Source organism: Caulobacter sp. DWP3-1-3b2, assembly GCF_049896325.1.
GTDB lineage: Bacteria > Pseudomonadota > Alphaproteobacteria > Caulobacterales > Caulobacteraceae > Caulobacter.
The window spans coordinates 25,437-136,744 of sequence record NZ_JAFCUB010000004.1; the positions used below are offsets into that span (position 1 = coordinate 25,437).

Below are 111,308 nucleotides of genomic sequence, written 5' to 3' on the forward strand. Positions count from 1 at the left end.
GCCGGGCCGACGCCCGGGTTCTGCTTTCCCCCGCCCAGACGCCAGAGCCCCGATCCACCAAGGCTTTAAGGCGTGGTGGCTTGCGGCAACCGAACGTTGGTGATGGGTAGGAAGTCCACTGGATACCGAAACGCGGGAAGCCCTGCAGATCGCTGGTGTTGTCTGAGTTTCCATCCTCATATTTAATCGGCCGTTCAGGCGCCGGCGGTGGCAATCCTGAGCTTCTTTGGCTCTGCAATTTGAGACGGGGACGGCATGGATCTTCATGAAGGTGTCTCCGAGAGACTTGTTCAACGGCTCACAGACGTACTTGCGGCAGGCAGCCTGATGAGCCGAAAGTATCTTTCGTTCGAGACCATGAAGGCCGTTGATGCACTGAACCAAATCCTTGATCGGAACGTGCTGGCCAAGCTCAAGTCCTACACCAGCGACAACCCCCTGATGGATGTGACGAGCATCGTCTTAGAGCAAACGCTTGTTCACACCGAATACAACGAGGTGGCAGTAGAGCGCCTAATTGACGTCCTCGGTACTGCTGCGCCCTTAGATATAGCGGTACAGGTCGTTGCACTAATTGAGAGCTTGCCCTGGCACTACGTCTACGCCCTCCCGCTGCCGGATAGCCTAGACGCTGCCTTCCCTGCTCATGGGTTTTGGAAATTGGGGGAAGACGCGAAGATCGCAAAGGGAGTTGGGCTGACGGAGAAGTTCGAGGTTGCGACTTCGCCTTCCAGCTTCATGAATGCCTTATCTGGGCAACGCTCTTTCTTCACAAATCCCGGACCGACAAGCGCTCACCTCCTCATCGACGCATACGGCACTATCGATCAGTATTCGTCCACATATCCACAGCTTCAGGCCTTTGAGGATATGAAGTCGATCATCGGTTTAATGATGGCACTTGGGCTTCTGCGGTATCGCAGCACATGGAAGAGAAACCACCCGCTCGTCGAAGTGCATATCAATCGTGAGGCGGCCGACGCCACATACTCGTTCGTACAATCGACCTCGCTGGCGGGGTCCACGAGCGAAGCTCTAAGCATGCTGCGTTTCAACGAGCCGCATGGGGAGCGGATCGAGGACAATTGGGCGGGGCTCGTTGGGAGCCACCTTGTTTCGATCCAGCGCGTGCTCGCCGATGAAGCGAACCGAAAGCGACTGCTGTTAGCGGCAAAGTGGTACTTCGACAGCTTCACTGGAGACAGTGAGTTGCTGCGCTTTGTGCAGGCAATGGTTTCCTTGGAAATCCTTCTCGGGGAGGAGAACAAGGAGGCCTACAACAACATCGGCGTCGGCGAACTAATGAGGAACCGCGTCGCCTATCTGATTGGGCAGGACATGAATGAGCGCGCCGAAATCCTCGGCACGTTCAACAAACTCTACGACGTTCGCTCGCGTATTGTGCATCGTGGCCACAGTCATCTGTCGCAAGAGGAGAGGCGCCACCTTGCTACGCTCCGAGGATACTGCGCTCGGGTCATTCAGGCTGAAGTAAAAATGCTCGTCTCTGGCGACGCCCTCACTGACCCGAATTGGCCCGAAGCCATTCTGCCAACACCGAAAGGCGTGGCATTGAGCCCCCTTCTTGAAGCTCTCGCCGGGTTCGATCCGAATGCCTTAGACACTGAAATTCCGCTTATCTCCGAGGCGGAGACAGGCCGGGGATAGACTTGCTCGCCGCAGCACGATCCGCCGCCGCCCTACGCCGCGTCCAGATCCAGCGAATAGCCTGCCGAGCGCACGGTCCGGATCGGGTCCCCGTCCACGTCGCCGTTCAGCGCCTTGCGCAGGCGGCCGATGTGGACGTCCACGGTGCGGGCCTCGACATAGACGTCCGAGCCCCAGACGGCGTCCAGCAGCTGTTCGCGGCTGAACACCCGGCCGGGGTGCTGCATCAGGTAGTCGAGCAAGCGGAATTCGGTGGGGCCCAGGTGGACTTCCTTGCCCTGGCGTTTCACGCGGTGGGCGACGCGGTCGATGATGATGTCGCCGACCGTGATGCGGTCGTCGGCCAGGCCGGGGCGGATACGGCGCAGCACGGCGCGCACGCGGGCGGTCAGCTCGATCATCGAGAACGGCTTGACCACATAGTCGTCGGCCCCGGTGTCGAGGCCGCGAATGCGGTCGCTCTCCTCGCCGCGCGCCGTCAGCATGATGATCGGCACGTTGCGGGTTTCGCTGCGGCCGCGCAGGCGGCGGCAGACCTCGATGCCCGAGACCTTGGGCAGCATCCAGTCGAGGATCACCAGGTCGGGGGCGCGCTCGGAGGCCATGGTCAGGGCCTCCTCGCCGTCGCAGGCCACGCCGACGAGATAGCCTTCCTTGTCGAGATTGTAGTGCAGCAGGGTGGCCAGGGCGTCTTCGTCTTCGACCACCAGAACGTACGGAGTCACTGGGCCTACCTCGACTTACTTCGACAGCTCGAGCTTGGGCCGCTGGGAGATGATCTCCTCGCCGGTCAGCTCGAAATGGATGATCTCGGCGATGTTGGTGGCGTGGTCGCCGATGCGCTCGAGGTTCTTGGCGACGAACAGCAGGTGAGCGCACGGATTGATCGTCCGGGGATCGCCCATCATGTAGGTCAGCAGTTCGCGGAAGATGGCGTTGTAGTGCTCGTCGACCTCCTCGTCGCGGCCCCAGACGCCGATGGCGCGCGGCAGGTCCGACGAGGTGTAGGCGTCCAGCACGTCCTTCAGCCGGCCCTGGACCAGGTGGCCCATGCGCTCGATCGAGCGGGTCAGGGCGGTCATCGGGTCGGCTTCGGTGAGGATCAGGGCGCGCTTGCCGATGTTCTTGGCCATGTCGCCGCAGCGTTCCAGGCTCATCGAGATCTTCAGGGCGGCGACGGCGTGGCGCAGATCGACCGCCATCGGCTGGCGCAGGGCGATCAGCTTGAAGGCCTTGCGCTCGATCTCGGCCTGCAGGATGTCGAGCCGCTCGTCGCGGGCCACCACCTGCTGGGCCAGGGGGCCGTCGCGGCGGGCGATGCAGTCGATGGCGTCGGCCACCTGGGCCTCGGCCAAGCCGCCCATGCGGGTGACCTCGGCCGTGAGGTGGTTCAGCTCTTCGCCGTAGGACTTGACGGTATGTTCGGTCATGGGATGCGTCCTCCGGTCAGCCGAAGCGGCCGGTGATGTAATCTTGCGTGCGGGTGTCACGAGGATTGGTGAACATCTCCTCGGTCGGACCGCTCTCGACCAGCTTGCCCAGGTGGAAGAAGGCCGTCTTCTGCGACACGCGAGCGGCCTGGGCCATCGAGTGGGTGACAATGACGATGCAGAACTGGTTGCGCAGGTCGTCGATCAGTTCCTCGATGCGGGCGGTGGCGATCGGGTCCAGGGCCGAGCAGGGCTCGTCCATCAAGATCACTTCCGGCGACACGGCGATGGCCCGGGCGATGACCAGGCGCTGCTGCTGACCGCCCGACAGGCCGGTGCCGGCCTGGTGGAGGCGGTCGGAGACCTCGGCCCACAGGCCCGCCTTCTTCAGGCTGGCCTCGACGATGGCTTCCAACTCGGCCTTGCTCGTGGCCAGGCCGTGAATCCTGGGACCGTAGGCGACGTTCTCGAAGATCGTCTTGGGGAAGGGGTTGGGCTTCTGGAAGACCATGCCGACCCGCGAGCGCAGCACCACCGGATCGACGCTCTTGGCGTTGACGTCATTGCCGTCGATCTCGATCGAGCCGGTGACCCTGGCCGACGGGATGGTGTCGTTCATCCGGTTGATGCAGCGCAGGAAGGTCGACTTACCGCAGCCCGACGGGCCGATGAAGGCGGTGACCGACTTGGCCGGCACGTCGAGGCTGACGTCGAACAGCGCCTGCTTGTCGCCGTAAAAGACATTGACGTCGCGGGCCCGGATCTTGAAGTCGCTGCTCATCGCATTGCCGGGGCCGGTGGGGATCACCGAGGCCAAGCCGCCTTGAGCCTGGGAAGCGGCAAGGGTGTCGTCGCGGTTTTCGGTCGGCATGGCGTGGCCCTTGGAAAGGGGAAAGGCGAGAGGGTTCAGGGTCATGGAAGCTACCACCGGCGTTCGAAGCGGCGACGCAGAATCACGGCGGCGGCGTTCATGACGATCATGAACACCAGCAGCACGATGATCGCCGCAGCGGTGCGTTCGTGGAAGGCGCGCTCCGAAGCGTTCTCCCAGATATAGACCTGCACTGGCAGGACTGTGGCCGAGCTGGTGAAGTTCTCCGGCGCGCCGGGCACGAAGGCGACCATGCCGATCATCAGCAGCGGCGCGGTCTCGCCCAGGGCATGGGCCAGCGACAGAATGGCGCCGGTCATCACGCCGGGCATGGCCAGCGGCAGCACATGGTGGAAGACGGTCTGGGCCTTGGAGGCGCCGACGCCAAGGGCGGCTTCGCGGATCGAGGGCGGCACAGCCTTCAGCGAGGAGCGGGTGGCGATGATCACGGTCGGCAGGGCCATCAGGGCCATCACCAGGCCGCCGACCAGCGGCGACCCCCGCGGCACGTGCAGCCAGTTGATGAACAGGGCCAGGCCCAGCAGGCCGTAGACGATCGACGGCACGGCGGCCAGGTTGTTGATGTTGACCTCGATGACGTCGGTCCAACGGTTTTTGGGCGCGAATTCCTCGAGATAGACCGCCGCCATCACGCCCACCGGGATGGCGATCATCGCGGTGATCACCAGCATCATGGCCGAGCCAATCACCGCCCCCCAGACCCCGGCCTGTTCAGGCTCGGTGGAGTCGGAATTGGTGAAGAACTTGGTGTTGAAGCCGGTCTTGACCGTGCCGTCGTTCTTCAGGCGGTCCAGCCAGTCCAGCTGTTGGTTGTCGAGCTTGCGGTCGCCTTCGGCGGTCGAACGCTTGATCTCGCCCTTGTAGTAGAGGTCGGCGTCGGCCTTGACCGAGCCGGTCACATTGACCGTCTTGCCGATCAGCGAATGATCCTTCCTGACCATCTGCAGCAGCTGGTTGCCGAAGTCGCGCGAGGTCAGGGCCATGATCTTGCCCGACGTCATGCCCAGGTCGTCGTCCTGCACGCCCAGCTTCTTCATCATCGCCTCGGCGACGATGTAGTCATAGTTGACGCCTTCCAGCGCATTCACGTCGATGCGCTCGGCGTTCAGATAGATCGGCACCGTCAGGGTGTGGGTCTCGAAGGTAGAATAGCCCTGGGCCACGATCCGGCCGACCAGCACCACCAGGAAGATCATGGCGATGACGATCGCCGCGATGCCCTGGACGCGGAAGATGGTTTCCGAGCGGTGGCGTTTCTTCAGCAGCGCGTCGCGCGCCGAGAGTGAGACCGCCCGGGGGGCTGGCGCGCCGGGGGAGATAACTGCGTCAGTCATATTGTTCCCGGTACTTCTGGACGATGCGCAGGGCGATGATGTTCAGGCAGAGGGTGACCACGAACAGGGTCAGACCCAGACCGAAGGCCGACAGGGTTTTCGGACTGTCGAACTCCTGGTCGCCGGTCAGCAAGGTGACGATCTGAACGGTCACGGTGGTGACGGTGTCCAGCGGATTGGCGGTCAGCTTGGCCTGCAGGCCGGCGGCCATGGTGACGATCATGGTCTCGCCGACAGCGCGCGACACGGCCAGCAGCATGGCGGCCATGATCCCCGGCAGGGCGGCGGGCAGGACCACCCGCTTGACGGTCTCGGACTTGGTCGCGCCCATGGCGTAGCTGCCGTCGCGAAGCGACTGGGGCACCGAATTGATGATGTCGTCCGAGAGGGAGGAGACAAAGGGGATCAGCATGATGCCCATCACCACCCCGGCCACCAGGGCCATCTGGTTCTGAACCTGCATCAGGTACTGCGCCAGGCCATCCATCGGACCGCCGGCGATGCTGGCGCCGATGCCGTTGAAGAAGGCGCGGAACAACGGACCCACGGTGAGGGCGGCGAAGAAGCCGTAGACCACGGTCGGCACGCCGGCCAGGATCTCCAGCAGCGGCTTGATCGTCGAGCGCAGGCCGCGATTGGCGTATTCCGACAGGTAGATCGCCGAGTAGAGGCCGATCGGCGCGGCCACCAGCATGGCGATCATCATCACGAGGAAGGTGCCGGCGAACAGCGGGACGGCTCCGAAGGCGCCGGACGAGGCCACCTGGTCGGCGCGCATGGCGATCTGCGGGGCCCATTCGGTGCCGAACAGGAAGCTTAGCGGCGACACGCTCTCGAAGAACCGCCAGCTTTCGTAGATCAGCGACATGACGATGCCGAGCGTGGTCAGCACGGCGGCGACCGAGCAGGCGATCAGCACGCCGGAGATCCAGCCCTCGACCCGGTTTCGGGCGCGGAATTCGCTGTTGATCCGGGGGTGGGCCAGCAGGAAGCCGGCCAGGGCCAGCAGGCCGGCCAGGCCCAGGACCGAGTAGCTGACGATGCCGGTGATCCGCTTGGCCTCGACGATCTTGGCGTCCAGCGCAACCTTCAGCGGACCCTCATAGGTCACTTCACTGGGCGTTATGCCGGCGGCGATGGCCGTGACATCGCTGAAGAACACGTCTTGACGATCGGGTGTCAGGGCCTGGACGACCGCGGGCCGCTGGGCCTGCAGCATGCTGTCCTCGACCCGGCCTCCGAAGGCGGCGCCCAGCAGCAGCAGCAGGGCGGCCGGCGCGCCGGCCCAGAGGGCGGCGTACATTCCGTAATAGTTGGGCAGCGAATGGAGACGGGCGGGCGAGCCGCCGGCGGACTTCAGCGCCCGGCTGCGGCCGGCCATGAAGGCCGCGCTGGAGAACAGGGCGAGGAAAAAGAGCGAGAGCCAGGTCAGCATGCGTGAAGAGGTCTTGCGCGAGGGTTGCGGTGCGGCGCCCAACGCGCCGTACCGCCCGGGGCGATCTATGCCGCGCGGGCACTGACCTTATGCGACGGTTGCGTGACGGTTTTGCGACAGCTCGGGGCCTTTAGGTCCAGTCCTCGAATCAAGACTTAGTCAGGCAGTCTTCGCGCGACCGCCTCGTCCCCGTTCAGTTCAATCCGCAACAGGCTTGGCGCCTTTCCTTTTGGCCCTTCGAAGGTCAGCCACGCCTTCGGCCCGTCTACGAAGAACCGGCCCGGTGAGGAAACCGCCCAGAGGTCCACCATATAGGTGGCTTCCGTCCCGGTCTCGGCCGGCGCGTTGCGAATGAACGACAAACTGAACGGTCGGATCGCCGCGATGCAGCGCGCCCTTTCCCTCCGACACCACGCTGAGTGAAGGCGCAGGCTCCGCCGGTCAACCGCGACGACGAGACAGGGGCGTCGCACCCCGCCTCCGCCTCCGCCTCCGCCCCACATGCCGAGCGCGCTTCAAAGTCCCTGTGCGCGACCAGCCCCCTTGGCCACCGGGAAATAGACCCCGAACGTCGCCCCCGCGCCATGGACGCTTTCGACGATCATCCCCCCGCGGTGGCGGTTCATGATGTGCTTGACGATGGCCAGGCCCAGGCCGGTGCCCGAGCGGTCGCCGCTCTTTTGGCCCTCGACGCGGTAGAAGCGTTCAGTCAGACGCGGCAGGTGCTCGCGCAGCATGCCCGGCCCCTTGTCGGTGACCCTCAGCGAGGCGTAGCGCTCGCCTTCCGCGTGGTCGGGGGTCAGCAGCGACATCCGCGTCGCTGCGGTATCGCGCGGCGCGGCGGCCATGTCGGCGGTCAGGCCGGAATGGATCTCGATCCGCACCGTCCCGCCGCGCGGGGTATATTTGATGGCGTTGTCGACCAGGTTTTGGATCACCTGGACGATCTGGTCGCGGTCGCCCTCGACCACCGCCGCGCCGCGCGGCGGCAGAACGGGGTCAAAGCCCACGGCCTTGACCTTGGCCTGCGGACCCAGGGCGTCGAGCACGTCGATGGTGGCCATGGCCAGGTCGACCTGGCCATGCGGGGCGATGTGCTCGTTCAGCTCGATCCGCGACAGGCTCATCAGGTCGTCGATCAGCCGGGCCATCCGCTCGGCCTGGGCCTGCATGATGCCCAGGAACTTGTCGCGCGCCCCCACATCGTCCTTGGCGTGGCCGCGCAGCGTCTCGATGAAGCCCGACAGTGAGGCCAGGGGCGTGCGCAACTCGTGGCTGGCATTGGCCAGGAAGTCGGCGCGGGTGCGCTCGCTGCGGCGGGTGTCGGTCTCGTCGCTGAGCACCAGCAGGGCCAGGCGCGAGCCCCGTTCGTCCAGGCCCAGCGGCGCGCTGTGGGCCACCCATTCGCGGCCTTGGGCTCCGCCGCCCACATAGTCGACCGAGCGCCGCAACCCGCCGAACAGGCTCTCGTCCACCGCCTCCAGCACCTGGGGATTTCGCACCGCCGAGACCAGCAGCCCGCCGCGCGGCTGCAGCTTGAAAAGCTCGCGGGCGGCGGCGTTGGCGAACACGAAGCGCCTGCCGGTCAGATCGTCGGCCTCCTCGGCGGCGATGACCATCAGCGGATCGGGCAAGGTTTCGAGAATCAGGGCGAAGGGCGGCGGGCGATCGACGACCGCCGGCGCTGGGGCGGGCGCGATCGGGTCGGCGGCGTATCGGAGGACCCGACGCGCCAGCAGAAGGCCGGCCCCACCGCTGGCCAGCCCGGCGACGATCGCGCCCGTGGCATTGGCGCCGCCGGTCAAGCCCAAGCCCAGCAAGGCCACGGGACCGATCAGCACCGCCGCCCACAAACCCAGTGGCATAGGGGTGGACCCGCCCAAAAGGGTCGGCGGTCGCGGCGAGGCCATCGGCATGCGGCAGTCTCGATTTCTGTGGAAAGACGGATTCGTCGAACCAGATATGGCGCCCTGGGGTGGCTTGCGATAGACCGTCAAACGCTCAAGAAGCACGACGTTGGCGGAAGCACCGCAATTTCGCCGCAACGTGCCGCAATCTGGGGTCTGGTTTCTCTCCGAGGTGTCGTTCGTAATGCAGCGCAAGGTCCTGGTCGCGACAGTCGCAACCGCTCCTCTCCTGGCCATGGCGTTCGGCGCTTATGCTGAGACCGTCGTCAACACGGCCCGCGTCGAGCGGATCGCCACCGCGACCGCGGCCGGCACGGCCCCCGGTACGCCCGACGACGTCAAGATCGACGCCGCGGGCTCGATCAAGCCGACCGCCGGGACCGGCCCGCTCATCCTGCTGAACAGCAACAACAAGGTCAACAACGCCGGAACGCTGGCGACGGTCGGTCTGGACAACACCACCGGGATCGAGATCCGCGCCGGCAATACCGGCACGGTGACCAACTCGCTGGCGATCAGCCTGACCGAGGACTACACCCCCACAGACGACGACAAGACGGCGGCCGGCGTCGCCGCGCCCGACGGCGACCTCGACGGCCCGTTCGCCAAGGGCACGGGCCGCTACGGCGTCCGCTTGATGGGTCCGGGCGTCTTTACCGGCAATATCGTCCAGGACGGCACCGGCTCGATCATCGTCGAGGGTAACAATTCGGCCGGCGTCTTGCTGGAGACCGGCCTGGTCGGCAACCTGAACCTCGGCGGTTCCGTCGCGCTCACGGGCGACAATAGCTATGGCGTTCACGTCGCGGCGCCGGTGACGGGCAACGTCACGCTGAGCGGCTCGACCACCGTGTTGGGCGGAAACAGCACGGCGGTGGCGCTCGACGGCGCCGTCAGCGGCGCCTTCGTCGTGCAGGGCTCGATCAGCGCGACCGGCTATCGCTACACAAACCGCCCGACTGAAGCCGTCATCAGCAAGCTCGACACCGACGACCTGCTTCAAGGCGGCTCCGCTGTTCGCGTCGCCGGCAACGTGACCGGCGGCGTGTTGTTGAACGGCCCAACCGGTTCGACCGTCGTCGACGGCACGACAACCACAACGAGCGTGATCTCGTCATCGACCGCGAGCACGGCCGCGCTCAACGTCTTCGGGAGCGCGCCGGCCCTGCTGATCGGCTCGGACACCCAGGCCATAACCCTCGGCGCGGTCGGCGCGGCCGACAACGCCTATGGCCTGGTCTCGAAGGGCTCGATCGCCGCCAGCGGCGTCTATGACAAGACGGCCGCCAGCGGCGTCGATAACAAGATCGCCGCCACCGGCGTCCAGATCGGCGGCGGAACCGGCCAGGCCACGACCCTGACGGGCGGCGCGCGTTTTGACGGCAGCGTCACCGTCGCCGCGCGCGAAGCCAACGCCACGGGCGTCAGCCTGACCGCCGGCGCCGCGGTCCCCTCGCTCTGGAACCGGGGTTCGATCACCGCCGCCAGTTCGTCCTATACGGGCTCGGGAGTGACCGGTGACGCGCGGGGCCTGGTCATCGGCGCCGGGGCCAATCTGGCCAACCTGACCAACAACGGTGGCATTGCGGCGGTCCGTACCGGCGACGCGGGCGACGCCATCGCCGTACTCGACACCTCGGGCACGTTGAAGACCATCACCAATACCGGCTCGATCTCCGCCCAGGTGGCCGCCTCGGGCGCGAAGAAGGACGGCACGACGGTGACAACGGTCACCACGCCGACCGGCAAGGCGATCGCCCTTGACCTCAGCGCGTCCAACGGCGTCACCCTGACCCAGACAGCGCCGACGTCCTCCGCCACGACCACCACCTATGCCAGCACCGACACCGTCACCACGGCGAGCACCACCTCGACGACCACGACGCCCTCGATCGCCGGCGCGATCCGCTTCGGTTCGGGCGCGGACGTCCTCAACATCCAGAACGGCACGGTGTTCGGCGACATCTCGTTCGGCGCCGGCGCCGACGCTCTGAACATCAACGGCGGCGGCGTCGTGCTGGGCGCGCTCTCCGACACCGACGGCAGACTGGCGATCAATATCGGCAAGGGCAGCCTGGGCTTGACCAATACGGGCCTGATCAACGCCTCCAGCCTGACCCTGGGCGCGGACAGCAAGGTGGTCTTCACAGTCGATCCCACCGCCAATGGCGGCCCTGGGGCGAACACTCACATCAATGTTTCCGGGGCGGTCAACATCGCCTCGGGAGCCCAGTTGGGCCTGCGTCTGACCAGCCTGTTGTCAGCGCCAACCAGCTATACGGTGATCACCGGCGGCAGCCTGACCGCCGGCACGATCAGCCAGGATCTGTTGGGCGACACGCCCTATCTGTACGTCGCCAGCAGCCGCGCCGACACCAACAACGTCTATCTCGACGTTCGCCGACGCTCGGCGACCGAGATCGGCATGAACAAGGCCCAGGCCTCGGCCTATGACGCGGTGTTCGCCGCCGTGGGCAAGGATACCGGCATCTCCGGCTCCTTCCTGGGCAAGGACACCAAGGACGGCTTCCTGAGCTTGTACAACCAGATGCTGCCCGACCAGGGCGAGGGCTTCTTCGCCGCGCTGCAGAACGCCAACCAATCGATCGCAGCCGCCACCGGCTACCGTCCCGATCCCGGCGACCGCTACGGTCCCGACAGCATCTGGATGCAGGAAATCAACACCCTGATCCGCCGCGACACCGGCGACACCCAGGGCTCCGACACCCAGGCCTTCGGCTTCGTTGGCGGCTATGAGGCCATGGGCGACGCCGGCGGCGCGCTGGGTCTGACCCTGGCCTATATCAGCGTCGAGGAACACGACATCACCGCCCAGGTCGGCGAGCAGACCACGGGCAACTTCGTGCAGCTCGGCTCCTACTGGCGCCGGTCGGTCGGCGGCTGGCGGATGAATGTCGGCGGCGGCGGGGGCTATGGCTGGTACGATGGCGACCGGGTGTTCAACTCGGGCGACGCCAACGGCGACGGCGTCGCCGACGTGGTGCGGAAGAATACGGCCAAGTGGAACGGCGCGACGTTCAGCGCCTTTGCCGGCACGGGCTACGAAACCAAGTTCGGGCGCTATTTCGTGCGTCCCGAGGCCCGCCTGGACTACCTGTACCTGCGAGAAGGCAAGCGAACGGAAAAGCTGGTCAGCGCCCAGAACGCGGGCGTGGCCACCACCGACAACGGCGATGGTTTCAACTTGACCGTCGAGCAGCGTAACTCCAGCAGCCTGTCCGCCGACGCCGGCCTGGCCTTTGGCGCCGATTTCGGCCGCGACGTCTGGTGGCGTCCGGAAGTGCGGGTCGGCTATCGCCAGACGCTGGCTGGCAGCGTCGGCGACACGGTCGCCCGCTTCAATGGCGGGAACCCTTTCCACATGGCCGCCATGGACGAAAAGCAGGGCGCCGTGACCGTGGGCTTGGCTCTGCGGGCCGGAACGCCGATGTCCTACCTGGCGCTCGAAGCCAACGCCGAATCCACCAAGAAGCAGAAGCGCTACAATGTGAAGCTTACGGGCCGGGCGATGTTCTAGAGCATTTCCCGACCCGACTGCGTCAGGCCGTGAGCTGTAATCTTCTGTTTTGACGCATTTTTCTTCAAGCGAACCGGAACCACTTCGCTCGAAAAATGATCTAGCCCGTCCGGCGCCGGTTTCAAGCGCCTCCAGGGGCGGTTCGAAACGGCCTGAGCGAACACTGATCGAAAAGGCCCGCGCCCCGGCGCGGGCCTTTTTCGTTTGGATTTCAGCGGCTTGTGCGATGATCCGTACAAGGCCTGAAGGAAAACTCACAGCCCTCCGGCCTAATCTCTATTCAATGAATAGGAATATTCGTCTTTTGTGCTGATCAACAGCGGCGCCGGCCAAGGCGCCGAGAGGGGAAGACCATGACCAAAGCCCACACCGCCTGGCGCGCCGCCCTGATCGCCGGCGCTTCGCTGGTCGCCATGACCGGCGCGGCCCACGCCCAGACCGCCACCCAGACACCCGAGCAGCAGCAGGCCCGCATCGAGGCCCTGGAAGCCCAGCTTCAGGCCCTGTCCGGCCAGATCGCCGACCTCAAGGCCGCGACCGCCGCCAGCCTCAAAGATGTCCGCACGATCCAATCGGCGACCGTCGTCAGCGTCGCCAACGGCAAGCCGACCATCGCCTCGGGCGACGGGGCCTTCAGCGCCAATATCCACGCCGTCATGCAGCTGGACGCGGCCTGGTACAACCAGGACAGCGGCCTGGGGGCCAGCGTCGTGGGCCGCGACCTGAACAGCGGCACCAACTTCCGCCGCGCCCGGCTGGGCGTCGATGGCAAGGCCTTCAAGAACTTCGACTACAGCGTCCTGCTGGACTTCGGCGGCGCCGGCACGGACGGCGCGGGCACGCTGCAAGAGCTGTGGCTGCAGTACAATTATGCGCCCTTCAAGGTGAAGGTCGGGGCCTTCGCCCCCAATGTCGGCCTGGAAGATGTCGCCTCGACCAACGGCTCGCTGTTCCCGGAACGTCCGACGGGCTCGGAACTGTCTCGCGGCCTGGCCGGCGCCGACAAGCGCATCGCCCTGCAGGCCCAGGCCCTGGGCGAGCGCTGGTTGATCTCGGGCGCCGTCACCGGCGCCAAGGCCGGCGATGGCGCCACCTTCGACGAGCAACTGGGCTATGTGGGCCGCGTCGTCTATGTGCCGCTCAAGGGCTATGACTGGCTGATCCACACCGGCGTCAACGCCAGCCTGGTGGCCCAGCCAGCCCAGACCACCGCAGGCGGCGCCTATCCCATCAATGTCACCGACCGCCCGGAACTGCGGGTGGACGGCACGCAGCTGATCAGCTCGGGCGCCATCGATTCCTCCGGCGCGCGCCACTACGGCTTCGAACTGGCCGCCCAGAAGCAGAACTTCCTGATCCAGGGCGAATATTTCGACATCGCCTTGGACCGTCGCAACCGCGCGGCCAATGTCAGCGATCCCAAGTTCCATGCCTGGTACGTCGAAGGCTCCTGGGTGCTGACCGGCGAGGCGCGCAAATATAACGCTGGAAACTTTGCCTTCGACGCCCCGGCCGTGACCAATCCGTTCGACCCCAAGGCCGGCAAGTGGGGCGCCTGGGAACTGGCGGCCCGCTATTCGACCGCCGACCTCAACTATCATGAATACGCCACCGTGGCGGCCGACCGGGTTCGGGGCGGCAACCAGGATATCGTCAGCCTGGGCGTGAACTGGTTCCCCAACACGGTGACCAAGTTCTCGCTGGACTATCTGGATGTCGACGTCGATCGCCGCGACGCGGCCGGCGCGCAGATCGGCCAAGGCTACAAGGCCATCAACGTTCGCAGCCAGTACGCGTTCTAAGACTAGCGGACCCGCGTTCCCTCGATGGGGACGCGGGTCGGCGCCATCACGGCGCCGCCAGCCTGGGCCGGGCTGGTCGATCAGCGTTCAAGATCCACCTTCTCAAGCGAGCCACATCGCCATGACCCACGATCCGAAGACCCCCACGCGTCGCGGCCTGCTCGGCACGGCCACGGCTGGCGCCGCGGCCATCGCGGTTCCCGCCGCCTTCGCCGGCGCGGCCCAGGCGGCCGGCGTCAAGCCGCTGACCCTGCTGAACGTCAGCTACGACCCGACCCGCGAGCTCTACAAGGACATCAACGCCGCCTACGCCAAATACTGGAAGGACAAGGTCGGCCAGGACCTGACCATCAACCAGTCGCACGGCGGTTCGGGCAAACAGGCCCGCTCGGTGATCGACGGCCTGCAGGCCGATGTCGTCACCCTGGCCCTGGCCTATGACATCGACGAAATCGCCGCCAAGGCCAAGCTGCTACCGGCCAACTGGCAGTCGCGCCTGCCCAACAACTCGACCCCCTACACCTCGACGATCGTGTTCCTGGTCCGCAAGGGCAATCCCTGGAGGATCCGGGACTGGGGCGACCTGATCAAGCCGGGCATCGACGTGATCACCCCCAATCCCAAGACCTCGGGCGGGGCGCGCTGGAACTATCTGGCCGCCTGGGCCTGGGCCCTGAAGCAGCCGGGCGGTAGCCCCGCCAAGGCCGAAGCCTTCCTCAAGACCTTGTTCGAGCACGTGCCGGTGCTCGACACCGGCGCGCGCGGCGCGACCACCAGCTTCACCCAGCGCGGCCTGGGCGACGTGCTGCTGTCGTGGGAGAACGAAGCCTACCTGGCGCAGGAAGAACTGCCGGGCAAGTTCGACATCGTCTATCCGTCGATCTCGATCCTGGCCGAGCCCCCGGTGGCGATCATCGACAAGAACGTCGACCGTCACAAGACCCGCCTGGCGGCCGAGGGCTATCTGAACTTCCTGTACAGCCCGATCGCCCAGGACCTGATCGGCAAGAACCACTACCGTCCGCGCAACGCGGCCGCCGCGGCCAAGTACGCCGGCAAGTTCAAGAACATCCCCCTGGTCACCATCGACGACACTTTCGGCGGCTGGAAGAAGGCCCAGACCACCCACTTCGCCGACGGCGGCTTCTTCGACAAGATCTTCAAGCCCAAATAGGGCGACCTTCGCACCTGCGGTCATGGCGGCGGGGACCTCAAGGGGTTTCCGCCGCCCTATATTTTGGTCCACTGTCGAGCGCCCGGCGCCCCGGAACCCGGCGCCACAGGGGACGTTCCGGGACACGGGGCGTCAAGACAGGTCGGGCACAGTGCGAATGACGGACTTTCTGCAGTCGGAACGCGCGGCGGACCTGCTGGCCGCCGAGCACGGCCCGGACGATCCCTTCGCCGCCGCGATCCGCGCCACGCCGATGGCAATGATCGTCACGGACGCCCGCCAGGCCGACAATCCGATCATCTTCGCCAACGACGCCTTCCTGGCCCTGACCGGCTATCGCCGCGACGAGGTGATCGGCCGCAACTGCCGCCTTCTGCAGGGCCCCGACTCCGATCCGGCCGCTGTCGCGCGCCTGCGCGACGCCGTCGCCGCCAGCGAGGCCATCGCCCTCGACATCCTCAACTATCGCAAGGATGGGTCGATGTTCTGGAACGCTCTCTATTTGTCGCCCGTGCGCGACAAGGCTAGCGAAGTCGCCTTCTTCTGCGCCTCGCTGGTGGATGTCAGCGACAAGAAGCAGGTCGAGTTCGAGCTGGGCGACACCCGTGAGCGGCTCGAGGCGGCGGTGGCCGATCGCACGCGCGAGCTGAGCCTGGCCCTCGAGCAAAAGACCGCCCTGCTCCACGAGGTCGATCACCGGGTCAAGAACAACCTCCAGCTCATCTCCTCGCTGCTGCTGCTGCAGAATCGCCGCGTCACCGACCCGGCGGTGAAAACCTCGTTGCGCGGCATGCTGGAGCGAGTCAGCGCCATCGCCACCGTCCACCGCCGCCTGTTCCAGAGCGACGACGTCGAGCGCTTCGATGTCTCAGCCTTCGTGCGTGATCTGGTCAGCGACATGATGGGCTCAGCGCGGCGCGATGACATCACGGTCCGGCTGGACCTGGAGCGGGTCGATGTCGCCGCCGCCAAGGCCGCCCCCCTGGCCCTAGTGATCAGCGAGCTGTTCTCCAACACCTTGCGCCACGCCTTCCCGGAAGCCCGCGGCGGCGAGATCTTTGTCGGAATCACGCGGGCCGACAGCGAGTTCCGGATCGAAATCGCCGACAACGGCGTTGGGATGGAGAATTCCGCCGCGTCGGGCGGGTTCGGCCTGACCATCATCCAGTTGCTTTGCCAACAATTGAAGGCTCGATCCGAAACCACCTCCGCCGATCCCGGAACCCGTGTGGTGGTGCATTTGCCGGTCAACGGCCTGCATCACTGAAAAAGGTTGAAGCTGGTGATGACTGAGCGCCCGCTCGATGTCCTGATTGTGGAAGACGAGGTCCTGCTGGCCGCCGAGCTGGAATTCCTGCTCGACGAAGTCGGCTACAAGGCAGTCGGCCACGCCATGAGCTCCGGCGAGGCCGTCGCCATGGCCAACGCCCTGCACCCCGACCTCGCCTTGGTGGACGTTCATCTGCAGGACGGGCCGACCGGCGTCGACGTGGCGCGCACCATTCATGACAAGTGCGGCGGCGTGGCGCTGTTCATGACCGCCAACGTCAAGCGCCTGCCCGACGATTTCGCCGGGGCCTGCGGGGTGATCGGCAAGCCCTATTCCTCGCACGGCGTGAAATCGGCCCTCGCCTATCTGGCGGTCTGTCTGCGCAACGGCCAAGCGCCGGGGCCGCCGCCGATCGGGCTAGATCTGGCGCCGGCCTATGCCGAGCACTGGGGCCTGAACGATCTGCCCCGCGCCAGCTAGGTGAGCGCTCCCCTCATCGCCTCCGTCGTCGGCACGGCCGCCGCCCTGCTGTCGATCACCAGCTTCGCGCCGCAGATCTTCAAGATCTGGAAGGAGAGGGACGCCTCCTCGGTGTCGCTCCGCACCTACGCCATCACGGTCACCGGATTTGCCTGCTGGATCATCTACGCCGTGATGATCAAGGCCTGGCCGGTGATCGCGTCCAACACCGCCTGCCTGATGATGTCCGGCGCCGTGCTGGCGCTGAAGTGGAAGTTCAGTCGGAAAGGGCGGTAAAAATCGCCCTCACTCCTCCGCTCATCCCGACCTTCGTCGGGATGAGCGGAGTTTGGGGGTGGACGCTAGCATGATCGCCGCGTTGAACGCGTGACAGCACCCACCGCGTCCGCTATCGAGGCGCGCCTTTCGCTTACAGGACCGCCGCCCTTGACCGACGTCGCCGAGGAAGCGGGCTGGGCCACCGCCAAGACCCTGGCCGAAGCCCTGCCCTATATCCAGATCTACGACCGCGAGACGGTGGTGATCAAATACGGCGGTCACGCGATGGGCCAGGAGCAGGTGGCCAAGCTGTTCGCGGCCGACGCCGTGCTGCTGAAGCTGCTGGGCGTCCACCCCGTGGTGGTGCACGGCGGCGGCCCGCAGATCAGCCGCATGCTCGAGCGAGCCGGGGTGAAGTCCACCTTCGTGGACGGCCTGCGTGTCACAGACGAGGCCACCATGGAAGTGGCCGAAATGGTGCTGTCGGGCGCCATCAACAAGGAAATCGCCAACTGGATCACGCTGGCCGGCGCCGAAGCCGACGTGCGCGGCGTGGGTCTTTCGGGAAAGGACGCCCGGATGATCACCGCCGAGAAGGTGACCCGCACCCGCAAGGACCCCGGCAGCAACATCGAGCAGGTCGTCGATCTGGGCTTCGTGGGCGAGCCGACCAAGGTCGATCCGCACATCATCCAGGCCCTGCTGACCTCCGAGACCGACTACATCCCCGTGATCGCCCCGATCGGCGTGTCGGAATCGGGCCAGACCTTCAACATCAACGCCGACACCGTGGCCGGCGCCCTGGCTGGGGCGTTGAAGGCCAAGCGGATGCTGATGCTGACCGACATCGCCGGCGTACTCGACGCCGACGGCCAACTGATCCGCCAGATGACCGTCGCCGAGGCCCGCGCCCTGATCGAGAGCGGCGTGGCCAGCGGCGGTATGATCCCCAAGCTGGAGAACGCCATCTCTGCCGTCGAAGCCGGCGTCGAGGCCGTGGTGATTCTCGATGGCCGCCGCCCCCACGCCATGCTGGTCGAACTGTTCAGCGAGCACGGCGCGGGTACGCTGATCTCGAAATGAGCGTACCCGACCTCACCGTCATCGACACCTGGCTGTTCGACCTCGACAACACCCTCTACCCGGCCGAGTCCGAATACATGGCCCTGATCGAGGGCAAGATGACCGACTTCATGGCCCGCGAGACCGGCCTGCCCCGTGAAGAGGCCCGAGCGATCCAGAAGCGCTATTACCACGAACACGGCACCACCCTGGCCGGGCTGATGGCCCATCACGGCGTCGAGCCCAAGGCCTTCCTCGACGAGGTGCACGATGTGGCCATGGACCGCCTGACGCCCGACCCTGTGCTGCGCGACGCCATCGACGCCCTGCCTGGTCGCCGCCTGGTCTTCACCAACGGCTCGCTGGGCCACGCCGCTCGGGTGCTCAAGCATCTGGGCCTCGACCATCTGTTCGAGGACACCTTCGCCATCGAGACGGCCGACTATCTGCCCAAGCCGGCCATGGCGACCTTCGAGAAGATCATCGCCCACCACGTCTTCGATCCCAAGACCACGGCCTTCTTCGAGGACAGCGAGAAGAACCTCGCTCCCGCCGCCCTGCTGGGCATGACCACCGTCCTGGTCGGCGGCCACGCGGCCGCCTCGACCGCCGACTTCGTCCAACACCGCACGAACGACCTCGCCGGGTTCCTGACCTCGGCGCGCCTGAAGGAAGCCTTGAGATGAGCGACACCCCCCCCTCTTCCATAAGCATGGCCGACCTGCGGACCGAAGTCGAAGCCGCCTGGGAGGCCCGCGACAGCGTCTCCACCGCCACCACCGGTCCGGTGCGCACGGCGGTCGAGGAGACGTTGGCGCTGATTGACGCCGGCAAGGCCCGGGTGTCAGAGAAGATCGACGGCGAATGGACCACCCATCAGTGGCTGAAGAAGGCCGTGCTGCTGTCGTTCCGCCTCAACCCCAACAAGGTGATGCACGCCGGCGCCCTTACTGGCTTGATTGGGGGCGGCGCGGTCGGACCCTGGTGGGACAAGGCGCCCAACAAGTTCGACGGCTGGGACGCCCCTCAGTTCGAAGCCGCTGGCTTCCGCGCCGTGCCCGGCTCGATCGTCCGCCGCGGGGCCTTCATCGGCCGGAATGTCATCCTGATGCCGTCGTTCGTCAACATCGGCGCCTATGTCGACGACAGCACCATGGTCGACACCTGGGTGACGGTCGGCTCCTGCGCCCAGATCGGCAAGCGCGTCCACCTGTCGGGCGGCGTCGGCATCGGCGGCGTGCTGGAGCCCCTGCAAGCCAATCCGACCATTATCGAGGACGACTGCTTCATCGGCGCCCGATCCGAAGTGGTCGAGGGCGTGGTGATCGGCGAAGGCTCCGTCCTGTCGATGGGCGTGTTCATCTCGATGTCGACCAAGATCGTCGACCGCAAGACGGGCCAGGTCCATATCGGCAAGGTGCCGCCCTACAGCGTCGTCGTGCCCGGCAGCCTGCCCGATCCCAAGGGCGGACCCAGCCTGTCCTGCGCGGTGATCGTCAAGACGGTCGACGCCCAGACCCGGTCGAAGACGAGCATCAACGACTTGCTGCGGGACTAGGCGCTCCTGGCCGCAGGGAATCCGATGACCGCGACCTTGACGGCGCTGCGCGACGGATCCCTGGCCGGCGCGCGCACGCTGACGCTGCGCTGTGGGCTAACGGAATTTCCTCCGGAAATCTTTGGCCTGGCCGACACGCTCGAGGTGCTGGACCTTGGCGGCAACGCCTTGACGGCCCTGCCCGACGACATCGGGCGGCTGAAGGCGTTGCGGGTGTTGTTCTGCTCGGGCAATCATTTCGACCGCCTGCCGCCCGGGCTGGGCGACTGCCCGGCGCTCAGCCAGCTGGGCTTTCGCGCGACGGGCCTGCGCGACATCCCCGCCGAGTCGCTCCCCGCCAGCCTCCGTTGGCTGACCCTAACCGACAACCGGATCGAGGTCCTGCCCGCAACGCTGGGCGAACGACCCGCCCTGCAGAAACTGATGCTGTCCGGCAATCGGTTGCGGGGGCTTCCCGCTAGCCTGGAGGGCGCGGACAAGCTGGAGCTCCTTCGCCTGTCGGCCAACCGCCTCGACACCCTGCCGGCCTGGCTGACGGCCATGCCGCGCCTGGCGTGGCTGGCTTGGGCGGGCAATCCATTGGATCGACACGCGGGGGGCGCCGCGCCCCTGGCCGACTGGGCGACGCTGCGGGCCGGCCGCCTGCTGGGCGAGGGCGCGTCCGGACAGGTTCACGAAGCGGTCTGGACCCCACCGGGCCACCAAGCCCGATCCGTCGCCCTCAAGCTCTTCAAGGGCGCCATGACCAGCGACGGCCTGCCCGAGCGCGAGATGGCCGCTTGCCTGACGGCCGGGGAGCATCCCCACCTGACGGGCGCCCTCGCTGGGTTGGTTGGACATCCCGACGGAGTCCAAGGCCTGCTGATGGACTTGCTGCCCGCGCAATGGCGCGTGCTGGCCGGACCGCCCAGCGCGGAAAGCTGCAGCCGGGACGTCTATGACCCGACCCTGGGCCTCGACCTCGATGTCGCCCTGCGCATCGCCCGCGGCATCGCCGCCGGGGCGACGCACCTGCACGACAAAGGCCTGACGCACGGCGACCTTTACGCGCACAACATCCTTTGGGACGGCGTGACCGGCCAGGCCGTGCTCAGCGATTTCGGCGCGGCGTCGTTCCTTCCGGTGAACGCCGACGGCGGGTTCAAGCGCCTGGAAGTCCGGGCCTGGGGCCTGCTGCTCGGCGAGCTGCTGGAGCGCTGCGATCTTGAAGCCTCGCCCCAGGACGCGCTGTGGACCCTCCAACGCGCCTGCGTGCAGCCCGACGTCGCCGCGCGGCCGTCCATGGCCACCCTCTTGGACGCGCTCAACACCCTCTAGAGCATTTCCCGACCTGACTGCGTCAGGCCGTGAGCTCTAATCTTCTGTTTTGAGGCATTTTTCTTCACGCGAACCGGAACCACTTCGCTCGAAAAATGCTCTAGGCCGCCCGCTGCACCTTGGCGTTCCGCGCCCAGTCCGGGCGCGTCATGCCGACAAAGGCCGGGCCGGGATCGGCGCCGTTGCGGACCAGCAGGTCGCGCATCGAGCCGGTCGCGGCGATGGCCTCCAGCCCCAGGTCGGTGAAAGCGGCGCGGCGGTTGGCGTCGTCGCCCCAGATATGGGCCGACAGCAGCGGATTGGTCAGGGCCTGGGAGAAGGCGTCCACCGCCACCATGCGCAGGATCAGCGACGGCAGCGGCGAGTTGTCGACCACATCCTCGGCGAACATGCCGACATAGAACTCCACGCTCTCGACGCCGGCGGGATAGGTCTGCTCCAGCCGCTCGACGATGTTGGTCTTCGTGGTGATGTCGGCGAAGGTCTTGACCGGGGCCATGCCCATGGTCCGGCGATAGGCGTTGTAGGGCGCGATCTGGTTGACACGGGCCTGGTCGATGGCGTGGGCCTCGACGTCCTGCAGAAAGTCGGCGGTGTTGCCCATGCCCAGGCGCGCGGCGGGCTGGGCGCTCATCCAGGCGAAGGCCTGGGCCAGGCCGACCGAGGTGAACAGCGGGTTGGCGAAGCGCAGATTGCCGGTCGAGGTCTCGACCCCGTTCCAGTTCAGCCGGTCGGGCACCAGCGAGTGCCAGCGATAGAGCAGGCTGAACTCGGCGGTGATCCAGTTGGGCTTGTTCCAGGGCTTGTCCCAGCAGCCGCTGGGGTCGGCCAGCAGCCGGATCCGCGAGGGCGAGATGTGGTTGATGTACTCTTCGACCACCAGCTTGATGAACAGCACGATCATCACGTTGCGGGCGGTTTCGAACACCCGGTCGTCGTCCCAATCGGTGTGGTTGGCGGCGATCAGCCCGGCCAGGCGATTGTGCTCGCGCAGCAGCAGGGTGTTGATCATCGACACCCCGACCGTCGCATTGGCCCGGTCGCCGCCCACCGCGAACAGGGTCGGGCGCAACTGCGCCGGCACCTTGTCGATGCCTAGGGGCGGGTCGAGCACCGCGAACTCGTCCAGCACCACGCCGTTCTGGTCATACAGCGCGGGCGGATATTCCTCGTCCTGGATGCGCTGTGACTTCAGCCGGCCCCGCTCGGCGGAATTGGGCGAGCGCAGGCGCAGGGCGTGGGTCTGGGCCTCGGTCCGGCCATACAGCGGGCACAGATCGATCTCGTGGTTGGAGGTGTTGCGCCGCCGATCGGTCAGGGCGTCGTCATTCGACACCTTGGTGCGGATGAAGCCGTCGGTCAGATATTGGGCGAAGGCCGGAAACAGCATGGTCGACTTGGGGCACAGCACCTGCTCGCCCGTCGGCCGGGCAAACAGGGCGGTGGCGCGTTCGAGCGGCGGGTGCGGGCCGAAATCCGTCGCGGGCAAATGCCGGGCGCTGTAGGTGCGATCCGTAAGCCCGATCCAGCTGATATAGTCGGTGCGGGTGCTCCACGGATGGGGCCGGCTGCGGGTCTGTTTGACGATGCCGTCGATCAGCACCCCGTTGACCAGCCTGGCGAAGGCCGGCCAGCGGTTGGCGAGCCAGGCCACGATCGGCTCAATGACAGCGATGATCCAGCCCCACATATCTTTCCGCCCCACCCAAGTTGTGGCCGAATCATACCACAGCCTGGGCGCGATCGCGCGCTGGGAGAACGCCGTTATGCGTCGGGATAGGGCGTCCCGTCCCGATGCCGGTAGAGATCCTCGCCGGCTCGCGCCACCAGGTCGATGTCAGGGTAGTTGCAACCGTCGACCTCCGGCCAGCGCGCACCCATTTCCAGCAGGACGGCCACCGTGTTCGAGCGGTTCTGCAGATGGTGGCCGTTGGCCACGCCGGCCTTGAAGCCCGCGCAGTCGCCGGCCCGCAGGACGGTCTCGGCGCCATCCTCGACCAGCACGACCTCGCCCTCGACAACCCAGACGAATTCATCCTCGGCCGAGTGCCAGTGGCGTTGGCTGGTCCACTGGCCGGGGGGCAGGCGCATCAGATTGACGCCGAACTGGGTCAAGCCGGCGGCGTCGCCCAGCGTCCAGCGTTGGCGTCCCTGGCAAGGAGCGTCATGCGGCGGCGGATAGGTCGTGCCGAAGCGGGTGGGCGCCGTGTCGATGTCGATCTTGGGCATGGGTGTCCGTGGAAGAAGCTTGCTTGGTTTGCGTCGCGCCAGAGGGAAGCCTAAAGGCAGGATGATGACCAGCCCCACGCCCGATCCTGTCAGCATCGACCTCGACCCGGTCGCCCTGGCGCAGGCCCTGATCCGTCGTCCCTCGGTGACCCCGGCCGACGAGGGCGCGATGGACGTTCTGCAACGGCAATTGGAGGCCCTGGGTTTCGCCTGCCGTCGCATGCGGTTCGGCGAGATCGAGAACCTCTACGCCCGGCGCGGGACGGCGCGGCCCAACCTGTGCTTCGCCGGCCATACCGACGTGGTGCCGGTCGGCGACGACGCGGCCTGGACGCTCGGTCCCTTCGAGGCGCAGATCAAGGACGGCGTGCTCTATGGCCGCGGCGCGGTCGACATGAAGAGCGCCATCGCCGCCTTCGTCGCCGCCGTGGCCAACATGCCCCGGCAGGCCGGTTCGCTCAGCTTCCTGATCACCGGCGACGAGGAGGGCGTCGCCGAGGAGGGCACCGTCCGCGTCGTCCAGGCCCTGGCGGCCGAGGGCGAGGTCATCGACCACTGCATCGTCGGCGAGCCCACCAGCGCCAGCCTGCTGGGCGACATGGTCAAGATCGGGCGACGCGGCAGTATCAACGCCTGGATCGCTGTCGACGGCAAGCAGGGCCATGTGGCCTATCCACAGCGCGCCGCAAACCCGATCCCGGTGCTGGTCGATATCCTCAGCCGCCTGCAGAGCCGGGTGCTGGACGAGGGCTATACCGGCTTTCAGCCGTCGAACCTGGAGGTGACCACGGTCGATGTCGGCAACACCGCCACCAACGTCATCCCCGCCAGCGCCAAGGCCCGGATCAATATCCGCTTCAATCCCGCCCACCAGGGCAAGGACCTGCAGGCCTGGATCGAGGCCGAATGCCGCGAGGCAGCCGAAGGTTTCTCCGGCCGCGTCGAGGCCCTGTGCAAAATCAGCGGCGAGGCCTTCCTGACCGAGCCGGGCCCCTTCACCGACGTGATCGTCGCCGCCGTCGGCGAGGCCACGGGCCGGACGCCCGAACTGTCCACGACCGGCGGCACCAGCGACGCGCGGTTCATCCGGTCAATTTGCCCGGTCGTCGAGTTCGGCCTGGTCGGCGCCACCATGCACGCCGTCGACGAGCGCGTGCCGGTGCAAGAGATCCGCGACCTGGCCGGCGCCTACACCGCCCTGATCCGCCGCTATTTCGAGACCTTCGCCTGATGCTCAAGGCCGCCGCCTCCAGCTGGCCGTTCTGGGCCCTGGCGTCGGCGGTGTTCGCGGCCCTGACGGCGATCCTGGCCAAGGTCGGGATCGACGGCGTCGGCTCCAACCTGGCCACCTTCATACGCACCGTGGTGATCCTCGGTTTCGCGGGCCTGATCCTGACCGTGGCCGGCGAGTGGCGCGCGCCGGGCTCGATCAGTCCGCGCTCCTGGCTGTTCCTGGTGCTGTCGGGCCTGGCCACCGGCGCCTCGTGGCTGTGCTATTTCCGCGCCCTGAAGATCGGGGAAGCGGCCAAGGTGGCGCCGGTCGACAAGCTGTCGGTAGTGTTCGTGGCGATCCTCGCGGCCGTGTTCCTGGGCGAGAAGCTGTCACCGGTCAACTGGTTGGGCGTGGCGCTGATCGCCTGCGGCGCCGTGCTGGTCGCGGTGCGGATCTAGCCATGGACGACTTCTCGATCGCCGATGTCTTGGCCGAGGTGGCCGTGCTGGTGAAGCCGCACTTCGGCAAGGGCCAGCCCGCCGACTATATTCCGCAACTGGCCTGCGTGCCTCCCAGCAAGTTCGGCATGGCCGTGCGCACCGTGGCCGGCCAGGAGGCGGTGATCGGCGACGCCGACGAGGGCTTCTCGGTCCAGAGCATCACCAAGGTGTTCTCACTAGGGCTCGCCTTGAACCGCTTCGGCGACGAGGTCTGGACACGGGTCGGCAAGGAGCCGTCGGGCACGCCGTTCAACTATCTCTCACAGCTCGAATCCGAAGAGGGCGTGCCGCGCAATCCCTTCATCAACGCCGGCGCCATGGCGATCACCGACCTGCTGATGGATGTGTTCAAGGACCCGGCGGCCCTGGTGCGCGGCTTCGCGGGCTTTCTGGCTGGCGAGACGGTCGAGATCGACAAGACCGTCGCCGCCTCGGAGCTGGCCACCGCCCACCAGAACCGCGCCATCGCCCATCTGATGCGCGGCAAGGGCACGATCAGCCACGACCCGGAAGCCGTGGTCGCCGCCTATACCCGCCAGTGCGCCCTGACCATGAGCTGCCGCCAGCTGGCCCGCGCCATGCTGCCCCTGGCGGCTGGCGGCTTCTCGCCCCTGGCCCAGGAGACGATCTTCCCCGAGCGCCTGACCCGGCGGCTGAACGCCCTGCTGCTGACCTGCGGCATCTATGACAGCGTCGGCAGCTTCGCCTATCGCGTCGGTTTGCCGGCCAAGAGCGGGGTCGGCGGCGGCATCGTCGCCGTGGTCCCCGGCAAGGCCACCATCGCGGTGTGGTCGCCGGAACTCGACCGCTTTGGCACCTCGGTGGTCGGCACGGTGGCCTTGGAGCGGTTCACCCAGCTGACCAATTGTTCGGTGCTGTAGGGGGTAACGGCCCGTGGACCCAATCACGACTCCGGCGCGTTGACCCGGCTCATCTTCCAATCAGGAGCACGGCGACCATGGGCATCTTCAGCAACATCATGGACAAGATCTTCCATCACAAGCCCAAGGTGGCCCCCGCGCCGACCACCCCGACGCCCGCGCCGCAAGCCGCTCCGACCGCCGCCGCGCCCGCCCCGGCCCCGCAGGTCATCGACGTCACCGCCTCGCTCGACGACATGGCCGCCAATGCCGGGCAGCAGCTGGACTGGCGCCATTCGATCGTTGACCTGATGAAGCTGGTCGGCATGGAGAGTAGCCTGTCGGAGCGCAAGGAACTGGCCGACGAGCTGGGCTATAGCGGCGACAAGAACGACAGCGCGGCCATGAACATCTGGCTGCATAAGCAGGTGATCAAGAAGCTCTCGGAAAACGGCGGCAAGGTGCCGGCCGAGTTGATGGACTAAACGAGCACGCAAGACTCCCTCCAGCCCTCCGCGCCATATCCCCCTCTGGGGAGCCGTCGCGAGCGCCCGAGGGGGTCTTCACTCCCCTTCGTACCCCACCCCCGTCAGATACAGTCCGTCGGCCGGCGCGACCGGCCCACAGGCCGTGCGATCCTTGGCTTCCAGCGCCTCGCGCACGTCCTGAGCACTCCACCGCCCGATCCCGACCTCGGCCAGGGTCCCGGTCATCGACCGCACCTGGCGATGCAGGAACGACCGCGCCTCGAACACCAGATGCACCTCGTCGCCGACGCGGGACACCCGCGCCACGTCCAGCGTCTTCAGCGGCGACTTGGCCTGGCAGGCCATGTCACGAAACGTGGTGAAGTCGTGCAGGCCCACCAAATGCCGGGCCGCCGCCTGCATGGCCTCGGCGTCGATCAGTTTCTTGACGTGCCAGACCTTGCCCGCCTCCAAGGCCGGCGGGGCGGGGCGGTTGAGAATGCGGTAGAGGTAGCGACGCTCGACCGCCGAGAAGCGGGCGTGCCAGTCGCCCGTCACCACCACCGCGTCGAGCACGCTGACCGCCTCGCGCGCCAGGTGGGCGTTGAGGGCGTTCACCACCGTCTGAGCGGGCCAGTCGCGCTCTAGATCCAGATGCACCACCTGGGCCGTGGCGTGGACGCCGGTGTCGGTACGGCCGGCCGCAGCGATGCGGATCTCCTGGCCGCAGAACGCCTTCACCGCCGTCTCGATCGCCCCCTGCACCGACGGCAGCGCGGCCTGGGCCTGGAATCCGTTATAGGGCCGGCCGTCATATTCGATCGTCAGGCGGTAACGAGGCATCAGGCCAGCGCCGTGCCGGCCGCCAGCGGGAAGCCTCGAACGAAGACCTCGGCGTCCTGGGCGCCCTTGCCCTCGCGCTGGGCCTTGAGCAGGCGCACCGCGCCGTCGCCACAGGCGATGAGCAGGGCGTCGTCGAGCACCGCGCCCGCCGCGCCGTCACCGTCCTCAACCCGCGACAGCAAGGCCTTGACCCGCACCGGCCCCTTGTCCGACGGCGCCTCGAACCAGGCCCCGGGAAAAGGCGAAAGCCCGCGGATGTGGCGGTCCACCTCGGCGGCCGAGCGGGTCCAGTCGATGCGAGCCTCGGCGGGCTTGATCTTCTTGGCGTAGGTCACGCCCTCGTCGCTCTGCGGCGTCTCGCGGGCCCCGCCGCGCTCGATGGCGGCCAGGGCGACGGGCAGGATGCGCGAACCGACGGCGGCCAGCTTGTCGTGCAGCGAGCCGGCGGTCTCCAAGGCGTCGATCCGCACCTGCTCGCCCATCAGCACAGGGCCTTCATCGAGGCCGACGCTCATCCGCATCACCTGGACCCCGGTCACCGCGTCGCCGGCCATGATCGCCCGCTGGATCGGCGCGGCGCCCCGCCAACGGGGCAGCAGGCTGGCGTGCAGGTTGAAACAGCCCAGGCGCGGGGCGTCGAGCACCTCGGCCACCAAGATCTGGCCAAAGGCGACCACCACGGCGGCGTCGAGGTCCAGGGCCTGAAAGGCTGCGATCTCCACGGGCGACTTCATCGACACCGGCGTGCGGACTGGCAGGCCCAGGCTGTCGGCGAAGGCGTGGACCGGCGAGGGCTTGAGGTCCTGCCCGCGACCGCGCGGCGCGGGGGGTTGGCTGTAAACACAGGCGATCTCGTGCCCGGCGGACATTAGTTCGGCCAGGCAGGCGACGGAGAATTCGGGCGTCCCGAGGAAGGCGATGCGCATGGCCGCCGGTTTAGACGGCTCGGCGTCCTGGGGAAAGCTTGAGAGTCGGAACCTTCACCATGGACCGCCGTTCTAGGAAGCGACCTTTTCCAAGGAAGAACCGTCATGCGCTCCATCGCCCTCATCGCCGCCGCCGGCCTGACCGCCCTCTCGCTGGCCGCCTGCTCGGACGAGCACGCCGCCCAGATCAAGGAAGGCGCCAAGGCCGCCGGCTCCGAGATCAAGCAGGCCGCCACCGACATCAAGAACGATCCCGACGTCAAGGAAGCCGGCACGGCCCTGAAGGAAAGCACCAAGGAAGCCGCCGCCGACGTCAAGGTCGCGGCGGGTGAAGCCGTCGATGCGACCAAACAAGCCGGCGCCAAGGCGGGCGACGCCACCAAGGAAGCGGCGGGCGACCTCAATCGCGAAGCCAAGGAAGCCGGCCAGGACGCCAAGCAAGAAGTCCATAAGGCGACGCGGTAAATCACGGACGGGGACACGTCCTCGGGCGTGTCCCCGATAGAGCTAAGCCGCGCGGCGGGCCTTCTTGACCTTGCTGATCGCCCGGTCGCGCTTCAGGCGCGACAGATGGTCGATAAACAGCACGCCGGCCAGATGGTCCATCTCGTGCTGGAAGCAGACGGCGGAGAGGCCCTCGGCCTCTTCCTCCACCGTCTCGCCCTGGTAGTTCAAATAGGTCAGCTTGACCTTGGCCGGACGCTCGACCTCGTCGTAGACCTCGGGCACCGACAGGCAGCCCTCTTCGTAGACATAGAGCTCTTCCGACGCCCAGGTGATCTTGGGATTGACGAAATATAGCGGAGCCGGCGGCTCGCCTTCGCGGGCCAGGTCCATGACGATCACGTTGAGCGGCTCGCCCACCTGCACGGCCGCCAGGCCGATGCCGGGGGCGTCGTACATCGTCTCCAGCATGTCATCCATCAGGGCGCGCAGACCGTCATCGACGGCGGGGACGTCCTTGGAGACCTGCTTGAGAACCGCCAGATCGGCGGCGTTATCGACGGTGAGGATGCGACGTATAGCCATGATGGTGCTCAGGTAAGGGCCGCGCCGCCCGGGGTCAAGACGACGGAAGGGCGCGGGGGAGCGTCAAGCCTGTTTCAATCCGCTCATCCCGGCATTCGCGGGATGAGCGGAGAAAAAGCGCTAGAGGTTCGCTTGCAGCTTCGGCGTTTCGTCCACCGCCAGCTTGATCAGCGGCCGTACCGAGCCCTCGACCGGCGTCAGCTCGCCGATCTCCTTGCCCTCGTGGTCCACCGACAGGTCCTCGAAGCGGCGGGCCTGGGTCAGCACCTGGCTTTCCAGCGAGCCGACGAACTGGTTGTAGCGACCGACCGCCGCCTCCAGCGCCTTGCCCACCGAGCCGGCATGGGCCCCCATCACGGCGATCCGCTTGTAGAGCTCGCGACCGACAGCCACGATATTGGCGGCGTTCTTGGCCTGGTCCTCGGCCCGCCAGCCATAGGCGACGGCCTTGCACAGGGCGAACAGGGTGGTGGGGGTGACCAGCAGCACCCGGCGGTCCATGGCCTCGGTCATCAGGTCGGGCAGGCGGTCCAGGGCGGCCGCGAGAAAGCCGTCGCCGGGCACGAACATCGCCACGAAGTCGGGCGAGCCTTCGGACGCGAACTGGTCCCAATAGGCCTTGGCCGACAAGCCCTGCATGTGGTTCCGGACGCTGGCGGCGTGGCGGATCATGGCGGCTTCGCGCAGGGAATCCTCGGTGGCCTCCTGGGCCTCCAGAAAAGCGTTGAGCGAGCACTTGGCGTCGATGACGAACACCCCGCCGCCGGGCATCTTGACCTTGACGTCGGGCCGGCGACGGCCCTCGTCGCTCTCGACGCTGAACTGCTCCTCGAAGTCGAAGCGGTTCGTGAGGCCAGCGGCCTCAAGAACGTTACGTAAAGTCTGCTCGCCCCAGCGGCCTTGCACGCCGGCCCCGCGCCGCAGGGCGGCCGACAGCTTGCGGGCCTCGAACTGGGTGGCCACCGAGGCTTCCATCAGGGCGGTGATCTGGGCCTTGAGGCCGCCGGTCTCTTCGGCGCGGGCCTTTTCGACGGCGGTAACCTGGGCCTCGAACTTGGCCAGGGTCTCGGCCACCGGCTTCAGCTGAGCTTCAAGACGGGCCTGAGACAGTAGTTCGCGGCTTTTGAAGTTCTCCTCGGTGCGCTTGATCAGCGCCTCGGCGACGGTGTTGGCGGTCATGGTCGCCTGCTGGGCGGCCTGGGCGCGGATCAGCTCGCCCTGGGTGATCGCCTGGTCCTCCAGCAGCCGCGCCCGCTCGTCGGCCTGGACCAGCCGGGCGTTGAGCTCCCAGGCGCGGCCGTCGGCGGTGGTCGCCCGCTTCTGGCTGGCCAGGGCCCACAGCACGGCGCCGGCCGCCAGCAGGGCGAAGACCAGGGTGAGGATCAGGAAGGGATCGGAGAAGTTCATGCTCCGTTCCTATAGGGAGTCGGGGGATCTAGGAAGCGGTGGACTTGCCCCCTACGGACCGCTTCGCGGTCGTCTTCCCCCACAGGGGGAAGAGCCTTTGGTTGAAGCCGCGCTGGAGGCTCCGCCCCCTATGGGGCGGACAGACGGCGCAGCCGTCGGGTGGGGGCAAGTGTGCGAGCTCTAAGCCGGCCGCCGGGCCCGCAACGCCTGGGCGATCGTCCCATCGTCGAGCCAGTCCAGGTCGCCGCCCACCGGCACCCCTCGCGCCAGCATGGTCACCGACACCCCCGACGGCGCCAGCCGATCGGCCAGGTAATGCGCGGTCGTCTGGCCATCGACCGTGGCCGGCAGGGCCAGGATAACCTCGGAAATCTCGCTGCCGGTCGCCCGGCTCAGCAGCTCGCCCACCCGCAGGGCCTCGGGGCCGATTCCGTCCAGCGCCGACAGCAGCCCGCCCAGCACGTGGTAGCGGCCCTTGAACGACTGCCCCCGCTCCATGGCCCACAGCGACCCCACCTCCTCGACCACGCAGATCAGCCGCGGATCGCGGGTCTGGTCGGCGCAGATGGCGCAGGGGTCGGAGGTGTCCAGCGACCCGCACACCGAGCAGGTCCGCACCTTGGCCTGGGCGTCCACCAGGGCCGCGGTCAGCGGCGCCAGCAGGGTGTCGCGCTTCTTCAGCAAGGCCAGGGCCGCCCGCCGGCCCGAGCGTGGGCCCAGGCCCGGCAGCTTGGACAGCAGGGCAATCAGCCGCTCGATCTCGGGTCCGGCGGAGGCGGCCAAGGCCTAGAACTTCATCCCAGGCATGCCGCCCATCAGCCCCGCCATCGGGCCAGCGGCTTCCTGCATCATCTGGGCTTGCTGGGCGTCCAGCTTCTTCTTGGCGTCGGCGTGGGCGGCGACGATCAGGTCGGCGATCACCTCGCCCTCGCCCGGCTCGATCAGGCTCTCGTCGAGCACCACCTTGAAGAGCTCGCCCGAGCCCTTCAGCGTGACGGTGACCATGCCGCCGCCCGAGGTGCCGTCGACCGTCAATTCCGCGAGCTTGGCTTGGGCGTCAGCCAGTTTCTGCTGCATGGCCTGGGCCTGCTTCATCAGGCCGCCGAGGTCTTTCATGGGTCTAGGCTCCGCTCTTATGCCCCCCTCCCCCTTGATGGGGGAGGGGCTGGGGGTGGGGTGACAGCGTCGGCGGGCCTTGGCGCGGCAGGGCCACATCCTGAAACGCTTTCACCCCCATCCCCGACCCTTCCCCCATCAAGGGGGAAGGGAGATTTCTATTCTTCCAGCTCATCCGGTTCGATCGGCGGCGCCTCGGGCGTCAGGATCTTGCGGATCTCGACGATCTCGGCGCCGGGGAAGGCGCTGAACACCGAGGCCACGAACGGGTCGGACTTGATCGAGGCCATCTCCTCGCGGTCTTCGCGCTTTTGGCGTTCGATCAGGCTCTCGGCCCCGCCGCCGCCCTCGGCCGCCACCAGCCAGGGCTGGCCGGTCCATTCCTTGAGCGCCCGCACCAGCCGTCCGGCCAGGTTTCCGGGCGCGCCGGGGGCGGGTTCGAAGGTGATCGCGCCGGGTCGGAAGCTGATCGGACGGACATATTGCTCGACATCCAGCCGCAGGCCGATGTCGCGTTTCTCGGCGATCAGCTTCACCACGTCGTCGAAGGACGACAACACCGGAAGAGCCGAGGCGGCCGGCGCGGCCATCATCCGGGGCTGAGCGCTGACCGCGCCGCCATTCCCGCCGCCGCCGACCGAGCCGCCGCCGCCGCCGCTAGGACCGCCACCAGCGGGCAGGCCGTCGCGCAGAGCCTTCAACGCCTCTTCCGGGCCCGGCAGGTCGGCGGCATAGCACAGTCGGATCAGCGCCATCTCTGCGGCGGCCCGGGCATCGGGCGCGCGACGCACCTCGTCATGGGCCTTGAGCAGCATCTGCCACAGCCGCGACAGGGTCCCGGCCGAGGTCTGGGCCCCGATCGCGGTCAGGCGGGCGGCCTGTTCCTTGGGCAGGGTCAGGGCGTCCGGCCCCAGGGCCTTGGCCACCGAGGCGCCGTGGCAATGGTCCAGCAGGTCGAGCATGACCACCGCCGGATCGGCCCCGAAGCCCCACAGGGCGCGGAAGCCGGCCAGGGAGTCGCCGGGCTTGCCGCTCATCACGTTCTCGAACAGGGCGATGGTCTGGCCGCGGTCGGCCAGGCCCAGCATGTCGCGGACCACGGCGGCGGTGACGGTGGAGCCGCGCTCGCCTTGAACGATGGCCTGGTCCAGCAGCGAGAGGCCGTCGCGCACCGAACCCTCGGCGGCGCGGGCGATCAAGGCCAGGCCGTCTTCCTCTACCTTGGCGCCCTCATTGGCGGCGATCTTGGCGAAGTGCTTGACCAGCACGTCGGGCTCGACCCGGCGCAGGTCGAAGCGCTGGGTGCGCGACAGGATGGTCACCGGCACCTTGCGGATCTCGGTCGTTGCAAAGATGAATTTGGCGTGCGGCGGCGGCTCTTCCAGCGTCTTCAGCAGGGCGTTGAACGCCGCCGTCGACAGCATGTGCACTTCGTCGATGATATAGACCTTGTAGCGCGCCTCGACCGGGGCGTAGCGCACCCCGTCCAGCAGCTCGCGCATCTCGTCGACCTTGGTGCGGGACGCGGCGTCGAGCTCCAGCACGTCCATGTGCCGGCCCTCGATGATCGACTTGCAGTGCCGGCCCTCGACGGTCAGGTCGACCGAGGGCTGGTGCACGGTGTCGGTCTCGTAGTTGAGGGCCCGGGCCAGCAGGCGGGCGGTGGTGGTCTTGCCCACCCCCCGCACGCCGGTGAGCATGAAGGCGTGGGCGATGCGCCCGGTGGAGAAGGCGTTGGCCAGGGTGCGGACCATCGCCTCCTGACCGATCAAATCCTCGAAGGTGCGCGGCCGGTACTTGCGGGCCAGCACGGTGTAGGCGGCGGCGGGATCGGACGCCTGGGAAGTCATGGGTGTGACGGCGGGCGCCGCCACAGCCGGAAGCGTCGCTACAGCCGGAAGCGTCGCCACGGGCGCGGCGATGGGCGCGCCCCCGAAGATGTCGGCGGTGTTCGCGTCGCGCTCGTGCTCTGCCCCAGGGGGAGCTTCATCCCACGGCGGCGCGGAATCGGTGAGGTCGTCGTGGTCGGCCATGTCTCGACTGTAGAGCGCGGAGAGGCGCAGCAAAAGGCTCGGCCCGCGCTTGCAGGCCAGATGCTGTCAGATTTCAGGGGGAAGGTGGAGACCGACAGCCGACCCGAAGGTTAACTCGTTGTGGCTGCTGCCTCTCGGCCCTGACCAGATTGGCGAGCGCTTCGCCCGTCGCCGATCTCCGAGGCCTATATCGCGACTCGTCGTGAAGGATGCAAGACATCAAGCGCCGGGCCGTGACGACTCTTCGTCGCGGATGCTACAGAAAGGCCATGGCTCTTTCGATCATCACCAACATCTTCGCCGGCAACCCGCTGGACCGCGCCGGCGAGCGGCGCGGCGACGAGTCGTGGCTGGCCGAGAAGGCCGACGATCCGCATTCGCTGGCCGTGGCTCTCTGGAATGGCAAGCCGCTGGTCGAGGACGCGCCTGCGTCCCAAGACAAGGATGGCGAGGACAAGCCGGCCAGCGTCCAGATCGCCTATCTGCGGGCCGACATGGCCAAGGACTTGGCCGGCACGCCCGAGCGGCTGCTGTTCATGGGGCTGTGGAAGGACATCGCGGTGTTCGCGGTGGATCTCGAAGGCTCGGCCGATCCCGTCGAGGGCCCGCTGCAGGGCCTGGGCCGGTTCGAGGAGCTGCGGGGCGTCGCCCCGATGCTGCCGCCGCCCGACGCCGGCATATTGGCCACCGCCAAGTCGATGTTCGAATGGCGTCGCAAGCACCGGTGGTGCAGCGCCTGCGGCCAGGAGACCGCCGTCACCGATGGCGGCTGGAAGCGGCTCTGCCCGGCCTGCCACACCGAGCACTTCCCGCGCACCGACCCGGTGGCGATCATGCTGGCCCTGCACGACGGCAAATGCCTCCTGGGTCGCCAGGCCGCCTGGCCGGCCGGCATGTATTCCGCCCTGGCCGGCTTCATCGAGCCCGGCGAGACGATCGAGGAAGGCTGCGCCCGCGAGCTAAAGGAAGAGGCGGGCCTGACCGCAACCGCCGTTCGCTACCACTCCAGCCAGCCCTGGCCCTGGCCGTCGTCGCTGATGATGGGCCTGATGGCCGACGTCGACAGCGACCAGGCCGCCCCCGACCAGACCGAGCTGGAAGCGGTCAAGTGGTTCACCAAGGACGAGGCCAAGGCCCTGATCAGGGGCGAGATGGAGGGCTTCTTCGCCCCGCCGCCGCTGGCGATCGCCCACCAACTGATCAAGGCGTGGGCGGAGGACTAAGTCCTGCCCCTGTGGGGCAGGTGTCGGCGAAGGCGCCGGAGGGGGAGGATCCGGACAGTGTCCGCGCCCTGGATCGCAAGAGCCTAAAACTCCCCCCACCGATCGCCTTCGCGATCGCCTCTCCACAGGGGGTGGACCTTGTCCCATTCAGCCGCCGAACACCCTGACCAACTCCCGCACCACCATCACCGCCAGGGTGATCGTCGACAGCGAGAAGGCCAGGAACCGCAGCGCCACGACATTGGCGCTGACCTGGACCAAACTATGAACCACCCGCAGCGCCACATAGAGCCAGGCCAGACGCAGCGCCCAGCCGTCGACGTGCCCCGCCACCTGGATCGCCAGGGCGGCGGCGTAGAAGATGGTCGGCTGCTCCATCAGGTGGTTGTAGTTGTTGGCCGCCTGCCGAACCCCGGCGGGCAGGAGGTCGAGACTGCCTGGAAATGCCGCGTCCTGCGGCTTGAGCCCCGCCTTGCTCATCGCCGGTAGGCGGCGGACATACATCCACAGCCAGATCAGCAGCGACCAGGCCACCAGCGCCATCACTGGCGCGATCATCGTATGCATAGCGTCCCTCCCAGGATCGTTTTCGGGAGGTTAGGCGCCGATTGCCCAATAGCGAAGCTTGCCGCGACGGCAGGGACGGTGCGTCCTTCGAGGCTCGGCTGCGCCTCGCACCTCAGGATGAGGAATTCAGCAACAGCGTTCCTCATCCTGAGGCGCCCGCGGAGCGCGCCTCGAAGGACGCACGGCGCTTAAACCCGATCCCGGAACGGATCGGCTGGGTATACGCCCAGGATTTCGAACTTGTCCGAGAAGAACTTCAGCTCATCGAAGGCCAGGGCCAGCGAGCGATCCTCGGGCCGGCCATCGACTTCGGCATAGAAGAAGGTCGCCGTGAAGGCGCCGCCCTCCATGTAGCTTTCCAGCTTGGTCATGTTGACGCCGTTGGTCGCAAAGCCGCCCAGCACCTTGTAGAGCGCGGCCGGCAGGTTGCGCACCTTGAACACGAAGCTGGTCACGCAGCGGTGGGTGAAGGCCGGCGCCTCCGGGGCCTTCTCCGCCGTCATCACCAGGAATCGCGTGGTGTTGTTGCGTTCGTCCTCGATGTCGCGGGCCAGGATGTCGAGGCCATAGATCTCGGCGGCCAGGGCGGGCGCGACGGCGGCTCGGGTCGGGTCGGGCTTGAGGGCCAGGGCCTTGGCGGCGCCGGCCGTGTCGCCGGCGCTCTCGTGGGCCAGGCCCAGCTTCTTGAGGCTGTGGCGGCACTGGCTGAGCGCGATCGGCATCGAGCAGGCGGTCGTCACCGTCTCCAGCGTCACGCCCTTATTGGCCATCAGCTGGAAGCGGATCGGCTTGAAACGCTCGCCGATGATCTTCAGGCCCGAAGCGGGCAGCAGATGGTGGACGTCGGCCACGCGGCCGGCGATCGAGTTCTCGATCGGGATCATACCCAGCTGGCAGGCGCCGGTCTTGATGGCCTCGAACGCCTCCTCGAAGGTGGCGCAGGGCACGGCCTCGTAGTCGGGGAAATAGGTGCGGCAGGCTTCGTGGCTGTTGGCGCCGGGCTCGCCCTGGAAGGCGATCTTCTTGAGGAGGCTCATGGGTGGTTCCCGGCGTGCAGGGTCAGGGCGAACTGGCGCGCCGCATCGAGGTCGGAAGGGTTGTCGACGGAGATCGGAGCCTCGGGCGCCACGGCGGCGTGCAGCACGAGGCCCAGCTCCATGGCCCGCAGTTGCTCCAGCTTCTCGCGCTTCTCCAGCGGCGAGGCCGGGGCGGCGTTGAAGGCCTGCAAGGCGGCGCGGCGATAGCCATAGATGCCGATGTGTCGCCAGATCGGCGCGTCGCCATAGAGGGTGGAGCGGGTGAAATAGAGGGCCCGGCCGGAAAAGCCGTCATGTTCCATGGCCAGAACGGCCTTGACCACGTCGGGATTGCTCCGGTCCTGCGGCGAGGCCTCCGGTGCGACGACCGTGGCGATGTCGCAATCGGGATAGGCGCCCAGCAGGTCGGCGCAGGCGGCCAGCATCGAGGGCTGCACGAACGGCATGTCGCCTTGCAGGTTGATCACCACGTCGTGGGCGCCGTCGGGATCCAGCACGTCCAGCGCCGCCAGGATGCGGTCGGAGCCCGAAGCCAGGTTCGGGTCGGTCAGAACGGCTTGGCCGCCCGCCGCCTGGACAGCCTCGAGGATCGCAATATCGCCCGCCGCCACGACCACCGGACCGATTCCCGCCGCCTGGGCTTGACGCAGAACCCGTACGATCATCGATACGCCGCCGATGTCGGCCAGGGGCTTGTTGGGCAGGCGGGTGGCCGCCATGCGGGCCGGAATGACGACGATGGGGTTCATGGAAACGCCGATGCTGGGCAAAACCGTTGCTGGCCGGTTGCGCCTGGGGCGGTAGCGTGTAAGAGACGCGAGCGCAACATGGAGCGTACGGGGGAACCTCCGGGCGCGAACTCGGGCCTGTCGTCAGACGGCCCCCAAGAGGCTGGTAAGGCTTTAGATGAGCGACCTGACGTTCAACAAGATCGCTGGCGGCGTACTGCTGACCGGCCTGGTCATTTTCGGTCTCAAGGAAGCGTCGGACATCGTTTTCGCCAAGCACGAAATCGAGAAGCCGGGCTATGAGATCGCGGTGGCTGAAGAAGCCGAAGCCGGCGGTCCCGCCGCCGAGGTCGCGCCTGACTGGGGTAGCGTCCTGCTGGTTTCGGCCAATATCGCGGCCGGCCAAGCGGTGACCGCCAAGTGCACCTCCTGTCACAGCTTCGCCCAAGGCGGCGCGACCATCGTCGGTCCCGACCTGTACGGCGTGGTGGGCCGCAAGCCGGGCGCGCACCCCGGCATGGCCTATTCGGCGAGCATGGTCGAGTTCGGAGCCAAGAACCCGGTCTGGGACTACGACCACCTCGACCAGTTCCTGAAGGGTCCGGGCAAGTACATCTCGGGCACCAAGATGTCGTTTGTCGGCCTGAAGAAGCAGGAAGACCGGATCGCGGTGATTTCCTATCTGCACAGCCTGGGCTCGACCCTGCCCGTGCCCGCCCCCAAGCCGGCCGGTCCGGCCCTGCCTGCCGCCGGGGCTCCGGCTGCCGCGGCGCCCGCCGCCGGCACGGCCGTGTCGGGCGGCGCTCCGGCGGCTCCGGGCGCTCCGACGACCCCGTCGCCGTCCGCCGACAAGGCCGCGACCGCGCCCGTCAAATAGGCCGACGCTTTCGCGACAAGCATCCAAGGCCGTGGGTTCGCCCACGGCCTTTTTGTTTGCGGGTCTTGCCAGGGCGCCTGTCTTGCAGGCGCCGTCGCAACGTCGTCAGCAAACCTGCCTTGCCGGCTTTTCCTATTTTGTGAGTAGGGTAACGGATCCTGCAGCTTCACCGGATCCGCTCGCCCATGACGCTCGCCAAGTTCGCTCGCCCCTCCTTTGTACGGGTGTTCGCCCTCGCCGCCCTCGTCCTCGCCGCGCCGATCAGCGCCCAGGCCGCCAAGTCCCCGACCGTGAGACTGCAGTCGCTGGCCGAGTTGCCCACCCCCCTGCCCTATCCCTATGACGAGAAGGCCGACGCTGAGGCCGATGTCGCCAAGGCGATCAAGACCGCCAAGGCCAAGCACAAGCTGGTGCTGATCGACCTGGGCGGCAACTGGTGCGGCGACTGCCGGGTGTTCGCCGGCATGATCGAACAGCCCGACCTCAAGGCCTTCGTCGACAAGCATTACCAGGTCGTGGCCGTGAACGTCGGCCGCTACGACCACAACATGCAGATCCCGGCCCGCTACGGCATCGACAAGCTGAACGGCGTGCCGACCTTCCTGGTGGTCGACACCAAGGGCAAGCTGGTCAATCCCGACGCCCTGTTCGCCCTCACAGACGCCCGCCACATGACCCCCCAATCGCTGGCCGACTGGCTGGCGCAGTGGCCGAAGTAGGCCTGTAGGGACGCCCCCTCCGTCACACAGCTTCGCCGCGCGCCACCTCCCCCCGCTTCGCAAGGGAGGACGCTCGGATTTCTCCTCCCCTGCGAAGCGGGGGAGGTGGCACGAAGGGCCGGAGGGGGCGTCCCGCGCCTAAGGTCTCCTCCACCCCGTCACCGGCCCGCTTCCCGCAGCTTCGATCCGGGTGATGGCTTCGGCCAGAGGCTCGACGGCCACGGCCATGTGGTGGGCGTTGGGGTGGAGGACGGTGTCTGCGTCCAACAGGATGGCCACATGGCCTTTCCAGAACACCAGATCGCCGCGCCGACGATCCTCGGCCGCGATCGGCTTGAAGAAGGCCCGTTGCAGGTCGGTGTCGCGCGGGACCGCCCGGCCACAGGCCGCCAGGGCCTGCTGGACGAGGCCCGAACAGTCCAGACCCAGCGATTCGCGACCGCCCCACTGGTAGGGCGCGCCGAGATAGCCTTCCGCCACCGCCACATGGTCGGTCAGGGCCACGCCGACCGGCGCCAGATGGGCGGCGATGAACCAGCCCGTGCCCTCACCCTTGGCGAACCGGCCTTCGGTAGCCTCGATGGCGGTCAGGGCGTTGAGCGAATAGAGGCCCGCCGGCCGTGACTTGATGTTCGGCTCGGCGAAGGCATAGGTGCGCGGGACCGCCACCTGGTGGGTGGCCGGCGCGCCCAGGGCCGCCAGGTCGGCCTCGGCGACGAAACCGACATAGCCGTCGCGCGCCGCCTGGCCCCAGGCGAAGCCGTCCTTGATCTCCAGCACCCGGAAGTGCTCGCCGAACAGCAGTTGGTCCCACTGCTCGGCCATCGGATGGGCAGCTTTGCGCAGGGCGGCGGTCGGCATGGCGACCTGGCGCGGCTTGGGCGCCGCGTAGCGTTCGGCGGCGACCAGACCCTGCAGGTCGAGGTCGGCCAAGTCCGGGCGAGCCAGGGTGAGGCGCGGGTCGCTCATGCCGAAGCCTTCGGAAAACGCGACTTCAGCATGCCATACAGCCCGCGGATCACCTGAGCCTCGCCGCCGGCCGCGTAGCCGGGCCGGGCCTTGGGGTTCCAGGCGAAGATGTCGAAATGCACCCAAGCCCCGGTCGTCGGCGCGAAAGCCTGAAGAAACAGGGCGGCGGTGATCGAGCCGGCCTGGGCCCAGGCGTCGGGGTCGTTCTTCAGGTCGGCGATGTCGCTCTCGACCGCCTCGCGATAGCCGTCCCACAGCGGCATGCGCCAGACGGGATCGACGGCGTTGCGCGCACCCTCCTCGATCTCCAGGGCCAGGTCATCGTCTGGGGTGTAGAAGGGGATCACCTGCGGACCGAGCGCCGCGCGGGCGGCGCCGGTCAGGGTGGCGAGATCGATCGTCAACACCGGCTCCAGCTCGGCCGCCCGCGTCAGGGCGTCGGCCAGGATCAGGCGACCCTCGGCGTCGGTATTGCCCACCTCCACGCTCAACCCCGCGCGGGTGGCCAGCACGTCGCCCGGCCGCATGGCGTCGCCAGCGATGGCGTTCTCGACCACCGGGACCAGCACGCTCAGCGCCACCGGCAGGCCGGCGGCCATCACCATTCGGGCAAGCGCCAGGGCGTGCGCGGCGCCGCCCATGTCCTTCTTCATGTTGCGCATGCCGCTCGACGGCTTGATGTCCAGGCCGCCGGTGTCGAACACCACGCCCTTTCCCACGATCGCGACGCGAGGGTGGGCCGCGTCGCCCCAGCTGATCTCGATCATCCGGGGCGCGCGCGCCGGCACGGCGGCGCGGCCCACGGCGTGGATGGCGGGATAGTTCTGTTCCAGCAGGTCATCGCCGGTCACCACCGCGATGGTCGCCCCATGGTGCTCGGCGATCTCGCGGGCGATGGTCTCGATCTGCAGTGGGCCCAGGTCGTTGGCCGGGGTGTTGACCATGTCGCGGGCCAGGGCGCAGGCATGGGCCACGGCGCGGATTTCGGCAAGATCGACGCCGTCATCCGCGACCAGTCGTCGCGGGGTTTCACCGGCGCGCGGCTTGTAGCGATCGAACCTGTAGCTGCCGAGCGCGAAGGCCAGGGCGATCTGGCCGGCGTCCAGGCCGTCGGGGACGGACGACAGCCGATAGTCCCCGCCCGGCAGCTTGCCCGGCAAGGCGCGAAACAGCATGGCGTCGGCCTTGCCCTTTTCCCCCAGGCCCAGCAGCACGCGGTCCACAACCCCTTGCGGCGTCGGCAAAATCAGCACTTGGCCGGCGCTGGCCTTGAAGTCCTCCAGCGCCACGTAGCCTTTGACGAAACTGGGCCGGGCCTCGACGAAGGCCGCCAGCTCGGACTCGTACAGGCAGTGAATCGGCGTCGCCGCCCCGTCCCCGGCGGAGCGTTGCGAGGGGGCGATGATCGGTTCCGACATGGGCGCGCCTTGAAGGTGAAGACTTATGCTTAACGATTCCTTGAGGGCCGCGCGCGAGGATGCGCGAACCGTCGGGAGATCTGTCTTCATGTGTCGCAAGCGCGCGCTCCTCGCAACCGTTCTCGCCCCCCTCCTGGCATCGAGCCTGCTGATGGGCGCGATGGCCCATGCCGCCGACAAGCCGGCGCTCGGCGCCGCGACGGCCGCCGCCGCGTCGCCGCCGCGCAAGGCCAGCCCTGAACAGCGGCTCGAGATGCGCCGCGCCGATCCCCTGAGCCGCGCGGCCTTCTGGTCGAACGAACTGGAGCGGGACGGCCGCGACCTGGAGGCCGGCGTGGGCCTGTCCCAGGCGTTGCGCGCGCTGGGCCGCTACGACGAGGCCGCCGATGCGGCCAGCCGCGTGCTGATCGGCGCACCGGACAATTACGACGCCCTGATGGAACTGGCCCGGGCCAATATCGAGCGCGGCCAGGGCTTCTACGCCATCGACCCGGCTCGCAGAGCCGCCGTCCTGCAGCCGCGCGACTGGCGCCCCCAATCCCTGCTCGGCGTGGCCTATGAGCAGGCCAAGCGCGACGACGAGGCCATGGCGGCTCACCGCCAGGCCGTGGCCCTGGCCCCGGCCGAGGCTGCGGCCCTGGCCAACCTGGCCATGCATCTGGCCCAGGGCGGCGACCTGACCGGCGCCGAAGCCATGCTGCGCCGGGCCTCGGCCCTGCCCACCGCCACCATCCAGGTGCGCCAGAACCTGGCCCTGGTCGTCGGCTTGCAAGGCCGGCTGGACGAGGCCGAGCGCCTGGCCCGCCAGGACCTGCCGCCGGAGCTGGTGGACAACAACCTCGCCTGGCTCCGCGCCGCCGTCGGCCAGACCAGCCCCACCCGCTCGTGGGACGCGATGAAGGCCGGCGGGTAGGGGTTTCTCCTTCTCCCGCAAGGGAAGAAGGAAGATTCCGTCACCTTACTGTCAGGACCGACCCGTCGATGCCGACGACCATGACCCGCTGACCCGTCGCCGGCGGCAGGCCGTCCTGGACTACGGCGGCCCATTCCTTGCCGTCGGCGAACACCCGGCCGCGGCCGTGCTCGAACGCCGCGACCACCTCGCAGTCGCGGCCGATCAGCCGCAGGGTCGGGTCGTTGAGGTCGGGATGCTGGGGGCCTTCCAGCACCGGCTGCAGAAAGCGCCTCGCCAGATAGGTTGTGGCGATGGTCAGGGCCGCGAACAGGGCGATCTCGATCGGCGGACCGGGCGAGACGGCCAGGGTCAGCAGCCCGACCAGGCCAGCGCTGGCGGCCGGCCAAAGCAGCCAGCCGGTGCCGGTGGCCACCTCGACCGCCAGGAAGATCGCGCCCACCGCCAGCCAGACCCAGAACGGATGCGTCGCATAGAACAGCATCAGGCCGTGCATGGGCTCAGACTCCGCGCTTGGGCGTCGGCGGCACGACGGTGCGCGCCGCGTCGCTGCCGCCCAGGGTCTTCAGCAGCTCGGCCACGCCCGCCACCGTGCCGGTCAGCCCGGCGAAGTCGGCCGGCACGATCACGGTCTTGGCGTTGGGCGACTTGGCCAGCTCGCCGAAGGCCTCGACATATTTCTGGGCGATGAAGTAGTTGATGGCGTTGACGTCGCCCTTGGCGATGGCTTCGGACACGAAGGCCGTCGCCTTGGCCTCGGCCTCGGCTTCCCGCTCGCGGGCCTCGGCGTCGCGGAAGGCGGCCTCGCGACGGCCCTCGGCCTGCAGGATGGCCGACTGCTTCTGGCCCTCGGCGCGGGCGATCTGCGACTGCTTTTCGCCCTCGGCCTCGGTAATCACCGCCCGTTTCTCGCGCTCGGCCTTCATCTGGCGGGCCATGGCGTTGGTGATGTCCGGCGGCGGTGTCAGGTCCTTGATCTCGATCCGGGTGACCTTGACGCCCCAAGGGCCGGTGGCGTGGTCGATGGTGGTCAGCAGCCGGGTGTTGATCTGGTCGCGCTGGCTCAGCACCTCGTCCAGCTCCATCGAGCCGACCACGGTGCGCAGGTTGGTCTGGGCCAGCTGGGTGATGGCGTACATCAGGTTGTCGACGCGGTAGGCTGCCTGGGACGCGTCCATCACCTGGATGAACACGATGCCGTCGACCTTCACCGAGACATTGTCCTTGGTGATGACCTCCTGCTGGGGAACGTCGAGCACCTGCTCCATCATGTTGACCCGCCGGCCGATGGTCTCGGCGAAGGGGGTCAGGATGCTGATGCCGGGCTTGAGGGTTCGGGTGTAGCGTCCGAACCGCTCGACGGTGAACTCGCGCCCCTGCGGCACGATCTTGATCACATTGATCACCAGGAAGATGGCCAGGACCACCAGCACCAGCGGCACGATGAATGACATCACGACAAGCCCTCCCACAACCGTTGGAGGGAGACTAGCGCGCCGCTCCGTCGTCCGCCACGGAATCCGGCGCCGGAGCGCTGGCGGATGCGTTCCGCATCGACTGGGCCAACCGGGTCGAGAGCGCCTGGCCCTTGCGGGCCACGGTATGCTCGGCCTGGCGGCTGGCGTCGTCGCATTCGACGAACTGGCCCTGACGCGCGGCGAAGCCGGTGTTGAACTTGTCGCGCAATTGGGCGTCGAAGGCCTGGTCGGCCTTTTCCACCTGCGTCAGCCGCATCATCCGAGACCGCCAATATTGATCGCCGACTCCTTCGCAGACCTGCCGCAGGGCGTGGCTCTCGCCGATGGTGAAGGCCAGGTCCAGCAAACGTTGACGCTCGACCGCGCCGCGGTCTTGGGCCAGGACCGCACCCTCCGGGGCCAGCATGGCGAGCGCCAGGAGCGCGGAAATCAACGGACGGTTCATGGCCGCACTATCCTCATCGCCGGCGGCTTTGTCACCGCCACACGCGCGTTGAGTGAACCGCGTGGCCAAATCACGACTCACACAGGCCTTGCGAACGCCACGGATCGGAGCGACCCTGTGGATAAGTGGGGGAACGCACCGCAGGGAGGTCAACATGACTGAAGTGCATTACGGCGTGGTTCGCGTCGGAGAGACCTGGGCGATCATCGGCGATCAACTTCGGGTCGGCGCCTATTCGACGCGGCTTCAGGCCGAGACCGCAGCCCGCAGCCTGGCCGAACAGGCCACCGGCTTGGGCCTCCCCGTCCAGATGCATCTGCAGGACGACACCGGCGAACTGCTGCATCCAACGCTGCTGAGCTGATTTCCCTTCCGTTGTCATCCCGGACAAGGCCCGAAGGGCCGCAGATCCGGAATTAGAAACGAGGAATGTTCAGGCCGCTTCGCCCTCCGCATCCTCGTCGCTGCCGCCGCCGAACAGCAGCCCTCGCAGCGTCTTGATTACCTGGGCCGCCGACGCCAGGAAGCCCACCACCGAGGCCGCTACCTGGAACATCGCCCAGACAGCGCCGGCCAAAGGGCTGTCGGTGAATAGCGCGATCAGCGGATAGATGATCTGGCTGACGACGATGCGGAATTGCGCGTAGGCCATCGAATACTCGATCACCACCCCGCCGATCGCCGCCACCACCAGAACCGCCAGCACCGGCGCCCACAGCAGGGGCAGCACCAGCAACAGGCCCAGAGCGACCACCAGGGTCTTGGTCGGCAGGGCCGCGCGCGACACCGCCGTGGCCCCGACCCCATAAAGCATCGCACCGCCCAGCAGCAGGAAACCGACAGGCAACACCAGGTCGGCGACGTCCACGAGATCCAGTCCGGCCACCAGACTGGTCGCCGCCGCGATGATCAGGACCAACAGGAAGGCGCCCAGCCACAGGGCGCTGTACTGGCTGAGCCGATGCCGGATAATGGCGCGATCGCGCATGGTGTCATCTCCCCCGAGAACCCGCTGTCAGGCGACCGGAAGCGTGACCGAGAAACCCGCGTTCGTCGACCGGAAACCAGTGGGCAGGAAACCCATTGCGCCGCCGCGCGCTTCTTATGCGCGAAAGTTTGACTGTCCTCCTGGGCAATCAAAGGGGAGCGACATGGCTGACACCGCCGAACTCACCACCTTGGGTCAAACCAGCCTGCTGGCCGGCTGTGAAGGCAACCGGTTGCTGGCCGCCCTGCGTCCTAGCGACCTGGCGCAACTGGCCCCGTACCTGAAGTCGATGAGCTTGACTGCCGGCGCGGTTCTGTTCGAGGCGGGCGAGGACATTCATACGACGATCTTTCCCTGCTATTCGACCATGGCCTCGCTGTTGGTGGTCACCCGCGACGGCGACGAGATCGAGGTCGCCTCCATCGGTCGCGAAGGGGCGATCGGCGGCATCGTCAGCGCCGGCTTCAAGCCCGCCTACGGACGCGCCATCATCCGCATTCCGGGCGCTGCGATAGCGATCCCGACCGTGCGGCTGGAGGAGGCCAAGATCCGCTCGCCCGCCTTGCACGACCTGTTTTCGCGCTATGCCGACGTGCTGTTGGCTCAGATGATGCAGTCCTCGGCCTGCAACGCCCTGCATAGCATCGACCAGCGCATGTGCCGCTGGCTGTTGTCGACCCACGACCGGGCCAACCAGTCGACGATCCGCCTGACCCAGGAAACCCTGGCCGACATGCTGGGCGTGCAGCGCACCACCGTCACCGCCGTGGCCAAGGCCCTGCAGGATGAAGGCTTGATCCGCACCGGCCGCGGCAAGATCGAGATCCTCGACCGCGCCAAGCTGGAACGTCGGGCCTGTGAGTGCCACGGCCAGGTCGAGGCGCATTTCCAGCGGCTGCTGCCGGAAGTGAAGGTTTAATCCTTCTCCCCTTGCCAAAGAAGGTGGGCCGCGAAGCGGGTCGGATGAGGGGTCGCGCCGTCCTATCCACCGCCGTGCGCAGCTGATCTGGTCTTCGACCCCTCATCCGTCGGCTGCGCCGGCACCTTCTCCCGCAAGGAGAGAAGGATCAGGATCTCAATCCCGCCACCCGCCCGATCGTCGCCTCCGCCTCGGCCATCACCCGCCGCACGATCTCGCCTGCCGGCAAGACCTCGCGGATGCCGCCTGCGCTCTGCCCCATGGCGAAGCAGGACTTGTCGGCGTCGAGTCCCTCGATCTGACCGGCTATGCCGCCCAAGGCCCCGGCCTGGATGCTGATCATGGCCTGGCGCGGAAAGGCCTGGATATCGCCGGGCCGCGCTTCCCAGTCCTCGACCCAGGCATTCTTGCGCACCCTCATCGGCTTGCCGGAATAGGACCGGGTGCGGACGGTGTCCTCGTCCGCCGCTTCCAGCACCGCCTGACGGTAGAGATCGCCGGCGTGCGCCTCGGCGGAGGCGATGAACCGGGTGCCCATCCAGACGCCCTGCGCCCCTAGAGCCAGCGCGGCGGCCAGGCCACGGCCATCGAAAATGCCGCCCGCCGCCACCACCGGAATCTCGACGGCGTCCACCGCCTGGGCGACCAGCGGCAGGGTCCCCACGAGGCCGGTGTGGCCCCCGCCCTCGCCGCCTTGGCAGATCACCGCGTCGCAGCCGGCCTGCTCGGCCTTGACCGCATGTTTCACCGCCCCGCAAACCACCATCACCTTCAGACCCGCCGCCTTCAGCCGGGCGATGATCGGCAGGGGCACCCCAAGTCCGGCGATGAAGGATGAGGCCCCGCCGGCGATGATGACCTCGACGGCGTCGGTCAGGGCGTCGGGGGTGGCGGCCAGCAGGTCGACGCCGAACGGCTTGTCGGTCAGGGCGCGGACCTCGCGCATCTGCTCGCGGATGAAGTCGGGCGTGGTCCCGGCCATGCCGAGCACGCCGTATCCGCCGGCGTTGGAGACGGCCGCCGCCAGCGGGGCGTAGGAAACCCCGCCCATGCCAGCCAGCAGGATCGGATGCTCGACGCCGAGCAGGTCGCACAGCGGGGTGTGCAAGGTCATCAGAATCCTCCCGTTTTTCGGAGGATGGGCGCTGGGGTCGTGACGGCAAGCGTGCCGCGAGGTCAGTCGCGGTTTCGTCTAGTCCCGCCGCAGGACGTCCGGCTGCGCCTCGGCTTCCGACGTCCAAAAGCAGGCGGCCATCGAGGTCAGGATCATGGCGATCAGGGCCAGCATGCCTCTGGGCGGCGCCAGGGCCACGACGTCTTGCGGGGTCATTTCTCGTTTCCTCCCGCCGACGCCCAAGTCTGATGCTCGATCTGCCGACGAGAGAAGCTTCCCACAGCCCTAAATTTTCGCAAGTGCCTTATTTATAAGGATATTTTATGGACCGCGCCGTCCAGTTTTCATCAGAAGATGGAATAGGCCCCGTCGATCACGAAGGTGTCGCCCGAGTGGTAGCTCGAAGCGTCCGAGGCCAGATAGACGGCGATGCCGCCGAAGTCCGCCGGCTGGCCCCAGCGCCGGGCGGGCACCCGGGGAATGACCTTTTCGGCGAAGGCGGGATTGTCCTGCGCGCCTTGGGTCATGTCGGTGGCGATCCAGCCGGGCAGGATGGCGTTGGCCCGCACCCCGTAGCGGGCGTGCTCGACGGCCACCGACTTCATCATCGAGATCACCCCGCCCTTGGTGGCGGCATAGGCCTGGTTGCGGGCCGCGCCCTCGATGGCGGCCAGCGAGGCCACCCCGACGATGGAGCCGCCAGGATCGCCCGATTTCGCCCGCTCTGCCATGTGGCGGCAGGCCTCGCGGAACGTGAAGAACACCCCGTCCAGATTAACCGCCAGGGTCTTGCGGTAGGTCTCGGTCTTCATCTCGATAAAGCTGGGCGCGCCATAGCCGACCCCGGCATTGGCGATCACGCTGTCGAGCCGGCCCATGGCGGCCACGGCTTCCTCCATGCCCTCGCGGACCTGGTCTTCCTGGCTGACATCCACCGTCTGGGCCTTCACCCGAACGCCGTGCTCGAGCAACTTAGCCTCGGCGGCCTGGTTGCGCTCGGCATTGCTGCCCCAGATCACGATGTCGGATCCCGCCTGGGCCAGGGCGCTGGCCATGCCCAGCCCGATGCCGCGATTGCCGCCGGTGACCAGGGCGACCTTGCCGGTCAGGTCGAAGGGTTGATAGGCCATGCGCGTTTCTCCCGAACGTTTGTTTGAGGAGAGCGGTTGTCGGCGGCGGCGTCAAGGACAGCGCGATTGACCCCGTGCCGCCTCTCGCCTTAATCTGCGCTCAGGCTGATGCTGCCTGCCGCTCGCATCCTTCGGGAAGGGTGAAAGCATCGATCTTGCTGTCAGCGGATCCCTTTTGATCGGCGACCAAGTCGGCAATGCGAGCACCGATGAGGGATCGCCGAGTCGAAAAGGATCTCATGCCAACCATCGATCAGGCCAAGGCCCGCGGGTTCTATTGCGACTTCCTGGGCTTTTCGGTCGATTTCGAGCACCGGTTCGAAGCCGACATGCCGCTGTACATGGGCGTGTCGCGCACCGGAATGACCCTGCACCTGTCAGAGCACTATGGCGACGCCAGCCCCCGCGCGACCGTCTATGCGCCCATGCTGGGCGTCCATGCCCTGCACAAGAAACTCAACGACAAGAAGTATGGCCATGGCCGTCCAGGGATCGTGCGCGAGCCCTGGGGCGACGTGCTGACGGTTCACGACCCGTTCGGCAACCGCATCCGGTTTTCGCAGGACATGGGGGGCGCGTAGGTCCTCCCCCTGTGGGGGAGACGACCCCGCAGTGATCGGTGGGGGGAGTTTAATGGTCGAAGATCCGAGCGGTGATCGTCCTATCACGCCCCCCACCGCCGGCTACGCCGACACCTCCCCCACAGGGCGAGGAGCTCTGCCTGGCGGACCTTTACGCGACCCACCACATTCACCTTCAATGACCTCCCCGCCCCCCTCACCCCGAAAGCGCCTGTCCCGTCCCGCCCGCTGGGCGCTGGACGGGTTGGGCGGAAGCCTGCTGGCGATCGGCGCGGTGGGGATCGTCACGCCCGGCCTGCCGACCACGGTGTTCTGGATCGGCGCGGTGCTGTGCTTCCTGAAGACCCGACCCCACGCGGTGCGGCCGCTGCTGCGCACACCCGTGATCGGGCCGGCCATTCGCTGGTACCTGCGCTGGCGGCCGTTTGGTGGGTCGAAAAAGAAGCGCCGAGCGCCTATCTAGCCCCAACCATGACCGACGCCGCCGACAATGACACCGAGACCGAGCCTCGCCGCGCCCTGAGCAACCGCCGGGTGCTCGGCTTCATCATGCGCTTCTGGCTGCGCCGGAAAGGCCTGTTGCTGGCGGGCGTGGGCCTGACCTTGCTGGCCATCGGCTTCGATCTGGCGCTGCCCTGGGCGTCTGGTCAATTGATCGACACCGTGACCAAGGGCCCCTCGGCCGTCGACGCGGCCTGGGTGGCGTGGGCGATGTTCGTGGGCGTCTATCTGGGCTTCTCGCTGATCCGCAACCTGGCCATGCGGTTCTGGATCCCGCTGGCCGCCCGCAACATGGAAGAGATGACCAACGAGGGTTACGCCCGCGTCCAGGCCTTCTCGTCCGACTGGCACGCCGACAGCTTCGCCGGCGCCACGGTGCGCAAGCTGACCCGGGCGATGTGGGGCTATGACAGCGTGACCGACGCGGTGACCATCTGGCTGGCGCCCAGCGTCATCGTGCTGCTGGGCCTCTCCCTGATGCTGCTGGTCCGCCAGCCCCTGGCCGGCGCCGTCGCCCTGGTGGTGGTGATCGCCTATATCGTCGTCAATGTGGTGGTCACCACGCGCTATGTGCGGCCCGCCAACCTGAAGTCCAACGCCCTGGATTCGCTGATCGGGGCCAGCCTGGCCGACGCCGTGACCTCCAACCCCACGGTCAAGAGCTTCGGCGCCGAGACCCGCGAGGCCGCGCGCGTCGCCGTGGTGACCGCCGCCTGGCGCGACGCGGTGATGGTCACCTGGCACAAGTTCACCAATGTCTGGCTGGGCCAGAACCTGCTGCTGGTGCTGCTGCAAGCCGGGCTGACGGCGGCGATGATCCATGCCTGGTCGCGCGGGACGGCGACGCCCGGCGACGTGGCCTTCGCCATCACCGCCTTCATGCTGATGAGCGGCTATCTGCGCAACATGGGCGAGAACATCCGCATGCTGCAGAAGGGCCTGGACGACACCGAGGACCTGGCCGCCTGGGAAGGCCTGCCGCCGCAGATCGCCGACGTGCTGGACGCCCCGGACTTCAAGCCCGACACGGGAAAGGAGGGCCCGGGCGCCATCGCCTTCGAGAACGTGACCTTCCGCTACAAGGCGGCGGGTTCGCCGCTGTACGACCACTTCTCGCTGACCATCGCGCCGGGCGAGCGGGTGGCGCTGGTCGGGCCGACGGGCTCGGGCAAGTCGACCTTCGTCAAGCTGGTCCAGCGTCTGCACGACCTGCAGGGCGGCCGCATCGTCATCGACGGTCAGGACGTGGCCGAGGTGACCCAAGGCAGCCTGCGCCGCGCCATCGCCGTGGTGCCGCAGGACCCGGCCCTTTTCCACCGCTCCCTGCGCGACAACATCGCCTATGGCCGGCCCGGCGCCACCGACGAAGAGGTGATCGCTGCAGCGACCAAGGCGCGCGCCCACGACTTCATCCTCAAGCTGCCCCAGGGCTACGACACCCTGGTGGGCGAGCGCGGCATCAAGCTGTCGGGCGGCGAGCGCCAGCGCGTGGCCATCGCCCGCGCCTTCTTGACCGACGCCCCGATCCTGGTGATGGACGAGGCGACGTCCTCGCTCGACGTCGAGACCGAGGGCCAGGTGCAAGAAGCCGCCGAGGCCCTGATGGCCGGCCGCACCACCATCGTCATCGCCCACCGCCTCTCCACCGTTCGCGGCGCCGACCGCATCCTGGTCTTCCAGAGCGGCAGGGTGGTCGAGGAGGGCCGGCACGGGGAGCTGAAGGCGGCGGGCGGGGTGTATGCGCGGCTCAATGCGGTCTCGGAGGGGGTGGGTTAAGCGCGAGCCGGGGACATGCGGTCAGCGAGGGGGCGGATTAGGCTTCGTCGCCCAGACAGGATCGGGTGAACCTAGGCCCTCCTGTCCAGGCTCGTAGAAGCCGCAGTTTGTCTGCTCCAGCGACAGGTGGAAGCGACGTCCTAGAATTTCCAAGTCATTGATGTGGGACGGCGTGCCTTTCAGGTCGCCTGAAGCGAAGAGGCCGCTGGCGCTTATGCCCGGACAGCTTGGTAGCTCGAAGTAGCCGTACTCCTCCCAATCGCCTTGAACCGGGCGCAGCCGGTAGACCACTATCCGGTTGTCGCTACCGCCTTCTCCAGTGATCAGCACCTCAGGCCCAGCGCTGCCGTCAACGTCACGCAAGAGGGCCACGCAGCGGTCGCCAGGCTCACAGAACGGAATGCGCATGGCGCCGGGCTTCAAATACTGGCGCTGGAAGCTGTCGGGCAGCACGGCGCCTTTGGGGTAGAGCGTTACAGCCTTCAGCTGCTTGGCGTTCTCCGCCCTGTCGTCGATCTCGGCGACCTTGGCCGCCTCACTACCCTGGCGCTCCCAGCGATCCTTACGCTTCAAGGCGATGGCGGCATTGTCGCGCACGATGGAATTCTTGCTTGCGCCCAGGCGCTTCAAAGCTTGCAGGCCAAAGCGGCCGTCGTTCCAGCGAAGCGATTCATAGTCGAACGCCGCTGGCGTCACCTTATCACGCTCAAGCCGCCCGACCTGATCGTCCACCGACAACCGCCGCGGATCTGCCAGCGGCGTGCACAGCGCCAGCAGCACCGCGATCACCACAAACGCCATGGCGATGTTGGTAGGCTCCAGCGTCCTCATCCAGTCGCCCGGCCGGACGGCGGCCAGCGTGTAGCCCACGGCATAGCCGGCCGCGACCAGCACGCAGGCGCCGGCGATGATCCGGTCCGGGCTGAGACCGTACTGGCCGATGCGCAGGCTCAGGCCATAGGCCGCCAGCACCGTGATCGGGACCAGCAGCACCCCGGCCAGTCGCGCCGCCCATTTCAGCACCACGGCGGTCTTCTCGGTCCCGTCCTGATAGGCGGCGTTGGTCAGCAGGATCAGGAAGGCGTCGGCGGTCAGCAGGATGGCGGTGGCGCTGCGGGTCTTCCATAGCGGCTCCAGGCCGGTGAAGGGCAGGGTCAGCAGGAAGGCCGCAGCGATCAGGGTCATCAGCGGCAGCAGCCAGGCCAGCAGGGTCAGGGCCACGGTGCGCACGCCGCGCACCAGATTGGCCCGCACGTCGGTCAGCTGCACGGCGGCGGCGAACATCACGGCGGTGGCGGGGAAGGCGAACCACTCGTGCCGGATCAGCTTGTCGATGGCGTCGACGCCGATCAGCTTGAACAGGGCCGAGGCCAGGAACAGCAGCAGCCAGAAGGCGCCGGTGAAGCCCAGCGACAGCACCGCCTGCACCCCGTGCTTCCAGGTCACGTCGAAATAGGCCTCGTAGCGCGCGATGCGCCTGCGCTCCAGATCAGCGGGCTCGACGAGGTGATGGCCGATGAAGATCAAGGCGGCGATCGCGAAGACCGTCAGCGGCCCCAGGCCGTTGACGCCCGTGGCGGCGGGATCGCCGCTCCACACGCCATAGGCCCCAAGCCCGGCGGCGAGGATCGCGGCCACGGCCTTCCAGACGACCAGGGTCCGCCAGCGCAGGGCCGCGACCCCGGCCTGCACCACGAACGGCGCGAACAGGAAGACCATCAGCAGGGCGGCGAACAACTCGCGCTGGGTCGCCGGCCAGACCTTGGACTTGTCGGCTTGCCAGAGCCCGTACAGCAGCAGGCCCTGGGCCAGGCCCGTGGCCAGGCGGATGATCGTGGCTCGGCGGACGGCCCCGGGCTCGGGCGAGGGATCGGCGGGAGCGGCGTCGTGAAAGGCGTCGGTCATCTTGCTGCAACCTCGAATGTCGTGGGGCTAGAGATCACGCCGGGCGAGCGGCGCCTAGGGCCAAGCTTGTCGGCGCGTGCTTGCGACGACGCGGGGACGCCTCTAGGTTCCGCCCCGTTCAGGAGCGCCTCATGGCCTATCGCAGCTTGCGCGAATTCATCGCCGTCCTCGAGGCGCAGGGCGAGCTGGTGCGGGTGACCGAGCCAGTCTCCACTGTGCTGGAGATGACCGAGATCCAGACGCGGCTGCTGGCCACCGGCGGCCCGGCGGTGCTGTTCGAACACGTCATCCTGCCCGACGGCACGCGCTCGCCGATGCCGGCGCTCGCCAACCTGTTCGGCACCGTCAAGCGGGTGGCCATGGGCGTCACCCTGGGCGGCGAGCCGCGCACCACGGCGGGCGAACTGCGCGAGGTCGGCGAGCTGCTGGCCTTCCTGCGCCAGCCCGCGCCGCCCAAAGGGTTGAAGGACGCGCTCGACATGCTGCCCCTGGCCCGCACCGTCATGGCCATGCGGCCAGGCACGGTGAAGAAGGCTCCGGTGCAGGAGGTGGTCCTGACCGGCGACCAGATCGACCTGTCCAAACTGCCCGTGCAGACCTGCTGGCCGGGCGAGCCGGCGCCGCTGATCACCTGGCCGCTGGTCGTCACCAAGGGCCCGGGCAAGGACCGCGAGGACGACTTCAACCTGGGCATCTACCGCATGCAGGTGATCGGCAAGGACCGCTGCATCATGCGCTGGCTGGCCCATCGCGGTGGAGCCCAGCACTATGCCCGCCACAAGAAGGCGGGGAAGCGCGAGCCCCTGCCCGCCTGCGCCGTGCTGGGCGCCGATCCCGGCACCATCCTGGCCGCCGTGACGCCGGTGCCCGACACCCTGTCGGAGTACCAGTTCGCCGGCTTGCTGCGCGGCGCCAAGGTCGATCTGGTGGCCGCCAAGACCGTGCCGCTGATGGTGCCCGCCCATGCGGAGATCGTGCTCGAGGGCCACGTCCTGCTCGATGAGTATGCGGACGAGGGTCCCTACGGCGACCACACCGGCTATTACAACAGCGTCGAGAAGTTCCCGGTCTTCCAGGTGACGGCCATCACCATGCGCAAGGACCCGATCTACCTGACCACCTTCACCGGCCGTCCGCCGGACGAACCGTCCGTGCTCGGAGAGGCGTTGAACGAGGTGTTCATCCCGCTGTTGCGCCAGCAGTTCCCGGAGATCGTCGACTTCTGGCTGCCGCCCGAGGGCTGTAGCTACCGCATCGCCGTGGTGTCGATGAAGAAGGCCTATCCCGGCCACGCCAAGCGGGTGATGCTGGGCGTCTGGAGCTATCTGCGCCAGTTCATGTACACCAAGTGGGTGATCGTCGTGGACCACGACATCAACGCCCGCGACTGGAAGGACGTGATGTGGGCCATCAGCACCAAGATGGATCCCGCCCGGGACATCACGGTGATCGAGAACACCCCCATCGACTATCTCGACTTCGCCAGCCCCGAGAGCGGCCTGGGCTCGAAGATCGGCCTCGACGCCACCGACAAGCTGCCCCCCGAAACCCACCGCGAGTGGGGCGAGGAGATCCGCATGGACCAGGCGGTGATCGACGCGGTGAGCGAGAAGTGGGCCCGGCTGGGCTTGCCGGGGGGCGGCAAGCCGATCTGGAAATAGGGGCAAATGGGTATCGAGAAACTCTGGGACGGGCTGCCTAAGGACGCACTGAAGCTGGCGTTGGCGCTGCATCCGTACACGCGGGTTCAAGTCTTGTGGCAACCCGCGAACACCGCGCAGTTCTTTTTCATCCGCATCAGCGTCGGCAAACCAACGACTTACCTCTTGCTTGAGGGTCGAGACGGCCAGACCGCGAGTTTGGCGAACTACGATCATGATTTCGACGTCGTCTGGGTCGGCGTTGATCGCGATGAATGGGACCTCTCGGATGCGTCTCACAGAGCTAAAGCTTTTCCGCTGGTAAGGGCCGAGGCCGTGCGCCGCGCCGCTGGGGACAGCGAGTAGGCGATGTTGTGATGTCCCTCCAACGGAGGCGGCGTCATGCGATGCTCGGTGCTAAAGATCGGCGGTTCAGCGGGCGTAATCCTGCCTGAGCCTTTTCTCGCCAGGATCGGCACCGAGGTTGGCGACTCCGTGGACGTGGTGATGGAAGACGGCCGGATCATCATCGCCGCCGGCGGGCGCGCGCCGAAAAAGCATCCGCGCGACGGTTGGGAGGAGGAAGCCAGGGCTGGCCAAGGCGGGCCTGACCGAAGAAGAACGCGAATGGCTTGAAGCGCCGCTCAGGACCGAGGCCGACGCCGAGCTCAAATGGTGACATGTGCCAAGACAGTCCTCCCCCTGTGGGGCATGGGAGGAATTGAGCTGGCCGGCCAACGGCGCCATAGGTCGGCCATGAGCACCCTCTTCCCGCCCCCCGCCGACCAGACCGCCCTCGAGCGCGGGGCCGCCATCACGCCGCGCTTCGACGCCCAGGGCCTGATCGCCGCCATCGCCCAGCATGCCGATACCGGCGAGATCCTGATGTTCGCCTGGATGAACGACGAGGCGCTGAAGCGCACCCTCGACACCGGCGTCGCCCATTATTTCAGCCGCTCGCGAAACACGTTGTGGAAGAAGGGCGAGACCAGCGGCCAGCTGCAGATCGTCACGGAGCTGCGCATCGACTGCGACCAGGACGCGGTGCTGATCAAGGTGCGCCCGCAAGGCGACGGCGGGGCCTGCCACGTGGGCTTCCGCTCGTGCTTCTACCGCGTCTGGGAGAACGGTGCCTTGGTCGAGCGCGAGGCTTAGGGCTCTCTTCATCCGAAGCAGCCTGGACCTCCGTCGTGCAGGTGGCGGCGGCCTGATGTGCAGACGCCGTCACTTTCGCCACGGCTAGGCTGAAGGGCAGGCCTGCGGCAAACGCTCCAGACGCAAGACCGTGTCGCCCGCCATGAAGACCCGGAAGTACTGCCCGTCCCGGATCGTGTCGCCGGCGTTGTGGAAACCGGAACGCCAAGGGCTGCTATTGAAGTGCAAAGCCCTGCCCGCCACCGAGAGGTAGGTGTCGGCCACGCCGTGGACGCGCTCATGCACCACGCGCTCCACGCCCCTCGTACAGCCCTCAAGTGTGACGACCCTGTCGAAATGGAAATCCAGGTCAGCCTTGGCGGCCAGAAGAAACGGCAGCATCGCGGCGCCCAGCAGGAGGGCCGCCACGCCCACCATGACTCCGCCCTCGACCCGCTGCATCGAATTGATTTCCGAAATCGGCGCGCGCCGATTCAGCCAAAAACGCACTAGCGCCGCGATGAGCGCCACCACACCGATCGCGGCAAACCCGACGGAGAATTGTTCGAACGGCGACCTTGCGTCGAAGAGCACTTGCTGAATTGCCATCGCCCATCCCCGTCACTGGAGATCGGACTATCGGCTTAGTCGCGTGTCATCAACGCTATTGACCGTGCGCCGCGCCTTCGGCCTTGCGTCGTGTGTGAAGGCCGCTGACAAAACACAATGACCACCCTCCAAGCCCTGCTCGCGTTCAGCGTCGCCGCCGGCCTGCTGACCATCACGCCCGGCCTCGACACCGCCCTGGTGCTGCGCACGGCCGCCGCCGAGGGCTGGCGGCGCGCGGCCGCGACGGCGGTGGGAATCGGGTTGGGCTGCCTGGCTTGGGGCGCGGCCGCGGCTTTTGGGGCGGGCGCGCTGCTGGTCGCCTCCCAAACCGCCTACACGATCCTGAAGTGGACCGGCGCGGCCTATCTGGTCTGGCTGGGCGTTAATCTACTGATCACACCCCGCGCCAGCTTCGACACCTCGGCGGACGAGGCCGCGACGGCCGGCGGGTTGCTCGCGGCCTTGGCCAAGGGGTTCTGGAACAACCTGCTGAACCCCAAGGTCGGGGTGTTCTACGTGTCGTTCCTACCACAGTTCATCCCGACCGGCGCCAGCCCCGCAGTCTTTGGCGTGCTGCTGGCGTCCCTGCACGTGGTGATGGGGCTGGTCTGGTCAGGTGGACTGATCCTGGCCACCGCGCCGATCGCTCGGGCGCTGCGCAAGCCGGGCGTGGTGAAGGGGCTGGACCGGGTGACAGGCGGGGTGTTCGTCGCGTTCGGGGTGCGGATCGCGCTCGAGCGGCGGTAGGCGCCGCTGACACCCCGTCCGTCGGCTTCGCCGCCACCTCCCCCGTGAAACGGGGGTAGGAGAAGAACGCTCTCACTCCTCACCCGCGAAGCGGGGAAGGTGGGCGATGCGAATACACATCGTGACGGAGGGGGTGTCCGGCGTTGGACGCCTACCCCTCGGCCAAACCCTTCACCCCGCCCTCGCCATCCGGCGTCACCACGAAGCGCTTCAGCACCTTAGTCTCGTAAGTTTCCGACAGAATCGTCGAGACCGCCATCAGCTCACCGGTCGCCCGGCCGTGCTCCAGGGTCAGTAGCAGATAGCCCTTGGCGGCGTGGTCGGTGAACTTGACCTCCTTGTTGCGGGCCACGAAGGCCTTGCCGATCGGGGCGCCGGGCAGGTAGTCGCTGTAGCCGGGGGAGGTCACCGAGGTGACCCCGAACTCGGCCGCCACCCGCGTCGTGCCCGCGTCGTCCCACAGCTCGTTGGCCCAGAAGGCGTGACTGTCGCCAGAGAGCACGATCGGGCGGGCCTGGCTGGCCTTGAAGATGTCGTAGACGCGCTGGCGGTCGGCCGGATAGCCGTCCCAGGCGTCAAGATTGGAGGGCGTGTCGATCGCCGCCAAGGCGCGGCTCTGCTCGACCGCCTTGGCGAGATAGGGCGGCAGCTTGGCCAGCAGGTCGGCAAAGGCCGGCTCGCCCATGGTCGCCTTGAGATCGGCGTTGGCTACCCGGGCCATCACCACCTGGTTGCCCAGCACCTGCCAGGCGGTTCCGCTCTTGACCGAACCATCGACCTCCCGAGCCAGCCACTGTTCCTGGCCCTGGCCCATCATCCGCCGGGCGGGGTCCTTCAGCTTGACGGCGAAGGCGGCGAAGTCCGGCTTGCCGTCGGCCCCGGCCAGATGGTGCGAATAGTCCAGCTGGTGGGTGCGGGCCGTCAGGCGGGTCTCGGTCATCAGCAAGGTGGCGACATCGCCGAACTGGAAGCCGCGCCACGAGGCCTCGGGCAGGGCGCCGGCCACCGGCTCGCGGATCGGCATCCATTCGTAATAGGCCTTGATGCCGGCGGCCTTGCGCTTGGCCCAATCGCCCTCCGTCGCCGGTTGATGGTTCTCGGCCCCGCCCACCCAGCTGTTGTCCGCGGTCTCGTGGTCGTCCCAGACCACGATCCAGGGCGCGCGGGCGTGGGCGGCCTGGGCGGCGGGATCGCTCTTGTGCTGGGCATGACGCAGACGGTAGTCGGCCAAGCTCAGGAGCTCATGCGGCGGATTGGGAATCCGCGTCTTGGCGGTCGGCGAGGCCATGCCGTACTGGTCGGGCGCCGCGCCATATTCGTAGATGTAGTCGCCTAGGTGCAGCACGGCGTCGACACGCGGCAGCTTGGCGATCGCGTCATAGGCGTTGAAATAGCCGGCCGGATAGAGGCTGCACGACACCACCGCCAGCACCACGTCCTTGGTCGGCCCAACCGGCAGGGTCCGGGTACGACCGACAACCGCCTCGCCCACGGCCTTGCCGTTCACGGTCTGGCGGAAGCGGTAAAAATAGCCCGTGGCTGGCTTCAGGCCGATGACGTCGACCTTGACCGTGTTGTCGCGCGAGGCGTCGGCGGTCGCGTGGCCTTGCTTGACGATGTTTTTGAAGGCCGGGTCGGTCGCCACGTCCCAGCGCACGCCGACCGGGGCCTTGGCGTCCGGCGCGGTCACCCGCGTCCACAGGATGACCCGGTCGGACAGCGGGTCGCCCGAGGCGACACCATGGTCAAAGCGCGCCGGGCCGGCATGCAAACCCTGGGGCGTGGCGGCCATCGCCTCGCCAGCCGCGCCCGCGCCGCCGAAACCGAAGAGGGCCAAGGCTCTGCGTCGATCGATATTCATGGTCGTCTCCCCCGGAAATCACGGCAGCGCTAGGTCTTGTTGTGCGTTAGCCTCAACACACAACAATCGGATGACGCACGCATGTCCAGTGAAGGCCTCCACGTTCCGCGCGAAAAGCTGCGCGGCAAGACCCTCAACCAGCACTACGCCATCACATCCTTGATCGAAGAGCTCGAGGCGGTGGATTGGTACCGTCAGCGCGCGGACGACTGTGACGACGAGGAGCTACGCAAGATCCTGCTGCACAACGCCCGCGAAGAGCTCGAGCACGCGGCCATGGTGCTGGAATGGCTGCGCCGCAGCGATCCGGAGACCGACGAGCAGTTAAAGAAATACCTGTTTAAGGACGGCTCGATCACTGGCCAAGAGGAAGAGGCCGAAAGCAAGTAGCCGCCGATGGGGACAGGCGCATGCGCCTGTCCCCAATCTCGTCCTAGTACCGCAGCGCGGCCGTCACGCCGTAATAGCGCGGGTTGCCGGCGATGAAGGTGGGAATGCCGAAGGCGTCACCGGTGTTGCCGGCGTCCTTGACGTATTTCTCGTCGGTGGCGTTGGTGACGAACGCCCCGACCTTCCAGCTGGCAAACGACGGCTGATATTCGAGCCGCAGGTCCAGCAAGCCGTAGCTGCTCTGGAATTCGTCGCGCGCCGTGTCGGGCAGCAGGTTGCTGACCTGCAGGGCGGCGATGTCGTTGTCGTCCGAGAAATAGACCTTCGACTGCCAGGTATAGGTCGGGGTGAAGGTGAAGCGCCCGCGCAGGGCGTCGGCGTGCAGGCTGGAGCCGATCGAGGCCTTGTAGTCGGGCGATAGCCGGAAGCGGTTGCCTTCGTAGATTCCGGTGTCGAACCGGCCGTGGGTGTAGCCGAAGGTCGCGAAGAGCTCGGCGAACGAGGCCGCCGCCCAGGTCGTCTGGCCCTCGAAGCCATAGGACTTGGCCTTGCCGGCGTTGGTGGTCACCGGCTTGGCGTTGACCAGGATCGTGGTCTGGAAGTTGTCGTAGTCATAGGCGTAGACCGCGCCTTCCAGGGTCAGGCGACCGCCCATCGCGCGGGTCTTGGCCCCCACCTCGAAGGAATCCACGGTCTCAGCCGAGACCGGCGTGAACCGCGCCGGGCCGCCGGGCGCGGCGGGTTGGCCAACCGACAGCACATCGGGCCGCCGACCGCGGGCATAGGAGGCGTAGAGGCTGGTGTCCGTCGTCGGCTTGTAGCGGCCGACCAGGCGCCAGGTCAGGCCCTCGTCCGAGAAGTCCTGCGAGAAGATGTCGCCATTGTTGGTGGTCGGCTGCGAAACGATGCCGAACATCGGCACGGGATAGCCGGCCGAGGTCGGGATGGTCGCGGCGCCCGGCACGGCCATGGCTTGCAACAGGCCAGGACGCTGGGCTGCGGGGATCGACGACAGGGCGATCAGCCCGCCCAGGATCGAGCGATCCTCGACGCTGGAGGCGTAGCCGCTGGTCTTGTCGTCGTGGGTGTAGCGCAGGCCGGCCGAGATCTCGAACTGCTCGCTCAGCCGCCAGGTGGCGTCGCCATAGACGTCGAACGACTCGGTCTTGCCGTAGTTGGTGTAGCTTTCGCGGTGGACATGCAGGTTGTTGGCGATGCCGGGCAGCAGCGGCGCCAGCGGGCTGGTCGCGCCGATGCCGGTCAGACCGCCCACCAGCGCGGTCAGCACGGCGGGGTTGGTCAGCAAACCGGTCGGCTGGGCGTTGGGCTTGCTCAGATAGCCGGTGATCAAGGCCAGGGCGTAGCGCTCGTCGATCTGCGACGGCACGCTGGTCCGGGCGTCCTCGTTGAAATAGCTGACGCCCGCGAAGCCGCTGATCGGACCGCCGGCGTCGTAGTTGAGACGGAACTCCTGGCTGTATTGCTTGCCGCGTGCGTCTTCGGCGAAGGTCAGCATTGGCAGGGAGAAGCCGTCCGGATCGAAGGTCTCTGTGCTCTGGAACCGGCGAGCGGCGGTGATCGACGACAGCTTGAAGGCGTCGTTGAGGCTGTAGTCGACCAAGACCGTAGCGCCCGAGACGAAGCGCTTGAGGCCCAACTTCGCGCCACCGTTGAAGCCTGCGCCGGCCGACAGGGCCGCGCCATTGTTGGGGTCGCGATCGCCCAGCACCGCGCCGGTCGTCGGATCGGTGGGGTTGAAGCTGTTGGACTTGAACGAGGTCCCCGTCGGGTGGTCGGCCTCGTAATTGATGATCAGGTCGGCGTTCAGCCGGCTGGTCGGCGACCAATGGGCCGAGAACCGCAGGGCGCCCGTATCGGTCGAGCCCAAGGTCCGGCCGGTCAGCAGGTTCTCGATCGGCCCCTTGCGCTCCTTGTAGCGACCCGCCAGCCGCACGGCGAAGGTGTCGCTGAGCGGCACATTGGCCATGCCCTCGAACAACCCGTAGCCGTCATTGCCGACTTCCGCCGCCACGCGCCAGTCCAGGGCCTTGGGGTCGGCCTTGTTCTGGATGACATTGACCGCGCCGATCAGCGCCCCACGACCATAGAGGGTCGATTGCGGACCCTTGGCGATCTCGATGCGCTGGATGTCGAACAGCTCGATATAGGAGCCTCGCGACTTGGAGATCGACACGCCGTCCTGGAACACCGAGACACGCGGCTCGGTGGTGGCGTCACCGCTGTCGGAGGTGACGCCGCGCATCACGAAACCAGGGTTGTTGGGCGACTGGTTCTGGACCTGGAAGCCGGGCACGAAAAGCGACAGCTTGTCGAATTCCTGGACGCCCAGCCTGTCGAGCATGGCGCCCGAATAGGCGGTCAAGGCGATCGGCACGTCGAGCACCTTCTGCTCGCGCTTCTGGGCGGTGACCACCAGTTCCTCGACGACGCTGGGTTCAGCGGTGGCCGCAGGCGTAAGATCGGCGGCCCAGACTTGGCCGGCGGTCAGGGCCAGGCCGCTGGCGGCGGCCATGAGCAAGGTGGTGCGGATCGCGCGCATCGACTATCCCCTTCATACGCTGAACTTCGAACCTGAGCCGGTAGGCGCGGGCGATGTCGGCGCCGCGACAAACCCGTGACGGAGCCGTGAAGCCGCTGGTCCAGCCCCCCGATCCCCCGCTCGGAGACGAGATCGAGGACCCAGACGCCTTGGAAACGGGCATGCCGGCCGGTGAGACCCTGCGGATCGAGATCGGCCCCGACCTGGCCGGCCAGCGGCTGGACAAGGCCTTGGCCACCGCCGCTCCGACCCTTTCACGGGCTCGCCTGCAAGCCCTGATGGCGGAGGGCCAGGTGTCGCTGGCGATCCCCGGCAAGACGCCCGTCCCGCTGACCAGCGGCTCGGCCAAGGCCGTGGCCGGGACCTATGCGGTCAACATCCCGCCCCCGACCGCCGCCGAGCCCCTGCCCGAGAACATCCCGCTGAGCGTGCTCTATGAGGATGCTTATCTGATCGTCATCGACAAGCCCGCCGGCATGGCCGCCCACCCGGCGCCGGGCTGCGAGACCGGCACCCTGGTTAACGCCCTGCTGCACCACTGCGGCGACAGCCTGTCGGGGATCGGCGGCGTCGCCCGCCCCGGCATCGTCCACCGGCTGGACAAGGAAACCTCCGGCGTGATGGTCGCGGCCAAGACCGACGCCGCCCACCAGGGCCTGTCGGCCCTGTTTGCCGAGCACGACATAGACCGCATGTACCTGGCCCTGACCCGCGGCGCGCCTAGCCCCGCCGTCGGCACGATCCAGACCCAACTGGGCCGCTCGCCGGGCGACCGCAAGAAGATGGCCGTCCTCAAGTCCGGCGGCCGAGAGGCGACCACCCACTACCGGGTCGAGAAGACCTTTGGCGGCGGCGGCAAGCACGCGCCCCTGGCGGCCCGCGTCGCCTGCCGGCTGGAGACCGGCCGCACCCACCAGATCCGCGTCCATATGGCCAGCAAGGGCAGCCCCTGCCTGGGCGACCCGGTCTATGGGGCCGGAGCCCCCGCTGCGCCGGTCAAGGCGGCGATCACGGAGATCGGGTTCGCCCGCCAAGCCCTGCACGCCGCCGTGCTGGGCTTCGTCCACCCGATCACCGGCCAGACCCTGCGGTTCGAGACGCCCCTGCCGCCGGACATGGCGGCGCTGGAGGCCGCCCTTGAAGCGCTGTGACTCCGCCACCAGCTTCGCCTTGCGGCCACGCAACATTCAGGCCCTAATTCGGCTCACGGCCGGGTCCAGGATGGAAAGGTCGGAGGTCTTGTCCATGCTCGCGTCCCGTTTCGCCCTGGCTGTCGCATTTCTGGCCGCGCCGCTGGCCCTGCCCAGCCTGGCCGTGGCCGCTACTCCTGACGACGAGGTCGTGGCCACCGCCTCGCGCGTCGCCAAGCCGCCCACCGAAGCCGAGATCGCCAAGGCCCAGGCCGACGCGAAAGCCAAGGCCGAGGCCGCCCGCAATGCTGAGCCCGTGAGCACCCAGGACCAGGTCGCCGCCTGGCTGGCCGACGCGCCGCCGATCGAACGCGGCGGCGGCGGCCCGCTCGACTACGCGGCGCCGCCGAAAGTGGACGTCAACGGCTACGCCCTGGGTCCCGACGGCAAACGCCAGATGCACGGCGAGGCCGGCGTCAGCGTCGGCACCGGCGGCTATCGCAGCGCCTATGTCTCCACCCTGATCCCGATCGGCGAAGCCAGCACCTTGGGCGTCGCCGTTTCCAAGACCGAATACGGCAAGAACGGCCGGGGCTACGGCTACGGGGGCGGCTACGGCGGCGGCTACGGCTATGACGGCTTGGGCTATGGCGGCTACGGCCGAGGCGGCGGCTCGCAGTCCTTGGCCCTGTCACTCGACATGCGCGGCGGCGGACGGTCACGCGACGACACGCCCGAAGGCTGCGCGCCAGGCTTCCGCGACGGCGATCGCTATGTCGAACCCGTCTGGGTGACCCAGATGCGCGGCGACGCCCGGAGTTGCACGGCGGCGGCCGAACGGCCCTAGCCCCGCGCGACCAATCGCCCCAATCTTGTTTCGGCGCGGACGACCTGGATCGGCGTTCGCCTATACTTAAGAGCTTGCGGTCAAGGTGCCGGCCTGGACCAGGCTCCAGGGCACTGTCGAGCGTACGCATGCAGCCGGAAATCACCGCTTTCCACCACCCCGCCACCGGGCGGGTGACCTATCTGCTGGTCGATCCAGCCACCCAGTTGTGCGCCTTCATCGACCCCGTGCTCGACTATGATCCCCAGACCCAGGCCGTCGATACGACCTTCATGGACGCCATCATCGCCGATATTCGGGCCAAGGACCTGGGTCCGACCTGGATCCTGGAGACCGGCGTCCATACCGGCCACCTGTCCGCCGCCGGTCACCTCAAATACGAGACGGGCGCCTCGATCTGCACCGGCGCGGGTGTCCTGGAAAGCCTCAAGCGCCTGGTCCCGGTGCTGGGATCCGACGGCGTCGATCTTGACGGCTGGGACTTCGACAAGCTGGCCCAGGACGGCGAGGTCCTGCCGATGGGCGGGATCGAGATCACCGCCATCGCCCTGCCGGGCCGCCTGCCCGGCGCCACCGCCTACCAGATCGGCGACGTGGTGTTCACCGGTTCCGCTATCCTGCCGCCGGACCAGGGTCTGGACGACAGCGACGCCCCCGGCGCCGACGCGGCCGGTCTGCACGCCGCCGCTAGGCGGTTGCTGGATCTGCCGCCTCACACCCGCCTGCTGACCGGCCAGGTCGGCGCCGAGGCCGACGCCTGGGAGGCCACTGTCGCCGACCACAGGACCACAAATATCGACGCCGGCGATTCCGTCCCCGCCGAGGCCTTCGTCGCCCGCCGCGCCGCCGCACCGCCGTCGCCCGGCCCGTTGGCGGCGCCCGCCCTGCAGGTGGGAATCCGCGCCTTCCGCCTGCCCCCGCAAGGCGACGACGGCCTGCGCTTCCCGCCGATCGATATCAGTTCCATTTAAAAACCCACTTGCGTGTCGGCCAGGCGATCCCTTAGATGCTTCGTACACGAAGCAGTGAGGACGCCGCATGGCCGATCAAGATTTCAGCGCTGCCCTGACCACCGCCCAGGCTGACAACCTGCCCGGTCTGTTGAGCCTGGAATGGAGCCATGCGACCCGAGGCTTGGTTAGGGGACGCTTCACTGTGGCCAGCCGCCATATGGCCCCCAACGGCTTTCTTCACGCCGCCAGCGTCATCGCCCTGGCCGACAGCGCCAGCGGCTATGGTTGCGTGACCTCCCTGCCGGAGGGCGCGACAGGCTTCACGACCATCGAGTTGAAGTCCAACTTCCTCGGCACCGCTCGCCAAGGCGAGGGCGTGGCCTGCGAGGCCAAGCTGCTCCACGGCGGCCGCAACACTCAGGTCTGGGACGCCCTCGTCACCCACGAGACCACCGGCAAGACCCTGGCGCTTTTCCGCTGCACCCAGATGATCCTTTACCCTCGGGCCTAGTCCGGTCGGAAACCGCGCCGCGCGACACAAAAGCGTGTCACAAGCCCTTGCGCTCTTCCGGCGGCGCCGCTAGGTATCCCGCCCTCACTCAAGGCTGCCCCCGGGCGGCCCCTGAAGACCCCCTGGAGAGGTGGCAGAGTGGTCGAATGTACCGCACTCGAAATGCGGCGTGCCTGGAAGGGCACCGTGGGTTCGAATCCCACCCTCTCCGCCACCATCCCGACGTCAAAATCCACCCGCGACGACCATGCTTCGGCGCGGTAGCGTTCCATCCGCACATTGAGACGGGGAGCGCTGCGTGAGCCTTGACGATGAAGCGACGCCCGGCGCCACCCGCCCCTGGTGGAAGGACGCCGTTGTCTATCAGGTCTATCCACGCTCGTTCCTCGACTCCAACGGCGACGGGATCGGCGATCTTCCTGGGGTCACCGCCCGGCTCGACTACCTGCAGGATCTCGGCGTCGATGTGGTGTGGCTCAGCCCGCACTTCGACAGCCCCAACGCCGACAACGGTTATGACATCCGCGACTATCGCCAGGTGATGGCGGACTTCGGGACCATGGCCGATTTCGACGCCATGCTGGCCGGGATGACGGCCCGTGGCATGCGGCTGATCATCGACCTGGTGGTCAATCACAGCAGCGACGAACACGCCTGGTTCGTCGAGAGCCGCAAGAGCCAGGACAACCCCTATCGCGACTACTACATCTGGCGCGACGGCAAGGATGGCGGTCCTCCCAACAACTATCACGCCTTCTTCGGAGGGCCAGCCTGGACGCTGGATCAGGCGACAGGCCAGTACTACCTGCACTATTTTGCCGCCAAGCAGCCGGACCTCAACTGGGAGAATCCCAAGGTCCGCGACGAGGTCCATGACCTGATGCGGTTCTGGCTCGACAAGGGGGTGTCGGGGTTCCGGATGGACGTCATCCCGTTCATCTCCAAGCAACCCGGCCTGCCCGACCTGACGCCCCAGGAGCGCCGCGCGCCGCAGTTCGTCTATGCCGCCGGGCCCAAGCTGCATGATTACCTGAGCGAGATGCGTCACGAGGTGTTGGCGCACTACGACACCCTGACGGTCGGCGAGGCGTTCGGGCTTACGCCCGACGCGGCCCAACACATGATGGACAGCCGCCGCAGCGAACTCGATCTGGTGTTCAATTTCGACATCGTGCGGATGGACATCGACGGCTGGCGCAAGACGTCCTGGACCCTGCCCCGACTCAAGGCGCTCTACAGCCAGCAGGACGCGGCGGCCGGGCCGTTCGGCTGGAACACGGTGTTCCTGTCCAACCACGACAATCCCCGCGCGGTTTCGCACTTCGGCGACGATGATCCCGAGTGGGTCGAGCGTTCGGCCAAGGTTCTGAACACCCTGATCCTCACCCAGCGCGGCACGCCGTTCCTCTATCAGGGCGACGAGCTGGGCATGACCAACTATCCGTTCCAGACCCTGGACGACTTCGACGACCTGGAGGTGTCCGGTCGCTGGCGCGACCTGCAGGGTCGGGTGTCGGAGGCGGAATATCTAGCCAATGCCCGGTCCATGGGCCGCGACAACGCCCGCACGCCTATGCAGTGGACGGACGATCCACACGGCGGCTTCACGCTCGGGACGCCGTGGCTGGCGGTCAATCCCAACGCGGCGGCGATCAATGCGCGAGACCAGGCCGGGCGGGCAGACGCGGTGCTAAGCCACTGCCGCGACCTGATCGCGTTCCGGCGGGGGTCCGTCGATCTGCGGGAGGGGGACTATGAGGATCTGGATCCCGACCACGCGCAGGTCTTCGCCTATCGGCGCGGCGAAGGCTTGGTGGTGATGCTCAACTTCGGGCGAGAGGCGGTGGCTTACACGCTTCCCGACCACCTGACGGTGGAGGGCGTGGCGTTTGGCGAGGCGGTGGTCGAGGGTCGGATCGTGACGCTCGACGGGTGGACGTCGGTGATCCTGGCGATCCGGCTCTAATCACCAGACCTCCAAAAACGTTGTCATCCCGGACAAGCGCGTCGCGCGCCGATCCTGGATGACAACCGCCGAGAGGAAAAGGCGTCCGCCGGAGACCGACGCCTTTCAATCTTCAGTTTCGAACCTCCGGATGGGTCGTGCACATGCCGTGCGGCAGGCCCGGATAGGTCTTCAGCGTGCCCTTCTTGAGCAGCTTGATGCCGATCAGGGCGGCGTCGGCGATCGGCACGATCTGGTCGTCATCGCCGGTGGTGACGAAGTCGCTGCTCATGGTCTTGTCTCCTGAAGCTTGTGGCGACGCCTTGAGCGTGGCTGCGGACGATACTGCGGGCGCCCGTGACGGCAGGGCCGCCATCAGGGCCAAGCTGAAGCCGCTGGTGACGACGCAGCGGCGCGATGCGCCTCCCGGTCCGCCGGCGGCGTCGGTCCCGGGTTTGCTGCGGGAAATGGTCATGCGCCATCCTTCGATGTCGGTTCAGCCGGTGCCTGCGGTGAACCCAGACGCAAGCCTAGGCGATCAGGTCCGGCGGCGATTGAGTGGAATAGTCGTGACGTGCACGTCCTCTGGACGTTTGGCGACGGGCTGATCACAACGCTACCGCCGAGCCGGCGACGCGTTCAGGCCGCTTCGAAACGGAAGAAACTGTTGACCGTCAGCCGGCCCGTTCGCGGGTCCAGGCTGGCCGGATGGTCTGGCAAGACGCCGGCATGCAGCAGGCGGCTGGCATAGACGATGACCCGGTTGAAGGCCGGTTCGACGACGGCGGTCTGCTCGAACAGGGCGTTGGAACCCGCGATGTAGCCGGCCGGAACCGAGGCGGCTTCGATCTCCCGGCGCAAGGCGGCGAAATAGGCCTTGCCGCGCTCGGGTCCTATGGATTCGAAACCGGTGGCGCGGTGACGGTAAAAGGCCGTGCCGCCGTGGGGCGGTCCGCACAGATAGTGCAGAATCGCCAGTTGGTCGGGCTCGGTGGTGTCGATATGCGGCAGGCGTTGGGGCAGGCTGGCCTGGTCGGTCGGTAGGACCGCCATCGAAAGGGCGCTGGTGATGTGCGCCTTGCCCTCCGGCGGGGCGCCGAAGACCGTCGCCAGATGGGGGCGAAGGGCAGTGACCAGAGCCTGAACATAGCCGCCCGGGGATGGCGCCCGGACGCCCGGATAGAAGTTGGCCGCCGCCTTCACGGGGGCCAGGATCGCCTGTTCGGCCGCGAAATCGACCAGATGCTCGGCGCCGGTCAGCAGGCCGTCGATCACCAGCACCGGATGGCGTTCGGCGCCGATGCGCAGGGTTTCGATGCGCGGGCCAGCGGCGGCGGCGAAGACCGGTCCGGCCGCCGGCTCGCTCATCGCCGCAGGCCCTCGGCGGCCTCGGCGCTGGCGGCGTCCCCAACCTTGGTGGTGAAGCCCTGGGTGTAGACCTGGTTTAGCAAGGCCCTGTGATCGGGCAGGCCGGCGGCGGCGCGCAAGCCGGCCTCGCGCACCTTGGCGAAATCGGCCCGGGCCAGGTCGCCATGCACGTGGGCGGCGGGATCGACGGTGGTCGCAAAGCCCATCCCGTACAGAACGTACTGATAGTTGAAGTACTTGAAGCTCTCATGGAGGCTGGGGAAATCGAAGGCGTTGGGCGGTCGGTGTTTCCACATCGCAAGGTGGTCTTGCAGGCTTTCGGGGATTGAGGCCGGATCGGCGTTGTCGGTCCAGAAGCTGTTGTCGGTGCGCTGGCTGAGGCAGTAGTGCAGCTTGATGAAGTCGATCGCCCTCAGATAGCGGTCGGTCATCGCCGCGTTGAACTGCTTGGCGGTCGCCTCCATGCCGCCCCGCCGCGGCAGGTTGCGGGCCAGCATGTAAGCGGCGGCCTCGATCAGCACGATGCCGGTGGATTCGAGGGGCTCCAGAAACCCGCCCGACAGGCCCACGGCGACGCAGTTCTTGACCCAGTGGCTGGCCCGGTGGCCCACCTTCAGCTTCAGCGGCCGAACCGTCAGCCCATCGCCGGCCTTGCCGACATAGCCGCGCAGGATCTGCTCGGCCCGATCGTCCGTGGTGTGACGACTGGAATAGACATAGCCCGTGCCGCGCCGGTCGGGCAGGCCGATATCCCAGGTCCAGCCGGCCTCGTGGGCGGTGGAGATGGTGGTGGTCGCCACCGGCCCGTCTGGGCGGTCATAGGGCGCCTGCAGGGCCAGGGCGCGATCGACGAACAGCACGTCGCTCTTGTCGATCCAGGCGCTGCCCATGGCCTCGCCGATCATCGCGCCGGCAAAGCCCGTGCAGTCGATATAGAGGTCGGCCGTCAGATCGCCGTGCTCGCGCGTGGTCACCGAGCCGATCGATCCGTCCTGCGCCTTGTTGACGCTCAGCACATTGCCCAGCAGGTGCTTGATCCCGGTTTCCTTGCCGACATCGCGAAGCAGGTTGGCCAGTTTTCCCGCGTCGAAGTGATAGGCATAGGTCATCGGCCCGCCATACTGCGGATCGTCGATACGCTTGGGACCCCGCCCGGCTTCGCAGACCTTGTCCTGCAGGGTGACAGCGCCGGAAAACGGGACGCCGCCCGCCTCGCCCATCAGCCAGTATGGCGCCAGGTCCAGGCCGCCGTTCAGCAACCGGGGCGAGGCGAAGGGGTGGTAGTAGTGGCTGTGCACACCATCCTTGGGCGCGGTCTTCCAGTCGACGAACCGGATACCCTGCTTGAAGGCCGCCCCGGCCTCGCGCATGAACCGCGCCTCGTCGACGCCGATCGTCCGCAGGGTGTTCTGGATGGTCGGAAAGGCGCCCTCGCCCACTCCGATGATGCCGATCTCGCTAGACTCTATCAGGGTGATGCGCACCCCGTCCGGTCGCATGGAGCCCAGGCGGCGAGCCAGATAGGCGGCGGTCATCCAGCCGGCCGTGCCGCCGCCGACGATCAGGATGTCATTGATCTCTGGCGTTTGGGTCATCGGCCGGCGGCAGCGCGCTGACGGAAACCGTTGCGGTAGATCTCGTCCAGCAGCGCCCGGTGATCGGGCATGGCCGCCGCCGCCCGATGGGCCGCCGACTTCAGCCGCGCGAACTCGGCCCGCGCCGCGTCGAGATGCGGATAGGCCGACAGATTGGCCGAGAGGTCGGTCTTGAAGCCCATGCCGTACAGCACATACTGGTAGTTGAAGACCTCGAAACTGTCATGGACGGTGCCGAAGTCGAACGGGTCCGGCCCACGGGTCTTCCACATCTCCAGCAGGGCCTGCAGCGAATCCGGGATCGATTCTGGCCGGGTGTTGTCGATCCAGAAGTCGCTGTCGGTGCGCTTGGTCAGGCAATAGTGCAGCTTGATGAAGTCCAGCACGCCCTTGTAGCGCAGGCCCATGGCTTCGTTGAACAGGGCGGCGGTCGGCTCCATGTCGCCCGCGCGCGGGAACAGCCGGCCCAGCATCCAGGCGGCGGCCTCGATCAGCATGATGCCTGTGGCCTCCAGCGGCTCCAGGAAACCGCCCGACAGACCGATCGACACGCAGTTCTTGACCCACGGCGTTTCGCGATGGCCGATGGGCAGCTTCAACACGCGAGCGTTCAGCCCGTCGGCCGACTTGCCGATATAGGCCCGCAGCACCTCTTCGGCCCGCTCGTCCGTGGTGTGATCATTGGAATAGACATAGCCGACGCCTCGGCGCTCGGGCAGGCCGATGTCCCAGGTCCAGCCGGCTTCGTGGGCGGTGGAGATGGTGGTGCTGGCCACTGGGGCCTCAGGGTCATCGTGCGGGACCTGGATGGCCACGGCGCGGTTGACGAAAAGGGTGTCGCTGTCGTCGATGAACTTCACGCCCATAGCCTCGCCGATCAGCTTGGCCGAGAAACCACTGCAGTCGACATAGAGGCCGGCGGCCAACTCGCCATGCTCACGGGTAACCACGGCGGCGATCGCGCCGGTCTCGTCCAGTCGCGCGCCCTGGACATTGCCGATCAGGTGGCGGACGCCCAGCTCCTTGCCGACGTCGCGCATCAGCACGGCCAGCTTGCCGGCGTCGAAATGGTAAGCGTAGCCAAGCGGACTGGAATATTGCGGATCGTCGATCAGCTTGGGGCCCTTGCCCGCCTCGCAGACCGTGTCCTGCAGGGTCACCGCCTCCGAGAACGGCGTATCCCCGGCGCAGCCCAGCAGCCAGTAAGGCGCCAGGTCCAGGCCCCGCAGCGTGTGGGGCCGGCTGAACGAGTGGTAATAATGGCTGTGGGCGTCGCCGACGGGGCCGGTGGTCCAGTCGACGAACTTGATGCCCTGTTTGAACGAGGCCCCGGCCCCGCGCATGAACCGCGCCTCGTCGACGCCGATCTCGCGCATGGTGGTCTGGATGGTGGGGATCGTGCCCTCGCCCACCCCGATGATGCCGATCTGCGACGACTCGATCAGCGTGATCTTCACCCCATCGGGACGGTTGGCCCCCAACTTGCGGGCCAGATAGGCGGCGGTGATCCAGCCGGCCGTGCCGCCGCCGACGATCAGCACTTCATCGATCGGTTTCGTCACGTCGTTCCCCTTCCCGTCAGCCGGATCGTTTCCATCACCCAGGCAGCAGGCAGCGCACCGCCTCGCAGATCCGCTCGGCGTCAGGACCCAGCACGACGTGCACCGAGCGCTCGCCGACCCGGACCACGCCACGTGAGTCCAGGGCTCTCAGCGCCGCCTCGTCGACGGCGGCGTTGTCGCGGACCACCAGGCGCAGGCGGCTGGAACAGGCGCCCACCGTCTCGACATTGGAGAAGCCGCCCAAGGCGCTGACCAGGCCCTCGGCCCGGCTGTCATCAATGGCGGTGGGTAGGGCGACCGCTGCCGCGGCCTTGGTCGCGGCAGGCTTGGGCGGCGCTGGCCTGCCCATGGCGGCGCGGATTTCACCGGCCACTTGGTCGGCGACCGGGCCGAGGACGACCTGTAGCGCCTTGTCCGACGGCCGGACCACGCCCCGCGCGCCGAGGGCCTTCAAGGCGGGTTCGCGGACCACGGCCTGGTCGACAACGATCAGGCGCAGGCGGGTGGTGCAGGCGTCGACCGAGGTCAGGTTCCCCGCCCCGCCCAAAGCGGCGACGAAGTCGGCGCCGCGCCCGCCGGCGCTGGGCCCCACCGCCGCCTCGGCGGCCAGGTCCTCGGCCGGCTCGCGGCCAGGGGTCTTGAGATCGAACTTCAGGATGAAGAAGCGAAACAGCCCGTAATAGATCCCGCCATAGACCAGGCCGATCGGCACGAGCCACAGCGGGTGGGTGGCCTTGCTGAAGTTCAGCACATAGTCGAACAGACCGGCCGAAAAGCCGAAGCCCAGCTTGACGTCGAGCAGGTTCATCAGGGCCATCGCAACTCCGGTCAAAACGGCGTGCAGGGCGTAGAGCATCGGGGCCAGGAACATGAAGCTGAACTCGATCGGCTCAGTCACCCCGGTCAGGAACGACGTCAGGGCCAGCGAGGTCAGCATGCCGCCGACCGCCTTTTTCCGCTCGGGACGGGCCGTGTGGTACATGGCCAGGCAGGCGGCGGGCAGGCCGAACATCATTACCGGGAAGAAGCCGCTCATGAACGCCCCGGCGGTCGGGTCGCCGGCCGCGAAGCGGTTGAGGTCACCCGTCGCGCCATGGAAGTCGCCCAGGATGAACCAGACCACGTTGTTGAGGATGTGGTGCAGGCCGGTGACGATCAGTAGGCGGTTGAGGATGCCGTAGACGAACAGGCCCAGGTTTCCGGAGACGGTGACCATGTGGCTCAATCCATCGACGCCGGCCTCCAGCCAATGCCAGCCGAAGCCGAACACCAGGGCCAGCAGCACCCCGCCCAGGCCGGCGGCGATCGGCACGAAGCGGCGGCCGCCGAAGAAGGCCAGATATTCCGGCAGCTTGATGGTGCTGTAGCGGTTGTAGAGCACGCCAGACATCACGCCGGACAGGATGCCGACCGGGATCGACAGCTTGCTGATCGCCTTGGCCTTCCAGGCCGCCAGGGCCAGGTCGCCGCCCTTGGCGGCCGCCGCCGCGACCACGTCGGGCGGCACGACGATCAGGGCCTGGATGCCCTGGGTGGCCACCAGATAGGCCACGACGCCGGCCAGGCCCGCCGCGCCGTTGTTCTCGCGCGCCAGACCCACGGCGACGCCGATGGCGAAGATCAGGCCCAGATTGGCGAAGATCGCCCCACCGGCGGCGGCGAAGACATTGGCGACCACCAGGGTCAGGCCGCCGGACATCGCCGCCAGGTGGGCGTGGCCCAACAAGTCGGTCTGGCCGATCCGCAGCAGCAGCGCCGCGACCGGCAACACCGCGATCGGCAGCATCAGGGCGCGGCCTAGGGGCTGGAGGACTTCGAGCGGGGACTTCATCGCTTAGGCTCCAACCTTCAGGACTTGGGCCGCGAAGGCTTTGCAGAGATCTCGGACGGCCTCGGGTGAGGTCAGGTCCAGCGCCTGGCGCGCCAGGGCCTGGCAGGCCGAAATGTCCAGGATGCGGACCAGGGCCTTGACCTCGGGCAAGGTCGCCGCTGTGGCGGAAAGCTCGGTGACGCCTAGGCCCAGAAGCACCGGCACGGCGACGAGGTCGGAGGCCAGGCCGCCGCAGACTCCGACCCAGCAATGATGCTTGGCGGCCCCGGCGCAGGTCTGGGCGATCATCCGTAGGACGGCCGGGTGGAGCGCATCGATGCGGGCGGCCAGCTCCGGATTGCCCCGGTCCATGGCCAGCACATACTGGGTCAGGTCGTTGGTGCCGATCGACAGGAAGTCGGCCTCGGCGGCCAGCAGGTCGGCGGTGATCGCTGCGGCGGGGGTCTCGATCATCACGCCCAACTGGACCCGCTCGGTGATCCCCATCTCGCGCTTGGTCTCGTCGAGCAGGGCGCGCACGGCGCGCAGCTCGTCGAGGCTGGCGATCATCGGGATCATGATCTTGCACTGGCCCAGCGGCTTGACCCGCAGTATGGCCCGCAGCTGGGTCTTGAGCAGATGCGGCCGCCACAGCGACACGCGCACGCCGCGCAAGCCCAAGGCCGGGTTCTCCTCGGCCGGGATCGGCAGGTAGGGCGCGGCCTTGTCGCCGCCGACGTCGAGGGTGCGGATGATCAGCGGGCGGCCGTCCAGGGCCGAGGCGATCGCCTGGTACTGGCGGGCCTGCTCGTCCTCGTCGGGGGGCGTTTCGCGCTCCAGGAACAGGAACTCGGTGCGCAGCAGGCCCGAGCCCTCCGCGCCATTGGCGGCGGCGGCCAGGGCGTCGTTCAGCGAGCCAACATTACCGAACACCTCGATGCGCACACCGTCGGCGGTGCGGCTCTCTTGATGGGCGGCGGCCTTGGCGGCGGCCTTGCGCTCGTGGCGGGCGGCGATGGCGGTCTGGGCGGCGGCGAGCTGCGTGGCGTCGGGGGCGATGCGCAGGCTTCCGCTCTCGGCGTCAAGGATCAGACCCGTGCCCTCGGCGACATCGAGCACGCCGGCGCCCACGGCGACGATGGCCGGAATGCCCATGGCGGCGGCCAGGATGGCGACATGCGACGTCGGCCCTCCCTTGGCGGTGCAGAAGCCCGCGACCTGGCTGGCTTCGACGCCCATCAGTTGCGAGGGCAAAAGCTCGTCGGCCAGCAGGATGGCGCCGGGCGGCAGGACGCGGGCGTCGTCTTCCTCACCCGTCAGTGCCCGGAGCACTTGGCGCTCCAGGTCGATCAGGTCATCCACGCGTTCGGCCAGGCGGCGGTCGCCCAGGCCGCGCAGGGCCTCGACATAGCCGCCGACGGCGCGGCGCCAGGCGAAGCCCGCGCTCTTGCCCTCGGCGATCAGCCGGTGGGCCGAAGCGCTCAGTTCGGGATCTTCCAGAAAGGCCAGGTGGGCGCCGAGGATTGCTTTGCGAGCGGTGTCGCCCTTGGATGCGGCCTTCTCGAGCTTGGCGCGGACCAAGGCCAGGGCGTCTTCCAGCGCGCGCCGTTCAAAGCCCATGCCGGCCCCGACCTCGGCGACGATGATGTCGGTTGAGACGAAGCGAACGGCTTGACCGATGGCCAAACCGGGGGCGGCCATGACGCCGCGCAACAAGCCGGGCTCGGCGGGGTGGGCGGGGCGTACGGCCTCGACCGAGACGGGCTCGGCGGTCGGCGGCAGGGCGGCGCTCTCGCCCATGCCGCCTTCGATCAGCTCGACGATAGCGATCACGGCATAATCGGCGTCCGGGCCGCTGGCGACGATGCTGATGCGGTCGCCATGGCGGATGGCCAGGGACATCATCCCGATCGGGCTCTTGGCGCTGGCCCTGCGGTTTACCACGACGACGGCCACCTCGGCGGCGAACTTGCGGGCGCTCTCGGCGATGCGGGCTGCGGGCCGGGCATGGATCCCGTGCTGCAGGGGCACCACGACCTCGCGCGACACCTCGCCAACGGCGACCGTCGAGGTGACCACCGCGCCATTGACCGGGGCCAGCTCCATCAGGAAATCACCCACCAACGCGGCATGGTCCTGCGCGCGGCGGATGATCTTGAAGGCGTCGGGATTGGTGATGACGATCGGGGTGATCAGGCTGCGGGCCCGCTGCGACAGCAGGTCGAGGTCAAAGCTGATCAACCGGTCGCCGGACTTCACCGCCTGACCGTCCGCGACGTGGACCTCGAAGCCCTCGCCGCCCAGGCCGACGGTGTCCAGCCCCACGTGCATCAGGATCTCGGCCCCATTGTCGGCCCGCAGGGTGACGGCGTGCCGCGTGCCGTGCACCGAGATCACCCGCGCGTCGCAGGGGGCGTGCAGGGTCGAGCCCAGGGGGTCGATGGCCAGGCCGTCGCCCAGCATGCGCTCGGCGAACACCGCGTCGGGCGTCTCGTCCAGCGGGGCGATCCAGCCCTTGAGCGGCGAGGACAGTACGAGATTGGACACGGACGCTTCCCTGCTTTCCGAAACTTTAGTTCTTGCCGCTCTTGCCGGCGGCCGTCAGCGTCACCTGGTCAAGCACCAGGGTCGGCTCCACGCTGCGTGCTGTAAAGCTCAGACACAGGTCGTGGACCCCGTCACGCCTGGGCAGCGCGCCCGAGACCGTGGCCAGGCCCGGTCCGCGCGCGGCGGCGCCCAGCGGGATGGCGGCGATCCGCTCGCCCGCGCAGCCGTCGAGCCGGACTTCGAGCTCGCCGTCCGGCGTAGAGGGATCGCGCAGCGGGATCTTCCCGCGGTCGGCGCCGATCTGGAAGTTGAACGGGACCTGGCCGATGCGGGCGGACAGTTTGACGGCCTTGGACAGATCCGCGCCCTTCCACACCCAGCAGGCGTTCATCAGATTGACCGCGAACACGGCGCGGGGGCCGGCCCCGGAGCCGCTTGCTGGCGCGTCGTCCTCGAGCGAAAGGTTGATCCCGTCACCGCACAGCTCCAGTTGGTGGCTGGTGCGCGTCTGCGCCGCCAGCAGGCTGATCGGGTAGTCGCGAACGCGGCCGAGAGCCTGGCCATCGAGGAAGGTCCGCGCACGGATCGTCTGACCCGGCGCGACGGCAAGGGGGGCGACATAGGTGGTCGAGGACGAGGTCGGCGCCTTGCCGTCGGTGCTGTAGCGAACCTCACCAAGCCCCAGACCGGAAGCCAGAGCGACCGAGACCTTTCCGTCGGCGGCCGGCCTCAGCGTCGCCTGCGGCTCATAGGGCACGGTGTCGTGGGCCACGCCCAGTGCGTCGAGCCGCGCGGTCTCGGCCGGCAGTCGGCCTGCGAAATCGGCCCAGTCATGGCGGTCGCGCGGCGTCCAGCCGTTTTCGGCCAGGGCGACCAGGCGCGGGAAGCTCATGGCCTCCAGGCGCTCATCGGTGCGCATGTGCTCGGTGAAGGCCGTGGCTTCCAGCCCGAGAATGTGATCGCGCTGGGCGTCGGTCAGGGCGGCCGGCGCGGCGTCGAAATCGTAGATGTCCTTCAGGCTGGTGATCTTGATCCGGCCGGGCGGCTCGTCGGCGGAGGCGCTCTGGCGGCGGTCGAGATAGAGGGTGCTGTCGGGCGCCAGGACGGCGTCATGGCCCTGGGAGGCGGCGGCCACCGCGCCCTCCACGCCGCGCCAGGACATGACTGTGGCGTTGGGGGCAAGGCCGCCCTCGAGGATCTCGTCCCAGCCAATCATCCGCCGGCCTCGGCTGTTGATTTTCTTCTCGGCCCGCTGGATGAACCAGCTCTGCAGCCCGTGCTCGTCCTTGACGCCCAGGGCCTGGATCTGGGCCTGGACCTCGGGACTGGCCTTCCACTGGTCCTTGACCGCCTCGTCGCCGCCGACATGGACATAGGGCGAGGGAAACAGGTCCATCACCTCGTCGAGCACGTCGTTGAGGAAGGTGAACGTCGGTTCCGTGGGCTTGTAGAGATAGGGAAACACCCCCCAGTCGCCCATGGCCTCGCGCGGCGGGGTCTTGGTCATGCCAAATTGCGGATAGGCCACCAGCGGCGCCAGGGCGTGGCCCGGCATCTCGATCTCGGGGACGATGGTGATCCCGCGCGCGGCGGCATAGGCGACGAGGCCGCGCACCTGGTCCTGAGTATAGAAGCCGCCGTAGCGGGTGGCCCTGCCGGTCTTGGGATCGCGGCCCGCCGCGCCGGCCGGCACGCGCCAGGAGCCTTCCGAGGTCAGCTTCGGGTACTTCTTGATCTCCAGCCGCCAGCCCTGATCGTCGACCAGGTGCCAGTGCAGGACATTGAGCTTGTGGGCGGCCATGGCGTCGAGGATCGTCTTGATCGTCTCGACGCTCTGGAAGTGGCGGGCGCTGTCCAGCATGAAGCCGCGCCAGGCGAAGCGGGGGGTGTCGTCGATGCTGACGGCAGGCAGCAGAGCCGGGCCCTTGGCCGCGTCGGTCACGGCCAACTGCCAGACGCTGACCGCGCCATAGAACAGGCCGGCGCGCTTGGGAGCGGTGATGATGACGCCGGTCGGGTCGATGTCGAGGTCGTAGGCCTCGGCCGTGTCGCTGGATGTGGCTCCCCGCGCCAGCACGATGGCGGCCTCGCCGGCGGCCGGCGCGCCCTCGGCGACGGCCAACTTCAGGCCTCGGGCCTTGAACAGCATGTCGGACAGCTGCCCCGCCACCATCTTGGCCTCGACATCGCCCTTGGCGACAAGGATCCGGGTCTTGGCGGTGAGGGCGAAGGTCCCCTGCCCCAGCTTCGCCCGGGCCGGCGCGGGGGTGAGGGTCATGGCCGGCCCCTTCACCGGCGAGGCGGCGAGGCCGGTCGAGGCAAAGGCCAGGACGGCGAGCGAACTCACGACGGCGGCGAAGGGCTTGGAGACGAGGATCATGCGAGGGCGCTCACGCTGACGGGCGGCAAAAAGCGGGCGGAGCGTGTGACCGCTCCGCCCCAGCTCCGTGCTTGCAGTCAGGAAGACTTGGATTGCGATCGGCGGCGAGCGGACAGGTCATGCGGTGATCCTGGACCATGGCGCCTCCGATGCAACGATCTTGGGAGGAAGGACGGGACCTTCGGCGCGAAGCCGAAGGTCCCGGTAAGCCACTAGAACTTGAAGCGGACGCCGCCGAACACCATGCGACCGTTCTTGTAGATTCGGGCCGGACGGTTTTTGTCGTTGTCGTAGTTCTCGGTCATCTTCTCGTCGGTGAGGTTAATCGCATCGACGCTCAGCGAGATGTTCTGCGTCAGGTTCACGCTGGCCGAGGCGTCCAGTGACTTGATCGAGTCCGACCACAGCTGCCGGAAGCCGCGCTCGGCGTCGTAGTCGACGAAGAACTTGGACCGGTAGTTGTAGGACAGGCGGGCGCTGAAGCGCTCGTTCTCGTAATAGCCGCTGATGTTGGCGATGGTCTTCGAGTTCGAAGGCACCGGCACGCCCGAGGCCGACGAGGCGTCGGAGTAGGTGTAGTTGGCCAGTACGCCGAAGCCATTCCACAGAGGTTTCTGCAGGCTGATTTCGATACCCTTGTTCTCGCCGCCGGCAACGTTGATCGGGCGACCGATACGGTAGTTACAGGTGTAGAGGTTGGCGCCGGTCAGAACGCACTGGTTGGCGGCGTTGGTGATCCGCGCATCGGTCGGGTCGTTCAGCTGAAGCGGCTGGCGCTCCGAGAACGCGCCCTGGACGATGTAGGTCGAGATGTCCTTGTAGTAGAGGCCGACCGCCAGGAGCGATTGCGGCGCGAAGTACCATTCCAGCGACACGTCGTACTGGTTGGCCCGGTAGGGATCCAGGTTAGGATTGCCGCCGCTGCCGGTCAGCAGAGACTCGGTCAGCGAGGTGAACGCGGCCATCTGGGCGTAGTCCGGACGCGACAGGGTGCGACCGGCGGCCAGACGCAGAACCAGGTCATCATTGATGTCGAACGAGAAGTTCGCGCTCGGCAGGATGTCCGTATAGTTCTGGCCGGCGTCGACCGGAGCGATCAGGCCGAACGGGTTGTTGACCGCGCCGGCGGTGCCAGCGGGTACGCCAACCTTCCAGGCCGAGGTCTCGACCTTGGTCTGCACGACTCGTAGGCCGACGTTACCGCGCCAGTTGTCGCCCTTGAGCTTGCCCAGGACGTAGCCGCCGAAGGTCTTCTCGTTGAACGTGAAGCTTTCCAGCGGGCCGAAGTGATCGCAGTTCAGCAGACCGTTGCAGCCGGCCGCCTGCGTGCCGCCGATCGCCGAGTTCCACACCGCCGCCTTGGGCAGGGCGGCGTAGATCGCCTCGATCTTGCTCTTGTCGGCGGTCAGATAGCTGCTGATGACGCCGGGACCCTTGATGCCGTCAAGATAGTCGCTGGGCGTCAGGCCGCCTTGCACATCGGCCAGCGTACATTTGTGGCCGCCGCAGGCAGTGGCGCCCGGAGCGGTCCAGGGCAGCAGAGCGCGGCGCTGACCGTAGGTCTGGTCAACTTCGCGATCGTGGTCGGTGTATTTCAGGCCGAACTTGACCGACGTGAAGGCGCCGGCGTCCATGAACTTCTCGCCGTCGACGAAGGTATAGAACTCGTTGTCGTCATTGGCGGTGGTATTGGCCGAGGCCCAGCCCAGCTCCATCTCGTCATCGGCCGTGGCCGGATTGATGGTGGAGAACGACACCTTGGGCAGGCCGCCCGACAGGTCGTAGGTCAGGCCTGTGGCGGCGCTGGTTTCCCAAAACGGCTGCAGGTCGGTGGCGCCCTCGGCGTCGGTGTAGCCGATGCGGGCGTGGAAGGTCCAATCGTCGGCGGGACGGTAGGTGGTGTCCAGGTCAACCGAGCGAACCTGGGTGTGGGCGATGCGGTCGATGGCGTCGAACACCACACCCTGGCCGCCAATGGCGTTGAAGGTGCCCTTGGTCGCGGTGCCGTTGCTGAGTTGCTGGATGTTGAAATTGGCGCCGGGCGTGCCCAGGCCAGAGATCTTGTTGGTGATCCAGGCCATGTAGTTCTGGTTGATATTGTCGGCGTCCATCTTCGAATAGAGGCCGGTCAGGTTCACATCCAGCTTGTCGGTCGGTGACCACTGGACGCCGATGTTGGCGCCGCGGCGTTCGCGGGTCTGCTTGAAGAAAGACGAACCGATCAGGCTGGGCGTCACCGCCGTCTGGCCAGCGGGGAGGCCCGTGACATTGCCCGAGGCGTTGGTGACATTCTCGTAGCCCAGCACCTCGATACCGTCGCGGCGGATCTCGCGCTTGTCATAGATCAGGCCGCCCAGGACGCCGAAGGTCTTGGCGTCGTTGTGCCAGCTGAGCATGGCCGAGGCGGTTGGCGTCTTCTTGTCCGACTTCTCGTCCCACACGCCTTGCACCGAACCCGAGATCGAGAGCGGCGCCAGGTCCAGCGGGTTGCGGGTGTGCACATTGACGGTCGCGCCCACGCCGCCTTCGTCGATATCGGCGACCGGGCTCTTGAAGACCTCGACCTTGCCGACGATTTCCGATGGCAGCATCAGGTAGTTGAAGCTGCGGCTGGCCTTGAACTGGTCGAGAATGAACCAGTCGGCGGTGGCGACCGCGTGACCGTTCAGCAGGGTGCGGTTCAGGGTGGGGGCGGTGCCGCGAACCGAAATCCGCTCGCCTTCCCCGAACTCGCGTTGAATGGTGACGCCGGGAACGCGTTGCAGCGACTCCGCCACGTTCTTGTCCGGGAACTTGCCGATGTCTTCGGCGGTGATCACGTCGATCACGGCGTCGGCGTTGCGCTTGGCGTCGACCGAAGCCTGGAGTGAAGCGCGAATGCCGGTGACCACGACCTGGTCTAAGGTGGTGGTTGTATCCTGCGCGAAGGCGGGCGCTGCGACCATCACCGCCAGCACGCTGGCGGACGTGGTTAGAATGGATTTGTGGAAATTTCTCATACTCGGCCTCTCCCCTTTTTCCAGGCCCTCAGGCCTGGAGCCGAACCCCAAGCCCAATCCGATACCAATTATTCTGCAGACATCCGCAGAACGCGGTACTTCTCAGGCCTCGGAGGTGAACTGTGACGAAAATTTATCGGATGACAAGGCCAAAAAAGAACCAATTACAGACCATGTTCTTATTGGTACCAAAATGGTCATATGCTATCTCGGTGACCACGGGGTGGCGCGGTTTTGCGCGGGGGTGGCGAATTGACGATGTTTTCTGAAAGGATCGGGGGGCTGGACGGAAACGGCCAGGGTCACGCCCCGCTCTATAAGCAGTTGCAGCGCGCGCTCCGGGACGCCATCCAGAAGAAGATCCTGGGGCCCGACGACGCCCTGCCGGCCGAACGCGACATGGCCGAGGAATTCAGCATCTCGCGAATCACCGTTCGCAAGGCGCTGGACGGCCTGGTCAGCGAAGGCCTACTAACCCGTCGCCAAGGGGCCGGCACCTTCGTCGCCGCCCGGGTGGAAAAGAGCTTCTCCAAGCTGTCGTCCTTTACCGAGGACATGATCTCGCGCGGGCGCACGCCACGCAGCGAATGGATCAGCAAGGCCCAGGGCACCGTCACGCCGGAAGAGTCCATGACCCTGGGCCTGTCGCCCGGCACGCCGGTCTATCGGTTCGCCCGTATCCGCTACGCCGACGGCGCGCCGATGGCGGTGGAATACACCACCGTCGCCGCCTTCGCCCTGCCCTCCGCCGAGGCGGTGGGCACATCGCTCTATGAGGCGCTGGAGGCCACCGGCCACCGGCCCGTTCGCGCCCTGCAGCGGCTGCGCGCGGTGCTGTTCAACGCCGAGCACGCAGAGCTGATGGGCGTGCCCGTCAAGGACGCCGGCCTGCTGATCGAGCGCCGCGGCTTCCTGAAGGATGGCCGGGCCGTCGAGGTCACCCAGTCCTATTACCGCGGCGACGCCTATGACTTCGTCGCCGAACTGAACGCCATCGCCTGATTGGAAGGGGCCCCAAGCGGGTCCCATGCCAGCGCTCTGATCTAAAGGAACGCCTGCCTTGGAGGCTAACGTCTTGACCCGACCCGCACCCCCCGCCGAGCACTCCACCGGGCATGGGCGGCTGACGGCGGAATCCACCCGCATGTTCCTTGAGGCAGGCCAGGCCTCGCACGTTGTCGCCGCCCAGCTGGGGGCCAACGCCGCCCGGGCCGAGAAGATCGCCGCCCGCCTGCGCGCCAGCCCGCCGCGCGCCGTGGTGACCTGCGCCCGGGGCAGCTCGGACCACGCCGCCACCTTCGCCAAATATCTCGTCGAAACGCGCACCGGCGTCCTGACCTCGTCGGCCGCCCTTTCGGTCAGCTCGGTCTATGCCGCGCCTCAGGGCCTGGATGGCGCACTCTACCTGGCCATTTCGCAGTCGGGGCAGAGCCCGGACCTGCTGTCGGCCGTGCAGGCCGCCAAGGAGGCCGGCGCCTTCACGATCGCCCTGGTCAATGACGTGAACTCGCCCCTGGCCGCGCTGGTCGACGAAGTGCTGCCGCTGCACGCCGGACCCGAACTGAGCGTCGCGGCCACCAAGTCCTATATCGCCGCCCTGGCCGCCATCGCCCAGCTGGTGGCTGCCTGGACCGAAGACGCCGAGCTGACCGCCGGGCTCGCCACCCTGCCCGCCTTGCTGGCCCAGGCCTGGACCCTGGACTGGACCCCCGCCGTCGAGCGCCTCAAGCTGGCCCGGAACCTCTATGTGCTGGGCCGGGGCGTGGGCTATGGCGTGGCGCAGGAAGCGGCCCTGAAGTTCAAGGAGACCTGCGGCCTGCACGCCGAGGCCTTCAGCGCCGCCGAGGTGCTACACGGCCCAATGGCCCTGGTGAAGCAGGGCTTTCCCGCCCTGGTGTTCGCCCAGAACGACGAGAGCCGGGGCAGCGTCGACGCCATGGCCAAGGGCCTGGCCGCGCGTGGAGCCGACGTGCTCCTGGCCGGCGCCGGTGAAACGGGCGCCGGGGTCCTGCCGGCGCTCGCCGCCCACCCGGTGATCGAGCCGATCCTGATGATCCAGAGCTTCTACCGAATGGCCAATGCGCTGTCGGTGGCGCGCGGCTACGATCCCGACAGTCCGCCCCACCTCAACAAGGTCACAGAAACCGTCTGATGCAGCTTGTTCTCGTTAATGGCCGCATCCTGACGGAAGACGGGATCGTCGATGGCAAGGCCGTGACGATCCGCGACGGACGGATCGAAGGCGTCTTGGACAGCGCTGACACGCCAGTCGGCGCGACGCGCCACGACCTGGACGGCGGACTGCTGGTTCCCGGCTTCATCGACACCCAGGTCAATGGCGGCGGCGGGGTGCTGTTCAACGACCACACCACGGTCGAGGCGATCGAAGCGATCGGCGCGGCGCACAGGCCCTATGGCACCACCGGCTTCCTGCCGACCCTGATCAGCGACGACCTGGCCGTGGTCGACGCGGCCATGCGCGCCACCGAACAGGCGATCGAGGCGGGCGTGCCCGGCGTGCTGGGTATCCATATCGAGGGTCCGTTCCTCAATGTGAAGCGCAAGGGCATCCACGACGCCGGCAAGTTCCGGATCCTCGACGACGAGGCCGTGGCGCTGCTGAGCTCGCTCAAGCGCGGCAAGACCCTGGTGACCCTGGCGCCCGAGACCACCACGCCCGACATGGTCCGGCGCCTGGCGGCGGCCGGCGTCACCGTGGCCGCCGGCCACACCAACGCCGCCTATGGAACGGTGCGCAAGGCGCTGGACGCCGGCCTGACCGGCTTCACCCACCTGTTCAACGCCATGTCGCCTCTGACCAGCCGCGAGCCTGGCGTGGTCGGGGCGGCGCTGGAGAGTCTCCACGCCTGGTGCGGGATCATTGTCGATGGCCGCCACGTCGATCCCGTCGTGCTGCGCATCGCCCTGCGCACCCGTCCCTTGAACCGCTTCATGCTGGTGACCGACGCCATGCCGACGGTTGGCATGATCGACAAGAGTTTCGACCTTCAGGGCCGCCACATTCGCGTGGTCGATGGCGTCTGCGTCGATGATCATGGGACCCTGGCGGGCTCGGACCTCGACATGATCGGCGCGGTGCGCAACGCCATCTCGATGATGGGCCTGACCCTGGAAGAAGCGGTGATGATCGCCTCGCGCGCTCCGGCCGACTTCCTGGGCCTGGCGGACGAGCGGGGGACCATCGCGGCCGGCCTGGCCGCCGATCTCGTGTTGCTCGACGACGCCCTGAACGTGCGCGAAACCTGGATCGACGGGGTCTCCAGCCTCTAGAGCATTTCCCGACCTGACTGCGTCAGGCCGTGAGCTCTAATCGTTTGTTTTAACGCGTTTTTTTTCACGCGAACCGGAACCACTCGCTCGAAGAATGCTCTAGTCCACTGTTCCGGACAGGCTCCCAAGTTTTCCACAAACGCAAAAAAGGCGCCGGTTTTCACCGGCGCCCTTGGTCGTTTTCGGGGAGGAAAGGCGACCTAGAACTTGTAGCGCACGCCCAGATAATACTGGCGACCGAAGTGCACATACTCTTCCGAGCTCATGCGCGTCGAGTCGTCGACCTTGCTGTCTTCCTGATCGGTCAGGTTAATGGCTTCCAGGGTCACCGTGAACTTGTCGAACGAGTAGCTCACCTGGCTGTCGAGGTTGAAGGTCTTTTCCTTGATCCGCACGTCGTTGTTGTTGGTCGCCGTAGGGGCCACTTGGATCAGGTAGGCGTCGCGATAGGAGCCCGAGATCCGAGCCTTGAAGCCGGCGTTTTCATAATAGAGCGTGAGGTTGTAGGCGTCGGGCGACAGGTTGACCAACGGCTGGGTGACCATCACCGCCGGCGTCAGCAGGGTTCGCGGCGTTCCAGCCGGAGATCCAGCAGGCACGCCGTAGGTCGGAGCCCTGATGATGTAGGCGATGTCGCTCTTGACGTGGGTGTAGTTCGCGATCGCGCCAAACTTGTCAAACGGGGCCGGCAGGAAGGTGAACGGACGCTGGGCGCTGAGTTCGAAGCCCTTCAGCTTGCCGCCGGGGCTGTTGACATTGGTCGTCACGGTGAACGGGGTCGAGGTGGTGTTGCCGTTGGTCAGCAAGCTGGCCGGCAGCCCCGTTTCCGAGAACGGCATCACTTCGGCCGTCTGCTGGATGTACGACTTGATGTCCTTCTGGAAGAAGCCCGCCGACAGCAGGGTTTCCTTGTCCGGATACCATTCGAAGCTCAGGTCAAGATTGTTGGCCAACATCGGATCGAGATCCGGATTGCCGCGGGTCAGGGTCTGGGCGGTCTGGCTCTGGGCGGTAAAGCCCGGCGTCAGGTTTTGCAGTTGCGGACGTGTCATCACCTTGGCGGCGGCGAAGCGGATGAAGAAGTTCTCCATCGGCTGAACCGAGACGTTCAGCGCCGGCAGGGTATTGTGGTATTCGCGGCTGACCGACTGGACGGCGTCCGTCGCGAGCTGTTCGGACAGGTTGCCGATCGGAGTGGCGACCGTGACAGGGACGTTCCCGGCGTTGTAGTGGCCGAGCGCGGCCTGGTCGGTCTTCACATAGCGCACGCCGAGATTGCCGCGCACCGGCATGTTGAAGAGGTCGTAGTCAAAGTCACCCTGGATGTAGAAGGCGGTGTCCTTCTCGGTGATTTCACGCAGCGCGCCCAGCTGGTTCAGGACGCTGAGACGGAAGTCGCCGTTGGCGTTGATGCAGTTACAGTCGTAGCCGATCACCTTCTTCAGCTTGTCGAGGTCGGGCGCGATCCAGGAGGTCGGAACGCCGGCCGGCACGTCGAGGCCACGGCCGAAGCCGGTGATCAGGCGTGAGACGTCGGCGACGGTGACGCCGGCGGGCAAGGCGAAGCCGGCTTCGGCCGTGAAGGTGGTGCCGACGCCCGGGGTCAGATTGCGCGAAAACAGGCGCTGCTCCGACGAGGAGAAGCCGTATTCCTTGTAGTCGCCGCCGTAGCGCAGCTTGAAGCCGTTGAAGATCTCGTAATCGACGTCGGCGCGGAAGGTCTTGAAGGTATTGACCGCCTTGCTGGGACGCAGGCGCAGCAGCGAGGAGTCGCCGAGGGTATTGCTGGAGCTGTAGACGAAGTTGGCTGGATTGGTCGGGTCGAAACCGTAGTTCAGGGTCGGGAGATTCTGATCGACCGAATAGTCGTAGCTATAGCCGTCGGTGTTGTAGCGGTCGAATGAGAAGGTCGTTTGGACCGGGTTGTCCTGGATCGAACGCGACTGGCCGTAGACGACGTTCAAGTGGCCGGCGTCGCCGAACTTGGTGTCATAGGTCAGGGTGAACTGGTTGAATTCGGTCTTCAGGTCGTCGTGGCGATATTCGACGCGCGCATCGACATCGTCAAACGTGCCCTTGATTAGCTGACCCTTGTCGTCGGCCTGGAAGCTGACCACGTCGGTCTGCGGCAGGCCTTGGCCGCTGCGGCTGAACGAGATGGTTTCCAGATAGGTCTCGTCGCGATTGTTGGTGAACTTAGCCAGCAGGGCGTCAAAGCTCAGGGTCGAGTTTTCGGTCGGGCGCCATTGCAGCGAGCCGGTCACGCCCAGGCGCTTCTGGTCATATTGCAGGCGGCCATAACGCGGGATGCGCGGGTGCCAGAGGTTGTTGGCCGTGCCGGTCGCGGCGGTGGTCGTCGGGGTGGTGCCGCCAACAACCGTTCCGATCTGGGCGCAGGTCAAGGCCGGACCGCTGACCGGGTTATAGGCCGGGGCGGTGCAGGGAAACGCGGTAGACGAGTTGAAGGCGACGCTGGGGTTTTCCCAACGGCCGGTCGAGGAGCCTTCTTCCAGCGTCTTGCGCTCGGCATAGGCCACTGAGATCAGGGCGCCGATTTCGCCGATGCCGGTGTCCCAGCGCCTGCTGGCCAAGGCGGTGAAGCGCGGGTCTTGCTTGCGCGACAGGTCGTTCCAGCCAAGCTTGGCGCCCATGCTCAGGGCCGAGCCGCTGAAGTCGAACGGACGCGAGGCCTGCAGGTCGATGATCGCGCCCAGCGAGCCTTCTTCATTGATGGCCGAGGTCGACTTGCGCACGGTGATGCTGTTGAACAGTTCCGAGGCGAAGATGCTGAAGTCGAACTGGCGGCCGCGGTTGGCGCCGCCCGAGCTGTCCTTGCCGCCGGTGGTGGCCAGGGCCTCCAGGCCGTTCAGGCGCACGACGGTGAAATCCGGACCCAGGCCGCGAACGGTGATCGAGCGGCCTTCGCCGCCGTCACGATCGATCGACACGCCCGGCACGCGCTGCAGCGACTCGGCCAGGTTCAGGTCGGGGAAGTCGGCGATATCCTGGGCCTTGATGACATCGACGAGGTCGTTTTCACGACGCTTGATGTCGAGGGCGTTGGCCAGGCTGGCCCGGAAGCCGGTGACGACCACTTCCTCGACCGCCGTATCGTCGGCGGGGGCGGCGGCCGGAGCCGTTTGAGCGGCGGCCGCGCCGGCCATGGCCAGCACCAGGGCGATGGCGCTCGTCGAGACACCAAACTTGAGAGCGCGAGCGCGCCCCTTAAAAACCTGAGACAATGGTTCCTCCTCCCGTAACCACTTTTTTTAAACGACGCTTTCGCGTCGCCCGGCCGAAGTGTGCAATCGCGCTTCCTTCCAGCGCGGCTGCTTCCTCGAGCCGTCTAATTCTGACACCGGTGTCACATCAGCATGTGACGTTGTCCTGACACCGGTAGCAATGAAACCGGTACCAAATGAAACCACCCTCTACAAGATGGCTAGAAGGTGGCGCTGTTTCGCAGCGTGGAAACGTGTCGTTTCGGTCACACGACCCGTAAATGCCTAGTTCGCGTCGTCGAGGCGATGCTGGCTGACCTTGTTGAGTCCGGCGATCACCGCCTGTCTCTGGTCGGCGGTCAATCCTGCCGTGCGCAGCAGACGCAGGGCGTTGATGTGGACGTCGATCGCGTCCCAACGCCAGGCGTTGGCCTCGATGCAATTGTCCACCAGCGCACAGAACGAGATCGCCGCCTGATCGACGCAGGAACCCGGGAGAAAGCCCGAGACGTCGATGATGCGCAGCGCCAGGACATACAGATCCTGGAAGGTTTCGCCGGCGCGGGTGGCCGAGGCTGGCTTGCCGTAGCGGGCGTCGATCTCGGCCAGGGCGGCGTCGAGCACCGCCATGGACTCGGCCCGCAGGGGCTCGAGCGCCGCCTCGGCCGCCTTCAACGCGTCCTGAGCCATCGGACCGCCGGCGGCCTTGATCAGCATGGACAGGCGGTTGGGGGCGCGGAACTTTCGGACGACGCTCATGAAACGACCTTCGCGGCGGGCGCCGAACCATCGGTCGGGGCTTGGGATTCAGCGGGCGGGCGGCGAGCTTCGGGCGGGTCGTCGCGACGACGGCCCTTGGTGTCAGCAGGCGGTCCATCGTTCTTGAAGCGCCGGTCTGGCCCAAGATAGCTGTCGCATTCTATGAACTGGCGCTCTTCCTTGGCCGCCCAGAGGATGCGCTCAAGCAGCACCTTGGGCGCGATCGGCTTGGCGACCGTGAAATTGGCGCCGGCGTCGCGCGCCTTGAACACCTGGGAGGGCGGCGTGTGGCCCGAGACGAGGATGACCGGCAGGTAGCGGTTGGCCTCCAGCGCGCCGCGCCGCAGCCAACGGACCAGTTCGTAGCCGTCGATCGCGGCCATGTTGGTGGCGCTGATGATCAGGTCGAAGGTGCGCTCGCGCAGCAAGGCCTGAGCGGACTTGGCGTTGTCGGCCCGCTGCAGTTTCTTGATGCCGAACCCAAGGATGATCTGGGCCAGCAGGTTCAGCGACGCGGGGCTGTCGTCGACCAGCAGGACGCCGACCTTCTCCAGATTGATCCGGGCCGAGGCCTTAAGCGCTTCGGGCATGATTTTAGAAGAAATCGAGTTCGCCGGCTTCGGCGACCCAACCCTTGTGCGGCTCGGCGTTGCGCAGACGGACCACCAGGTCGGCCAGGCCAAGGCCTTCCAGCAGGGGCTCGATGGCCATGTTCCACTCCCCCGAGGCGTGCTGGCTGATCCGCGACAGCACGTCCGACAGGCCGTGCAAGCGCTGGCTCAGCTCGTCGAGGGCCTGCAGGCGCGACAGGCTCTCGAGGGCCGCGCCGCCGCTGGCCAGGTCGCCGGCGATGTGTTCGCAGTCCCGGCAGATCGCCGCCGCCGCCTGCAGTTCCGCCGCCAGCCGACGCGAAAGCTCGCCCACCGGGAGCTGATGGTCCGGGATGACAAGACTGTCGGATAGGGGCAGCGGCTGGGCGATCATGAGGTCAGAACAGCTCCAGGTCGCCGCCGCTCGCGGCGGGCGCGGGGGTGGGACGACGGACTTCGGTCGGGGCGTTGTCGACGGCGACCAGGCGCTGGCGAACCCGGCCGGACGCGGGCCAGAACTCGACCCGCCGGGCCGAAAGCCCGCCGGTGCTGGACGAGACGATCGGAATGCCTTCGTCGCGCAGGAAGCGCTCGGCGAATTCGGCGTTGCTGGCGCCGACGTCCGAGAGGCCGTCGAACAGCTTGCCGCCGCCGAAGATCTTGGCCTCAAGGCGGTCGCGGCGCGCGCCCTTCTTCAGCAGACCGTTGATCAGCAGTTCCATCGCATAGGCGCCGTAACGGACGGCGTCGCCGTTGTCGTTATTGGCCCGGCCGCCGGTATCGGGCAGCAGAAAGTGGTTCATGCCGCCGATACCCGTGGTCGGGTCGCGCAGGCAGGCGGCGATGCACGAGCCCAGCACGGTGGTCATCACCACCGACGGATCGGACGACACATGGCTTTCGCCCTGGGTGACATGGACCTTGATCGCGGGTCCGGAGTCTTCAGCGTGAGCCTGCGCCATCATGTCAGTTGCCCGAAGACTTGTTCGATCTTGTCCCGCAGGCCTTGGACCGTGAAGGGCTTGACGCAATAGTTGTTGACGCCGAACTGCACGGCGCGCTGGACCAGCTCGCGGTCGGCCCGGCCGGTCAGCATGACGAAGGCGGTCTGGCGGATCGGCGGGTGCGAGCGGACCGCGCGCAGCAGGGCCAGGCCGTCCATCTTCGGCATGTTGAAGTCCGAGATGACCAGGTTGGCAGGCTTGGACAGGAGTTGCTTGAGCGCCTCCTCGCCATCCGGCGCCTCGCGGATATCCTTGAATCCGATCTGCTGCAAGGCGTTGCGGATCAACGCCCGCATGGTCAGCTGGTCATCGACGACGAGAACGGAAATGGTGTTTGCTAGGGGCATGGGTTCATCGCCTCGCGGAGGCCAGATCGAGGATTGTTTGGCCCATGGAGGACAGGGAAACCTGCTTCTCCACCGAGCCGAGCTCAAAAGCCGTTCTGGGCATGCCGTAGACGACGCAACTTTGCTCGTCCTGGCCCAAGGTGCGGGCGCCGGCCTTGCGCATGGTCAGCAGGCCCTGCGCGCCGTCGCGGCCCATGCCGGTCAGGATCGCCCCGACCGCCTTCTCGCCGACGGCCTGGGCTACCGAGTTGAAGAGCACGTCGACCGAGGGCCGGTGACCTGTGACCGGGTCGCCCTGGGTCAGGCGGCAGCGCAGCCCGGCGGAACGGACGACTTCCAGATGGGTGGCGCCGCCCGGAGCGACATAGACCTTGCCCGGCTCCAGCAGGGCGCCGTCGACGGCTTCGGCCACCTTGGCGCCGCTGGCCCGGTCGAGCCGCGCGGCGAAGCTGGCGGTGAAGGTCGCCGGCATGTGCTGGGTGATCACTGTCGGGGGGCAGGTTTCGGGAAACAGGCTGAGGATCGACAGCAGGGCTTCCACCCCGCCGGTCGACGAGCCGATCGCCACGATGTCGCCAGAGGGCACGTAGTCCTTGCGCCGCACGGCCGGCTTGTCGTCGGGCTTGGTGCGGACCGAGGCCCGCGCTGCGGCCTTCACCTTGACGGCGACCTCGTTGAGGGCGTCGGCGGTGTTGGTCGCCAGCGTCGGCTTGGCCACGCAGTCGACCGCGCCGAGCTCCAGGGCCCGCAGGGTCATCTCGGCCCCAGCCTGGGTCAGGCTGGAGACCATGACCACCGGCATCGGGCGCAGGCGCATGATCTTCTCGAGGAACTCAATGCCGTTCATGTTCGGCATCTCGATGTCGAGGGTGACGACGTCAGGGTTCAAGGCCTTGATCATGCCGCGGGCCTCGAACGGGTCGCCGGCGGCGCCGACCACCTCGATGTCGGGGTCACGGTTGAGAGCGGCCGTGATCAGGCCCCGCATGGTGGCGGAGTCGTCGACGACGAGAACGCGAATCTTGGGCATCAGCGAGCTCCTGCCTTGCGATAGGCGGTCAGGCCGGCGCTTTCAAAGGCCGTGACCGAAGCGCCGACGCGCTCGGAATGGCCGACATAGAGCTTGCCATGCGGGGCGACCAGCGGCGCGAAGCGCTGCCAGACCCGCTCCTGGGTGGGCTCGTCGAAATAGATCACCACGTTGCGGCAGAAGATCGCGTCGAACTGACCCTTCATCGGCCAGCTCGGGCCATTGAGGTTCAGCTCGCGGAACGACACCATCTGGCGCGCAGCCTCGCAGACCCGGAAGCTGCGGCGGTCGCTGGCGTCGCGCTCGAAATACTGGTTGCGCATGTTGCCCGGAATGCCTTCGAGGAGCGTCTCCTCGTAGACTGCGGCCCGACCGGTCGCCAGGACGTTGGTGTCGATGTCGGTGCCCAGGATCCGGATGTCGAGGTCGGCCGCGTTCGGCCAGACCGACAGCACGGTAAAGGCCATCGAATACGGCTCCTGGCCCGACGAGCTGGCCGCCGACCACAGGCGCAGGCGGCCGCCGGCCCGCACCTTGTCGGCCATGGGCTCCAGGATGTTGGCGCGCAGGTCGTCGAAGTGGTGGGGCTCACGGAAGAACCGGGTGACGTTTGTCGTCAGGGCCCGCAGCATGTGCTGCTGCTCGTCCACATTGCCGTCCTGCGCCACGAAGCTGCAGTATTCGGTGAAGGTCTTCAGACCCAGGGTGCGCAAACGCTTGGCCAGGCGCGAATAGACCAGCGTCGCCTTGCTGTCGGGCAGGCTGATGCCCGCCTGATCATACAGCAGGGCCGCGATCCGCTTGAAGTCGGCGTTCGTAAAGGCGAACTCGCCATCGACGAGGGCCTCGCGGCGATCCGAAAAGGAGGTTGAAGGCGTGGTCATCTAGGCGGCCAGGGCCTCGCGTTCGGGGAGCAGGCGTTCCAGCGAGATTTCGCTGATCATCCGGCCCTCGATGGAAATGATGTTGCGCACGAAGTGGCGGACGTTCTCGCAGGCGATGTCGGGCGTCGGCTGGCACATCTCGTCGGTGATCGACAGGATGTCGGACACCGCATCGACCAGCAGGCCGACCGTGCGGTCGCCGGCCTGAACCACGATGAACACGCTGCGGACACTGGGCTCGGTGGTCGGCATGCCGATCCGGCAGGCCAGGTCCATGATCGGCAGCACCGCGCCACGCAGGTTGATCACGCCGCGCATGTAGCTGGGCGATTGCGGCAGCGTGGTCGCCGGGCTCCAGCCGCGGATCTCGCGGACGGCCATGATGTCCACGCAGTATTCCTGCTCGCCCACGCGGAACGAGATCAGTTCGCGGGTCGCGGCGCTGGGGGTGGTGTGGTGCTCGTTCATCGGGCTCATTCTGCGGCGATGAGAGTGGGATCGGACGGCAGCGGCGGGCTGCGACGGCGCAGGTTGATCACCGCGTCGACGTCCAGGATCAAGGCCACGCGGCCGTCGCCCAGGATCGTCGCGGCGGCGACGCCCTCGACCTGCTGGTAGTTCTGCTCCAGCGACTTGATGACCACCTGGCGCTGACCGTGGATGGCGTCGGCCACCAGGGCGGCGCGCGAGCCGTCTTCACCTTCGACCAGCAGCACCACGCCCTCGGTCGGCGACGGCGACTTGCTACGGTAGTTCAGGGTCAGGCCCACATCGATCAGCGGTACGAAGCTGTCACGCACGGCCAGGACTGAGCCGGTCGGACCCAGGGGCCGGATTTCCTCGGCCTTGGGCCGCAGGCTCTCGACGATGCAGGCTAGCGGAATGACCAAGGTCTCGCCCGCCACGTCGACCACCATGCCGTCGAGGACGGCCAGGGTCAGGGGCAGGCTGAGAGTGAAGGTCGAGCCCAGGCCGGGGCGCGAGGTGATCGAGATGCGGCCGCCCAGCGCCTGGACGCTGCGCTTGACCACGTCCATGCCGACGCCGCGACCCGAGACGTCCGAAATCTTGTCGGCGGTCGAGAAGCCCGGCAGGAAGATCAGGTTGTCGATCTCCTCGTCGGTTAGGGTGATGTCCGGAGAGATCAGGCCCTTCTTGACGGCGATCGACAGCACCCGCTCGCGGTTGATGCCCTTGCCGTCGTCCTGGACCTCGATGACGATCCGGCCGCTGCGGTGCAGGGCCGCCAGGCGCACGACGCCTTCGGGATTCTTGCCGGCCGCCTTGCGCTCCTCGGGGCTTTCCAGCCCGTGGTCTATGGCGTTGCGCAGCATGTGGGTGATGGGATCGGCCAGACGCTCGATGACCGTCTTGTCGACCTCGGTATTCTCGCCGTCCATCACCAGGCGGGCCTGCTTGCCCGTCATGTTGGCGACTTCGCGGACCAGGCGCGGCATGCGCTGGAATACCGACTTCACCGGTTGGGCGCGGATGGCCATCACGCTGTCCTGGATCTGGCGGGTGAGCTGTTCCAGCTCATCCAGACCCATGGCCAGGTTGGAAGAAGGGGCGATGCCGTATTCGCCGACGCGTTGGGCCAGCATGGCCTGGTTGATCACCAACTCGCCGACCAGGTCGATCAGGTGGTCGATGCGCTCGGGATCGACGCGGATCACCGACTGGCCGGGACCGGGCACGTCGATCTGGGCCGGCTTCGCCGCCGAGGGGGCGGCCGCCGGGGCGTTGGCGGCCACGGGCGGCGCGGCGGGCGGCGGCGCGGAAACGGAGGCCGGGGCAACGACGGGGGGGGCGACCGCGACCGGCTCCGGGGCGATTGGCTCGAAAGCGGGCTCTTCAGCGATCGGCGCCGGGGCGTCGATGTCCAGCAGGCCGGCCAGCACGTCGGCGACCGGCGATTCGCCGCGGGTGATTTCCAGTTCGCAGTCGCCGTCGACGAATTCGAAGACTTCGCGGATCGCCTCTTCGCCTTGGTCGGTCTCGACCCGGACGCTCCAGGTGATGTAGGCGGCTTCGGCGTCGAGGAATTCCAGGGTCGGCAGGGCGCTGTCGTCCAGGGTCGCCTGGATCGGACCGAGGCGCGCCAGCTCGCGCAGCAGCAAGCCGGTCTCGTTGGCCTTGCGATAGAGGTCGGACTTCGGGCGGATCGACACGGTCCAGACATTGTCCAGCACGGCGGCGTCCTCGGCCTGGGCGTCCAGGCTGATGGTCATCGGCTGAAAGCCGAAGTCCATGTCGTCGTCGTCCATCCCGTCGTCGGCGCCGATGACGAGGGGGGTGAAAGCGATGCCCATCTCGTCGTCGACCGGGGCGACCAGCACGGCGACGACGGCGGGGGCCGTCGAAGGATCGGTGACAGCCTTCAGTTCAGCGGCCATGGCGGCCGAGACGTCCATGTCGACCACGCCCAGGCCGCGAGCGGCGTTGACATGGTCGGCCAGCACGTCCGAGGCGCGCAGCAGCAGAGCCGTGAGGTCAGGGCTGCTGGGAATCTCGTTGGAGCGCAGCGCGTCGAGAAGCGTCTCGAACACGTGGGCGAAGCGCACCAGCGGTTCAAGGCCGAAGGCTCCCGCCCCGCCCTTGATCGAGTGCACGGCGCGGAAGACGGCGTTGACGGTGTCGCTATCCTCGTTGCCGTCCTGCATGGTCAAGAGTCCGCCTTCAAGATCCGCGAGGAGTTCCTCGCATTCCTGAAAGAAGGTGACCTTGATGGCCTCTAGCTCGTCCATTCCCCGACTTCCTACAAAGCGTCTTTAGTACCTAGAGCTCGACGATCAGGCCGCGACGCGGCGGATGGCTTCGACCAGCTTCTCGGGGTTGAAGGGTTTGACGATCCAGCCGGTGGCGCCGGCTTCACGGGCCCGCTGCTTCTTGCTGGGGTCGCTTTCGGTGGTCAGGACCAGGATCGGGATGGCGCGATAGTCGTCATCGACCCGCACCGCCTCGATGAATCCGAAGCCGTCCAGCTTGGGCATGTTGATGTCGGTGATGATCACATCGGGTCGGTGGGCCGCGAGGACCTCCAACCCGTGCTCGCCGTCGACGGCTTCGACGACATTGAACCCGGCTCCGGCGAGAGCCATGCGCAGCATGTCCCGCATCGTGCGCGAATCATCGACCGTGAGGACAGTACGCGTCACGATGCAGCTCCTTGGAAATCGGCCTCGAACAACGCCCCTTGGGCGCCGAACAGGCGGGTGGTTTCGATAAAGACCTCCGAAGGGGCCGTGATCGAGAAGGGTTTTCCGTCTTCCGCCCAGGCTTTCCGGGCGGCGATCAGGACTTGTAGGCACAGGCCGCCGAGACGGCGAACCTGGTCGGCGTGGACTTCGATGTCCTGGCCGCGGCGTTCGACGAACGCCTGCTTGAGGGGGCCCGAGGCCTTGAGATCAAGGGTTTCGGGCAAGGCGATGGCTGTCGACATCAGAACTCCTCCCAGCCGTCTCTGGCCGGGGCCGCCGCGCTGGCGGCTCCGCCACGACCGGGTCGTGCGAAGGTGTTGAGGCGGGCCCGCTGCTCGGCCACCGGATTGGCGGCCGGCGCGTGGTAGGCGGGATCGGCCATCTGCGGACGGCCGGTCTGCTGGCGGCCGTCGCCGACCCGGAAGCGACCGATCAGCCGCACCAGCTCGCCGGTCTCGCCCTTGAGAGAGTGGGTGGCGGCGGTCGATTGCTCGACCATCGCGGCGTTCTGCTGAGTGACCTGGTCCATCTGGTTGACGGCCGTGTTCACTTCGTTGAGGCCGGTCGCCTGCTCGGCGGCCGAGGCGGCGATCTCGGTGACCAGGGCGTCGATTTCGCCGACCTTGGTGACAATGCGCTGCAGGGCCTCGCCGGTCTGGCCGACCAGGTTGACACCCGAGGCGACCTGCTGGGTCGAGGAGGAGATCAGGGTCTTGATCTCCTTGGCCGCTTCGGCGGAGCGCTGGGCCAGGGCCCGCACTTCCTGGGCCACGACCGCGAAGCCTCGGCCCGCGTCACCGGCTCGGGCGGCTTCGACGCCGGCGTTCAAGGCCAGAAGGTTGGTCTGGAAGGCGATCTCGTCAATCACACCGATGATCTGGCTGATCGACTGCGAGGACTTCTCGATGGCGCCCATGGCCGAGACGGCCTCGTGCACGACCTGGCCCGAATGGGTGGCTTCACCGCGGGTGCTGGAGACCACTTCCGAGGCCTGCTTGGCTCCGGCGGCGGTGCGGCGCACCGTGGAGGTCAGCTCGTCAAGGGCGGCGGCGGTCTCTTCTAGCGAGGCGGCTTGTTGCTCGGTGCGGCGCGACAGGTCGTCCGAGGCGTGGGCGATCTCGTCGGCGCCGGTGCGCAGGCCATCCGTCGAGGCCGCGATAACCTTGATGGTTTCCTGCAGCTGGGCGATGGCGGCGTTGAAGTCGTCCTTCAGCTTGCCATAGTCGCCCGGGAAGTCGGCGGCCACGCGGAAGGTCAGGTCGCCCTTGGCCAGGTGCTCCAGCGCCTCTGCCAGCGACGACACCACCAGGGCGGTCTCGCGGGAAGCGGCGGCCGTGGACTCTTCCTTGGCGCGACGCTCGTCGGCCGTCATGGCGGCGTTCTTTTCCTGCTCGGCGCGCATCTGCTCCAGATGCAGCTGATTGTCGCGGAACACCTTCAGCGAGCGGACGATGGCGCCCAGCTCGTCGCCGCGGGTCATCTTGTCGAGGTCGATGCTGTTGTCGCCTTGCGAGAGCTTCTCGGTCGCGCCGGCGATGTCGCCGATCGACTTGCGGGTGGTCATGACGGTCAGGAAGGCCAGCGTGCCGACGGCGAGCAGGGTGATCAGCGACATGATGATCGTGGCGCTCATCGCGGCGGCGGCTTCGGCCTGGCGCTTGGTGGCCTGCTGGGTGGCGCGGCCGGCGGCGTCGTCGACGACCTTCTGCAGCTGCGCGGCCATCTTGACATAGGTATCTTCGAAGCTGCCGGCGAAGCTCATGGCCATGCCGGTGTCGACGTCGATCATGCCGCTGACGGTGTCGATGGCGCTGCGGCATTCGTCGAGCGACTTGACCAGCGAGGCGATCTTCGGACGTTCGGAGGCGGGCAGCCGCGCCGAGAGAGCCTTCATTTCCTTGCTCAGGCCATCGAACTCGGCGAGCAAGGCGGTAATGCGCGGTCCGGCCGGCGGCGCCATCGGGTCGGCCTTCGAGGCCAGGATCTGGTAGAGCGTGCCGTGCGCCTTGGTGATGCGACGCGACAGCGACTGGATGTCGCTGTTGATCCGCATGTCCTGCTCGACGACCTGCTTGAGCGCTGCCGACTGGCTCTTCTGCACGACGATCGCGCCGCCGGCCATCAGGGCCAGCATCAACAGGGCGAACGCCGGCGCGAAGCCGATTTTGATGATCAATGGAAGATCGACGAGCCGGAAGCGCTTCATCGCAGTTGTCCCCTCTTGAGGTGATCCGTGCGCACGGATCACCAACGTCTAGGGGGATCATCACGGTATAATCCTAACAGTTCCTGACTTTGGTTAAGCCTGATTAGCCGCAGGGGGTGTCGCACCCCCGAAAAACACCTCCGACGCCTTTTAAGGAATGGGACGCCACGCCCGCATGCGAGAGTCTTTTAGAGAGTTGGTTCAAGTGAAAGCACAGTCGCTGTTGCATTAGACTTGGTTACCGAGAAGTAAAAGAAACATTCTTTCGATGACTCAGAATATTTTAACTCGCACCTGCGAAAAACCTAAGGCGTCCAGACGGACGCGACCGTCCGAAGGGCGTGACAACTCTATTAGGAGCAGCGGGATGAAATATCCGATCGCTTTTGCCGCAGGAATCGCTGGCAGCTTGTTCGTGGCTCAAGCGGCTTCCGCCGCCGGTGGCTTCGAAGACCAAATGGGCCGTTGCCTGCAACAATTCGCCAACACCCGCGACGCCGCCCAGGTGATGCTGGAATGCACCGCCGACGCCGGCAAGCTCTCGGCCTGCAAGGTCGTGGACAACAGCGCCGCGGGCAAGGGCTTCGACAAGGCCGCCATGTGCATCGCTGAAAAGCTGCCGATGGGCGCCAAGACGGGCACCGTGAAGGTTCCTTTCCGCTTCCCGGGCGGCGCGTAACTTCAAGTTCCCTTCCAGCTTTCCGGGGGGATCTGAAACACGCCTCTGCGGGCCCTGCGCGGAGCGTCCTTACCGGGGACGCTCCGCGCAGGGCCCGCAGAGGCGTTTCGCGTTTCTGGGGGGTGTATCAGGCTCCGCCCCGGATGGGGGCGGACAGGCGGCGAAGCCGCCAGGTGGTAGCAAGTGTCTCTCACCGTGCAGCGAACACTTGCCCCCTCCGGGCCTACGGCCCTCCTCCCCCAGAGGGGGAAGAGCTAACCGCCCCGCTTGAGCGTCTCGCGGGCGACGATCAGCTGCTGGATCTGGCTGGTGCCTTCGTAGATCCGGAAGATCCGCACGTCGCGATACAGCCGCTCGATGCCGTAGTCGGCGACATAGCCGGCCCCGCCGAAGATCTGCACCGCGCGGTCGGCCACCCGTCCCACCATTTCAGAGGCGAACAGCTTGGCGGCTGCGGCCTCCAGGGTGACGTTGTCGCCGGCGTCGCGCTTGCGGGCTGTCTCGAGAACAAGAGCTCGGGCCGCCAGGGCTTCGGTCTTGCTGTCGGCGATCATCGCCTGGATCAGCTGGAAGCTGGAAATCGGCTGGCCGAACTGCTTGCGTTCGCTGGCATAGGCCACGCAATCAACCAGCAACCGCTCGGCCACGCCGACACAGACTCCGGCGATGTGCAGCCGCCCGCGGTCCAGCACCTGCATGGCCACCTTGAACCCCTCGCCCTCCTCGCCCAGCCGGTTCCAGGCCGGGACGCGGACATTGTCAAAGGTCACGTCGTGGATATGGGCCCCCTGCTGGCCCATCTTCTTCTCGGGCTTGCTCACGGAAAGACCAGGCAAGCCGCTGGGCACCAGGAAGGCCGAGACGCCCGAACCGCCCTTGGCGTCGGGATTGGTGCGGGCCATCACCGTGAACAGCGACGCCTTGCCGGCATTGGTGATGTAGCGCTTGGAGCCGTTCAGGATGTAGTCGTCGCCGTCGCGGGTGGCGCGGGTCTGGACGGCGGCGCTGTCGGAGCCCGCCTCGGGCTCGGTGAGGGCGAACGAGGTGATGATCTCACCCGACGCGATGCCCGGCAGCCACTTGGCCTTCTGTTCATCCGTGCCGAACATCACCAGCCCCTGGCTGCCGATGCCGACATTGGTGCCGAACACCGAGCGGAAGGCCGGCGAGGCGCGGCCCAGCTCGATCCCGACCAGGCATTCCTCTTCCATGTTGAGGCCCAGCCCGCCGAAGTCCTCGGGGATCGACAGGCCGAAGAGGCCGAGCCCCTTCATCTCCTCGACGATCTCGGGCGGAACGGCGTCGTCCTCGGCCACCTTGGCCTCGATCGGCCGCAGCCGCTCGGTCACGAAACGGCGGACCATGTCGATCAATTGGTCGCGGGTCTCGAGGTCCATGGCCATGGCGCTTCCTTCCGGCTTCAAACACTTGTTTTGAAGCGACTGTAGCGATGGCGGGGCGGAAGGGAAGAGGTGGGTGCTAACCCGCCCGCGCCAGCACACTCTTGCGCATGCCGTAGGCCACATAGACCAGCGCCCCGATGACATGGGCGCCGAGGAAATAGACCTGGGTCTTCTGAGGCAGGCTGTAGAACAGGTACAGGCAGCCCAGGATGCCCGCCGGCGCCACCACCTGCCACAGGGGCGTCGAGAACACCCGGGGCCGGTTGGGTTCGCGGCGGCGCAGGATGATCACCGAGGCGCCCACGGCGATGAAGGCCGCCAGCGTGCCGGCATTGGCCAGTTCGGCGATCTCCTTAAGCGACAGGAAGCCCGACAGCAGGGCCGACAGGGCGCCGGTCAGCAGGGTCATCAGCACCGGCGTGCCGGTCTTGGCGTTGACCTTGGCCAGGCCGGCGGGCAGCAGGCCGTCGCGGGCCATCACGAAGAAGATCCGGCTCTGGCCATACATGAAGGCCAGGATCACCGTGGGCAAAGCGACCACCGCAGCCAAGGCGACCAGTTGGGCCATCCTGGGATGGCTCAGGGTTTCGAGGATGAAGACCAGCGGGGCCTCGCTCTTGGAGAACACCTCGGCCCGGGAGGCGCCGATCGCGACCCCGGCCACGACCATATAGATCAGCGTGCAGATCAGCATCGAACCGACGATGCCGATGGTCAGGTCGCGCTTGGGGTTCTTGGTCTCCTCGGCGGCGGTCGAGACGGCGTCGAAGCCGTAGAAGGCGAAGAAGATCAGGCTGGCGGCGGCCATCACCCCCACCTTGGCGCCGGCCGGCCCGGCGTCCGCCAGGGTGTGGGCGGCGAAGCCGTTGGGCATGAAGGGCGTGAAGTGGCTGGCGTCGAAGGCCGGCAGGGTCAGCACCACGAAGGCCGCCAGGGCCAGGATCTTGATGGCCACCAGCACCAGGTTGACTGTGGCGCTCTCCTTGGTCCCCAGGGCCAGCAGCCCCGCCACGGCGAAGGAAATGATCACCGCCGGCAGGTTGACGATCCCGCCCTGGTGCGGTCCGGCCAGCAGGGCGTGCGGAAAGCCGGCCGCCTGGAACAGGCCCTGGGCGTGGGCCGACCAGCCGACCGCCACGGCCGCGCAGACCAGGGTATATTCAAGGATCAGGCTCCAGCCGACGAACCAGGCCACCGGCTCGCCCATCGCCACATAGCTGTAGGTATAAGCGCTGCCCGAGGCGGGAATCATGGTCGACAGCTCGGCATAGCAGAGCGCCGCGCAGGCGCAGACCGCCCCGGCGATCAGGAAAGACAGGATCACCCCCGGTCCCGCCAGCCCCGCCCCGACGCCGGTCAGGGTGTAGATCCCGGTGCCGACGATGGCCCCGACGCCCAAGGCGATCAGGTGGTACCAGCTGAGCGTCTTCTTCAGGGCGTGGGCGGGATCGCCGGCGGCGGTGTCGATCGCCTTGCGGCGCGTCCAGATGCTCAAGGTGTTCTCCCGACTCTTGGCGGCGAGGATGGGTCAGCGCGGCGGGCTCGCCAAGGGGGAGATTTCGCCGCCGCCAGCGACGCTTTCTGACAGGCCCGTGCAGCGGAAGTCACAAGTCCTCCCCCCGTGGGGGAGGACGTCAGATCACCGCGTCGAAGGCGGCCCAGTTGGGGACCTGCACCTCGGCCCCCGCCTTGCGGCCCCGGTTGGCGATGCGGGTGTAGAGCAGCTTCACGCAGCGGCTGCCGGTGGTCTCGAACAGGAACGGGAAGATCCCGTGGGCGAAACAGGCCAGGCCGCCCAGCAGCATGGGGAAGGCGAAGCTCCAGGCCATGGCCATGTGCTCGCCATAGGTCTCGTCGACCGAGCGCGGATGGCGGGTGAAGGCGTCGAACATGGAAGGTCCCCGGGTGAGTCGCCCCATGATCCCCGATTTGCCGAGAATGACATCGTCCCAGATCACCCGTCATGGCACTAAAGGAGAATTTGGTTCTCCTGATAGGCATGTTTGAAGAATGACCTCGCTAGATCAGATCGATCGCCGGCTGCTGGCGATCCTGCAGCAGGACGCCACCGTCCCGATCGCCGAACTGGCCGAGCGGGTCGGGCTGTCCCAAACCCCGTGCTGGAAGCGGGTCAAGCGGCTGCAGGACAGCGGGGTGATCACCGCCCGCGTCGCCCTGATCGACCGCGAGGCCCTGGACCTGTCGCTGACGGTGTTCGTGGCGGTGAAGACCGGCCGCCACGACGATGACTGGCTGGCGACCTTCGCGGCCGGGGCAAAGGCCCTGCCCGAGGTGGTCGAGTTCTACCGGATGAGCGGCGACGTCGATTATCTGCTGAAGGTCGTGGTCCGCGACATCGCCGCCTATGACCGCTTTTACCGCCGCCTGATCGCCACCGCGCCGCTGACCGACGTGTCGTCGAGCTTCGCCATGGAGCAGATCAAGTTCACGACGGCCCTGCCGATCGCGACGGGATAAGAGTTATCCACAGGGCTGGCGTTGTTCAGCCTCCGTCTCCGTTTGGGGACAGGCCCATGGGCCTGTCCTCCGCCGTCGCACGACGCTCCATCCCCAGGCTTCGCGCAACAGACTATAACGAATCCGGTTGCTTACACAAAAACGCAGGTTTCCGATGCTCACCCCTGCGGGATGACCGCATTCTAGGGTCATGACCCAAACCGACATCCCCGCCTGGCGCCAGGCCCTGCAACTCAAGCTCATGGCCGCCCTCGACGCCGCCTGGGCGATCCTCGACTCCAGCGACGACCCGGCGGAAATCCGCCGGGTCCGCGAACGGGCCAAGGCCCTGGGCGACCTGGCCACCCTGGCCCGCAAGGTGGCGCTGATCGTGCCGACGCCCCGCGCCAAGCCGGCGGCGGCCGGCCTGGAATCCGTCTGGGAGGAGGCGCAAACCGTCCTCGCCCCGGTCGCGGCCCAGGCCGAGATCGCCCGGCGGGCGCTGGACAAGCTCAAGGGCGGGCGCCGCGGGCGGATTTAGGCGCGGCGGCTCACGCCCTTGCCCCCTACGGATCGCTCCGCGATCGTCTTCCCCCATGGGGGGAAGAGCTCAGCCACCAGCGCTGGCGCGAGGCTCCGCCCCCAATGGGGGCGGACAGACCGCGAAGCGGTCAGGTGGGGGCAAGTGGGTGTGATCCCACGCTAAACTTCGCACCCCTCCGCCTCCGCCCGCGTCGGCGAGGCCGAGCCTTAAAACCTTTATGGCGAGCTTGCTCTGGCGTCTGGCCGAGTCAAGGACGGCCCGAAGGCCCGCCGCGTGCGGCGACGCGAGAGCGTCGTCCTTGACTCGGCCAGACGCCAGAGCTCCGATCCACCAAGGGTTTAAGTCGCAGCCACATCCGGGGCGGATGGTGGGCTTGCGCCAGGAAGCGGGCGTTCCGAAGGGCTGAGAAGGGTGGGAAGCGGACATCAGCCCTCAAGCGAAGGCCAGTGGCCACGCTTCTGGGTCGTTTTGAGCACAGCTCTGACGCTTACGCTTCGGCCGATGCTGGCGAGTGCGCGAAGAGGGTCGGAACAGCCCGCTTGCGAGCTTTCTCGGCTGGCTCAATACAAATCGGCGCGCAACACCTGTCCAACTGCTGGCGCGGGCCACAAACACAAGGGCCGCAAGTTCAACAGCAAGCGCGAAATCGACTGCCGCCGCCAACGGAATGAGTTCGGGCGCCACGACCGCGAAACCAGCAAGCATCAATGCCGCGGCCACATACGCAGCCACGGCAATCGGACCCCGATTTAGGCTTTCCGCAGGCCTCTCCACCAAGGCCTTGTAAAGCGCATCGCCAAGCCACGTGCCCCTGCCGGACAGCACAAGGCCGAATGTCATCGCGAAAAGTAGGGTCAGGATGATCATGGTCGAGCTCCCTAAGCAGCAGGTGGTGATGAAGCTTTGCGTTGCAAGGGAGGCGTATTCCATTCCTAGCATTGACCATTGACGCCCGTCGCCGTGCCTTCAACCGGTTGAAGCGCGAAATGGCGACCTGTTTGGCGGCAGCCAAAGCGGCCTCATTCTCAGGTCCGCAAAGGGTCGAAAGCGGGAATTGGCTCCTAATCCGGCCACAGATCCTGCACATCCCCCTTGCGGTTCAGCATGTGCGTCGCCCGCTTGATCAGCATCAGCAGCCGCTCGCGCCGTCCGTCGCCGTCATAGGTCAGGGTGCTGCGCGCCAGTCCCTCCAGCATGAACCGCGCCAGATCCCGGCTGGCCTGGAAGCGCGGCCCCGCCCCGGCGTGGAGGATCTTCAGGAAGTGGTCCCCCGCCTGGGCGCGGTCGAACTCGGCCTGGGCCGGGGCCAGCAAGGCCTGGACGGCGGGGTCGGTGCGGCCGGCCAGTTCGAGCTCTGCGAAGGCCATGAACGGGATGCTGTGCAGCAGGTCCCAATAGGAGTCGATCGCGTGCTCGGTGACGTCGGCGCCGGACGGCAGGGTGTCGGCGGCGGCGCGGAACAGGGTCGAGCGCTCGGCCTGGACATGGGCGACGGCGGCCTCGACCAGGGCCTCGCGGGTGGGGAAGTGGTAGAGCATCGCCCCGCGCGTCAAGCCGGCCGCCTCGGCGATCACGGGATTGCTGGCCGCGTGGTAGCCCAGCTCAGCGATCAGCCGCATGGCGCAGTCGAGAATCCGCGCCCGGGTCTTCAACGACTTGGGCGTATCCTTGGCGAGGCGGGCGGCGTCCATGGCCATTGATCTAGTCAAACGGATGTTGCACCGCAACAGCCCATCGCCCCTAGGCTGGGCCTTGTCGCGGAAGATTTATCCGATGGTGAAATTCCAGGCGTTGCTGCGACGCGGCGTTACGCGGGCCCATGCATTCGGGTGGTTTCATCAAAGCGACATGCAATCAGCTTAATCGCCGCAGGTGCTCGCCTTGGTCGCGATCGGTCCGGGGGCGGACCGTTCGGTGAAGGCCATGGGCGCCGCTTGGGACCCCGCTTGGGGCAACCGCTTGAGGGGCAAGCCATGGTCACCGACACCGACATCGAAATTCGACGTTACCGCTCGATCTTCATCAGCGACGTGCACTTGGGCACCCGCGGCTGCCAGGCCGAGCTGTTGCTCGACTTCATCCGCCACGTGGAATGCGACCGGCTCTATCTGGTCGGCGACATCATCGACGGCTGGAAGCTGCGCAGCGGCTGGTACTGGCCGCAGAGCCACAATGACGTGGTCCAGAAGATCCTGCGCCTGGCCCGCAAGGGCGTCGAGGTGATCTACATCCCCGGCAACCACGACGACCGCATCCGCGACTTCTGCGGCACCCACTTCGGCGGGGTGGTGGTGGCCCGCGACGTGATCCACGAGGCCGCCGACGGCAAGCGCTATTTGGTGGTGCATGGCGACGAGTTCGACGGGGTGGTGCAGCACGCCAAGTGGCTCGCCTTCCTCGGGGATTGGTCCTATAGAACCGTCCTGATGCTGAACACCTTGCTGAACCGCGCGCGTCGCAGGATGGGTTTCGGCTATTGGAGCCTCTCGGCCTATCTGAAGGTTAAGGTAAAGAACGCCCTGCAATTCATCGAGAATTTCGAGGCCGCGGTCGCCGACGAGGCCCGCCGGCGCGGCGTCGACGGCGTCATCTGCGGACATATCCACAAGGCGGAGATGCGCGAGATCGACGGTGTGCTCTATGTCAATGACGGCGACTGGGTGGAAAGCTGCACCGCGCTCGTGGAACATATGGACGGACGGCTCGAAATATTGGAATGGTCCAAGCTTAGGTCCTGGTCGGTGATCGATCGGGCGCGGGCGCTCTCCTTCGAGCCCCCTCTTGCGGAGCCTGCCGCCGCCTGATGCGGATACTACTTGCCACCGATGCTTGGGAACCGCAGGTCAATGGCGTGGTTCGCACACTCACCAAGGTGATGGGCGAGCTGAAAGCCATGGGCCATGAGGTCGATGTCGTCAGTCCCGACCAGTTCCCCACCTTCCCGCTGCCGACCTATCCGGAGATCAAGCTGGCCATCGGCGCCTATGAGCCGGTGATGGAGCGCTTCAAGTCGTTCGAGCCCGAGGCGATCCACATCGCCACCGAGGGTCCAATCGGCCTGGCCGCCCGCCGCATCTGCCTGGAGTGGAAGCTGCCGTTCACCACCAGCTATCACACAAGATTCCCTGAGTATGTGTCGGCTCGCCTGCCGCTCCCATTGTCGGCCGGCTACACCTACATGCGCTGGTTCCACAAGCCGTCGGGCCGGCTGATGGTGGCCACCCCCACCATGCGCGACGAGCTGATCCGTCACGGCTTTCGCAACATCTCGCCCTGGACGCGCGGCGTCGACACCGAGGTGTTCAAGCCGCGCGAGCCCGGCGAGCCGGACGTGTTCGAAGGGATGCCGCGGCCGATCTTCCTCAATGTGGGCCGCGTGGCCGTCGAGAAGAACATCGAGGCCTTCGCCGGCCTGGATCTGCCCGGCACCACGGTGATCGTCGGCGATGGCCCGCAGCGCGAGGAGTTGGCCGATAAATATCCCGACGTGGTGTTCGCCGGGGCCAAGTTCGGCGAGGAGCTGGCCCGCTATTTCGCCTGCGCCGACGTGTTCTGCTTCCCGTCCCTGACCGACACCTTCGGCCTGGTGATCCTGGAGGCCATGGCCGCCGGCGTGCCGGTCGCGGCCTTCTCGGCCCCGGGGCCCATCGACATCATCCCCGGCTCGGGGGCCGGCATGCTGGCGCCGGGCCAGACCGACGGCCTGCGCGAGGCGTGCCTGGCGTGCCTGGACCTCGACCACGCGGTGGTGCGAAAGTTCGCCGAGGGCTTCTCGTGGCGGGCGTGCGCCGAGGAGTTCTTCAAGAACCTCCAGCCCTATCCGGAGCCGGAAAAGACCCGGTTCTGGCGGCGGCTGCGACGGCTGGCGCGGCTGCGGCGTAGGCCGGCGGCCTAGGCGGCTCACGCCCTTGCCCCCTACGGGTCGCTGCGCGACCGTCTTTCCCCATAGGGGGAAGAGCCTAACGCGCGGGGCTCCGCCCCCTATGGGAGCGGACAGACGGCGAAGCCGTCAGGTGGGGGCAAGTGGGTGTGATCCCGCGCCCTCCCGCCAGCGCAGGATCAGCGTCCGATCCCGCACCTCGAACGACTCCAGCTCGTCCAGGAAACTCATCCCCAGCAGAGAGCCGCCCATCGGGGCCTTGTTGACCACCATCGGGAAGGCGCCGAGTTCAAGGCCTCCCACGGCCAGGCGATCGGCGGTCCAGGCCGCGCCAGAACCCAGGCCATTGGCCGTCTCGGCGGTCTGGTCGTAGTTCAGATGCTCGACATCGATCCCCACCCGCCTGGCGTCGGCCGGGCTGAGCACGGTGTCCGTAGCGCCGGTGTCGACCATGAACAGCACGGGCTGGCCATTGACCTGGCCCACGACCACGAAGGCCCCGCCCTCGGTCTGGGCCACGCGCAGCTCCCGCTCCCCCGTCGCCACCGGCGCCCCGACGTTCAGGGCCATGCGCAGGCGCAGCGGCGCCTCGGCCAGTTCGGCGCGGTAGAGGTAGCCGAAGGCCAGCAGGCCAACGACCGCCACCCAAATCGCCGCATGGCGGACGCCCTTGAGGATGTCGCCGCGACGGGCGGTCATCAGACCCAGCGACATCAGCAGCAGGAAACCGCCCCACACCACCACGAAGGTCCAGTCGTATCCGGTGCGCAGCGCCCAGGGCGCGACGTGCAGCAGGATCGCCGCCAGCGCGCCGCCGCCGATCACGAAGACCAGCCACAGCAGCCGGCGGCGCCAGGAGGCGGGCGGCGCGTGCGCGGGCTTGGCCGGAGGCGGCGGGGCGCCCCAGGGGCCAGGATCGGTCATCGGGTTTTCCGTGGTGGATTTGCGGCGAAGCTAGGGGCGCGGCGGCGAGGGCGCAACTTGGGATCTTTGGTCAGCGGCTCACGCCCTTGCCCCCTACGGATCGCTTCGCGATCGTCTTCCCCCATAGGGGGAAGAGCTCCAGGTGCGCGAGGCTCCGTCCCCTCGCCGCTGACAGACGGCGAAGCCGTCAGGTGGGGGCAAGTGGATGTGATCCCACATCCGAAGCCGCGCCTTTTCACGAACTGCTCGCCTCGGCAAGGCCCCGCCCGGAAACCTTGATGGCGAGCATGCTCTGGCGTCTGGCCGCGTCAAGGACCGCCTCCGGCGTCCGCGTCGCGGCGACGCTTCGCGTCGTCCCTGACCCGGCCAGACGCCAGAGCTCCGATCCACCAAGGGTTTAAGGCGTGGCCCGTCCGGGGCGGATGCCAATCTATCAAGGACGTTCTAACTCGCTCAGTACGTCTTGCAAAAACCGGGTCGCATCCTTGGTGGAAAAGCGGCGATCGCCGGTTGTGCGCCTGAGCAATCCCTTTATTTCGGCGCCATCTAGGGTGGTCAGAATCGTGCGCAGAAACGGCGCGAGTTCCGCCCGATCCTGGGCTGCCAGGAAGCCGAGGCAGTACGCGGCAAGGCCCCGGCCGGCCCCCAGAACGATATCAACGTCCTGGTGCATTCCTCCTGCAAGCCTGTGGAAACTCTGAGGGGTATCCTGGAGAGCCACGCCCCCTACTCCTCTCTCGGCACGCACCGCAGGATCACCTTGTCGATCCGTGAGCCGTCCATATCCACCACCTCGGCGTCGAAGCCGCCCAGCTCGACGATCTCGCCCTCGCGGGGGATCCGTCCCAGCCGGTCGAGCAGCAGGCCCGCCACCGTGTGATAGCCGCCCTCGGCCTCGAAGTTCTCGCCCAGGGCGTCGTTGAGCTCGAGAATGTCGACGCGGGCGTCGACCAGCCAAGTGCCATCCTCGCGGCGCAGGATGCGGGTCTCGGTCTCGTCGTGGTCCTCGGGGAAGTCGCCGGCGATCATTTCCAGCAGATCCAAAGGCGTGATCACCCCCTGGATCGAGCCGAACTCGTCGACCACCAAGGCCATGTGCAGCGGCGTCTGCTTAAACACCGCCATCGCCCGGAGCAGCGACATGGTCTCGGGAATGGCGATGGGCTGCTGGATGTGGCCGCGGATGTCGATCTCGGCGCCGCCCAGGCAGGCGTCCAGCAGGTCCTTCTTGAGGATCACGCCGATCTCGCCGTCCAGATCGTCCTCGCTGGCCACCACAATGCGCGAATAGGGGCAGGCGCGGATTTCGGCCAGGATCTCTTCCTGGGTGTCGGACAGCGAGATCCAGAACAGGTCGCGGCGCGGGGTCATGGCCACGCGGACCGGGCGGTCGCCCAGTCGCATGACCTCATTGATCATCGCCCGCTCCTCGGGCTCGATCAAGCCGGCGTCGGCGCCCTCGGCCAGCACGGTCTCGACCTCTTCGGCGGTCATGTCATTGGTCCGCTCGTCGCGCACGCCCATCAGCTTGAGGATGGCGGCGGTCGAGACGGTGAGCACGGTGACGAATGGGCGCAGCACCGTGGCCATCAAGGCCAGGAACGGCGACATGCGGCGGGCGATGACGTCGGGAAACAGCAGGGCCAGGCGCTTGGGCACCAGCTCGCCGAGGATCACCGAGACGTAGGTCAGGCCGATGACGACGAGGGTGGTGGCGATAGCCTCGGAATGGGGGCCGACGACGGGCTTGTCGTGTAGCCAGACGTCAAGCGCTCCGGCGATGGTGGCCTGGCCATAGGCGCCGGCCAGGATGCCGATCAAGGTGATGCCGACCTGCACGGCCGACAGGAACCGCGTGGGGTGCTCGGCCATGGCCAGGGCGAGCCTGGCGCCCTTGTCGCCCCTGTCGGCGAAGGTCTGGAGCCGTGCGCGGCGGGCCGACACCACCGCAAGTTCGGACATGGACAGAACCCCGTTCAACAGAACGAGGAAGAAGACGACGACGAGCGCGAGGAGGATCATGGTCCCTGGGCGGGTGAAGCGGCCGGGCAGGCCGCGATCCCCCCACTATACAAAAGAAAACGCCGCGGCCCACTGGGGACCGCGGCGCTGTCTTGTTTAAGCTCGGAGCGCCTGGTGACAGGCGCCTCGAAGCCCCGCTCATACAGAGCCGGCTTACAGAGCCGGCTTACAGAGCCGGACGCGGCATCGTCGTCTTGTTGTTGCCGACGGCCTTCTGGGCTTCGTGCTGGCCGGGGGGCAGCGGGATCAGGCCGCGGCCTTGCAGATAGCCGCCACGACCGGTGGCCGCATCCGAGGTGAACTCGGTCACGAACTCGGCCAGGCCCGGCGTCACGCCGATATTGGCCTTCTTGACGTAGATGTAGAGGCTACGCGACAGCGGGTAGGAGCCGTCGGCGATGGTCTGGGGCGAGGGACGCACGCCGTTGACCGAGGAGCCCTTGATCTTGTCCATGTTCTCTTCGAGATAGGACCAGCCGAAGACGCCCAGCGAGCCGGGGGTCTTGGTCAGGGTGCCGACGATGGCGTTGTCGTTCTCGCCAGCGTCGATCCAGCCGTCGTTCCGCAGCGGATCGACCAGCGACTTGAACTTCTTTTCGTTGTCCGAGCGCAGGGCGTCGGCGGTCGGGAACTTGCGGGCGCCGGCTTCGATGGCCAGTTCCACGAAGGCGTCGCGGGTGCCCGAGGTGGGCGGCGGGCCATAGACCTGGATACGGTTGCCGGGCAGGCCGGCCCCGACGTCATCCCAGTTGTGATAAGGGTTGGCGACGAACTGGCCACCCTTCAGCACGGTCTTGGCCAAGCCCATATACAGGTGCTCGGTCTTGAAATTGTAGTCGGCGCCGTCCTTGTCGGTGGCGATGACGATGCCGTCGAAGCCGACCTTGATGGCGACGATGTCCTTGACGCCCTTGGCGGCGCAGGCGTCGAATTCCGACTTCTTCATCGGACGCGACGCGTTGGCGATGTCGGGGAAGCCTTCGCCCGTGCCCGAGCAGAACAGCTTGATGCCGCCGCCGGTGCCCAGGCTTTCGACCTTCGGAGCCTTCTTGCCGGACTTCTTGGCGAAGTTTTCGGCGGTGCGGGTGGCGAACGGGAACACGGTCGACGAACCGGCGGCCCAGACATAGTCACGGGCGGCGAAGGCGGGGGCGGCGGCGAAGCCCGAGAGGGCGACGGCGGCGGCCGCGCAGGAAAGCAGCTTTTTCATGGAGGACTCCTGGAAGTCTCGAGTGCTGAAAAG

At 67.1% G+C, this 111,308-nt stretch carries 104 protein-coding genes, 1 tRNA gene, 1 other RNA gene and 2 pseudogenes; 46 read left to right on the forward strand and 62 right to left on the reverse strand.

Features of this window, described 5'->3' with window-relative positions; genetic code table 11:
* Positions 1-255: 255 nt before the first annotated feature.
* Complete coding sequence (locus tag ACP7AG_RS03950; RefSeq protein ID WP_426011133.1) at positions 256-1,668, forward strand: hypothetical protein; 1,413 nt, start codon at positions 256-258, stop codon at positions 1,666-1,668.
* Between the two features lie 32 nt (positions 1,669-1,700).
* Here the strand turns inward: ACP7AG_RS03950 and phoB are convergent, their stop codons facing one another.
* From phoB to ACP7AG_RS03980, 6 genes are all read right to left on the reverse strand, one after another.
* Positions 1,701-2,393 carry a phosphate regulon transcriptional regulator PhoB gene (gene phoB, locus ACP7AG_RS03955; RefSeq protein WP_426011131.1) on the reverse strand — a complete coding sequence of 231 codons (693 nt, stop codon included), beginning with the start codon at positions 2,391-2,393 and terminating at the stop codon, positions 1,701-1,703.
* A 15-nt stretch (positions 2,394-2,408) separates the two neighbouring features.
* Positions 2,409-3,098: a phosphate signaling complex protein PhoU gene (gene phoU / locus ACP7AG_RS03960; RefSeq protein ID WP_426011129.1), complete on the reverse strand. Its 690-nt coding sequence runs from the start codon at positions 3,096-3,098 to the stop codon at positions 2,409-2,411.
* A gap of 16 nt (positions 3,099-3,114) precedes the next feature.
* Positions 3,115-3,879, reverse strand: a complete 765-nt coding sequence (gene pstB, locus ACP7AG_RS03965; RefSeq protein WP_426011304.1) for a phosphate ABC transporter ATP-binding protein PstB — start codon at positions 3,877-3,879, stop codon at positions 3,115-3,117.
* A 140-nt stretch (positions 3,880-4,019) separates the two neighbouring features.
* Entirely contained in the window at positions 4,020-5,324 is a 1,305-nt protein-coding gene (pstA, locus tag ACP7AG_RS03970) for a phosphate ABC transporter permease PstA (protein ID WP_426011127.1), read from the reverse strand.
* Positions 5,317-6,759 (reverse strand): phosphate ABC transporter permease subunit PstC, encoded by a 1,443-nt coding sequence (gene pstC, locus ACP7AG_RS03975; protein ID WP_426011125.1) that lies wholly within the window; start codon positions 6,757-6,759, stop codon positions 5,317-5,319. The genes pstA and pstC overlap by 8 nt, the downstream gene beginning before the upstream one ends.
* 515 nt (positions 6,760-7,274) lie before the next feature.
* A complete protein-coding gene (locus ACP7AG_RS03980) occupies positions 7,275-8,675 on the reverse strand; it encodes an ATP-binding protein (RefSeq protein ID WP_426029860.1) in 1,401 nt (466 codons plus the stop codon).
* Between the two features lie 175 nt (positions 8,676-8,850).
* Here ACP7AG_RS03980 and ACP7AG_RS03985 point away from each other — a divergent pair, with 175 nt between their 5' ends.
* The 10 genes from ACP7AG_RS03985 (at position 8,851) to ACP7AG_RS04030 (ending at position 21,125) form a co-directional block, all read left to right on the forward strand.
* Positions 8,851-12,204, forward strand: coding sequence for an autotransporter outer membrane beta-barrel domain-containing protein (locus tag ACP7AG_RS03985; protein ID WP_426029861.1), 3,354 nt, complete (start codon positions 8,851-8,853; stop codon positions 12,202-12,204).
* 353 nt (positions 12,205-12,557) lie between these two features.
* Entirely contained in the window at positions 12,558-14,006 is a 1,449-nt protein-coding gene (locus tag ACP7AG_RS03990) for a porin (protein WP_426029862.1), read from the forward strand.
* Positions 14,007-14,127: 121 nt separating this feature from the next.
* The gene (locus ACP7AG_RS03995; protein ID WP_426029863.1) at positions 14,128-15,180 is read left to right on the forward strand and encodes a sulfate ABC transporter substrate-binding protein; all 1,053 of its coding nucleotides are present in this window, start codon (positions 14,128-14,130) and stop codon (positions 15,178-15,180) included.
* 157 nt (positions 15,181-15,337) lie between these two features.
* The gene (locus ACP7AG_RS04000) at positions 15,338-16,447 is read left to right on the forward strand and encodes a histidine kinase dimerization/phosphoacceptor domain -containing protein (RefSeq protein WP_426029864.1); all 1,110 of its coding nucleotides are present in this window, start codon (positions 15,338-15,340) and stop codon (positions 16,445-16,447) included.
* Between the two features lie 18 nt (positions 16,448-16,465).
* Complete coding sequence (locus tag ACP7AG_RS04005; RefSeq protein WP_426011114.1) at positions 16,466-16,930, forward strand: response regulator; 465 nt, start codon at positions 16,466-16,468, stop codon at positions 16,928-16,930.
* The gene (locus ACP7AG_RS04010; RefSeq protein WP_426029865.1) at positions 16,931-17,206 is read left to right on the forward strand and encodes a SemiSWEET family sugar transporter; all 276 of its coding nucleotides are present in this window, start codon (positions 16,931-16,933) and stop codon (positions 17,204-17,206) included.
* Positions 17,207-17,356: 150 nt separating this feature from the next.
* Positions 17,357-18,271: an acetylglutamate kinase gene (gene argB / locus ACP7AG_RS04015; protein WP_426011111.1), complete on the forward strand. Its 915-nt coding sequence runs from the start codon at positions 17,357-17,359 to the stop codon at positions 18,269-18,271.
* Entirely contained in the window at positions 18,268-18,936 is a 669-nt protein-coding gene (locus ACP7AG_RS04020) for a pyrimidine 5'-nucleotidase (protein ID WP_426011109.1), read from the forward strand. The genes argB and ACP7AG_RS04020 overlap by 4 nt, the downstream gene beginning before the upstream one ends.
* Positions 18,933-19,808, forward strand: coding sequence for a 2,3,4,5-tetrahydropyridine-2,6-dicarboxylate N-succinyltransferase (gene dapD, locus ACP7AG_RS04025; RefSeq protein WP_426011107.1), 876 nt, complete (start codon positions 18,933-18,935; stop codon positions 19,806-19,808). Before ACP7AG_RS04020 ends, dapD begins: the two co-directional genes overlap by 4 nt.
* A gap of 24 nt (positions 19,809-19,832) precedes the next feature.
* Positions 19,833-21,125: a leucine-rich repeat-containing protein kinase family protein gene (locus tag ACP7AG_RS04030; protein ID WP_426029866.1), complete on the forward strand. Its 1,293-nt coding sequence runs from the start codon at positions 19,833-19,835 to the stop codon at positions 21,123-21,125.
* Between the two features lie 100 nt (positions 21,126-21,225).
* Here the strand turns inward: ACP7AG_RS04030 and ACP7AG_RS04035 are convergent, their stop codons facing one another.
* Both ACP7AG_RS04035 and ACP7AG_RS04040 read right to left on the reverse strand, forming a co-directional pair.
* Positions 21,226-22,815 carry a peroxidase family protein gene (locus tag ACP7AG_RS04035; protein WP_426029867.1) on the reverse strand — a complete coding sequence of 530 codons (1,590 nt, stop codon included), beginning with the start codon at positions 22,813-22,815 and terminating at the stop codon, positions 21,226-21,228.
* A gap of 74 nt (positions 22,816-22,889) precedes the next feature.
* Complete coding sequence (locus ACP7AG_RS04040; protein ID WP_426029868.1) at positions 22,890-23,354, reverse strand: cupin domain-containing protein; 465 nt, start codon at positions 23,352-23,354, stop codon at positions 22,890-22,892.
* Positions 23,355-23,418: 64 nt separating this feature from the next.
* Between ACP7AG_RS04040 and dapE the strand changes: the two genes are divergently transcribed.
* The 4 genes from dapE to ACP7AG_RS04060 all read left to right on the forward strand — a co-directional run bounded on the left by dapE (position 23,419) and on the right by ACP7AG_RS04060 (position 26,412).
* Positions 23,419-24,585, forward strand: a complete 1,167-nt coding sequence (dapE, locus tag ACP7AG_RS04045; protein ID WP_426029984.1) for a succinyl-diaminopimelate desuccinylase — start codon at positions 23,419-23,421, stop codon at positions 24,583-24,585.
* Complete coding sequence (locus ACP7AG_RS04050) at positions 24,585-25,025, forward strand: EamA family transporter (RefSeq protein ID WP_426011100.1); 441 nt, start codon at positions 24,585-24,587, stop codon at positions 25,023-25,025. The genes dapE and ACP7AG_RS04050 overlap by 1 nt, the downstream gene beginning before the upstream one ends.
* Before the next feature lie 2 nt (positions 25,026-25,027).
* Positions 25,028-25,948, forward strand: a complete 921-nt coding sequence (locus ACP7AG_RS04055; RefSeq protein ID WP_426011098.1) for a glutaminase — start codon at positions 25,028-25,030, stop codon at positions 25,946-25,948.
* A gap of 77 nt (positions 25,949-26,025) precedes the next feature.
* The gene (locus ACP7AG_RS04060; RefSeq protein ID WP_426011096.1) at positions 26,026-26,412 is read left to right on the forward strand and encodes a DUF3597 domain-containing protein; all 387 of its coding nucleotides are present in this window, start codon (positions 26,026-26,028) and stop codon (positions 26,410-26,412) included.
* Between the two features lie 78 nt (positions 26,413-26,490).
* On the opposite strand, the gene truA is transcribed toward ACP7AG_RS04060, so the two are convergent.
* Both truA and fmt read right to left on the reverse strand, forming a co-directional pair.
* Positions 26,491-27,237, reverse strand: coding sequence for a tRNA pseudouridine(38-40) synthase TruA (gene truA, locus ACP7AG_RS04065; protein WP_426011095.1), 747 nt, complete (start codon positions 27,235-27,237; stop codon positions 26,491-26,493).
* Positions 27,237-28,163, reverse strand: coding sequence for a methionyl-tRNA formyltransferase (fmt, locus tag ACP7AG_RS04070; RefSeq protein WP_426011093.1), 927 nt, complete (start codon positions 28,161-28,163; stop codon positions 27,237-27,239). The genes truA and fmt overlap by 1 nt, the downstream gene beginning before the upstream one ends.
* A gap of 105 nt (positions 28,164-28,268) precedes the next feature.
* Here fmt and ACP7AG_RS04075 point away from each other — a divergent pair, with 105 nt between their 5' ends.
* Positions 28,269-28,628: a cell surface protein gene (locus tag ACP7AG_RS04075; protein WP_426029869.1), complete on the forward strand. Its 360-nt coding sequence runs from the start codon at positions 28,269-28,271 to the stop codon at positions 28,626-28,628.
* Between the two features lie 42 nt (positions 28,629-28,670).
* Here the strand turns inward: ACP7AG_RS04075 and def are convergent, their stop codons facing one another.
* From def to ffs, 6 genes are all read right to left on the reverse strand, one after another.
* Positions 28,671-29,192 (reverse strand): peptide deformylase, encoded by a 522-nt coding sequence (def, locus tag ACP7AG_RS04080; protein ID WP_426011089.1) that lies wholly within the window; start codon positions 29,190-29,192, stop codon positions 28,671-28,673.
* 120 nt (positions 29,193-29,312) lie between these two features.
* Entirely contained in the window at positions 29,313-30,599 is a 1,287-nt protein-coding gene (gene rmuC / locus ACP7AG_RS04085; RefSeq protein ID WP_426029870.1) for a DNA recombination protein RmuC, read from the reverse strand.
* A 180-nt stretch (positions 30,600-30,779) separates the two neighbouring features.
* Positions 30,780-31,382, reverse strand: a complete 603-nt coding sequence (gene recR / locus ACP7AG_RS04090) for a recombination mediator RecR (RefSeq protein WP_426029871.1) — start codon at positions 31,380-31,382, stop codon at positions 30,780-30,782.
* Between the two features lie 3 nt (positions 31,383-31,385).
* On the reverse strand, positions 31,386-31,715 hold the full coding sequence (locus tag ACP7AG_RS04095) for a YbaB/EbfC family nucleoid-associated protein (protein WP_426011083.1): 330 nt from the start codon (positions 31,713-31,715) through the stop codon (positions 31,386-31,388).
* A 158-nt stretch (positions 31,716-31,873) separates the two neighbouring features.
* Complete coding sequence (locus ACP7AG_RS04100; RefSeq protein ID WP_426029872.1) at positions 31,874-33,748, reverse strand: DNA polymerase III subunit gamma/tau; 1,875 nt, start codon at positions 33,746-33,748, stop codon at positions 31,874-31,876.
* Between the two features lie 82 nt (positions 33,749-33,830).
* An RNA gene (gene ffs, locus ACP7AG_RS04105) (signal recognition particle sRNA small type) lies at positions 33,831-33,929 on the reverse strand.
* Between the two features lie 88 nt (positions 33,930-34,017).
* Here ffs and nudC point away from each other — a divergent pair.
* Positions 34,018-34,971 carry an NAD(+) diphosphatase gene (gene nudC, locus ACP7AG_RS04110; RefSeq protein ID WP_426011080.1) on the forward strand — a complete coding sequence of 318 codons (954 nt, stop codon included), beginning with the start codon at positions 34,018-34,020 and terminating at the stop codon, positions 34,969-34,971.
* 147 nt (positions 34,972-35,118) lie between these two features.
* Here nudC and ACP7AG_RS04115 read toward each other — a convergent pair whose 3' ends face one another.
* Positions 35,119-35,538, reverse strand: a complete 420-nt coding sequence (locus ACP7AG_RS04115; RefSeq protein WP_426029873.1) for an MAPEG family protein — start codon at positions 35,536-35,538, stop codon at positions 35,119-35,121.
* 98 nt (positions 35,539-35,636) lie between these two features.
* Between ACP7AG_RS04115 and ACP7AG_RS04120 the strand changes: the two are divergent.
* Positions 35,637-35,744: pseudogene (locus ACP7AG_RS04120) on the forward strand (hypothetical protein); the annotation flags it as partial.
* On the opposite strand, the gene ACP7AG_RS04125 reads toward ACP7AG_RS04120, so the two are convergent.
* Both ACP7AG_RS04125 and ACP7AG_RS04130 read right to left on the reverse strand, forming a co-directional pair.
* On the reverse strand, positions 35,727-36,575 hold the full coding sequence (locus ACP7AG_RS04125) for a prephenate dehydratase (protein WP_426011077.1): 849 nt from the start codon (positions 36,573-36,575) through the stop codon (positions 35,727-35,729). The pseudogene ACP7AG_RS04120 and the gene ACP7AG_RS04125 sit on opposite strands and share 18 nt — an antisense overlap.
* Entirely contained in the window at positions 36,572-37,324 is a 753-nt protein-coding gene (locus ACP7AG_RS04130) for a 3-deoxy-manno-octulosonate cytidylyltransferase (RefSeq protein ID WP_426011075.1), read from the reverse strand. Before ACP7AG_RS04130 ends, ACP7AG_RS04125 begins: the two co-directional genes overlap by 4 nt.
* A gap of 157 nt (positions 37,325-37,481) precedes the next feature.
* Between ACP7AG_RS04130 and ACP7AG_RS04135 the strand changes: the two genes are divergently transcribed.
* Positions 37,482-38,180 (forward strand): c-type cytochrome, encoded by a 699-nt coding sequence (locus tag ACP7AG_RS04135; protein WP_426011072.1) that lies wholly within the window; start codon positions 37,482-37,484, stop codon positions 38,178-38,180.
* Positions 38,181-38,365: 185 nt separating this feature from the next.
* On the forward strand, positions 38,366-38,899 hold the full coding sequence (locus ACP7AG_RS04140) for a thioredoxin family protein (RefSeq protein WP_426029874.1): 534 nt from the start codon (positions 38,366-38,368) through the stop codon (positions 38,897-38,899).
* A 138-nt stretch (positions 38,900-39,037) separates the two neighbouring features.
* Here ACP7AG_RS04140 and ACP7AG_RS04145 read toward each other — a convergent pair whose 3' ends face one another.
* Positions 39,038-39,868 carry a C40 family peptidase gene (locus tag ACP7AG_RS04145; RefSeq protein WP_426029876.1) on the reverse strand — a complete coding sequence of 277 codons (831 nt, stop codon included), beginning with the start codon at positions 39,866-39,868 and terminating at the stop codon, positions 39,038-39,040.
* The gene (locus tag ACP7AG_RS04150; RefSeq protein WP_426011066.1) at positions 39,865-41,286 is read right to left on the reverse strand and encodes a leucyl aminopeptidase family protein; all 1,422 of its coding nucleotides are present in this window, start codon (positions 41,284-41,286) and stop codon (positions 39,865-39,867) included. Before ACP7AG_RS04150 ends, ACP7AG_RS04145 begins: the two co-directional genes overlap by 4 nt.
* Positions 41,287-41,374: 88 nt before the next feature.
* Here ACP7AG_RS04150 and ACP7AG_RS04155 point away from each other — a divergent pair, with 88 nt between their 5' ends.
* Complete coding sequence (locus ACP7AG_RS04155) at positions 41,375-42,199, forward strand: tetratricopeptide repeat protein (RefSeq protein WP_426011064.1); 825 nt, start codon at positions 41,375-41,377, stop codon at positions 42,197-42,199.
* A gap of 40 nt (positions 42,200-42,239) precedes the next feature.
* On the opposite strand, the gene ACP7AG_RS04160 is transcribed toward ACP7AG_RS04155, so the two are convergent.
* The 3 genes from ACP7AG_RS04160 to ACP7AG_RS04170 are packed head-to-tail and all read right to left on the reverse strand — an operon-like array spanning position 42,240 to position 44,122.
* Positions 42,240-42,695, reverse strand: coding sequence for an NfeD family protein (locus tag ACP7AG_RS04160; protein WP_426011062.1), 456 nt, complete (start codon positions 42,693-42,695; stop codon positions 42,240-42,242).
* A 4-nt stretch (positions 42,696-42,699) separates the two neighbouring features.
* Entirely contained in the window at positions 42,700-43,653 is a 954-nt protein-coding gene (locus ACP7AG_RS04165) for an SPFH domain-containing protein (RefSeq protein ID WP_426029985.1), read from the reverse strand.
* A 34-nt stretch (positions 43,654-43,687) separates the two neighbouring features.
* A complete protein-coding gene (locus tag ACP7AG_RS04170; protein ID WP_426011060.1) occupies positions 43,688-44,122 on the reverse strand; it encodes a TIGR02301 family protein in 435 nt (144 codons plus the stop codon).
* A 154-nt stretch (positions 44,123-44,276) separates the two neighbouring features.
* Here ACP7AG_RS04170 and ACP7AG_RS04175 point away from each other — a divergent pair, with 154 nt between their 5' ends.
* On the forward strand, positions 44,277-44,486 hold the full coding sequence (locus tag ACP7AG_RS04175; protein WP_426011058.1) for a hypothetical protein: 210 nt from the start codon (positions 44,277-44,279) through the stop codon (positions 44,484-44,486).
* A 69-nt stretch (positions 44,487-44,555) separates the two neighbouring features.
* Here the strand turns inward: ACP7AG_RS04175 and ACP7AG_RS04180 are convergent, their stop codons facing one another.
* Entirely contained in the window at positions 44,556-45,110 is a 555-nt protein-coding gene (locus tag ACP7AG_RS04180; RefSeq protein WP_426011057.1) for a hypothetical protein, read from the reverse strand.
* A gap of 163 nt (positions 45,111-45,273) precedes the next feature.
* Here ACP7AG_RS04180 and ACP7AG_RS04185 point away from each other — a divergent pair, with 163 nt between their 5' ends.
* Positions 45,274-46,029, forward strand: a complete 756-nt coding sequence (locus ACP7AG_RS04185; RefSeq protein WP_426011055.1) for a Crp/Fnr family transcriptional regulator — start codon at positions 45,274-45,276, stop codon at positions 46,027-46,029.
* Between the two features lie 148 nt (positions 46,030-46,177).
* Here ACP7AG_RS04185 and ACP7AG_RS04190 read toward each other — a convergent pair whose 3' ends face one another.
* The 3 genes from ACP7AG_RS04190 to ACP7AG_RS04200 form a co-directional block, all read right to left on the reverse strand.
* Positions 46,178-47,143, reverse strand: a complete 966-nt coding sequence (locus ACP7AG_RS04190; RefSeq protein WP_426029877.1) for an NAD(P)H-dependent flavin oxidoreductase — start codon at positions 47,141-47,143, stop codon at positions 46,178-46,180.
* Between the two features lie 78 nt (positions 47,144-47,221).
* Positions 47,222-47,359, reverse strand: a complete 138-nt coding sequence (locus tag ACP7AG_RS04195; RefSeq protein ID WP_426011051.1) for a hypothetical protein — start codon at positions 47,357-47,359, stop codon at positions 47,222-47,224.
* A gap of 131 nt (positions 47,360-47,490) precedes the next feature.
* Positions 47,491-48,273, reverse strand: a complete 783-nt coding sequence (locus tag ACP7AG_RS04200) for an SDR family NAD(P)-dependent oxidoreductase (RefSeq protein WP_426029878.1) — start codon at positions 48,271-48,273, stop codon at positions 47,491-47,493.
* Between the two features lie 239 nt (positions 48,274-48,512).
* Between ACP7AG_RS04200 and ACP7AG_RS04205 the strand changes: the two genes are divergently transcribed.
* The 3 genes from ACP7AG_RS04205 to ACP7AG_RS04215 all read left to right on the forward strand — a co-directional run bounded on the left by ACP7AG_RS04205 (position 48,513) and on the right by ACP7AG_RS04215 (position 51,131).
* Positions 48,513-48,854: a glyoxalase superfamily protein gene (locus ACP7AG_RS04205; RefSeq protein WP_426029880.1), complete on the forward strand. Its 342-nt coding sequence runs from the start codon at positions 48,513-48,515 to the stop codon at positions 48,852-48,854.
* Between the two features lie 178 nt (positions 48,855-49,032).
* A complete protein-coding gene (locus ACP7AG_RS04210; RefSeq protein ID WP_426029881.1) occupies positions 49,033-49,317 on the forward strand; it encodes a DUF454 family protein in 285 nt (94 codons plus the stop codon).
* A gap of 8 nt (positions 49,318-49,325) precedes the next feature.
* Entirely contained in the window at positions 49,326-51,131 is a 1,806-nt protein-coding gene (locus tag ACP7AG_RS04215; RefSeq protein WP_426029882.1) for an ABC transporter ATP-binding protein, read from the forward strand.
* Positions 51,132-51,152: 21 nt separating this feature from the next.
* Here the strand turns inward: ACP7AG_RS04215 and ACP7AG_RS04220 are convergent, their stop codons facing one another.
* Positions 51,153-53,036, reverse strand: a complete 1,884-nt coding sequence (locus ACP7AG_RS04220) for a DUF4153 domain-containing protein (protein WP_426029884.1) — start codon at positions 53,034-53,036, stop codon at positions 51,153-51,155.
* A gap of 131 nt (positions 53,037-53,167) precedes the next feature.
* Between ACP7AG_RS04220 and ACP7AG_RS04225 the strand changes: the two genes are divergently transcribed.
* The 4 genes from ACP7AG_RS04225 (at position 53,168) to hisI (ending at position 55,831) form a co-directional block, all read left to right on the forward strand.
* Positions 53,168-54,697 (forward strand): UbiD family decarboxylase, encoded by a 1,530-nt coding sequence (locus ACP7AG_RS04225; RefSeq protein WP_426029886.1) that lies wholly within the window; start codon positions 53,168-53,170, stop codon positions 54,695-54,697.
* 6 nt (positions 54,698-54,703) lie between these two features.
* Positions 54,704-55,042 carry a hypothetical protein gene (locus tag ACP7AG_RS04230; RefSeq protein WP_426011040.1) on the forward strand — a complete coding sequence of 113 codons (339 nt, stop codon included), beginning with the start codon at positions 54,704-54,706 and terminating at the stop codon, positions 55,040-55,042.
* Between the two features lie 36 nt (positions 55,043-55,078).
* Positions 55,079-55,312: an AbrB/MazE/SpoVT family DNA-binding domain-containing protein gene (locus tag ACP7AG_RS04235; protein ID WP_426011038.1), complete on the forward strand. Its 234-nt coding sequence runs from the start codon at positions 55,079-55,081 to the stop codon at positions 55,310-55,312.
* Between the two features lie 120 nt (positions 55,313-55,432).
* Positions 55,433-55,831 carry a phosphoribosyl-AMP cyclohydrolase gene (hisI, locus tag ACP7AG_RS04240; protein ID WP_426011036.1) on the forward strand — a complete coding sequence of 133 codons (399 nt, stop codon included), beginning with the start codon at positions 55,433-55,435 and terminating at the stop codon, positions 55,829-55,831.
* A gap of 84 nt (positions 55,832-55,915) precedes the next feature.
* Here the strand turns inward: hisI and ACP7AG_RS04245 are convergent, their stop codons facing one another.
* Positions 55,916-56,419 (reverse strand): hypothetical protein, encoded by a 504-nt coding sequence (locus ACP7AG_RS04245; protein WP_426011034.1) that lies wholly within the window; start codon positions 56,417-56,419, stop codon positions 55,916-55,918.
* Between the two features lie 117 nt (positions 56,420-56,536).
* On the opposite strand from ACP7AG_RS04245, the gene ACP7AG_RS04250 reads away from it, so the two are divergent.
* The gene (locus ACP7AG_RS04250) at positions 56,537-57,166 is read left to right on the forward strand and encodes a LysE family translocator (protein WP_426011033.1); all 630 of its coding nucleotides are present in this window, start codon (positions 56,537-56,539) and stop codon (positions 57,164-57,166) included.
* 151 nt (positions 57,167-57,317) lie between these two features.
* Here ACP7AG_RS04250 and ACP7AG_RS04255 read toward each other — a convergent pair whose 3' ends face one another.
* Complete coding sequence (locus ACP7AG_RS04255) at positions 57,318-59,027, reverse strand: alkaline phosphatase D family protein (RefSeq protein WP_426029888.1); 1,710 nt, start codon at positions 59,025-59,027, stop codon at positions 57,318-57,320.
* An 81-nt stretch (positions 59,028-59,108) separates the two neighbouring features.
* On the opposite strand from ACP7AG_RS04255, the gene ACP7AG_RS04260 reads away from it, so the two are divergent.
* Entirely contained in the window at positions 59,109-59,417 is a 309-nt protein-coding gene (locus ACP7AG_RS04260; protein WP_426011029.1) for a ferritin family protein, read from the forward strand.
* 43 nt (positions 59,418-59,460) lie between these two features.
* On the opposite strand, the gene ACP7AG_RS04265 is transcribed toward ACP7AG_RS04260, so the two are convergent.
* Positions 59,461-61,977: a TonB-dependent receptor gene (locus ACP7AG_RS04265; protein ID WP_426029890.1), complete on the reverse strand. Its 2,517-nt coding sequence runs from the start codon at positions 61,975-61,977 to the stop codon at positions 59,461-59,463.
* A 161-nt stretch (positions 61,978-62,138) separates the two neighbouring features.
* Between ACP7AG_RS04265 and ACP7AG_RS04270 the strand changes: the two genes are divergently transcribed.
* The 6 genes from ACP7AG_RS04270 (at position 62,139) to ACP7AG_RS04295 (ending at position 67,384) form a co-directional block, all read left to right on the forward strand.
* The gene (locus tag ACP7AG_RS04270; RefSeq protein ID WP_426011301.1) at positions 62,139-63,128 is read left to right on the forward strand and encodes an RluA family pseudouridine synthase; all 990 of its coding nucleotides are present in this window, start codon (positions 62,139-62,141) and stop codon (positions 63,126-63,128) included.
* A 94-nt stretch (positions 63,129-63,222) separates the two neighbouring features.
* Positions 63,223-63,954 (forward strand): hypothetical protein, encoded by a 732-nt coding sequence (locus ACP7AG_RS04275; RefSeq protein WP_426029892.1) that lies wholly within the window; start codon positions 63,223-63,225, stop codon positions 63,952-63,954.
* Positions 63,955-64,082: 128 nt separating this feature from the next.
* Complete coding sequence (locus ACP7AG_RS04280; RefSeq protein ID WP_426011024.1) at positions 64,083-64,925, forward strand: MBL fold metallo-hydrolase; 843 nt, start codon at positions 64,083-64,085, stop codon at positions 64,923-64,925.
* Positions 64,926-64,992: 67 nt separating this feature from the next.
* Positions 64,993-65,418 (forward strand): PaaI family thioesterase, encoded by a 426-nt coding sequence (locus ACP7AG_RS04285; protein ID WP_426029895.1) that lies wholly within the window; start codon positions 64,993-64,995, stop codon positions 65,416-65,418.
* 124 nt (positions 65,419-65,542) lie between these two features.
* Positions 65,543-65,632: transfer RNA gene (locus ACP7AG_RS04290), tRNA-Ser, on the forward strand.
* 84 nt (positions 65,633-65,716) lie between these two features.
* Positions 65,717-67,384 (forward strand): glycoside hydrolase family 13 protein, encoded by a 1,668-nt coding sequence (locus tag ACP7AG_RS04295; RefSeq protein ID WP_426029897.1) that lies wholly within the window; start codon positions 65,717-65,719, stop codon positions 67,382-67,384.
* 112 nt (positions 67,385-67,496) lie between these two features.
* Here ACP7AG_RS04295 and ACP7AG_RS04300 read toward each other — a convergent pair.
* From ACP7AG_RS04300 to ACP7AG_RS04335, 8 genes and pseudogenes are all read right to left on the reverse strand, one after another.
* Positions 67,497-67,631, reverse strand: a pseudogene (locus ACP7AG_RS04300) (alpha/beta fold hydrolase); the annotation flags it as partial.
* A gap of 371 nt (positions 67,632-68,002) precedes the next feature.
* Entirely contained in the window at positions 68,003-68,731 is a 729-nt protein-coding gene (locus tag ACP7AG_RS04305; RefSeq protein ID WP_426029899.1) for a DUF6445 family protein, read from the reverse strand.
* Positions 68,728-70,326, reverse strand: a complete 1,599-nt coding sequence (locus tag ACP7AG_RS04310) for a tryptophan halogenase family protein (RefSeq protein ID WP_426011017.1) — start codon at positions 70,324-70,326, stop codon at positions 68,728-68,730. Before ACP7AG_RS04310 ends, ACP7AG_RS04305 begins: the two co-directional genes overlap by 4 nt.
* The gene (locus tag ACP7AG_RS04315; RefSeq protein WP_426029901.1) at positions 70,323-71,888 is read right to left on the reverse strand and encodes a tryptophan halogenase family protein; all 1,566 of its coding nucleotides are present in this window, start codon (positions 71,886-71,888) and stop codon (positions 70,323-70,325) included. Before ACP7AG_RS04315 ends, ACP7AG_RS04310 begins: the two co-directional genes overlap by 4 nt.
* A 34-nt stretch (positions 71,889-71,922) precedes the next feature.
* Complete coding sequence (gene nagE / locus ACP7AG_RS04320) at positions 71,923-73,719, reverse strand: N-acetylglucosamine-specific PTS transporter subunit IIBC (RefSeq protein ID WP_426011014.1); 1,797 nt, start codon at positions 73,717-73,719, stop codon at positions 71,923-71,925.
* Positions 73,720-73,722: 3 nt separating this feature from the next.
* Positions 73,723-76,245 carry a phosphoenolpyruvate--protein phosphotransferase gene (gene ptsP, locus ACP7AG_RS04325; protein WP_426029903.1) on the reverse strand — a complete coding sequence of 841 codons (2,523 nt, stop codon included), beginning with the start codon at positions 76,243-76,245 and terminating at the stop codon, positions 73,723-73,725.
* 25 nt (positions 76,246-76,270) lie between these two features.
* Entirely contained in the window at positions 76,271-78,625 is a 2,355-nt protein-coding gene (locus ACP7AG_RS04330) for a family 20 glycosylhydrolase (RefSeq protein WP_426029905.1), read from the reverse strand.
* A gap of 212 nt (positions 78,626-78,837) precedes the next feature.
* Positions 78,838-81,624 carry a TonB-dependent receptor gene (locus ACP7AG_RS04335; protein ID WP_426029906.1) on the reverse strand — a complete coding sequence of 929 codons (2,787 nt, stop codon included), beginning with the start codon at positions 81,622-81,624 and terminating at the stop codon, positions 78,838-78,840.
* 258 nt (positions 81,625-81,882) lie between these two features.
* Here ACP7AG_RS04335 and ACP7AG_RS04340 point away from each other — a divergent pair, with 258 nt between their 5' ends.
* The 3 genes from ACP7AG_RS04340 to nagA are packed head-to-tail and all read left to right on the forward strand — an operon-like array spanning position 81,883 to position 84,915.
* Positions 81,883-82,626 (forward strand): GntR family transcriptional regulator, encoded by a 744-nt coding sequence (locus ACP7AG_RS04340; RefSeq protein WP_426011008.1) that lies wholly within the window; start codon positions 81,883-81,885, stop codon positions 82,624-82,626.
* Between the two features lie 58 nt (positions 82,627-82,684).
* Positions 82,685-83,776, forward strand: coding sequence for an SIS domain-containing protein (locus ACP7AG_RS04345; protein WP_426029907.1), 1,092 nt, complete (start codon positions 82,685-82,687; stop codon positions 83,774-83,776).
* Positions 83,776-84,915, forward strand: coding sequence for an N-acetylglucosamine-6-phosphate deacetylase (gene nagA / locus ACP7AG_RS04350; RefSeq protein ID WP_426029908.1), 1,140 nt, complete (start codon positions 83,776-83,778; stop codon positions 84,913-84,915). Before ACP7AG_RS04345 ends, nagA begins: the two co-directional genes overlap by 1 nt.
* Before the next feature lie 200 nt (positions 84,916-85,115).
* Here the strand turns inward: nagA and ACP7AG_RS04355 are convergent, their stop codons facing one another.
* The 13 genes from ACP7AG_RS04355 to ACP7AG_RS04415 all read right to left on the reverse strand — a co-directional run bounded on the left by ACP7AG_RS04355 (position 85,116) and on the right by ACP7AG_RS04415 (position 98,156).
* A complete protein-coding gene (locus tag ACP7AG_RS04355) occupies positions 85,116-88,079 on the reverse strand; it encodes a TonB-dependent receptor (RefSeq protein WP_426029986.1) in 2,964 nt (987 codons plus the stop codon).
* Positions 88,080-88,421: 342 nt separating this feature from the next.
* The gene (locus tag ACP7AG_RS04360; RefSeq protein ID WP_426029909.1) at positions 88,422-88,895 is read right to left on the reverse strand and encodes a chemotaxis protein CheE; all 474 of its coding nucleotides are present in this window, start codon (positions 88,893-88,895) and stop codon (positions 88,422-88,424) included.
* Positions 88,892-89,485 (reverse strand): response regulator, encoded by a 594-nt coding sequence (locus ACP7AG_RS04365; protein WP_426011000.1) that lies wholly within the window; start codon positions 89,483-89,485, stop codon positions 88,892-88,894. Before ACP7AG_RS04365 ends, ACP7AG_RS04360 begins: the two co-directional genes overlap by 4 nt.
* A gap of 4 nt (positions 89,486-89,489) precedes the next feature.
* Positions 89,490-89,879, reverse strand: coding sequence for a chemotaxis protein CheU (locus ACP7AG_RS04370; protein WP_426029910.1), 390 nt, complete (start codon positions 89,877-89,879; stop codon positions 89,490-89,492).
* A 4-nt stretch (positions 89,880-89,883) separates the two neighbouring features.
* A complete protein-coding gene (locus ACP7AG_RS04375; RefSeq protein ID WP_426011300.1) occupies positions 89,884-90,447 on the reverse strand; it encodes a chemotaxis protein CheD in 564 nt (187 codons plus the stop codon).
* The gene (locus ACP7AG_RS04380; protein WP_426010998.1) at positions 90,447-90,836 is read right to left on the reverse strand and encodes a response regulator; all 390 of its coding nucleotides are present in this window, start codon (positions 90,834-90,836) and stop codon (positions 90,447-90,449) included. Before ACP7AG_RS04380 ends, ACP7AG_RS04375 begins: the two co-directional genes overlap by 1 nt.
* A 4-nt stretch (positions 90,837-90,840) precedes the next feature.
* Positions 90,841-91,866, reverse strand: a complete 1,026-nt coding sequence (locus tag ACP7AG_RS04385) for a protein-glutamate methylesterase/protein-glutamine glutaminase (protein WP_426010997.1) — start codon at positions 91,864-91,866, stop codon at positions 90,841-90,843.
* Complete coding sequence (locus ACP7AG_RS04390) at positions 91,866-92,750, reverse strand: CheR family methyltransferase (protein WP_426010996.1); 885 nt, start codon at positions 92,748-92,750, stop codon at positions 91,866-91,868. Before ACP7AG_RS04390 ends, ACP7AG_RS04385 begins: the two co-directional genes overlap by 1 nt.
* The gene (locus ACP7AG_RS04395; RefSeq protein WP_426010995.1) at positions 92,751-93,218 is read right to left on the reverse strand and encodes a chemotaxis protein CheW; all 468 of its coding nucleotides are present in this window, start codon (positions 93,216-93,218) and stop codon (positions 92,751-92,753) included.
* 5 nt (positions 93,219-93,223) lie between these two features.
* Complete coding sequence (locus ACP7AG_RS04400) at positions 93,224-95,497, reverse strand: chemotaxis protein CheA (RefSeq protein WP_426029911.1); 2,274 nt, start codon at positions 95,495-95,497, stop codon at positions 93,224-93,226.
* 45 nt (positions 95,498-95,542) lie between these two features.
* Entirely contained in the window at positions 95,543-95,908 is a 366-nt protein-coding gene (locus tag ACP7AG_RS04405) for a response regulator (RefSeq protein ID WP_426010992.1), read from the reverse strand.
* A complete protein-coding gene (locus ACP7AG_RS04410; protein WP_426010991.1) occupies positions 95,905-96,192 on the reverse strand; it encodes an STAS domain-containing protein in 288 nt (95 codons plus the stop codon). Before ACP7AG_RS04410 ends, ACP7AG_RS04405 begins: the two co-directional genes overlap by 4 nt.
* Positions 96,192-98,156: a methyl-accepting chemotaxis protein gene (locus ACP7AG_RS04415; RefSeq protein WP_426029912.1), complete on the reverse strand. Its 1,965-nt coding sequence runs from the start codon at positions 98,154-98,156 to the stop codon at positions 96,192-96,194. Before ACP7AG_RS04415 ends, ACP7AG_RS04410 begins: the two co-directional genes overlap by 1 nt.
* A 367-nt stretch (positions 98,157-98,523) precedes the next feature.
* Here ACP7AG_RS04415 and ACP7AG_RS04420 point away from each other — a divergent pair, with 367 nt between their 5' ends.
* Positions 98,524-98,835 (forward strand): hypothetical protein, encoded by a 312-nt coding sequence (locus ACP7AG_RS04420; protein ID WP_426010988.1) that lies wholly within the window; start codon positions 98,524-98,526, stop codon positions 98,833-98,835.
* Between the two features lie 254 nt (positions 98,836-99,089).
* Here ACP7AG_RS04420 and ACP7AG_RS04425 read toward each other — a convergent pair whose 3' ends face one another.
* The 3 genes from ACP7AG_RS04425 to ACP7AG_RS04435 all read right to left on the reverse strand — a co-directional run bounded on the left by ACP7AG_RS04425 (position 99,090) and on the right by ACP7AG_RS04435 (position 102,130).
* The gene (locus ACP7AG_RS04425) at positions 99,090-100,238 is read right to left on the reverse strand and encodes an acyl-CoA dehydrogenase family protein (RefSeq protein ID WP_426010987.1); all 1,149 of its coding nucleotides are present in this window, start codon (positions 100,236-100,238) and stop codon (positions 99,090-99,092) included.
* A gap of 76 nt (positions 100,239-100,314) precedes the next feature.
* The gene (locus ACP7AG_RS04430) at positions 100,315-101,733 is read right to left on the reverse strand and encodes an amino acid permease (RefSeq protein ID WP_426010985.1); all 1,419 of its coding nucleotides are present in this window, start codon (positions 101,731-101,733) and stop codon (positions 100,315-100,317) included.
* A 139-nt stretch (positions 101,734-101,872) separates the two neighbouring features.
* On the reverse strand, positions 101,873-102,130 hold the full coding sequence (locus ACP7AG_RS04435; RefSeq protein WP_426010983.1) for a DUF6356 family protein: 258 nt from the start codon (positions 102,128-102,130) through the stop codon (positions 101,873-101,875).
* Positions 102,131-102,248: 118 nt separating this feature from the next.
* Here ACP7AG_RS04435 and ACP7AG_RS04440 point away from each other — a divergent pair, with 118 nt between their 5' ends.
* On the forward strand, positions 102,249-102,716 hold the full coding sequence (locus tag ACP7AG_RS04440) for an Lrp/AsnC family transcriptional regulator (RefSeq protein WP_426010982.1): 468 nt from the start codon (positions 102,249-102,251) through the stop codon (positions 102,714-102,716).
* 190 nt (positions 102,717-102,906) lie between these two features.
* The gene (locus ACP7AG_RS04445) at positions 102,907-103,236 is read left to right on the forward strand and encodes a hypothetical protein (RefSeq protein WP_426029914.1); all 330 of its coding nucleotides are present in this window, start codon (positions 102,907-102,909) and stop codon (positions 103,234-103,236) included.
* Positions 103,237-103,671: 435 nt separating this feature from the next.
* Here ACP7AG_RS04445 and ACP7AG_RS04450 read toward each other — a convergent pair whose 3' ends face one another.
* Positions 103,672-104,106 carry a hypothetical protein gene (locus tag ACP7AG_RS04450; protein WP_426029916.1) on the reverse strand — a complete coding sequence of 145 codons (435 nt, stop codon included), beginning with the start codon at positions 104,104-104,106 and terminating at the stop codon, positions 103,672-103,674.
* A gap of 194 nt (positions 104,107-104,300) precedes the next feature.
* Complete coding sequence (locus ACP7AG_RS04455) at positions 104,301-104,930, reverse strand: TetR/AcrR family transcriptional regulator (RefSeq protein WP_426010977.1); 630 nt, start codon at positions 104,928-104,930, stop codon at positions 104,301-104,303.
* Between the two features lie 282 nt (positions 104,931-105,212).
* Between ACP7AG_RS04455 and ACP7AG_RS04460 the strand changes: the two genes are divergently transcribed.
* Positions 105,213-106,043: a UDP-2,3-diacylglucosamine diphosphatase gene (locus tag ACP7AG_RS04460; protein ID WP_426010975.1), complete on the forward strand. Its 831-nt coding sequence runs from the start codon at positions 105,213-105,215 to the stop codon at positions 106,041-106,043.
* Positions 106,043-107,134 (forward strand): glycosyltransferase family 4 protein, encoded by a 1,092-nt coding sequence (locus ACP7AG_RS04465; RefSeq protein ID WP_426010974.1) that lies wholly within the window; start codon positions 106,043-106,045, stop codon positions 107,132-107,134. Before ACP7AG_RS04460 ends, ACP7AG_RS04465 begins: the two co-directional genes overlap by 1 nt.
* A gap of 114 nt (positions 107,135-107,248) precedes the next feature.
* Here the strand turns inward: ACP7AG_RS04465 and ACP7AG_RS04470 are convergent, their stop codons facing one another.
* The 4 genes from ACP7AG_RS04470 to ACP7AG_RS04485 all read right to left on the reverse strand — a co-directional run bounded on the left by ACP7AG_RS04470 (position 107,249) and on the right by ACP7AG_RS04485 (position 111,275).
* Positions 107,249-108,043, reverse strand: a complete 795-nt coding sequence (locus tag ACP7AG_RS04470; RefSeq protein ID WP_426029917.1) for a retropepsin-like aspartic protease family protein — start codon at positions 108,041-108,043, stop codon at positions 107,249-107,251.
* A gap of 433 nt (positions 108,044-108,476) precedes the next feature.
* Entirely contained in the window at positions 108,477-108,764 is a 288-nt protein-coding gene (locus ACP7AG_RS04475) for a hypothetical protein (protein ID WP_426029918.1), read from the reverse strand.
* A gap of 5 nt (positions 108,765-108,769) precedes the next feature.
* Positions 108,770-110,065, reverse strand: a complete 1,296-nt coding sequence (locus ACP7AG_RS04480; RefSeq protein ID WP_426029920.1) for a hemolysin family protein — start codon at positions 110,063-110,065, stop codon at positions 108,770-108,772.
* A 166-nt stretch (positions 110,066-110,231) separates the two neighbouring features.
* A complete protein-coding gene (locus tag ACP7AG_RS04485; RefSeq protein ID WP_426010968.1) occupies positions 110,232-111,275 on the reverse strand; it encodes a substrate-binding domain-containing protein in 1,044 nt (347 codons plus the stop codon).
* Positions 111,276-111,308 lie beyond the last annotated feature (33 nt).

Excerpts from the sequence above, each read along its gene's own strand:
- ACP7AG_RS04385 (WP_426010997.1), bottom strand. The coding sequence starts at position 91,866 with ATGCCCAAGATTCGCGTTCTCGTCGTCGACGACTCCGCCACCATGCGG.
- ACP7AG_RS04150 (WP_426011066.1), bottom strand. The coding sequence starts at position 41,286 with ATGTCGGAACCGATCATCGCCCCCTCGCAACGCTCCGCCGGGGACGGG.
- ACP7AG_RS04100 (WP_426029872.1), bottom strand. The coding sequence starts at position 33,748 with ATGGCCGACCACGACGACCTCACCGATTCCGCGCCGCCGTGGGATGAA.
- def (WP_426011089.1), bottom strand. The coding sequence starts at position 29,192 with ATGGCTATACGTCGCATCCTCACCGTCGATAACGCCGCCGATCTGGCG.
- ACP7AG_RS03980 (WP_426029860.1), bottom strand. The coding sequence starts at position 8,675 with ATGCCGATGGCCTCGCCGCGACCGCCGACCCTTTTGGGCGGGTCCACC.
- ACP7AG_RS04285 (WP_426029895.1), top strand. The coding sequence starts at position 64,993 with ATGGCCGATCAAGATTTCAGCGCTGCCCTGACCACCGCCCAGGCTGAC.
- ACP7AG_RS04335 (WP_426029906.1), bottom strand. The coding sequence starts at position 81,624 with ATGAGAAATTTCCACAAATCCATTCTAACCACGTCCGCCAGCGTGCTG.
- ACP7AG_RS04270 (WP_426011301.1), top strand. The coding sequence starts at position 62,139 with ATGCCGGCCGGTGAGACCCTGCGGATCGAGATCGGCCCCGACCTGGCC.
- ACP7AG_RS04395 (WP_426010995.1), bottom strand. The coding sequence starts at position 93,218 with ATGAACGAGCACCACACCACCCCCAGCGCCGCGACCCGCGAACTGATC.
- ACP7AG_RS04035 (WP_426029867.1), bottom strand. The coding sequence starts at position 22,815 with ATGTGGGGCTGGATCATCGCTGTCATTGAGCCGATCGTGGCCTGGCTC.
- ACP7AG_RS04030 (WP_426029866.1), top strand. The coding sequence starts at position 19,833 with ATGACCGCGACCTTGACGGCGCTGCGCGACGGATCCCTGGCCGGCGCG.
- ACP7AG_RS04235 (WP_426011038.1), top strand. The coding sequence starts at position 55,079 with ATGCGATGCTCGGTGCTAAAGATCGGCGGTTCAGCGGGCGTAATCCTG.
- ACP7AG_RS04410 (WP_426010991.1), bottom strand. The coding sequence starts at position 96,192 with ATGTCGACAGCCATCGCCTTGCCCGAAACCCTTGATCTCAAGGCCTCG.
- ACP7AG_RS04115 (WP_426029873.1), bottom strand. The coding sequence starts at position 35,538 with ATGCATACGATGATCGCGCCAGTGATGGCGCTGGTGGCCTGGTCGCTG.
- ACP7AG_RS04460 (WP_426010975.1), top strand. The coding sequence starts at position 105,213 with ATGGTCACCGACACCGACATCGAAATTCGACGTTACCGCTCGATCTTC.
- ACP7AG_RS04360 (WP_426029909.1), bottom strand. The coding sequence starts at position 88,895 with ATGAGCGTCGTCCGAAAGTTCCGCGCCCCCAACCGCCTGTCCATGCTG.
- ACP7AG_RS04185 (WP_426011055.1), top strand. The coding sequence starts at position 45,274 with ATGGCTGACACCGCCGAACTCACCACCTTGGGTCAAACCAGCCTGCTG.
- ACP7AG_RS04145 (WP_426029876.1), bottom strand. The coding sequence starts at position 39,868 with ATGAGCGACCCGCGCCTCACCCTGGCTCGCCCGGACTTGGCCGACCTC.
- nagA (WP_426029908.1), top strand. The coding sequence starts at position 83,776 with ATGCAGCTTGTTCTCGTTAATGGCCGCATCCTGACGGAAGACGGGATC.
- ACP7AG_RS04225 (WP_426029886.1), top strand. The coding sequence starts at position 53,168 with ATGGCCTATCGCAGCTTGCGCGAATTCATCGCCGTCCTCGAGGCGCAG.
- ACP7AG_RS04140 (WP_426029874.1), top strand. The coding sequence starts at position 38,366 with ATGACGCTCGCCAAGTTCGCTCGCCCCTCCTTTGTACGGGTGTTCGCC.
- ACP7AG_RS03990 (WP_426029862.1), top strand. The coding sequence starts at position 12,558 with ATGACCAAAGCCCACACCGCCTGGCGCGCCGCCCTGATCGCCGGCGCT.
- ACP7AG_RS04415 (WP_426029912.1), bottom strand. The coding sequence starts at position 98,156 with ATGAAGCGCTTCCGGCTCGTCGATCTTCCATTGATCATCAAAATCGGC.
- ACP7AG_RS04005 (WP_426011114.1), top strand. The coding sequence starts at position 16,466 with ATGACTGAGCGCCCGCTCGATGTCCTGATTGTGGAAGACGAGGTCCTG.
- ACP7AG_RS04280 (WP_426011024.1), top strand. The coding sequence starts at position 64,083 with ATGCAGCCGGAAATCACCGCTTTCCACCACCCCGCCACCGGGCGGGTG.
- ACP7AG_RS04060 (WP_426011096.1), top strand. The coding sequence starts at position 26,026 with ATGGGCATCTTCAGCAACATCATGGACAAGATCTTCCATCACAAGCCC.
- ACP7AG_RS04330 (WP_426029905.1), bottom strand. The coding sequence starts at position 78,625 with ATGATCCTCGTCTCCAAGCCCTTCGCCGCCGTCGTGAGTTCGCTCGCC.
- ACP7AG_RS04310 (WP_426011017.1), bottom strand. The coding sequence starts at position 70,326 with ATGACCCAAACGCCAGAGATCAATGACATCCTGATCGTCGGCGGCGGC.
- ACP7AG_RS04445 (WP_426029914.1), top strand. The coding sequence starts at position 102,907 with ATGACCCAAACCGACATCCCCGCCTGGCGCCAGGCCCTGCAACTCAAG.
- ACP7AG_RS04075 (WP_426029869.1), top strand. The coding sequence starts at position 28,269 with ATGCGCTCCATCGCCCTCATCGCCGCCGCCGGCCTGACCGCCCTCTCG.
- dapD (WP_426011107.1), top strand. The coding sequence starts at position 18,933 with ATGAGCGACACCCCCCCCTCTTCCATAAGCATGGCCGACCTGCGGACC.
- ACP7AG_RS04250 (WP_426011033.1), top strand. The coding sequence starts at position 56,537 with ATGACCACCCTCCAAGCCCTGCTCGCGTTCAGCGTCGCCGCCGGCCTG.
- ACP7AG_RS04255 (WP_426029888.1), bottom strand. The coding sequence starts at position 59,027 with ATGAATATCGATCGACGCAGAGCCTTGGCCCTCTTCGGTTTCGGCGGC.
- ACP7AG_RS04400 (WP_426029911.1), bottom strand. The coding sequence starts at position 95,497 with ATGGACGAGCTAGAGGCCATCAAGGTCACCTTCTTTCAGGAATGCGAG.
- ACP7AG_RS04130 (WP_426011075.1), bottom strand. The coding sequence starts at position 37,324 with ATGAACCCCATCGTCGTCATTCCGGCCCGCATGGCGGCCACCCGCCTG.
- ACP7AG_RS04245 (WP_426011034.1), bottom strand. The coding sequence starts at position 56,419 with ATGGCAATTCAGCAAGTGCTCTTCGACGCAAGGTCGCCGTTCGAACAA.
- ACP7AG_RS04260 (WP_426011029.1), top strand. The coding sequence starts at position 59,109 with ATGTCCAGTGAAGGCCTCCACGTTCCGCGCGAAAAGCTGCGCGGCAAG.
- ACP7AG_RS04375 (WP_426011300.1), bottom strand. The coding sequence starts at position 90,447 with ATGGCGCAGGCTCACGCTGAAGACTCCGGACCCGCGATCAAGGTCCAT.
- truA (WP_426011095.1), bottom strand. The coding sequence starts at position 27,237 with ATGCCTCGTTACCGCCTGACGATCGAATATGACGGCCGGCCCTATAAC.
- nagE (WP_426011014.1), bottom strand. The coding sequence starts at position 73,719 with ATGAAGTCCCCGCTCGAAGTCCTCCAGCCCCTAGGCCGCGCCCTGATG.
- ACP7AG_RS04435 (WP_426010983.1), bottom strand. The coding sequence starts at position 102,130 with ATGTTCGACGCCTTCACCCGCCATCCGCGCTCGGTCGACGAGACCTAT.
- ACP7AG_RS04000 (WP_426029864.1), top strand. The coding sequence starts at position 15,338 with ATGACGGACTTTCTGCAGTCGGAACGCGCGGCGGACCTGCTGGCCGCC.
- ACP7AG_RS04485 (WP_426010968.1), bottom strand. The coding sequence starts at position 111,275 with ATGAAAAAGCTGCTTTCCTGCGCGGCCGCCGCCGTCGCCCTCTCGGGC.
- ACP7AG_RS04195 (WP_426011051.1), bottom strand. The coding sequence starts at position 47,359 with ATGACCCCGCAAGACGTCGTGGCCCTGGCGCCGCCCAGAGGCATGCTG.
- rmuC (WP_426029870.1), bottom strand. The coding sequence starts at position 30,599 with ATGAACTTCTCCGATCCCTTCCTGATCCTCACCCTGGTCTTCGCCCTG.
- ACP7AG_RS04040 (WP_426029868.1), bottom strand. The coding sequence starts at position 23,354 with ATGCCCAAGATCGACATCGACACGGCGCCCACCCGCTTCGGCACGACC.
- ACP7AG_RS04450 (WP_426029916.1), bottom strand. The coding sequence starts at position 104,106 with ATGATCATCCTGACCCTACTTTTCGCGATGACATTCGGCCTTGTGCTG.
- ACP7AG_RS04165 (WP_426029985.1), bottom strand. The coding sequence starts at position 43,653 with ATGTCATTCATCGTGCCGCTGGTGCTGGTGGTCCTGGCCATCTTCCTG.
- ACP7AG_RS04215 (WP_426029882.1), top strand. The coding sequence starts at position 49,326 with ATGACCGACGCCGCCGACAATGACACCGAGACCGAGCCTCGCCGCGCC.
- pstA (WP_426011127.1), bottom strand. The coding sequence starts at position 5,324 with ATGACTGACGCAGTTATCTCCCCCGGCGCGCCAGCCCCCCGGGCGGTC.
- ACP7AG_RS03985 (WP_426029861.1), top strand. The coding sequence starts at position 8,851 with ATGCAGCGCAAGGTCCTGGTCGCGACAGTCGCAACCGCTCCTCTCCTG.
- ACP7AG_RS04305 (WP_426029899.1), bottom strand. The coding sequence starts at position 68,731 with ATGAGCGAGCCGGCGGCCGGACCGGTCTTCGCCGCCGCCGCTGGCCCG.
- ACP7AG_RS04470 (WP_426029917.1), bottom strand. The coding sequence starts at position 108,043 with ATGACCGATCCTGGCCCCTGGGGCGCCCCGCCGCCTCCGGCCAAGCCC.
- ACP7AG_RS04440 (WP_426010982.1), top strand. The coding sequence starts at position 102,249 with ATGACCTCGCTAGATCAGATCGATCGCCGGCTGCTGGCGATCCTGCAG.
- ACP7AG_RS04480 (WP_426029920.1), bottom strand. The coding sequence starts at position 110,065 with ATGATCCTCCTCGCGCTCGTCGTCGTCTTCTTCCTCGTTCTGTTGAAC.
- ACP7AG_RS04370 (WP_426029910.1), bottom strand. The coding sequence starts at position 89,879 with ATGATCGCCCAGCCGCTGCCCCTATCCGACAGTCTTGTCATCCCGGAC.
- dapE (WP_426029984.1), top strand. The coding sequence starts at position 23,419 with ATGACCAGCCCCACGCCCGATCCTGTCAGCATCGACCTCGACCCGGTC.
- ACP7AG_RS04175 (WP_426011058.1), top strand. The coding sequence starts at position 44,277 with ATGACTGAAGTGCATTACGGCGTGGTTCGCGTCGGAGAGACCTGGGCG.
- ACP7AG_RS04390 (WP_426010996.1), bottom strand. The coding sequence starts at position 92,750 with ATGACCACGCCTTCAACCTCCTTTTCGGATCGCCGCGAGGCCCTCGTC.
- ACP7AG_RS04205 (WP_426029880.1), top strand. The coding sequence starts at position 48,513 with ATGCCAACCATCGATCAGGCCAAGGCCCGCGGGTTCTATTGCGACTTC.
- ACP7AG_RS04275 (WP_426029892.1), top strand. The coding sequence starts at position 63,223 with ATGCTCGCGTCCCGTTTCGCCCTGGCTGTCGCATTTCTGGCCGCGCCG.
- ACP7AG_RS04020 (WP_426011109.1), top strand. The coding sequence starts at position 18,268 with ATGAGCGTACCCGACCTCACCGTCATCGACACCTGGCTGTTCGACCTC.
- ACP7AG_RS04180 (WP_426011057.1), bottom strand. The coding sequence starts at position 45,110 with ATGCGCGATCGCGCCATTATCCGGCATCGGCTCAGCCAGTACAGCGCC.
- ACP7AG_RS04155 (WP_426011064.1), top strand. The coding sequence starts at position 41,375 with ATGTGTCGCAAGCGCGCGCTCCTCGCAACCGTTCTCGCCCCCCTCCTG.
- ACP7AG_RS04135 (WP_426011072.1), top strand. The coding sequence starts at position 37,482 with ATGAGCGACCTGACGTTCAACAAGATCGCTGGCGGCGTACTGCTGACC.
- ACP7AG_RS04220 (WP_426029884.1), bottom strand. The coding sequence starts at position 53,036 with ATGACCGACGCCTTTCACGACGCCGCTCCCGCCGATCCCTCGCCCGAG.
- ACP7AG_RS04095 (WP_426011083.1), bottom strand. The coding sequence starts at position 31,715 with ATGAAAGACCTCGGCGGCCTGATGAAGCAGGCCCAGGCCATGCAGCAG.
- ACP7AG_RS04050 (WP_426011100.1), top strand. The coding sequence starts at position 24,585 with ATGCTCAAGGCCGCCGCCTCCAGCTGGCCGTTCTGGGCCCTGGCGTCG.
- ACP7AG_RS04210 (WP_426029881.1), top strand. The coding sequence starts at position 49,033 with ATGACCTCCCCGCCCCCCTCACCCCGAAAGCGCCTGTCCCGTCCCGCC.
- hisI (WP_426011036.1), top strand. The coding sequence starts at position 55,433 with ATGAGCACCCTCTTCCCGCCCCCCGCCGACCAGACCGCCCTCGAGCGC.
- phoU (WP_426011129.1), bottom strand. The coding sequence starts at position 3,098 with ATGACCGAACATACCGTCAAGTCCTACGGCGAAGAGCTGAACCACCTC.
- ACP7AG_RS04355 (WP_426029986.1), bottom strand. The coding sequence starts at position 88,079 with ATGGCCGGCGCGGCCGCCGCTCAAACGGCTCCGGCCGCCGCCCCCGCC.
- ACP7AG_RS04265 (WP_426029890.1), bottom strand. The coding sequence starts at position 61,977 with ATGCGCGCGATCCGCACCACCTTGCTCATGGCCGCCGCCAGCGGCCTG.
- ACP7AG_RS04160 (WP_426011062.1), bottom strand. The coding sequence starts at position 42,695 with ATGCACGGCCTGATGCTGTTCTATGCGACGCATCCGTTCTGGGTCTGG.
- fmt (WP_426011093.1), bottom strand. The coding sequence starts at position 28,163 with ATGCGCATCGCCTTCCTCGGGACGCCCGAATTCTCCGTCGCCTGCCTG.
- ACP7AG_RS04420 (WP_426010988.1), top strand. The coding sequence starts at position 98,524 with ATGAAATATCCGATCGCTTTTGCCGCAGGAATCGCTGGCAGCTTGTTC.
- ACP7AG_RS04340 (WP_426011008.1), top strand. The coding sequence starts at position 81,883 with ATGTTTTCTGAAAGGATCGGGGGGCTGGACGGAAACGGCCAGGGTCAC.
- ACP7AG_RS04380 (WP_426010998.1), bottom strand. The coding sequence starts at position 90,836 with ATGCCCCTAGCAAACACCATTTCCGTTCTCGTCGTCGATGACCAGCTG.
- ACP7AG_RS03950 (WP_426011133.1), top strand. The coding sequence starts at position 256 with ATGGATCTTCATGAAGGTGTCTCCGAGAGACTTGTTCAACGGCTCACA.
- ACP7AG_RS04125 (WP_426011077.1), bottom strand. The coding sequence starts at position 36,575 with ATGAGCCTCCTCAAGAAGATCGCCTTCCAGGGCGAGCCCGGCGCCAAC.
- pstB (WP_426011304.1), bottom strand. The coding sequence starts at position 3,879 with ATGAGCAGCGACTTCAAGATCCGGGCCCGCGACGTCAATGTCTTTTAC.
- ACP7AG_RS04465 (WP_426010974.1), top strand. The coding sequence starts at position 106,043 with ATGCGGATACTACTTGCCACCGATGCTTGGGAACCGCAGGTCAATGGC.
- ACP7AG_RS04190 (WP_426029877.1), bottom strand. The coding sequence starts at position 47,143 with ATGACCTTGCACACCCCGCTGTGCGACCTGCTCGGCGTCGAGCATCCG.
- ACP7AG_RS04200 (WP_426029878.1), bottom strand. The coding sequence starts at position 48,273 with ATGGCCTATCAACCCTTCGACCTGACCGGCAAGGTCGCCCTGGTCACC.
- nudC (WP_426011080.1), top strand. The coding sequence starts at position 34,018 with ATGGCTCTTTCGATCATCACCAACATCTTCGCCGGCAACCCGCTGGAC.
- ACP7AG_RS04230 (WP_426011040.1), top strand. The coding sequence starts at position 54,704 with ATGGGTATCGAGAAACTCTGGGACGGGCTGCCTAAGGACGCACTGAAG.
- ACP7AG_RS04170 (WP_426011060.1), bottom strand. The coding sequence starts at position 44,122 with ATGAACCGTCCGTTGATTTCCGCGCTCCTGGCGCTCGCCATGCTGGCC.
- ACP7AG_RS04425 (WP_426010987.1), bottom strand. The coding sequence starts at position 100,238 with ATGGCCATGGACCTCGAGACCCGCGACCAATTGATCGACATGGTCCGC.
- ACP7AG_RS04055 (WP_426011098.1), top strand. The coding sequence starts at position 25,028 with ATGGACGACTTCTCGATCGCCGATGTCTTGGCCGAGGTGGCCGTGCTG.
- ACP7AG_RS04455 (WP_426010977.1), bottom strand. The coding sequence starts at position 104,930 with ATGGACGCCGCCCGCCTCGCCAAGGATACGCCCAAGTCGTTGAAGACC.
- ACP7AG_RS03995 (WP_426029863.1), top strand. The coding sequence starts at position 14,128 with ATGACCCACGATCCGAAGACCCCCACGCGTCGCGGCCTGCTCGGCACG.
- ACP7AG_RS04365 (WP_426011000.1), bottom strand. The coding sequence starts at position 89,485 with ATGCCCGAAGCGCTTAAGGCCTCGGCCCGGATCAATCTGGAGAAGGTC.
- pstC (WP_426011125.1), bottom strand. The coding sequence starts at position 6,759 with ATGCTGACCTGGCTCTCGCTCTTTTTCCTCGCCCTGTTCTCCAGCGCG.